The organism is Pseudoclavibacter sp. VKM Ac-2867, assembly GCF_015351275.1.
Taxonomy (GTDB): domain Bacteria; phylum Actinomycetota; class Actinomycetes; order Actinomycetales; family Microbacteriaceae; genus Pseudoclavibacter.
In genome coordinates this window covers 1-115343 of sequence record NZ_JADKSL010000012.1, presented here as the reverse complement: position 1 = coordinate 115343, position 115343 = coordinate 1, and the positions used below count along the sequence as shown (strand labels likewise).

At 69.0% G+C, this 115343-nt stretch carries 92 protein-coding genes and 1 tRNA gene (1 of these 93 running past the window's edge); 36 read left to right on the top strand and 57 right to left on the bottom strand.

What is annotated here, in order from left to right:
- The 3 genes in view from ITJ67_RS12950 to lepA are tightly spaced (at most 55 nt apart) and all read right to left on the bottom strand, a layout consistent with a single transcriptional unit that may run on beyond the window.
- On the bottom strand, nt 1–1469 hold the 5' portion of the coding sequence (locus tag ITJ67_RS12950) for a ribonuclease J (RefSeq protein WP_160070508.1). It extends 205 nt beyond the left edge of the window; the window shows 1469 of its 1674 coding nt (coding positions 1–1469); the start codon lies at nt 1467–1469; the stop codon falls past the left edge of the window.
- A 48-nt stretch (nt 1470–1517) separates the two neighbouring features.
- Nucleotides 1518–2492 carry a 4-hydroxy-tetrahydrodipicolinate synthase gene (gene dapA / locus ITJ67_RS12945; protein ID WP_104240862.1) on the bottom strand — a complete coding sequence of 325 codons (975 nt, stop codon included), beginning with the start codon at nt 2490–2492 and terminating at the stop codon, nt 1518–1520.
- 55 nt (nt 2493–2547) lie between these two features.
- Entirely contained in the window at nt 2548–4392 is a 1845-nt protein-coding gene (gene lepA / locus ITJ67_RS12940; RefSeq protein WP_160070509.1) for a translation elongation factor 4, read from the bottom strand.
- Between the two features lie 109 nt (nt 4393–4501).
- Between lepA and ITJ67_RS12935 the strand changes: the two genes are divergently transcribed.
- The 3 genes from ITJ67_RS12935 (at nt 4502) to ITJ67_RS12925 (ending at nt 7091) form a co-directional block, all read left to right on the top strand.
- Nucleotides 4502–6115 (top strand): ABC-F family ATP-binding cassette domain-containing protein, encoded by a 1614-nt coding sequence (locus tag ITJ67_RS12935; RefSeq protein WP_194677935.1) that lies wholly within the window; start codon nt 4502–4504, stop codon nt 6113–6115.
- A gap of 114 nt (nt 6116–6229) precedes the next feature.
- On the top strand, nt 6230–6490 hold the full coding sequence (rpsT, locus tag ITJ67_RS12930) for a 30S ribosomal protein S20 (protein ID WP_068493103.1): 261 nt from the start codon (nt 6230–6232) through the stop codon (nt 6488–6490).
- Nucleotides 6491–6500: 10 nt separating this feature from the next.
- Entirely contained in the window at nt 6501–7091 is a 591-nt protein-coding gene (locus ITJ67_RS12925) for a DUF1697 domain-containing protein (protein ID WP_194677934.1), read from the top strand.
- A gap of 141 nt (nt 7092–7232) precedes the next feature.
- Here ITJ67_RS12925 and holA read toward each other — a convergent pair whose 3' ends face one another.
- The 10 genes from holA to ITJ67_RS12875 form a co-directional block, all read right to left on the bottom strand.
- Nucleotides 7233–8246, bottom strand: coding sequence for a DNA polymerase III subunit delta (gene holA / locus ITJ67_RS12920; protein WP_104298950.1), 1014 nt, complete (start codon nt 8244–8246; stop codon nt 7233–7235).
- 196 nt (nt 8247–8442) lie between these two features.
- Nucleotides 8443–9360: a hypothetical protein gene (locus tag ITJ67_RS12915; protein ID WP_194677933.1), complete on the bottom strand. Its 918-nt coding sequence runs from the start codon at nt 9358–9360 to the stop codon at nt 8443–8445.
- A 216-nt stretch (nt 9361–9576) separates the two neighbouring features.
- Nucleotides 9577–9891: a hypothetical protein gene (locus ITJ67_RS12910; RefSeq protein WP_194677932.1), complete on the bottom strand. Its 315-nt coding sequence runs from the start codon at nt 9889–9891 to the stop codon at nt 9577–9579.
- A 17-nt stretch (nt 9892–9908) separates the two neighbouring features.
- Complete coding sequence (locus ITJ67_RS12905) at nt 9909–12377, bottom strand: ComEC/Rec2 family competence protein (RefSeq protein ID WP_194677931.1); 2469 nt, start codon at nt 12375–12377, stop codon at nt 9909–9911.
- A gap of 26 nt (nt 12378–12403) precedes the next feature.
- On the bottom strand, nt 12404–13078 hold the full coding sequence (locus tag ITJ67_RS12900) for a ComEA family DNA-binding protein (protein ID WP_323741458.1): 675 nt from the start codon (nt 13076–13078) through the stop codon (nt 12404–12406).
- Nucleotides 13079–13491: 413 nt separating this feature from the next.
- Nucleotides 13492–16041 (bottom strand): leucine--tRNA ligase, encoded by a 2550-nt coding sequence (leuS, locus tag ITJ67_RS12895; protein ID WP_194677930.1) that lies wholly within the window; start codon nt 16039–16041, stop codon nt 13492–13494.
- A 111-nt stretch (nt 16042–16152) separates the two neighbouring features.
- Entirely contained in the window at nt 16153–17832 is a 1680-nt protein-coding gene (gene cydC, locus ITJ67_RS12890) for a thiol reductant ABC exporter subunit CydC (protein ID WP_194677929.1), read from the bottom strand.
- Nucleotides 17829–19499, bottom strand: a complete 1671-nt coding sequence (cydD, locus tag ITJ67_RS12885) for a thiol reductant ABC exporter subunit CydD (RefSeq protein WP_160070516.1) — start codon at nt 19497–19499, stop codon at nt 17829–17831. The genes cydC and cydD overlap by 4 nt, the downstream gene beginning before the upstream one ends.
- 3 nt (nt 19500–19502) lie before the next feature.
- Nucleotides 19503–20531: a cytochrome d ubiquinol oxidase subunit II gene (gene cydB, locus ITJ67_RS12880; protein WP_194677928.1), complete on the bottom strand. Its 1029-nt coding sequence runs from the start codon at nt 20529–20531 to the stop codon at nt 19503–19505.
- Nucleotides 20531–21958, bottom strand: a complete 1428-nt coding sequence (locus ITJ67_RS12875; RefSeq protein ID WP_160070517.1) for a cytochrome ubiquinol oxidase subunit I — start codon at nt 21956–21958, stop codon at nt 20531–20533. Before ITJ67_RS12875 ends, cydB begins: the two co-directional genes overlap by 1 nt.
- Nucleotides 21959–22207: 249 nt before the next feature.
- Between ITJ67_RS12875 and ITJ67_RS12870 the strand changes: the two genes are divergently transcribed.
- Together ITJ67_RS12870 and ITJ67_RS12865 are read left to right on the top strand one after the other, a co-directional pair.
- Nucleotides 22208–22945 carry a DedA family protein gene (locus ITJ67_RS12870; RefSeq protein WP_194677927.1) on the top strand — a complete coding sequence of 246 codons (738 nt, stop codon included), beginning with the start codon at nt 22208–22210 and terminating at the stop codon, nt 22943–22945.
- A gap of 4 nt (nt 22946–22949) precedes the next feature.
- The gene (locus ITJ67_RS12865; protein WP_323741457.1) at nt 22950–24098 is read left to right on the top strand and encodes an App1 family protein; all 1149 of its coding nucleotides are present in this window, start codon (nt 22950–22952) and stop codon (nt 24096–24098) included.
- Here the strand turns inward: ITJ67_RS12865 and ITJ67_RS12860 are convergent.
- Together ITJ67_RS12860 and ITJ67_RS12855 are read right to left on the bottom strand one after the other, a co-directional pair.
- A complete protein-coding gene (locus ITJ67_RS12860; RefSeq protein ID WP_160070519.1) occupies nt 24095–24601 on the bottom strand; it encodes an HtaA domain-containing protein in 507 nt (168 codons plus the stop codon). The two genes, ITJ67_RS12865 and ITJ67_RS12860, sit on opposite strands and share 4 nt — an antisense overlap.
- Before the next feature lie 53 nt (nt 24602–24654).
- Complete coding sequence (locus ITJ67_RS12855) at nt 24655–25584, bottom strand: AEC family transporter (protein WP_194677926.1); 930 nt, start codon at nt 25582–25584, stop codon at nt 24655–24657.
- Nucleotides 25585–25846: 262 nt separating this feature from the next.
- Here ITJ67_RS12855 and ITJ67_RS12850 point away from each other — a divergent pair, with 262 nt between their 5' ends.
- Nucleotides 25847–26191, top strand: coding sequence for a histone-like nucleoid-structuring protein Lsr2 (locus ITJ67_RS12850; protein WP_104331490.1), 345 nt, complete (start codon nt 25847–25849; stop codon nt 26189–26191).
- Nucleotides 26192–26352: 161 nt separating this feature from the next.
- Here the strand turns inward: ITJ67_RS12850 and ITJ67_RS12845 are convergent, their stop codons facing one another.
- From ITJ67_RS12845 to ITJ67_RS12810, 8 genes are all read right to left on the bottom strand, one after another.
- The gene (locus ITJ67_RS12845) at nt 26353–27195 is read right to left on the bottom strand and encodes a universal stress protein (protein WP_160070521.1); all 843 of its coding nucleotides are present in this window, start codon (nt 27193–27195) and stop codon (nt 26353–26355) included.
- Nucleotides 27196–27226: 31 nt separating this feature from the next.
- Nucleotides 27227–28399, bottom strand: coding sequence for a hydroxymethylglutaryl-CoA synthase (locus ITJ67_RS12840; RefSeq protein ID WP_194677925.1), 1173 nt, complete (start codon nt 28397–28399; stop codon nt 27227–27229).
- Nucleotides 28400–28425: 26 nt separating this feature from the next.
- The gene (locus ITJ67_RS12835; RefSeq protein WP_194677924.1) at nt 28426–29472 is read right to left on the bottom strand and encodes a hydroxymethylglutaryl-CoA reductase; all 1047 of its coding nucleotides are present in this window, start codon (nt 29470–29472) and stop codon (nt 28426–28428) included.
- The gene (gene fni / locus ITJ67_RS12830; protein WP_160070524.1) at nt 29469–30554 is read right to left on the bottom strand and encodes a type 2 isopentenyl-diphosphate Delta-isomerase; all 1086 of its coding nucleotides are present in this window, start codon (nt 30552–30554) and stop codon (nt 29469–29471) included. The genes ITJ67_RS12835 and fni overlap by 4 nt, the downstream gene beginning before the upstream one ends.
- Nucleotides 30547–31635 (bottom strand): phosphomevalonate kinase, encoded by a 1089-nt coding sequence (locus ITJ67_RS12825; protein WP_160070525.1) that lies wholly within the window; start codon nt 31633–31635, stop codon nt 30547–30549. Before ITJ67_RS12825 ends, fni begins: the two co-directional genes overlap by 8 nt.
- The gene (mvaD, locus tag ITJ67_RS12820; RefSeq protein ID WP_323741456.1) at nt 31632–32639 is read right to left on the bottom strand and encodes a diphosphomevalonate decarboxylase; all 1008 of its coding nucleotides are present in this window, start codon (nt 32637–32639) and stop codon (nt 31632–31634) included. The genes ITJ67_RS12825 and mvaD overlap by 4 nt, the downstream gene beginning before the upstream one ends.
- The gene (gene mvk / locus ITJ67_RS12815; RefSeq protein WP_160070527.1) at nt 32636–33583 is read right to left on the bottom strand and encodes a mevalonate kinase; all 948 of its coding nucleotides are present in this window, start codon (nt 33581–33583) and stop codon (nt 32636–32638) included. Before mvk ends, mvaD begins: the two co-directional genes overlap by 4 nt.
- Before the next feature lie 125 nt (nt 33584–33708).
- Nucleotides 33709–34119: a VOC family protein gene (locus ITJ67_RS12810; RefSeq protein WP_160070528.1), complete on the bottom strand. Its 411-nt coding sequence runs from the start codon at nt 34117–34119 to the stop codon at nt 33709–33711.
- Nucleotides 34120–34232: 113 nt separating this feature from the next.
- Between ITJ67_RS12810 and ITJ67_RS12805 the strand changes: the two genes are divergently transcribed.
- Nucleotides 34233–34661: a YdeI/OmpD-associated family protein gene (locus ITJ67_RS12805; protein ID WP_160070529.1), complete on the top strand. Its 429-nt coding sequence runs from the start codon at nt 34233–34235 to the stop codon at nt 34659–34661.
- Nucleotides 34662–34694: 33 nt separating this feature from the next.
- On the opposite strand, the gene ITJ67_RS12800 is transcribed toward ITJ67_RS12805, so the two are convergent.
- Nucleotides 34695–35267, bottom strand: a complete 573-nt coding sequence (locus ITJ67_RS12800; RefSeq protein WP_194677922.1) for a TetR/AcrR family transcriptional regulator — start codon at nt 35265–35267, stop codon at nt 34695–34697.
- Between the two features lie 70 nt (nt 35268–35337).
- Here ITJ67_RS12800 and ITJ67_RS12795 point away from each other — a divergent pair, with 70 nt between their 5' ends.
- On the top strand, nt 35338–35931 hold the full coding sequence (locus ITJ67_RS12795; protein WP_194677921.1) for an NAD(P)H-dependent oxidoreductase: 594 nt from the start codon (nt 35338–35340) through the stop codon (nt 35929–35931).
- Here the strand turns inward: ITJ67_RS12795 and ITJ67_RS12790 are convergent.
- The gene (locus ITJ67_RS12790) at nt 35895–38663 is read right to left on the bottom strand and encodes a rhomboid family intramembrane serine protease (protein WP_194677920.1); all 2769 of its coding nucleotides are present in this window, start codon (nt 38661–38663) and stop codon (nt 35895–35897) included. The two genes, ITJ67_RS12795 and ITJ67_RS12790, sit on opposite strands and share 37 nt — an antisense overlap.
- A 118-nt stretch (nt 38664–38781) precedes the next feature.
- Between ITJ67_RS12790 and ITJ67_RS12785 the strand changes: the two genes are divergently transcribed.
- From ITJ67_RS12785 to ITJ67_RS12755, 7 genes are all read left to right on the top strand, one after another.
- On the top strand, nt 38782–39018 hold the full coding sequence (locus ITJ67_RS12785) for a hypothetical protein (RefSeq protein WP_160070533.1): 237 nt from the start codon (nt 38782–38784) through the stop codon (nt 39016–39018).
- 105 nt (nt 39019–39123) lie between these two features.
- Complete coding sequence (locus ITJ67_RS12780) at nt 39124–49551, top strand: non-ribosomal peptide synthetase (RefSeq protein ID WP_194677919.1); 10428 nt, start codon at nt 39124–39126, stop codon at nt 49549–49551.
- Between the two features lie 80 nt (nt 49552–49631).
- The gene (locus tag ITJ67_RS12775) at nt 49632–49841 is read left to right on the top strand and encodes an MbtH family protein (RefSeq protein ID WP_104298996.1); all 210 of its coding nucleotides are present in this window, start codon (nt 49632–49634) and stop codon (nt 49839–49841) included.
- Nucleotides 49838–50821 carry an ATP-binding cassette domain-containing protein gene (locus ITJ67_RS12770; RefSeq protein ID WP_160070536.1) on the top strand — a complete coding sequence of 328 codons (984 nt, stop codon included), beginning with the start codon at nt 49838–49840 and terminating at the stop codon, nt 50819–50821. Before ITJ67_RS12775 ends, ITJ67_RS12770 begins: the two co-directional genes overlap by 4 nt.
- Nucleotides 50818–51618 carry an ABC transporter permease gene (locus ITJ67_RS12765; protein ID WP_160070537.1) on the top strand — a complete coding sequence of 267 codons (801 nt, stop codon included), beginning with the start codon at nt 50818–50820 and terminating at the stop codon, nt 51616–51618. The genes ITJ67_RS12770 and ITJ67_RS12765 overlap by 4 nt, the downstream gene beginning before the upstream one ends.
- Nucleotides 51615–52379, top strand: a complete 765-nt coding sequence (locus ITJ67_RS12760) for a 4'-phosphopantetheinyl transferase family protein (RefSeq protein ID WP_160070538.1) — start codon at nt 51615–51617, stop codon at nt 52377–52379. Before ITJ67_RS12765 ends, ITJ67_RS12760 begins: the two co-directional genes overlap by 4 nt.
- A 141-nt stretch (nt 52380–52520) precedes the next feature.
- Complete coding sequence (locus ITJ67_RS12755; protein WP_194677918.1) at nt 52521–52790, top strand: acylphosphatase; 270 nt, start codon at nt 52521–52523, stop codon at nt 52788–52790.
- Nucleotides 52791–52814: 24 nt separating this feature from the next.
- Here ITJ67_RS12755 and ITJ67_RS12750 read toward each other — a convergent pair whose 3' ends face one another.
- The 16 genes from ITJ67_RS12750 to ileS all read right to left on the bottom strand — a co-directional run bounded on the left by ITJ67_RS12750 (nt 52815) and on the right by ileS (nt 69412).
- Nucleotides 52815–53567: a DUF1345 domain-containing protein gene (locus tag ITJ67_RS12750; protein ID WP_160070540.1), complete on the bottom strand. Its 753-nt coding sequence runs from the start codon at nt 53565–53567 to the stop codon at nt 52815–52817.
- A 159-nt stretch (nt 53568–53726) separates the two neighbouring features.
- Nucleotides 53727–53802: transfer RNA gene (locus tag ITJ67_RS12745), tRNA-Ala, on the bottom strand.
- A 76-nt stretch (nt 53803–53878) separates the two neighbouring features.
- Nucleotides 53879–54664: a sulfite exporter TauE/SafE family protein gene (locus ITJ67_RS12740; RefSeq protein WP_236558220.1), complete on the bottom strand. Its 786-nt coding sequence runs from the start codon at nt 54662–54664 to the stop codon at nt 53879–53881.
- A gap of 5 nt (nt 54665–54669) precedes the next feature.
- Nucleotides 54670–55074 (bottom strand): ribosome silencing factor, encoded by a 405-nt coding sequence (gene rsfS / locus ITJ67_RS12735; protein WP_160070541.1) that lies wholly within the window; start codon nt 55072–55074, stop codon nt 54670–54672.
- A gap of 70 nt (nt 55075–55144) precedes the next feature.
- Nucleotides 55145–55948, bottom strand: coding sequence for a hypothetical protein (locus ITJ67_RS12730; RefSeq protein ID WP_194677917.1), 804 nt, complete (start codon nt 55946–55948; stop codon nt 55145–55147).
- Nucleotides 55945–56574 (bottom strand): nicotinate-nucleotide adenylyltransferase, encoded by a 630-nt coding sequence (nadD, locus tag ITJ67_RS12725; protein WP_104240830.1) that lies wholly within the window; start codon nt 56572–56574, stop codon nt 55945–55947. Before nadD ends, ITJ67_RS12730 begins: the two co-directional genes overlap by 4 nt.
- Before the next feature lie 19 nt (nt 56575–56593).
- Complete coding sequence (locus ITJ67_RS12720) at nt 56594–56863, bottom strand: hypothetical protein (protein WP_104331507.1); 270 nt, start codon at nt 56861–56863, stop codon at nt 56594–56596.
- A 28-nt stretch (nt 56864–56891) separates the two neighbouring features.
- Complete coding sequence (gene obgE, locus ITJ67_RS12715) at nt 56892–58400, bottom strand: GTPase ObgE (protein WP_194677916.1); 1509 nt, start codon at nt 58398–58400, stop codon at nt 56892–56894.
- Nucleotides 58401–58505: 105 nt separating this feature from the next.
- Entirely contained in the window at nt 58506–58760 is a 255-nt protein-coding gene (rpmA, locus tag ITJ67_RS12710) for a 50S ribosomal protein L27 (protein WP_068481308.1), read from the bottom strand.
- Nucleotides 58761–58778: 18 nt separating this feature from the next.
- Nucleotides 58779–59087 carry a 50S ribosomal protein L21 gene (gene rplU, locus ITJ67_RS12705; protein WP_068481311.1) on the bottom strand — a complete coding sequence of 103 codons (309 nt, stop codon included), beginning with the start codon at nt 59085–59087 and terminating at the stop codon, nt 58779–58781.
- A 222-nt stretch (nt 59088–59309) separates the two neighbouring features.
- On the bottom strand, nt 59310–61961 hold the full coding sequence (locus ITJ67_RS12700) for an Rne/Rng family ribonuclease (RefSeq protein ID WP_228502782.1): 2652 nt from the start codon (nt 61959–61961) through the stop codon (nt 59310–59312).
- Nucleotides 61962–62248: 287 nt separating this feature from the next.
- Nucleotides 62249–63511, bottom strand: coding sequence for a M20 metallopeptidase family protein (locus tag ITJ67_RS12695; RefSeq protein WP_194677914.1), 1263 nt, complete (start codon nt 63509–63511; stop codon nt 62249–62251).
- A 105-nt stretch (nt 63512–63616) separates the two neighbouring features.
- A complete protein-coding gene (gene ndk / locus ITJ67_RS12690) occupies nt 63617–64039 on the bottom strand; it encodes a nucleoside-diphosphate kinase (RefSeq protein ID WP_104331510.1) in 423 nt (140 codons plus the stop codon).
- Between the two features lie 74 nt (nt 64040–64113).
- On the bottom strand, nt 64114–64566 hold the full coding sequence (locus ITJ67_RS12685) for a DUF4233 domain-containing protein (protein ID WP_236558222.1): 453 nt from the start codon (nt 64564–64566) through the stop codon (nt 64114–64116).
- On the bottom strand, nt 64563–65891 hold the full coding sequence (locus ITJ67_RS12680) for a bifunctional folylpolyglutamate synthase/dihydrofolate synthase (protein ID WP_194677939.1): 1329 nt from the start codon (nt 65889–65891) through the stop codon (nt 64563–64565). Before ITJ67_RS12680 ends, ITJ67_RS12685 begins: the two co-directional genes overlap by 4 nt.
- A 230-nt stretch (nt 65892–66121) precedes the next feature.
- Entirely contained in the window at nt 66122–69412 is a 3291-nt protein-coding gene (gene ileS, locus ITJ67_RS12675) for an isoleucine--tRNA ligase (protein WP_194677913.1), read from the bottom strand.
- A 342-nt stretch (nt 69413–69754) separates the two neighbouring features.
- Here ileS and ITJ67_RS12670 point away from each other — a divergent pair, with 342 nt between their 5' ends.
- The gene (locus tag ITJ67_RS12670) at nt 69755–70240 is read left to right on the top strand and encodes a hypothetical protein (RefSeq protein ID WP_194677912.1); all 486 of its coding nucleotides are present in this window, start codon (nt 69755–69757) and stop codon (nt 70238–70240) included.
- Between the two features lie 78 nt (nt 70241–70318).
- On the opposite strand, the gene ITJ67_RS12665 is transcribed toward ITJ67_RS12670, so the two are convergent.
- Nucleotides 70319–71878, bottom strand: a complete 1560-nt coding sequence (locus ITJ67_RS12665) for an HNH endonuclease signature motif containing protein (protein ID WP_194677911.1) — start codon at nt 71876–71878, stop codon at nt 70319–70321.
- 177 nt (nt 71879–72055) lie between these two features.
- Nucleotides 72056–72691: a TetR/AcrR family transcriptional regulator gene (locus tag ITJ67_RS12660; protein ID WP_194677910.1), complete on the bottom strand. Its 636-nt coding sequence runs from the start codon at nt 72689–72691 to the stop codon at nt 72056–72058.
- A gap of 49 nt (nt 72692–72740) precedes the next feature.
- Here ITJ67_RS12660 and ITJ67_RS12655 point away from each other — a divergent pair, with 49 nt between their 5' ends.
- From ITJ67_RS12655 to nikE, 4 genes are read left to right on the top strand one after another with little or no spacing between them, the layout of a single operon-like run.
- Nucleotides 72741–74390, top strand: coding sequence for an ABC transporter substrate-binding protein (locus ITJ67_RS12655; protein ID WP_160070551.1), 1650 nt, complete (start codon nt 72741–72743; stop codon nt 74388–74390).
- Between the two features lie 40 nt (nt 74391–74430).
- The gene (locus tag ITJ67_RS12650) at nt 74431–75414 is read left to right on the top strand and encodes an ABC transporter permease (RefSeq protein WP_194677909.1); all 984 of its coding nucleotides are present in this window, start codon (nt 74431–74433) and stop codon (nt 75412–75414) included.
- Nucleotides 75411–76295, top strand: a complete 885-nt coding sequence (locus ITJ67_RS12645) for an ABC transporter permease (protein ID WP_160070553.1) — start codon at nt 75411–75413, stop codon at nt 76293–76295. The genes ITJ67_RS12650 and ITJ67_RS12645 overlap by 4 nt, the downstream gene beginning before the upstream one ends.
- Complete coding sequence (nikE, locus tag ITJ67_RS12640; protein ID WP_194677908.1) at nt 76292–77911, top strand: nickel ABC transporter ATP-binding protein NikE; 1620 nt, start codon at nt 76292–76294, stop codon at nt 77909–77911. Before ITJ67_RS12645 ends, nikE begins: the two co-directional genes overlap by 4 nt.
- A 30-nt stretch (nt 77912–77941) precedes the next feature.
- Here nikE and ITJ67_RS12635 read toward each other — a convergent pair whose 3' ends face one another.
- From ITJ67_RS12635 to ITJ67_RS12625, 3 genes are read right to left on the bottom strand one after another with little or no spacing between them, the layout of a single operon-like run.
- On the bottom strand, nt 77942–78784 hold the full coding sequence (locus ITJ67_RS12635; RefSeq protein ID WP_194677907.1) for a hypothetical protein: 843 nt from the start codon (nt 78782–78784) through the stop codon (nt 77942–77944).
- Nucleotides 78781–79509, bottom strand: a complete 729-nt coding sequence (locus ITJ67_RS12630; RefSeq protein ID WP_160070556.1) for a LuxR C-terminal-related transcriptional regulator — start codon at nt 79507–79509, stop codon at nt 78781–78783. The genes ITJ67_RS12635 and ITJ67_RS12630 overlap by 4 nt, the downstream gene beginning before the upstream one ends.
- Nucleotides 79497–80726: a sensor histidine kinase gene (locus ITJ67_RS12625; protein ID WP_194677906.1), complete on the bottom strand. Its 1230-nt coding sequence runs from the start codon at nt 80724–80726 to the stop codon at nt 79497–79499. Before ITJ67_RS12625 ends, ITJ67_RS12630 begins: the two co-directional genes overlap by 13 nt.
- 127 nt (nt 80727–80853) lie before the next feature.
- Between ITJ67_RS12625 and ITJ67_RS12620 the strand changes: the two genes are divergently transcribed.
- Nucleotides 80854–81390: a metallophosphoesterase family protein gene (locus ITJ67_RS12620; RefSeq protein ID WP_194677905.1), complete on the top strand. Its 537-nt coding sequence runs from the start codon at nt 80854–80856 to the stop codon at nt 81388–81390.
- Nucleotides 81391–81430: 40 nt separating this feature from the next.
- Here ITJ67_RS12620 and ITJ67_RS12615 read toward each other — a convergent pair whose 3' ends face one another.
- Complete coding sequence (locus ITJ67_RS12615; protein WP_236558223.1) at nt 81431–82882, bottom strand: helix-turn-helix transcriptional regulator; 1452 nt, start codon at nt 82880–82882, stop codon at nt 81431–81433.
- Nucleotides 82883–83113: 231 nt separating this feature from the next.
- On the opposite strand from ITJ67_RS12615, the gene ITJ67_RS12610 reads away from it, so the two are divergent.
- The 10 genes from ITJ67_RS12610 (at nt 83114) to ITJ67_RS12565 (ending at nt 94229) form a co-directional block, all read left to right on the top strand.
- Nucleotides 83114–84988, top strand: coding sequence for a phosphoenolpyruvate carboxykinase (GTP) (locus ITJ67_RS12610; protein WP_104240910.1), 1875 nt, complete (start codon nt 83114–83116; stop codon nt 84986–84988).
- A 264-nt stretch (nt 84989–85252) separates the two neighbouring features.
- On the top strand, nt 85253–87880 hold the full coding sequence (gene valS, locus ITJ67_RS12605; RefSeq protein WP_194677904.1) for a valine--tRNA ligase: 2628 nt from the start codon (nt 85253–85255) through the stop codon (nt 87878–87880).
- 67 nt (nt 87881–87947) lie between these two features.
- Nucleotides 87948–88475 carry a hypothetical protein gene (locus ITJ67_RS12600; protein WP_194677903.1) on the top strand — a complete coding sequence of 176 codons (528 nt, stop codon included), beginning with the start codon at nt 87948–87950 and terminating at the stop codon, nt 88473–88475.
- A 2-nt stretch (nt 88476–88477) separates the two neighbouring features.
- Nucleotides 88478–88828: a hypothetical protein gene (locus ITJ67_RS12595; RefSeq protein ID WP_194677902.1), complete on the top strand. Its 351-nt coding sequence runs from the start codon at nt 88478–88480 to the stop codon at nt 88826–88828.
- Nucleotides 88829–89032: 204 nt separating this feature from the next.
- The gene (locus ITJ67_RS12590) at nt 89033–91123 is read left to right on the top strand and encodes a M3 family metallopeptidase (RefSeq protein WP_194677901.1); all 2091 of its coding nucleotides are present in this window, start codon (nt 89033–89035) and stop codon (nt 91121–91123) included.
- Between the two features lie 179 nt (nt 91124–91302).
- Entirely contained in the window at nt 91303–91626 is a 324-nt protein-coding gene (locus ITJ67_RS12585) for a hypothetical protein (RefSeq protein ID WP_194677900.1), read from the top strand.
- A gap of 112 nt (nt 91627–91738) precedes the next feature.
- Complete coding sequence (locus ITJ67_RS12580) at nt 91739–92065, top strand: hypothetical protein (RefSeq protein ID WP_194677899.1); 327 nt, start codon at nt 91739–91741, stop codon at nt 92063–92065.
- Nucleotides 92062–93159, top strand: a complete 1098-nt coding sequence (locus tag ITJ67_RS12575; protein ID WP_194677898.1) for a hypothetical protein — start codon at nt 92062–92064, stop codon at nt 93157–93159. The genes ITJ67_RS12580 and ITJ67_RS12575 overlap by 4 nt, the downstream gene beginning before the upstream one ends.
- Before the next feature lie 113 nt (nt 93160–93272).
- Nucleotides 93273–93791: a GNAT family N-acetyltransferase gene (locus ITJ67_RS12570; RefSeq protein WP_194677897.1), complete on the top strand. Its 519-nt coding sequence runs from the start codon at nt 93273–93275 to the stop codon at nt 93789–93791.
- A 9-nt stretch (nt 93792–93800) separates the two neighbouring features.
- Nucleotides 93801–94229 carry a hypothetical protein gene (locus ITJ67_RS12565; protein WP_228502779.1) on the top strand — a complete coding sequence of 143 codons (429 nt, stop codon included), beginning with the start codon at nt 93801–93803 and terminating at the stop codon, nt 94227–94229.
- On the opposite strand, the gene ITJ67_RS12560 is transcribed toward ITJ67_RS12565, so the two are convergent.
- Nucleotides 94226–94918, bottom strand: coding sequence for a nucleotidyltransferase domain-containing protein (locus tag ITJ67_RS12560; RefSeq protein ID WP_194677895.1), 693 nt, complete (start codon nt 94916–94918; stop codon nt 94226–94228). The genes ITJ67_RS12565 and ITJ67_RS12560 overlap by 4 nt on opposite strands.
- Before the next feature lie 121 nt (nt 94919–95039).
- Complete coding sequence (locus ITJ67_RS12555) at nt 95040–95546, bottom strand: hypothetical protein (protein WP_194677894.1); 507 nt, start codon at nt 95544–95546, stop codon at nt 95040–95042.
- Between the two features lie 115 nt (nt 95547–95661).
- Between ITJ67_RS12555 and ITJ67_RS12550 the strand changes: the two genes are divergently transcribed.
- From ITJ67_RS12550 to ITJ67_RS12540, 3 genes are all read left to right on the top strand, one after another.
- Nucleotides 95662–95946, top strand: a complete 285-nt coding sequence (locus ITJ67_RS12550; protein WP_194677893.1) for a hypothetical protein — start codon at nt 95662–95664, stop codon at nt 95944–95946.
- A 203-nt stretch (nt 95947–96149) separates the two neighbouring features.
- Entirely contained in the window at nt 96150–97085 is a 936-nt protein-coding gene (locus ITJ67_RS12545; RefSeq protein ID WP_194677892.1) for a patatin-like phospholipase family protein, read from the top strand.
- Nucleotides 97086–97202: 117 nt separating this feature from the next.
- On the top strand, nt 97203–97850 hold the full coding sequence (locus ITJ67_RS12540) for a heme oxygenase (biliverdin-producing) (protein WP_160070572.1): 648 nt from the start codon (nt 97203–97205) through the stop codon (nt 97848–97850).
- A gap of 949 nt (nt 97851–98799) precedes the next feature.
- Here ITJ67_RS12540 and ITJ67_RS12535 read toward each other — a convergent pair.
- From ITJ67_RS12535 to ITJ67_RS12505, 7 genes are all read right to left on the bottom strand, one after another.
- Nucleotides 98800–101550 carry a fibronectin type III domain-containing protein gene (locus ITJ67_RS12535; RefSeq protein WP_194677891.1) on the bottom strand — a complete coding sequence of 917 codons (2751 nt, stop codon included), beginning with the start codon at nt 101548–101550 and terminating at the stop codon, nt 98800–98802.
- On the bottom strand, nt 101547–102782 hold the full coding sequence (locus tag ITJ67_RS12530; protein WP_194677890.1) for a hypothetical protein: 1236 nt from the start codon (nt 102780–102782) through the stop codon (nt 101547–101549). Before ITJ67_RS12530 ends, ITJ67_RS12535 begins: the two co-directional genes overlap by 4 nt.
- Entirely contained in the window at nt 102779–103654 is an 876-nt protein-coding gene (locus ITJ67_RS12525; RefSeq protein ID WP_194677889.1) for a heme ABC transporter ATP-binding protein, read from the bottom strand. The genes ITJ67_RS12530 and ITJ67_RS12525 overlap by 4 nt, the downstream gene beginning before the upstream one ends.
- Entirely contained in the window at nt 103651–104829 is a 1179-nt protein-coding gene (locus ITJ67_RS12520) for a FecCD family ABC transporter permease (protein WP_416362326.1), read from the bottom strand. Before ITJ67_RS12520 ends, ITJ67_RS12525 begins: the two co-directional genes overlap by 4 nt.
- 14 nt (nt 104830–104843) lie before the next feature.
- Nucleotides 104844–106073, bottom strand: coding sequence for a heme/hemin ABC transporter substrate-binding protein (locus tag ITJ67_RS12515; protein ID WP_194677888.1), 1230 nt, complete (start codon nt 106071–106073; stop codon nt 104844–104846).
- Nucleotides 106074–106132: 59 nt separating this feature from the next.
- A complete protein-coding gene (locus tag ITJ67_RS12510) occupies nt 106133–107590 on the bottom strand; it encodes a hypothetical protein (RefSeq protein ID WP_194677887.1) in 1458 nt (485 codons plus the stop codon).
- A gap of 147 nt (nt 107591–107737) precedes the next feature.
- Nucleotides 107738–109141 carry an HtaA domain-containing protein gene (locus tag ITJ67_RS12505; RefSeq protein WP_194677886.1) on the bottom strand — a complete coding sequence of 468 codons (1404 nt, stop codon included), beginning with the start codon at nt 109139–109141 and terminating at the stop codon, nt 107738–107740.
- Nucleotides 109142–109394: 253 nt separating this feature from the next.
- Here ITJ67_RS12505 and ITJ67_RS12500 point away from each other — a divergent pair, with 253 nt between their 5' ends.
- A complete protein-coding gene (locus ITJ67_RS12500; RefSeq protein WP_194677885.1) occupies nt 109395–113333 on the top strand; it encodes a Pls/PosA family non-ribosomal peptide synthetase in 3939 nt (1312 codons plus the stop codon).
- The gene (locus ITJ67_RS12495; RefSeq protein WP_194677884.1) at nt 113330–114688 is read left to right on the top strand and encodes a M1 family metallopeptidase; all 1359 of its coding nucleotides are present in this window, start codon (nt 113330–113332) and stop codon (nt 114686–114688) included. The genes ITJ67_RS12500 and ITJ67_RS12495 overlap by 4 nt, the downstream gene beginning before the upstream one ends.
- Here the strand turns inward: ITJ67_RS12495 and ITJ67_RS12490 are convergent.
- Nucleotides 114669–115268, bottom strand: coding sequence for a hypothetical protein (locus ITJ67_RS12490; protein ID WP_194677883.1), 600 nt, complete (start codon nt 115266–115268; stop codon nt 114669–114671). The two genes, ITJ67_RS12495 and ITJ67_RS12490, sit on opposite strands and share 20 nt — an antisense overlap.
- Nucleotides 115269–115343 lie beyond the last annotated feature (75 nt).

The window sequence follows — 115343 nt, the reverse complement described above, 5'->3', positions numbered from 1 at the left end:
TCCGGACCGACGAGGATGTTGCCGGTGGCCGCCTCGACGACGGTGAAGATGGAGATGAACCCCTCTTCAGCGAGGATGCGGCGGTCCTTGAGATCCGCGTCGGTGATCGTGCCGACCGTGGATCCGTCGACGTAGATGAAGCCGATGTCGAGCTGCGCGACCTGGCGTGCGACACCGTCCCGCATGTCGATGACGGCGCCGTTCTCGACGACGAGCACGTTCTCATCCGCGATGCCGGACTTCTTCGCGATCTCGGCGTTTGCGACGAGGTGTCGGATCTCGCCGTGCACGGGCAGGACCTGACGCGGCTGCAGGATGTTGTAGCAGTAGAGCAGCTCGCCTGCCGCGGCGTGACCGGACACGTGCACGTTCGCGTTCGCCTTGTGCACCACGTTCGCGCCGAGCTTGATGAGCGCGTTGATGACGCGGAACACCGAGTTCTCGTTGCCGGGGATGAGGCTCGAGGCGAGGATGACGGTGTCGTCCTCCCCCACCTCGATGGCGTGCGTCTTGGACGCGATGCGGCTGAGGACGGCCATGGGCTCGCCCTGCGACCCCGTCGACATGAAGACGATCTGGTCGTCGGGCAGCTTGAGCGCCTTCTTGTGGTCGATGAGCACGCCCTGCGGCACGTTGAGGTAGCCGAGCTCGGATGCGATGCCCATGTTGCGGACCATGGAGCGGCCCATGAGCGCGACGCGGCGACCGTTGGCCGCGGCGGCGTCGATGACCTGCTGCACGCGGTGGACGTGGCTCGAGAAGCTCGCGACGACGACCTTGCCCTTGGTCCGCGAGATGACGTCCTCGATGACCGGGCCGATGTTGCGCTCGGTCGGCGTGAAGCCCGGGACCTCGGCGTTGGTGGAGTCGGCCATGAAGAGGTCGATACCCTCCTCGCCGAGGCGAGCGAAGGCGCGAAGATCCGTGAGGCGACCGTCGAGCGGCAGCTGGTCCATCTTGAAGTCGCCCGTGTGGAGCACCGTGCCGGCGTCCGTCGTGATGTGCACGGCGAGCGCATCCGGGATGGAGTGGTTGACGGCCACGAACTCGAGCGTGAAAGGCCCCATCTCCTCGATCTGCCCTTCGGCGACCGTGAGCGTGTATGGCTTGATGCGGTGCTCCTTGAGCTTCGCCTCGACGAGGGCGAGCGTCAGCGTGGAGCCGATGAGCGGGATGTCCGGCTTGAGTCGGAGGATGTACGGCACCGCTCCGATGTGGTCCTCGTGGCCGTGGGTCAGCACGATGCCGACGACGTCGTCCAGTCGAGCGCGGATCGAGTCGAAGTCGGGCAGGATCAGGTCGACGCCTGGCTGGGTCTCTTCTGGGAAGAGCACGCCGCAGTCGACGATGAGGATCTTGCCGTCGATCTCGAACGTCGCCATGTTGCGGCCGACTTCGCCCAGACCGCCGAGCGGGATGATCCGCATCGAGCCTGGTGCGAGCTTGGGAAGGTGTTCGGTCTTTGTCATATGAGCCTTTGGGAAGTCAGCGTTGCCGCTGGTGAGGTGAGGGTCGAATCAGCGGGTTGTGCCTGGGATGCGCGGGAGCGCACCACCCGCGGCCGCGTTGCGGTCAGGCCGGAAGTTCGTGAAGCTCGCGCCTTCGACGTCGCGAACCAGGTCCAGCTCGTCCTCGATGAGGGCGGCTTCCCACTCCTCCGGGCCGACGAGCGGCAACCGGACGCGGGGGGACTGGATGCGGCCGAGGCCGTGCAGGATGTACTTGGTCGCCACGGTGCCCGGAACGTGGGTCATGGTGGCCCGCACGAGCGGCTCGAGGCGCTGGTGCGCATCTGTCGCCGTGCGGAGGTCGCCCGCGTTGACGGCGTCGACCATCATGCGGTAGGGCTGCGACGCGATGTTCGCGGTCACGCCGATGAGGCCCGTCGCGCCGATCGAGAGCAGCGGGAGCGTGTTGGCGTCGTCTCCCGAGAAGTAGAGCAGCTCGGTCTGGTTGAGAACGCGGGACACCTGCGCGAGGTCGCCCTTCGCGTCCTTGACCGCGATGATGTTCGGGTGCTTGGCGAGGCGCAGGATCGTCTCGTAGGTGATCGGGATGCCCGTGCGGCCCGGGATGTCATAGAGGATGAGCGGCAGGTCGGTCGCGTCCGCGATCATGCGGAAGTGCGTGAGCACGCCAGCCTGCGTCGGCTTGTTGTAGTACGGGGTGACGGCCATGACGCCGTCGGCGCCGGCATCCGCTGACTGCTTCGCGAGCTGGATGGCGTGCGCCGTCTCGTTCGACGGTCCACCTGTGATGATCTTCGCGCGCCCGGCCGAGACCTCTTTGCCCACGACGACGAGCTTGAGCTTCTCGGCGTCGGTGAGCGTCGACGTCTCACCGGTCGTGCCGGTGACGACGATGCCGTCAGCGCCGGCCGAGATGACGTCGTCGATGTGCTTCTCGACGCCCGCCCAATCGACTTCGCCGTCGTGCGTCATCGGAGTCACGAGTGCAACGAGCACCTGGCCGAAAGGGTTGTCCTGTTCCATCACGTCTCTCAGGCTACTTCCACTAGGTAAAGACTGGGTCTTGTTGTCGAGCTTGCTATTTCTTCTTCTCCACGTCGCCGCTGAGCGCCGCGATGAAGGCTTCCTGCGGCACTTCCACGCGTCCGACCATCTTCATGCGCTTCTTGCCGGCCTTCTGCTTCTCCAGCAGCTTGCGCTTGCGGGAGATATCGCCGCCGTAGCACTTCGCGAGCACGTCCTTGCGGATGGCGCGGATCGTCTCGCGGGCGATGATGCGGGCGCCGATGGCGGCCTGGATGGGCACCTCGAACTGCTGGCGCGGGATGAGCTTCCGGAGGCGCTCGGTCATCAGCAGCCCGTAGGCGTAGGCCTTGTCCTTGTGGATGACGGCGCTGAACGCGTCGACGCGCTCGCCCTGCAGCAGGATGTCGACCTTCACGAGGTCGGCGACCTGGTCTCCCATGGGCTCGTAGTCGAGGGACGCGTACCCCTGCGTCCGGCTCTTCAGCTGGTCGAAGAAATCGAACACGATCTCGCCGAGCGGCATCGAGTAGCGCAGCTCGACGCGCTCCTCGCTCAGGTAGTCCATGCTGATGAGCGCTCCGCGCTTGCCTTCGCACAGCTCCATGATCTTGCCGACGTAGTCCTTCGGGGCGAGGATCGCGGCGCGCATCATCGGCTCGCGAACCTCGAGGATCTTGCCCTCGGGGTACTCGCTGGGGTTCGTGACGGTGTGGAGCTGCTTGTCCTCCGTCTTGACCTCGTAGACGACCGATGGCGCGGTCGTGATGAGGTCGAGATCGAACTCGCGCATGAGGCGCTCGGTGACGATCTCCAGGTGGAGCAGGCCGAGGAAGCCGACGCGGAACCCGAAGCCGAGCGCCACCGACGTCTCGGGCTCGTAGTTGAGCGCAGCATCCGAGAGCTTGAGCTTGTCCAGCGCCTCGCGGAGCTCGGGGTAGTCGCCAGCATCGATCGGGTACAGGCCGGAGAAGACCATGGGCTTCGGCTCCGTGTAGCCCGGGAGCGGGTCGTCGGATGGACGCGTGCTGCCCGTCACGGTGTCGCCCACCTTCGAGAGACGCACGTCCTTCACGCCCGTGATGAGGTAGCCGACCTCACCGACGCCGAGCCCCTTGGCCACGGTGGGCTCCGGCGACGAGACGCCGATCTCGAGCATCTCGTGCGTGGAACCGGTCGACATCATCTTGATCTTGTCGCGAGCCTTGAGCTCGCCGTCGACGACGCGGACATACGTGACAACGCCGCGGTAGGCGTCGTAGACCGAGTCGAAGATCATCGCGCGAGCGGGGGCATCCGCAACACCGACCGGTGCCGGGATGCGCTCGACGACACGGTCGAGCAGCTCCCCGACCCCCATGCCGGTCTTGCCGCTCACACGCAGCACGTCGTCGGGGTCGCCGCCGATGAGGTTCGCGATCTCCGCCGCGAAGCGATCGGGGTCGGCGGCAGGCAGGTCGATCTTGTTCAGGACCGGGATGATCTCGAGGTCGTTCTCCATCGCCAGGTACAGGTTCGCGAGCGTCTGGGCCTCGATGCCCTGCGCCGCATCCACCAGCAGGATGGCTCCCTCGCACGCCGCGAGCGAGCGAGAGACCTCGTAGGAGAAGTCGACGTGGCCGGGCGTGTCGATCATGTTGAGCGCGAACGTGTCACCCTCGACGGCCCACGGCATGCGGACCGCCTGGCTCTTGATCGTGATGCCACGCTCCCGCTCGATGTCCATCCGGTCGAGGTACTGTGCACGCATGGCGCGGTCGTCGACAGAGCCCGTGAGCTGCAGCATCCTGTCGGCCAGGGTGGACTTGCCGTGGTCGATGTGAGCGATGATGCAGAAATTGCGGATCCGGGCGGGGTCGGTCTGAGCCGGCTCGAGCGGAGTGGAGGCGCGTGGTGACATGGTGTCGCCTATTCTCCCATGAGCCGCGCACCCAGCGCTCATCGCCCGGCGCTTCAGCGCGCAACCAGCGTGCGCACCGCCAGAGAACGGCCCAGGAAGGCACCACCGCATGAGTCTCATCCGCCTCAACGACGTCGAGGTCGGCTTCGGCCCCTCCCCCGTGCTCAAGGAGATCTTCCTCACCCTCGACCGAGGGGATCGAGTCGGGCTCATCGGCCAGAACGGCTCAGGGAAGTCGACGCTGCTGAAGCTCATCCTCGAGCAGGTCTCCCCCGACACGGGCACCGTCTCGATCGATGACGGCGTGCGCATCGGCTACTTCTCGCAGTTCTCCGAGCTGGACGGCTCGTCGACGATCCTCGAGACGCTGGAGACCCTGTTCTCGCATGTCCACGACATGGAGGCGGAGCTCGCCGAGATCGATGCCGCCATCGCCGCCGAGCCAGCCGCCGACACGCTCGACCGGCTCATCCTGCGCCAATCCGAGCTCTTCGAGGAGATGGACCGCGCGGACGGCTGGGACTACAAGCGCCACATCGACACCGCCCTCACGAAGCTCGGCTTCAACGAGGCCCACCGCACGAGCCCCATCGAGAAGCTCTCCGGCGGCTGGCGCAACCGCGCGGCGCTTGCCAAGCTCCTGCTCGAACAGCCCGACGTGCTGCTCCTCGACGAGCCCACCAACTTCCTCGACGTCGCCGGCGTCGAGTGGCTCGAGACCTGGTTCCGCTCGTTCCGCGGCGCCGCGATCATCGTGTCGCACGACCGCACGTTCCTGGATGCGGTGGTCACGCGCATCCTCGAGGTCGAGAACCTGCACCTGCACGAGTACCCGGGCGACTTCGGCGAGTACGTGATCCAGAAGCAGTTCCGGCTCAAGACCCTGCAGGCGCAGTTCGTCCACGAGGCCGAGCTGCTCGCCTTCGAGGCGGAGGGCATCTCCGATCGCCGCGAGGCGGCGAAGGCCGGCGGCAAGGGGCTCGGGAAGCGCCTCTCGAGCATCAAGAAGAAGCGAGCACCCCGGCCCGTCGACGAGATCGTGACCGAGATCTACGGCTCCCTGCACGTCAAGGACGTGCTCGCCCGCGTCTCGGGCCTCGGCAAGAGCTACGGCGACCGGACCCTGTTCGACGACGTGACCTTCGAGGTGCACCGCGGCGACCGCATCGCCGTCATCGGACCCAACGGCAGCGGCAAGTCGACGCTCCTGCGCGTCCTCACGGGCGAGGAGTCCGGCGACGTCGGCCGGGTCGACTGGCCGAACGGCGTGAAGGTCGTCTCGTACAACCAGGTGCTCGCCGAGCTCGACGAGTCCGACACCGTGTCGCACTCGGTGAACGCAATGCCGGACAGCATCGCGCTGCGTGCGACGAAGAAGTCCGTCGCCCGATTCCTCAGCATGTTCCGCTTCAGCGAGGCCGAGCTGAAGTCCCGCATCGGCACCCTCTCGGGTGGACAGCGGGCGCGAGTCGCGATGGCGCAGTGCCTGCTGTCGGGCGCATCCGTGCTGGTGCTCGACGAGCCGACGAACCACCTCGACCTGCCGAGCACGCAGGTCATGGAGCGCGCGCTCGTGCACTTCCCCGGCGCCGTCATCGTCGTCAGCCACGATCGTTTCTTCATCGACAAGGTCGCCACTGGGACCGTCGTGTTCGGCACGAAAACGGACGCTCCGGCCGAGCTCGAGATCACCATCGCCGATTCAGGTACCGACGTCGCCTGAAGCCTGGTAGAGTTTCTGTTTGGCTTACGCGTCGCCCACTCGGCGCGGATTGGCGGCACGGCCCTCTTCCGTGCGGCACCGTTCCAGTACACCTTCCTGTAAGAAAGAAGCAACGTGGCAAATATCAAGTCGCAGATCAAGCGCATCGGCACCAACCGCAAGGCGACCGAGCGCAACCGCGCCTACAAGAGCGAACTCCGCACGGCTATCCGTCGCGTTCGCTCGGCTGTCTCCGAGGGCAACAAGGAGCAGGCTGAGCTCGCGCTCACCTTCGCTGCCAAGAAGCTCGACAAGGCCGTCTCCAAGGGCGTCATCCACAAGAACCAGGCAGCGAACCGCAAGTCGGCCATCGCCAAGACGGTCGCAGCGCTCTAAGCCTCCTGTCATGCCGACATCGACCCCCGCATCCTCTTCCGAGGTGCGGGGGTCGATTCGTCGTATCGCGCTGCTCCAGAGCATCAACCTCGGCCAGCATCGAAAGCTGCCGATGGCCGAGCTCAAGCAAGCCCTCGAGGCCGCCGGGCAAACCAACCTGGCGACGGTCCTGCAGACAGGCAACGTGCTGCTCGACGCTCCGGCAGCGGTCACGAACGCCGAGCTCGAGACGCGGCTCCGCACCGAGATCGCGGCCGCCTTCGACCTCGACGTGCCAACGCTCGTCCGCGACGCCGACGAGTGGCGGGCGGTCGTCGAACACGATCCGTTCCGCCAGTTCGATCCCCACCCGAGCCGCTTCGTCGTCGTGTTCTGCGCTGAGCCGCCGCTGGAACGTGTCGAGGCGCTGCTCGACGGCGTCGACCTCAAGGATGATCGGTGGGTCGCGCGCGGACGCGAGCTGTACGTGTCCTGTCCGAACGGGCAGATCGAGAGCCCGGTGCTGCAGCGCCTCGGCCGCCCGAAGAGCTCGGACACGTCGAGCGGGCCGGCCACGGTGCGCACCTGGGGCACGGTGCTGCGGGTCGCGGCCAAGCTCTAGAGTCAGCGCATGTGAGGCCCGCTTCCCAGCGACGGTCCGACCCCGTGTGACCAACTTGCGTGATCAGACGGTCTTCAGGTGACGCTGCTCGCAGACGGGCGCCGATCCATCACGGAAGTTGGCCAGGGTGCGCGGCGGCTTTCAGACGTCGCGGAGTGCGATGCAGCGCAGCATCCGCTCGACGGCGAACTGCGGGTCTCTCCCCGCCCCCTTGACGGCGTGGTCGGTCTCGGCAACCAGCGTGATGGCTCGGCCGAGGGATGCGTCGTCCCAGTCGCGAAGCTCGCGGCGGGCCTGGCCGACCTGCCAGGGCGACGCGCCTGCGCGGCTGGCGATCTGCGCGTCCGAGCCACTGAGTCCCTGCACCTTCGCCATGATGCGCAGCTTCGAGGCGACGGCCGAGACGATCGGCACCGGGTGCAGGCCCGTCGAGAAGCCATGGCGCACCAACGCCAGTGCGTCGCGGACCCGCCCAGCAAGTGCGGCGTCCGCGATCTTGAATCCGGTCGTCTCGACGCGGCCGCCGAAGTACTTGTCGACGTGCTCGTCGGTGATGGTGTCACTCGTGACGGTCAGCAGCTGGCGGGCAGCTCCGATGAGCTCAGCGAGGTCGGTGTTGAATGCGGCGACAAGCAGCGAGGCCGCCTGCGGCTCGATGCGTCGGCCCGCGTTGCGCACCTCGGCGACGACGACGTCGACGAGCTCGCTCGGCTTGGGCTTCTGGCAGTCGATCTCGACGGCGACATCCTTCGCGCCCCGCACGGCATCCAGGAGTTTCTTCCCACGCACTCCCCCGCCGTGCCGGAGCACGAGCGTCGCGCCTTCGACGGGCATCTTCGTGTAGGCGACCACGTCGGCGATGAGGGCGTCGGTGCACTGCTGCACGCCTCGGATGATGACCAGGCGCGGTTCGAAGAAGAGCGATGGGCTGACGAGGGTCGTGAGGTGCCCGCCCGCGTAGCCTGAGGCTTCGATCTCCGTGATCTCGAGGTCGGGTGACTCTGCCCGGAGCACGTCGCGGAGCCGTGTGATCGCGGTCTCGGCGAAGTAGTCCTCTGGGCCGCTCACGAGCACGATGCCAGCAGGCCGCACCTCCCGGTGGGTGAGGACGGGGATCGCCCTCTTGGGGGTGCTCGCCCGCTTCGCCTGTGCCATAGCTCAATGGTAACGACGCGCGGTCGCCCTGTTGTCGCAGTCACGAGCCGAAGTCCAGGCAAATGGCCCCTCAGGCAGAATCATCAGTCGAGCTTTGACCAGCGGATTTTTGTCCGCCGTCCAGCGAACATGGCTTCCGTGCAGCCTCTGCAGACAACAGGCAACGAAACGAAACCGTCAAGAGAACCCAAGCCTGCTAGCCGCACGCCGTGCTGCCCGAAAGATCCTCGACGACCATCTCTGGCCTGGGCTGGTCCCCCAGAATGTAGCTCGTCCAATTGGAGCTCGGGACTCCAAAACATGTGGAGAGCAAGATGCCCACAACTTGTCTGTCGATGAGGTCAAGCAGGTCGAACGCGCGCAGGTTCTCATCGCCGTCGGACACCGACAAGTACATGGGCAACTTGTCAATGACGAGAGACCGGAGAGGGAGCTCGGACCTAAACCGCCAGAGAAGAGCGCCGTCACGAACTGGTTCCTGCCGCCAAAGCTCCTCGCTCGCGATGCCAGCCATCGAGAACGAGTCACTGTTTTCGAATGACTCGACTCTCAAGGCGAAGGTGGATCGAGATGCCATCTCGATCATCATTGCGAGAGAGGCGCGATGCTTGTCCGTGAGATCCAGACGGTGCAGCACCACTCCGGCCGCGAGATCAGGCTCGCCGTAGCGGAAGGGCTGATTGATTTCAAGGCGATCACGAACGAAGCTCGGCATGCTAGACAAGGTTGACTTCACCATGGCTGCCCAGTGCGCTTGCGTTCGCGCAAGCGGGAAGTACAACCGATGCTCAAGTTCGTCGGCCAGCGTGGCGCCTTCCAAGTGAGCCATTTCCCAGGCGAAAGCATCCAAGCTCGCACGGTAATTGTGGATCGCATCGCCGAAGAGCAACGACCAACGAATCGAGTCCGGCTCGTGCCTCAGACGCGCCCGGACGCTGAAGATTCTCTGTGTCGGGTCCGACTCGGAAACCGACTCTCGGCCCAGAGAAGCACGGTAGGAGTTGTACTCGTCACGCAACTGGCAGACGAGTTCGTACGCGCGAGCCGCCTTGTGGAACGGCCACGCGGAGAAGTCCTTACCCGGGTAAATAGACCGTTGGGAGGTTACGTTCACAGTCGAGACTCCGAGACTGTGCGACTGTGCGAGCTACCCCGCTTCGCTAGGGCCATTACGAATCTCACGAGCACGATGCCAGCAGGCCGCACCTCCCGGTGGGTGAGGACGGGGATCGCCCTCTTGGGGGTGCTCGCCCGCTTCGCCTGTGCCATAGCTCAATGGTAACGACGCGCATCTGGCCGTGCGACCGAGACCCCGATCTGTCGAACCGCGCTAAGAGGATTCGACGCGTCGGTTGTGGGTGGCGAGGATCAGCGGATACGGCGCTACGGCCACGACCGCCGCGATCACCAGCAGGAGCAGGTCGACGCGAGGGTCCCATCCCAGTTGAGCGATGCCGGCGCACGCCACCCCGAAACCTCCGAACTGGAGCCACCAGTGCCCCTGCGGGAACGTGAGACCGGGCGCGGCCCCGACGGGCCCGAACTTCACCTTCCGGTTCCTGTTCGCGCGCGAGACCCGGGCGGCACTCCAGGCGAAGAGACCTGCAGCACCGGCGATGAGGAGCCAGCCCACGAGAACGACCATGCTTCGACGAGACCAGGTCAGCCTGACCGCGCCCTGAGTGCGCGCGGCGGCGCGGGTCGCCCGCGGGCTCGCGGGGCCGTGGCGACTCCCGCGACCGCGGGAGGGTCCGAACCTCCGTGACCTCCCTCGCCGATGACGATGGTGCCGAGCTCGTCGGTACGGAGAGGTCGCGTGCCTGCCGCGGTGAGCATCCCGAGCGCCGCGTCCGTCGGGTGGCCGTAGCCATTGTCTGCTCCCACCGAGACGAGTCCGATGGACGAGGAGAGCTCTTCGTAGAGCTGCGCGCTCTGGTCGCGCGAGCCGTGGTGCGCCATCTTGACGATGTCGGCTCGCGGGCGCGGGTGCTCGCGCAGCAGGCCGCGCTGAGCCTCCTCTCCCAGGTCTGCGAGCGCGGCGAGCGACAGGCAGACCGTCACGCAGGACGTCGTCGGTTCGAGCAGCGTCACGAGACTCCCATCGTTGCCACCGACGCTCGCCGGCTCCCCGCCGCTCCCGCGCTTGGGCCACAGGACGCTCCACGCGAGGTCGCCGAGCGTCCAGGAGTCGCCACTCGCGGCGTAGTGCACCTGGGCTCCGGCCACGCGCAGCTCATCGACGAGCGGCTCCGCTCGCGCCTCGGCAGTATCGGGGACGACAAGCGACCCGAGGCCGATGCCGGATTCGAGCAACGCGGTCGCCGCTCCAGTGTGGTCCAGATCGAAGTGCGTGAGCACGAGCAGACGCAGCTCATCGACGCCGAGCGCCCTCAGGCAGGCCAGAAGCGCGTCAGGCTCCGCGCCGGTGTCGATGAGCGCCGAGCCGCTCCAGGTGGTGACGAGCAGCGCATCCCCCTGTCCGATGTCGCACGCCGCATAGCGCCAAGCACTGGGGATGCTTCTGCTGAGGTGCACCGCCTGCCCGATGACCGTGCCGACATAGGCGACCAGGGCCACGCAGAGCAGGAGCGCCAGCCACGCTCTCCAGCGGTGGAGCAGGACGATGAGCGCGACGACGACGGCGAGACAGAGCAGTGCACCCAGGAGTCCGCCAGGCCACGGCAGCAGCGCCCCGGGCCAGCCACTGACCGCCATCGCCACGAGTCCGATCCACTGCGCGGGCAGCCAAGCGACCCACAGAAGCGCCTGACCGAGCCAGGGAGCGGCCCACAGGAGCAGGCAGCCGACGAGCCCGACGAGCGTCGCCACGGGCGCTGCGGGGGCGGCCAGCACGTTCGCGAGAATGCCGTAGAGCGGCAGTTCCGGGGACAGGAGCAGCAGCACCGGCTGGCACGCGAGCTGCGCGGAGGCCGGCACGGCGAGCATGAGCGCGATGGACCGCGGCATGATAAGTGCGAGGCGGTCGCCGATCGGGTTCGCGAGCGTCAGCAGCCCGACCGTCGCGAGCACCGAGAGCGCGAAGCCGTAGTCGCGGCTGCGCCAGGGGTCGGCGACGAGCACGACCACCGTGGCGAGGGCAACGAGCGCAAGACCTGTCGACCGACGCGGAGTGGCTTCGAGCACCAGGACGACCATGGCCATGATGCTCGCCCGGATGACGCTGCCCTCCGGGGTGACGAGCGCCACGAACACGGCGAGAACCGCGGCCGCAAGCGCGAGGCGCACTCCTCGCCGCAGCCCACAGAGGCGAGCAAGGACCAGGGCCGCGGCGACCACGACCGCGCAGTTCGCCCCTGAGACGGCAGTGAGGTGCGTGAGGGCGGCCGTCTTCATCTGCTCGTCCAACTCGGCCCCGACGAGGCGCGTGTCGCCGACGGACAGACCCGGGAGCAACTGCGCGCCGAGACCGGGGAGGGCGCGCGCCGCGTCGACGAACCGATCCCGTGCGCCTGCGGTGACCTCGAGCAGCCCGCCTGGCGTGGCGACGACCTGTGCAGGAGCATCGAGGAAGACCAGAGCGGCGACGCTATCGCCCGCGTCCGCGGCGCCGAGGACCCCCTCGAGTTCGACCCGTGAGCCGATAGCTGGGGGCCGCTCCCCCTCAGACGTCGGCACGCTCAGCTGCCCGAACGCGAACAGCGAGGCGCCGCCGCCTCCGCTTCTCCCATCGACCTCGAACGAATCGAGGCGCACCTCGAAATGTGTCGGCTCCTGCAGCTGCGCACCGGACCAGCGCCCACCGTCGTCGCCGGGAACCGCGACGGCGTCTTCCCCCACCAGGGTCGTGAGCGTGCCTGTCGCCTGCACGCGAAGCCCGTCGACGGCGCCCGCACGGAGCACCTCGGGAGACCTCACGGGATACTGAGCGCCGGCGCTCACCGCGAGCAGCGCCATGACGGCCGCGACGACTGCGAACGTCGCGAGCACGGGCCGCAGACGCGCCGCCGCCAGGAGCACGATCGCGAGCAGTGCCAGACCGATGCCGCAGGACCAGGTGAGGTCGGGATGCGCGACGCAGATCCACGCCACCACCCAGGCACCGGCCGCCGCCGGAACGAGACGCGCGTCTCGACCATCGAGGCGCTCGGTCAGCGCTCTCACATTCACCATCTGAACGGCACGACCTTCGCGAGTGGTCACACGGTCACCAGGTCGACGAGCCCCTCGTAGGTGGCGTCCCCGATGCCGGCGACCTCCTTCAGCTCCTCCACAGCACCGAATCCGCCGTTCTGCTCGCGGTGGTCGATGATGCGCGATGACATTGCTGGTCCGATCCTCGGCAGCTCTTCGAGCTCAGCCGCAGACGCCGTGTTGAGGTTCACGAGGCCACCGCCGGCAGCACCCCCGGCACCGGCTGGCCCCGCTCCCCCTGCGACAGGCTCGGACGCGGCCTCGCCGATCCGCGGAACCCGCAGCTGCTCGCCGTCGACGAGCGTTCGGGCCATGTTGAGGAGCGACGGGTCGGCGTCGCCGGCAAGACCGCCCGCCGCGGCGATCGCGTCGACCACCCTGGCCGTCAACGGCACCTCGTAGACTCCGGGACTCGTGACGGCCCCGACGACGTGGACCAACAGCGTCGTCGACCCTTCGGAGCTCGGCTCCCCGGCAGGCGGTTCCGTTGCACTCAGCTGGAGGCTCTCGGTCGGCGACACCTCGCCGAGGGCACCGAGACTCGGCGTGGGACGCAGGGCCGCGAGCGTGATCGCCCCAGCGAGCACGACCAGGACCAGGACAATGGCAGCACCGACCCCAATTCGCAGACGCGGTCGGGGCGGACGCTCGAAGAGGTCAGCCAGCTCGGATTCGGACACCCCAGAACGCTACGATCGCGTGCCTATCCGCTCAGCGTCGACCTCGAGAGCTGTGGAGAACCAGCCACGAACAAGGCAGGTGTCTGCACAGTCGCTCGGCATCAGCCGTTCCCGCGCGACTCTTGGGATGGCTTCCTCGCTTCGAGATGGCAAGCACTCCATCCCGAAGCGCAAAACCCATCCCGAACCTGAACGGGGTGAGGTCAGGTGGATCGAGGACAGAACGAGGGCGAAACGGGACCGAGGGCGGAGCGGACAGCAGGGGCGTTCAGAGCCGAAAGCAGACGGCAGACAGACGCGAGCAGCCACAGACGCGAACGAACGCGAACGCGAACGCGAGCAGACACGCAGACGCGGACAGACGCAGACGCGCCCCGCTCTCTCGAGCGGGGCGCGTCTGCGTGGCGGGGCTGCTAGCCCTTGACCGCGATGTTCACGAGCTTCGGAGCCCGCACGATGATCTTGACGATCTCGCGGCCGTCGATGGCGGCCTGCACCTTCGGCGACGAGATCGCGAGCTGCTCGAGCGACGCCTCGTCGATCGTCGGGGGCACATCGAGGCGGTGCCGCACCTTGCCGTTGATCTGGACGACCGCCGTCACCTGGTCCTGCGTGAGCAGCGAGCGAGCCGCGGTCGGCCACTTGACGTGCGAGATGCTGCCCTCGTGGCCGAGTCGCTCCCACATGTCCTCGGCCGCGTGCGGCGCGTACATGTCGAGCACAACCGCGATGGCCTCGGCGGCCTCGCGCACGGCGGGGTCAGCCGGGCCAGCACCCGAGTCGATGGCCTTGCGCGTCGCGTTCGTGAGCTCCATGAGGCGCGCGATCACGACGTTGAACTTGAAGCCGGAAGCCAGCTGCGGGATGTCGGCGAGGAAGCGGTGCGTCTCGCGGCGCAGACCGCGGTCACCCTCGCCGAAATCGACGCCGACGGGGCTCGTGACCTCGCCGGAGATGCGCCAGGCGCGCGCCAGGAACTTGCCGGAGCCTGCGACAGAGACATCCGCCCAGTCGACGTCGTCCTCCGGCGGGCTGGCGAAGAGCATCGTCAGGCGCACGGCGTCGACACCGTACTGGTCGAGCTCGGCCGAGAGGCTCACGACGTTGCCCTTGGACTTCGACATCTTCTTGCCGTCCATGACGACCATGCCCTGGTTGAGCAGTGCAGAGAAGGGCTCCGTGAAGTCGACGTGTCCGAGGTCGTAGAGCACCTTCGTGATGAAACGCGCGTAGAGGAGGTGCAGGATGGCGTGCTCGACGCCGCCCACGTACTGGTCGACGGGCGCCCAGCTCGCGGCGGTCTTCTCGTCGAACGCGGCAAGCTCGTTGTTCGGCGAGAGGAAGCGGAGGAAGTACCAGGAGCTGTCGACGAACGTGTCCATCGTGTCGGTGTCGCGCAGCATCGGCTCGCCCGTCTCCGGGTCGACCGTGTTCACCCAGTCGGTCGCGCCGCCGAGGGGCGAAGCTCCCTTCGGGCGCAGGTCGAGCCCTTCGGCCTCGGGGAGGCGCACGGGGAGCTGGTCCAGCGGCACTGGAACCTCCTTGCCGTCCTCGCCGTGGAGGATCGGGATGGGCGTTCCCCAGTAGCGCTGGCGGGAGATGAGCCAGTCGCGCAGGCGGTAGTTCTTCGCGGCGCGGCCTGTGCCGCGCTCGTCGAGGAGCTCGATGGCCGCCTGGATGCCCGAGCGCTTCGAGAGCCCGTCCAGCGGTCCCGAGTTGGTGAGGCGTCCGTCGCCGGACAGCGCCTCCCCGGTCTTGGCGGGGTGGAGGTCTTCGAACTCCGGCATCGACCCGTCTTCGGGAATGATCGGGATGACCCCCGTGACGGCCTGCGTGACGTCGACGACCACCTTCACGGGCAGGTCGAACGCGCGTGCGAAGTCGAGGTCGCGCTGGTCGTGCGCGGGCACCGCCATGATCGCGCCTGTGCCATAGTCGGCGAGCACATAGTCGGCGGCCCAGATGGGCAGGCGCTCGCCGCTCAGCGGGTTGATGGCGAAGCGACCCAGGTCGACGCCGGTCTTGGGGCGGTCGCTCGACTGGCGGTCGATGGAGTCGAGCGCGCGGGTGTCGGCGAGGTACTTCGCGAAGCGCTCGCGAACCTCGTCGCTTGCGCCTTCGGCGAGCTCGGAGGCGAGGTCGTAGTCGGGGGCGACGACCATGAACGTCGCGCCGTAGAGCGTGTCTGGGCGCGTCGTGAAGACCGTGACGGGCTCATCCCGCCCCTCGACGACGAAGTCGACGTCGGCGCCGAGCGAGCGCCCGATCCAGTTGCGCTGCATCGTGATGACCTTCTGCGGCCAGTGCCCCTCGAGCTGGTTGAGGTCGTCGATGAGCCGGTCTGCGTAGTCGGTGATCTTGAAATACCACTGGTTGAGCTTCTTCTTCACGACGATCGCGTCGCAGCGCTCGCAGTGCCCGTCGACGACCTGCTCGTTGGCGAGCACCGTCTGGTCGTTGGGGCACCAGTTCACGTCGGAGTACTTGCGGTAGGCCAGACCTCGCTCGTACATCTGCAGGAACAGCCACTGGTTCCAGCGGTAGTACTCGGGGTCGGAGGTATGGATGACGCGGTCCCAGTCGAAGGACGCGGCGTAGCGCTTCATCGACGCGCGCTGCTGTGCGATGTTCTCGTACGTCCAGTCCTTGGGGTCGCCACCGTTCTTGATGGCGGCGTTCTCGGCCGGCAGCCCGAAGGAGTCCCAGCCGATGGGGTGCAGGACGTTGAAGCCCTGGTGGCGCCAGTAGCGAGCGACCGCGTCGCCGAGTGCGTACTGCTCGGCGTGCCCCATGTGCAGGTCGCCCGACGGGTACGGGAACATGTCGAGGACGTACTTGCGCGGGCGATCGTCGCCCTGGAGGTTCGTCGCGAAGGGCTGCAGCTTGTCCCACTCAGCCGACCACTTCGCTTCGAGAGCCTTGAAGTCGTATTCCTGGGGCTCAGCGCCTGTCGCTTCGGTCACAGATTTCTTCTTTCGCGTTGCCGGTTGCTGCACGGAGGGTGGTTCTCGTCGCGGTCGTCTGGCGTCGTCGCGAAGCGCGGGGCTCCTTGCGTCGGACACCAACGACCAAGACTACTCGCCGTCGAGCCGAAGCGCGCGTGTGACGAGGGCGGGGTCGAGCGGGGTGTGCGAGATGATCACGACGCAGCGCTGGTCACCGGATGCGGCGAGCAACTCGGCGACGAGCCTGTCGGCGAGACCCGGGTCGACGTTGGCCGTCGGCTCGTCGAGGATGAGCACCGGGAAGTCGGCCAGGAGGCCGCGCGCGAGCGCGATGCGCTGCGCCTGGCCGCCGGAGACGAGCGCGCCGTGCTCGCCGACGCGCGCCTCCAGCCCACCGCGCTCGTCGAGCCATTTGCCGAGGCCGACTCGCTCGAGGACGGCGCTGAGCTCCTCGTCGTCGGCCTCCGGCTTGGCGAAGAGCAGGTTCTGCCTGATGCTCTCGTCGAAGATGTGGGGCCGCTGCTCGATGAGGCCGACGACGGACCGCACCTGCGCGGGCGTGTACGCCCTCGCCTCCACGCCGTTGACGCGGTACGAGCCTTCGTAGTCGAGGAACCGCACGAGCACGTTGGCGAGCGTCGTCTTTCCTGCACCGGATTCGCCTTCGACCAGCAGCCGATCGCCGGGAGCCAGCTCGAGCGAGACGGAGCTGATCGCGGGCTTGGGCGCACCTGGCCACGCTGCCGAGACGTTCTCGAGGCTCAGCGTCACCGGCAGGCTCGGGGCGGCGCGAGGGGCAGGCAGCGGCTGAGCATCCGGGAGCTCCCTCGGCGCCGATGCCGGTGCCACATCGGCGACTCTGGCGGCGCTGGCCCTGACCTGGCGCCAGGCGGCGACCGCCTGCGGCACCTGCGCGAAGATCTCGAAAAGGGCCATCGGCACAAGCGCGATGAGGGTGAGCATCGGCGCGAGCAGCGTGCCGTCGACGGTGGGGTTGATGCCGACGGCAAGCGCGCCCGCCGTCGCGAGGCCGGAGAAGAGCATGACGAGTCCGGCGACGGCACCGCTGCCCCGAGCTCGGGAGACGAGCGCGTCGCGGAGTCTCGCATCCGCGGCCTCCACCTCGGCGAGCTTCGCGTCGAGCGCCCCGTAGGCCTCGAGCGTCTCGAAGTTGGAGACGGTCTCGTAGATGCGGTCATTGAGGGCTGCGCGGAGCGGAGCGGCCTCGCGGTCGGCGCGCCCCGAGATCGCGAGGTTGGTGGTGGTCGCGACGATCCCCGCGAGCACGAGGCAGAGAGCGAGCACGAGTGCGGCCGGGGCGCTCACGAGCCAGATGCCGATGACGGCGAGCGTCGATGTGAGGCCGGCGATGATGAGCGGCTGCACGACGCGCAGGGGCAGGAACTGCAGCTCGTCGACGTCGCTCACGAGTCGTGTGAGCAGGTCTCCCCGACGATGCGTGGCGAGGCCAGCGGGAGCCAGCGGGATGAGACGTTCGAGCACGCCGACGCGCAGCTCGGCGAGCTGCCGGAAAGAGGCGTCATGGCCGAGCAGCCGCTCGACGTAGCGGAACGCCGCTCGCCCGATGGCGAAGGCGCGCACGCCGACGATCGCGATGCCCAGGAGCAGGATGTGGATGATCTCCGACGCCCGGGTCAGCAGATAGGCGCTCGTGGCGAGGAGCGCCACAGCGCAGATCGCGCTGAGCAGGCCGATGGCGATCGAGGGCCACAGACGCCGAGCGGAGGGCATCGCAAGACGGAGGATCCGCCGCTCGTCGTCGGAGACGCGCTGCTGGTTCCCGGTCATGCGTTCGCCACCGTCTCGAGTCGTTCGATGGTGTGCACCGAGTCGGCGGATGCGACGAGCGCGCGCCGGTGGCTGACGACGAGCACGGCCCGCCCTTCCTCTGCCAGGCTCCGGAAAGCGGCAGCGATGCGCTGTTCCGTGTCGGCGTCGAGCGCCGAGCTCGGCTCGTCGAAGAGCACGACGGGGCAGTCGAGTCGGCGGGCGCGCAGGAGCGTCCGCGCGAGCGCGACGCGCTGGGACTGCCCACCGGACAGACCCGCACCCGCGACCCCGAGCATCCGTTCGCCCTCGAGGAACTCGAGGCCGGCATCGGCGAGGGCCGCACGGACCTCGTCTGGTCCTGCTTCCGGCTGGCCGAGTGCCACGTTCTCGGCGACGGTCCCCTCGATCAGCGAGGCCGATTGGCCCATCCAGGCGATCGCGGCCCTGCGGCGATCGCCCGTGAGCTGCTCGCCGTCGATGGTCACGACGCCCGAGGCGCCCACGGTGCCGCGCGCGACGCCGAGCAGAGTCGACTTGCCGGCGCCCGAGGGGCCGACGATCGCCGTCACCTCGCCAGGAGGCACGACGAGGCTGTAGTCGCGGAGGACCGTGCGCCCCTCGTACCCGACGGTGACGCCGGTGAAGGCGAGGCCTCGGTGCTGGAGGCCTGCGCCGATCGGGCGGCCAGCTGCAGCAGCCGTTGCACGCGCATCGCTCGGCGCAGGCGCCCTCTCGGCTTCCTCGATGATGGAGAACACGTCGTCGGAGGCGGCGACGCCGTCCGCGGCCGCATGGAACTGGGCTCCCACCTGGCGCAGCGGCAGGTAGACCTCGGGAGCGAGCAGCAGCACGAAGAGCCCGACCTCGAGCGTCATATCTCGGTTGATGAGCTGGATGCCGATCGTGACGGCGATGAGGGCCACGGACAGGCTCGCCAGCAGCTCGAGCGCGAAACCGGACATGAAGGAGAGCCTGAGGACCTTCATGGTCGCGACCCGATAGCCGTCGGTGACCTCGCGGATGCGCGCCGGCTGGCGTTCCGCACGGCCGAAGATCTTGAGCGTCGACAGCCCTTCCACGACCTCCAGGAACCCGGTGGCGAGTGTCGACAGCGCAGTCCACTGCCGCTTCTGTACCTTCTCGGTCGCCCAGCCAATGAGGATCATGAAGACGGGGATGAGCGGCAGCGTGATGATGACCGTGATTGCGGATGGGAGGTCCCAGAGCGCCATCACGACGATCAGCACGGGAGCGGCGATCGCCGTCAGGATGAGCTGCGGGAGGTACTTGGCGAAGTACGTGTCGAGGGCGCCGAGGCCTGGGCCGGCAAGCGTCGTGAGCCGGGAGCTGGAGGTGCCCGTGAGCCAGGCCGGGCCGAGCTTCGCGATGGACGCGAGCAGCTTGGAGCGCAGCTCGCTCTTCACCTTCGCGGCCGCGCGTGCCGAGATGGCCTCCATCCCCCAGGTCGCCGCGCTCCTGACGGCGATCACGACGAGCAGGGCGCCGAACCACGGCAGCAGCTCCACGACACGCTCGCCCGCGATCGCGGACACGATGAGGTGTGTGACGAGCCAGGCGAAGCCGACGATAGATGCGGTCTGGACTGCGCCGAGCGCCGCGCCGAGCACGAAGAAGCTTCGTGCCGACGCGGCGTGGCTCAGGAGGCGGGGGTCGAGGGGTTTCACGGGTCAGGCGGCGACGACCGCTGGCTCCTCGTGCGCGTCTCCCGTGATCGTCTTCCTGCTGATGCGCTTGCGGAAGACCCAGAAGGTCCAGGCCTGGTAGCCGAGGACGAAGGGGACGATGATGAGCGCCGCCCAGCTCATGATGCCAAGCGTGTAGTCGCTGGAGGAGCCGTTCGTGATCGTCAGCGGGTTGGAGGGGTCGAGCGTGTTGGGCAGCAGGTTCGGGAAGAGCGAGGCGAAGAGCGTCAGCACCGCTGCGGCCACGGTCAGCGCGCCGAGTGCGAAGGCGATGCCGTCGCGACCCAGAAGCGTGCTGATGTAGGAGCCGACGAACGCGAGGACGGCGACGAACGCGAGCGCAAGACCTGCGACCGAGAAGTGCGCGACGACGGTCCAGCCGAGGAAGGCGATGGCGAGCACCGCGACGACGACGCCGACCTTCAGTGCGAGGGACCGTGCACGGTCGCGGATGTCACCTTCCGTCTTCCGAGTGATGAACACCAGCCCATGGTAGAAGAACAGCGTGAGCGTCGTGAGCCCGCCCAGCAGGGCGTACGGGTTCAGCAGGTCGAAGAACGAGCCGATGTAGTTGAAGTTCTCGTCGAGCGCGAGGCCCTGGGTGATGTTCGCGAACGCGACGCCCCAGAGGAGTGCCGGGACGGCCGATCCGACGAAGATCATCCAGTCGAACCATCTCGTCCACTCCACGCCCTTGCCCTGGTGGCGGTACTCGAACGAGACGCCACGCACGATGAGCGCGAGCAGGATGAGCAGCAGCGGCAGGTAGAAGCCGGAGAAGATCGTCGCGTACCACTCAGGGAAGGACGCGAAGAGCGCGGCTCCGGCCACGATGACCCAGGTCTCGTTGAGGTCCCAGATGGGGCCGATCGTGTTGATGAGCACTCGTCGGTCGGTGTCGTCCTTGCCGATGAACGGGAGGGCGATGCCGACGCCGAAGTCGAAGCCGTCGAGCACGAAGTAGCCGACGAAGAAGAAGGCGACGATCCAGAACCAGAGGACTTGCAGATCCATCAGTAGACGCTCGCTTTCACCTTGACGGCGGCAACGTCATCGACGGTGCCATCTTCGTTGGAATCGAAACTCGGCGGGTCTTCCTGGGCGGCCTTCAGCAGCAGCTTGACCTCGACGACGGCGAGGATCGCGTAGACGAGCGTGAAGGCGACGAGCGAGATGAGCACGCTGAGTCCGCTCACGTTGGGCGAGACGCCCGCCTCCGTCTTGAGGAGGCCGAAGACCAGCCACGGCTGGCGGCCCATCTCGGTGAAGATCCAGCCGACCGTGATGCCGAGCGTGGGGAACAGCACCGTGAGGATCGCGAGGTTCCACATCCACTTCTTCGGCGGGTTCTTGGCCTTCTTGCGCGTGACCCAGAGACCGGCGACGGCGACGGCGATGGAGGCCATGCCGAAGCCCATCATCCAGCGGAACGCCCAGTAGGTGACCCAGATGACCGGGGCGTAGTCGCCCGGGCCGTAGAGAGCCGTGTACTGGGCCTGCAGGTCGTTGATGCCCTCGACGGTGCCATCGAAGGTGTGCGTCGACAGGAAGGAGAGGAGGTAGGGGATGCGGATGGAGAACAGCTCGGACGATCCGTCAGGGGTTCCCCACGTGAAGATGGAGAAGGAGGCGTCAGCGCCGGTCGCGGTCGTGTACAGCGCCTCGGCCGCCGCCATCTTCATGGGCTGGGCCTCGACCATGGCGAGGCCGAGCTGGTCGCCACTGAGCATCGTGCCGACACCGCCGACGAGCATGAACCAGAGGCCGAACTTCAGCGCTGGCTGCATGACGTCGTGGTTCTGGTCGCGCTTCAGGTGCCAGGCGGCGGTCGCGATGATGATGGCCGCGCCCACCATGAGAGAGGCGAAGATCGTGTGCGGCAATGCCGCCATCGCGACTGGGTTGGTGAGCACCGCACCGAAGTCGACGAGCTCAGCTCGCCCGTTGGCCTCGTTCATCTCGTAGCCCACCGGGTTCTGCATGAACGCGTTGGCGGCGAGGATGAAGTAGGCGGAGGTCCACGTGCCGATCATCGTGAGCCAGATGGTCGCGAGATGCAGCTTCGGCGGCAGCTTGTCCCAGCCGAAGATCCACAGTCCGATGAACGTGGCCTCGAGGAAGAAGGCGACGAGCCCCTCGAACGCAAGTGGTGCACCGAAGACGTCGCCGACGAAGCGGGAGTAGTCGGACCAGTTCATGCCGAATTGGAACTCCTGCACGATGCCGGTCACGACGCCCATGGCGAAGTTGATGAGGAACATCTTGCCGAAGAGCTTCGTGAGGCGCAGGTAGGTGACCTTGCCCGTGCGGACCCAGGCCGTCTGCCAGATGGCGATGGCGAGGACCAGCCCGAGAGTGACGGGCACGAAGAGGAAGTGGTAGATGGTCGTGACACCGAACTGCCACCGCGCGAGTATGAGTGGATCCAGCAGGGCGTCCACAGTGCCTCCTGATGCGTCTGAGGTTGGGCATGATGCCCCGGGATCGCAGCGCGACTCCTGGCCCAATGCTACGCCGGTCCCACTACTACATCGTGTCGAATAGGACACCCTAAGTTGAGACGTTTTCGACCTCGGATCAGGTACTTCTACATATTGTAGTGGATGTAACGAAATGATAACGGAGGGGAATCTCCAGGGATGCCAAAGTTCGGGCCCTAGAGTCTGCGACATGGATGCGGGGAGCAGAGCATGAACGAGCTGATCGAGACCGCCCTCCAGTACATCGAGTCCGTGCCTCCGGTGTGGCGGATCGTGCTGGTCGGCGTCGCGATCCTGCTCGAGACGAGCGTGCTCATCGGCCTCATCGTGCCCGGCGAGACGGTCCTGCTCGCCCTGAGCACCGGCATCGACGCGCCGCTCCCCTGGGTCCTGACGATCGCGGCCTCCATCGTGGGCGCGCTGCTCGGCGAGTCCTTCGGGTTCTGGCTCGGTCGCACCTTCGGTCCGAGGATCCGCGCGTCACGCGTCGGCAGGTGGCTCGGAGACGAACGATGGCAGCGCGCGGAACTCCTCATCCAGCGCCGCGGCGGCCCCGCGGTCCTCATCTCCCGCTTCCTCCCCGTGCTCCACTCCCTCGTGCCGCTGACGGCAGGGATGGGCGGCATGCGCTACCGGCGCTTCCTCGCCTGGACCATCCCCGCCTGCATCATCTGGTCGACGGCCTACGTGAGCGCTGCAGCCGGAGCGTCCGCCAGCTTCCGCGAGCTCTCGTCGTCGCTGCACTGGGCTGGCTACCTCTTCGTCGGCGTCATCGTCGTGTTCCTCCTGATCATGTGGCTCGTCAAGCGCGCCGTCGGGAAGGTCATGAACCGCGATCTCGACGAAGCGAACGCGCAGGCTGCCGCTGCATCAGCCGCCCAGTCCACCTCCGACGCCCCGACGGGCCACGACGGCTCAGACGCCGAGACCGCGGGCGTGCGAGGATGAGCGGGTGACGCCGACCTCCGACGCCCAGTCCCCGCTCGAGCGCTGGCTTCTGAGCCTCAAGCCCGTCAGGGCCGTGATCGACAATGCCTTCCGCATCGAAGACCGAGTGCGCCTCGTGCGCGTGAAGCTCGTTCGCAAGCGCGGCTACCTCACGGTCCTCGAGCCCTACACCGGGTACGGAACCACGTCCTGGGTTCGCGCGCTCGCGCGGGTCCACATGGCCCCTCCGGGCAACAGACGCCGCTTCAGCCTCTCCAGGCTGCTGAGGCGCAAGCGCCGGGAATCGGTCGTCCGAGGATGGCGGAGCTTCGCGCGCGTCTCCGCAGGCAACGTCCCCGCGACCGTCATCATCGACGGCGTTCGACACCCGGTCAAAGCCGACCGAGGCGGCATCGTGGACATCAACCTGCCCGCGAACCTCAAGCCCGGCTGGAACACCATCACGTTCGAGAGCTTCGATCGCCAGACGAGCAGCGCGCCTGTCTTCATCGTCGCCGACGAGCAGCGCGTCGGCCTGCTCTCCGACATCGACGACACCGTCATGGTGACAGCCCTGCCTCGCCCGATGCTCGCAGCCTGGAACACCTTCGTCCTCGACGTGCACGCGCGCACACCGACCCCGGGCATGAGCGTGCTCTCCGAGCGCATCCTGACCTCATTCGGGCGCAGCGAGACCCCGGTCGTGTACCTGTCGACTGGCCCTTGGAACGTCGCCCCGACCCTCGCGCGCTTCCTCGGACGAAACCTCTACCCCGCCGGCCCGCTCCTGCTCACCGACTGGGGACCCACCCCAGATCGCATCTTCCGCTCCGGGCTCGAGCACAAGGTCTCCAACCTCGACCGCCTCGCGCGGGAGTTTCCTGACATCAAGTGGATCCTCGTCGGCGACGACGGACAGCATGACGAGCAGATCTACGGCGAGTTCACGAGCCGCCACCCGGATCGCGTGCTCGCGATCGCCATCCGCCAGCTGTCCACCAGCGAGGCAGTTCTGGCGGGTGGACGCGCGGCGAGTGCGCACTGGCGCAAGAACGCACCCATCCCATGGGTCTACTCTCCGGACGGCGCGGGACTCGCCAAGCAGCTGACCGAAGCGGGCATCCTGCCCGACCTCACGCAGGCACCGGCACAGGCACCCGACGCCACCAGCTAGGCGGGCTCCTCCCGCGGGGACTGAGCCCTGCCCAAGGCGAGCGTGAAGTTGAGCGAGTCCATCTCCGAGTACGGGCGGTACATGCCGTTGAAGACCCTCGAGCCCTCCGGAGTCAGGATCACCCGCACCCCGAGCCATTCGGCGACGTCATCGCGCACGAGCGGAGTTCCGATCTCGCAGCTGGCGAAGTCGATGAGCTCGCCGCCTTCACCCTGTACGACGAGCCTCGCGTCCTCGCCCTCGAAGACGAGCTGCGGGTTACGGAAGCTCACGTCGAGCATGCCGCCGTGCCCGGTGAGGCGAACGGCTCCGGTGAAGGACGCACTGCCCATGGGTGTGTCGCCGGCCAGCCACGCCGAGTCGGTGGCTCCGCGCGGGTAGGCGAACTCCTCGTCGTCGACGAACGCGCCACCCTCGAGCAGCACCTTGCCGCCGGAGCGGCGCACGTACTCGACGAAGGACGACTTGATCGGCCATCGCAGTTCCCCGCGCCAGAGCTCCATGCCTCCACGCTAGCCCGCCACGAATTCGAAGCGCCAGCGGCAATCTGCTCTCGTCACTTCGAGAGCAGCAGCGAGACCACGAAGATGACCGGAACGGACAGGAACGTCGACGCCAGGATGGCTTCGCGAGCAACCCTCATCCCAACACCGTAGTTGCTGGCGTAGGTGAAGACGTTCTGCGCGGAGGGCAGCGCCGCAGTGACGACCACGATGAGCAGAGCCGCACCATCGAGGCCGAAGAGCCAGGCCCCGATCAGCCACGCGAGGGCCGGATGCACGAACACCTTGAGCACGGTGGCCACGATCGCAGGCGCCCGCTCAGGTTCCCGGAAGGGGATCGCGTTCCCCCACAGGGACATGCCGAACGCGAGCAGCATGGCGGGAACGCTCATGCCTCCCAGCAGCTCGAGCGGATCGAGCAGGAAGGGCGGGATGGTGATGCCGGATGCGCTCACGGCGATGCCGCCGAGAGCACCGATCACGATGGGGTTCCTGAACGGACGCAGGACGATCTGCCACCAGCGGAGCCTGGGCGCATCCTCGGCGCGCGAGGCGATATCGAGCAGGGTCATGAAGATGGGCCCCATGATGAGCTGCTGTCCGAGCATCACCGGAGCGACCAGCGTCGCGTCGCCGAGGACATAGACGGCGATGGGGATGCCCAGGTTTCCGGCGTTGACGTAGCTTGCCGCCATCGCACCGGAGGTCGTCGTGCCGAGCCCCCACTTTCGCAGTGCGCCGATGGCGCCGTACACGAGCGCCACCGCGGTCATCGCGATCGCGGTCACGACGAACTGGCTCGAGTAGAGGACCTCGAGGTGCGCGTCGGCCATGAGCGTGAAGAGCAGCGCCGGCGTCGCCACGTTGAACGCCAGCTTCGAGAGGCCAGTCTGCCCGGTCTGACCGAGCACTCCGCTGCGTGCCAGGAACACGCCCACCGTGACGATGACGGCGATGACCGCGAATCCCTGAAGAACATTCATAGCTGTCGAAATCGTATCCTGCCCGCACCTGCCGCCGGCCCACCCGGAGGGATCGGAAATCTCGCTGGAGAGCCTGAGTGTCATTCCGTCGGACTGCGCGATCAGCAACCGAAATGACTTCGGTAGTGCGTGAACTCATCGTGTCGACACCTAGTGTTCGGTGAATTCAGGACCGACTTCGGTCTTCTGGACGAACCTGGATTCAAATCACCGGATAATCATCTAGCATGTATTCGCTCTGCAATAACCGAAGGGGATCCACATGGCTCGGAAAGTCATCTATCAGCTCGTCGACGACATCGACTCGAGTTCACTCGCCGAAGGCGAAGGCGAGACCGTTCAATTCGCCCTCGACGGAACCGACTACGAAATCGATCTCTCGGACGCGAACGCCAAGAAGCTGCGCGACGCACTCGCTGACTACGTGTCGGCGGCTCGCACAGTAGCAAAGACCCGCAAGAACAAGTCGACGGGTTCCAACTCCAGCCGCCCGAAGCGCGACCTCGCCGCAATTCGCGCCTGGGCGCGCGCTGAAGGACACAAGATCTCCGACCGAGGCCGCATTCCCGGCTCGATCATCGAGGACTTCGAAGCGGCGAACTCCTAAGCTGCGGGACTGAGCGGCCGCACGGGCAGCGTAGAACAGGCCGCACGCAGAGAAGAGGGCCAGACGGCGAATGCCGTCCGGCCCTCCTTTCGTCACTCAGCCACCGCATTCCCGACTTCTCCCCCGATGAAGACGCTCGGGAAAGGCGGAAGCGGGACGCCCTACTTGGCGACGATCGTCGGCGTCTCGAGGTGCGCGAGGACTCCGTGGCTCACGGAACCGAGCAGGAGACGGGCGAAGGTGCCGCGTCCACGACTGCCGACGACGACGAGCGATGCCGAATGAGCGGCATCGATGATCGCCATGTCCGGGATGCCCTCCACGACCACCGGTGTGATCTCGAGATCCGGGTATCGCCCCCGCAGCCCGGCGAGGGCCAGCGAGAGCGTCTCCTCCGCCGAGAGGCGGAGCTCATCGAAGAAGTCACCGGTCACGATGACGCCGCCGCCGTACACGTTCGGGGCATGCCAGGCGTGCACCGGGATGAGCGGCTCTCCGCTCAGGCTCGCCTCCTCAGCCGCCACGGCAAGAGCGTGCTCTGAGAGGTCGGAGCCGTCGACCCCGACCACCACACCGCGCCGGTCCGAGAGATCGACATCGGGGACCACTGCGACCGGTGATTCGCTCGCAGCGGCCACGCGCACGCTGTGCGTGCCGCTCGCCCGCCCCGAGGACTCCCCCCGGTTGCTGCCGACGACAAGGAGGCCAGACGTCTTGGAGAGCTCCGTGAGGGTCTCGATGATGGCTCCGGTCACGACGGCCGTCTCGACCTCGAGCGCCCCGTCCACGGCAAGCGCCGCCTCCGCAGCCTCCTGGAGGATGCGAGCCGCTGCGCTCTCCGCTTCGATGAGGAGGTCTGGGTTACCTGCCCCGGCGATCCTCGGATCCACGATGTGCACGAGCTTCAGACGTTTCCGACCGCGGGAGGCTCGCGCCGCCGCCCATCGCGTGGCGACGATTCCTGGTTGGTTTCCGGCGACTCCGACGGTGATGTTCTCGCTCATACCCGAATGCTAACGCCGTCGGCCGGTGGAATCACTGCGTAGAGGTGTACTCCCGCTTGAGGTCCGTGAATCCCGCCAAGCGGAATGGGCCCGGCGTCTCGTTGGGGAGCGTGAACTCACCAAGACCACTCGGGTCGCGTCGCTCATGCCACACGAGGTATTCCGCGGCGTCGATGGGGAGTCGAGCCTCGAGGACCGCCCGATTCTCCTCAGCACGCAAATGCTGGCGATATCCGGGCTGCACCGTCCCCGCGAAGAACTCTGCGACACTTCCCGAGCCATAGCTGAGGAACCCGATCTTCGCTCCCTCGAGGTCTTCATCGCTGTCCAAGAGGCTGAGGAGCGCCAGATAGATCGATGCGGTGTAGGTATTTCCTATGATTCTGTTGTATTTCAGCGTCGGTGCGATCTGTGCGTCGAGCACCCCGGCGTCGAGATCGCCACCGGCCGTCTTGATGAGATGACGGTGCGCTTTCGACGCCATCTTGGTGAACGGCTGGTGATAGCAGAAGCGGCTGAATTCGTTGATCGGGAATCCGCCCTGCGCTGCATAATCGCTCCAGGCGTTCTCGACGGCCTGCAGGTAGGCCCGAATCGAGTACTTCCCGTCGACGAGTGCGGTGACGCGCCCGTTCGGTCGCCAGAAGTCCATGATGTCACTCGTGAAGACGCCGGAGCCTGGCTCGATGACCACCAGGTCCGGGTTCGCAGCGACGAGCATCGCGACAGCGCCCGCGCCCTGCGTGGGCTCCCCGCTCGAGCCGAGCTCGTACCGCGCGACGTCGCTGGCGATGACCAGCACCCGCTGACGAGGATCACGGGCGACCAGTGCCGTGGCGAACTGCAGCGCGGCCGTCGCTGAGTAGCAGGCCTGCTTGAGCTCGACCACGCGGCAGGTCGCGGGAAGCTCCAGCAGCTGGTGCACGTAGACGCCGGCGGCCTTCGACTGGTCGATACCGGTCTCTGTCGCGAACAGCACCGTCCTGATGCCCTCGACGCCGTGCCGGTCGATGATCTGCTTGGCCGCGGCCGCACCCATCGTGACGACGTCCTCGTCGGCAGCGGTGATGCTCATCCGCTCCTGACCGATGCCGATCGTGTACTTCTCGAGTTCGGTCCCGAGTCGCTCGGCGATGACCGAGAGGTCGAGCACGCGTGACCCCGTCGCGAACGCGAGGTCGTGGATGCCGATTGGTGTAGTCATAGTGTTCGATCGTCTCCGGGCGTCGCTCACTTCGCGGCGCGTTCCAGCTTGATGTGCGAGGCCATGAGCTCGCCTTGGTTCGTCTGGGCAGCCATGAGGGAGAGCTCGCCGCAGAGAACGGTTGCCGCACACAGTACGGCCAATCTCCGAGCGTTCGCTCCGGGCTCTCGCTCCTCCTTGCAGCCGAGTCGAGCCAGGTTCGCCTCGATGAAGTCGAGGCCCTTGCCGTTTCCGACGCTGCCGACGATCAGATTGGGCAGCGTGCAGGAGAAGTACAGGTCGCCATCGCGCACCTCCGCATGGGTGATGCCCTGCGAGCCCTCGACGATGTTCGCCGCATCCTGGCCAGTCGCGAGGAAGAACCCGAGGAGCATGTTCGCGTAGTGCGCGTTGCCGGTCCGGAGCCCGCCGGCGAGCATCGTGCCGATGAGGTTCTTGCGGACGTTGAGCTGGGCGATCTTCTCAGGGGTCGATCGCAGCCACCGCTCGACGGTGCGGCGCGGGAGCACCAGCTCGGTGACGACGTTCTTGCCCCGGCCCAGGATGCCGTTGACGGCCGTTGCCTTCTTGTCTGAGCAGAAGTTGCCCGAGATGGACTCGTAGCGAAGCTCGGGCCAGCGACGCAGGATGAAGTCCATGAGCCGCTCGGAGGCGAGCGTCACCATGTTGTGGCCGGACGCATCACCGGTCGTGAGCTCGAAGCGCAGGAAGAGCAGGTTCCCGGCGATCTGCGCGTGCAGGTCGATGAGGCGGGCGAATCGGCTGCTGGTCGCGACCACCTCCTGCAGCAGGTGCATGTGCGCCTCGATCTCGCGGAGCGCCTTGAGCGCGACGCCGGCGTCGTCTGCCTCGAAGAGCACCGAGCGGCTCATCCGCTCGTCGATGAGCGTCGCCTTGATGCCGTCGGGCACCAGCATCGACATCTTGGCACCACGGCCGACCGACGGCCACAGGGGCTGCTCGTAGGTTGCGAGCGGCACGAGCTGCTCACCCTCCATGACGTTGCCGGTCACGCGAACCGGACCGACCCACTTGAGCGGAACTGGTGCGTGGTCGAGGAGCTCGGTGCTCATCGCTGTCCTTTCGATGGGAGGGTGCCCCGCCCGCGTGCACGCGAGACGGTGGCCGGGTCGATGCCGCGGGAGGTGCAGAAGTCGAGGAGGGCGCCGTGGAGGACCAGCTCCTGCTGGCTGAGCGCGCCAGGGGTGACGGCGCCGAGCATCGTCTGGAGCGATGTGAGCTGTTCCTGCCAGGAGCGGATGTGCTCGATGAGCGTCTCGACCCCGTGCTCGACGAGCACCTCGAGGAAGTGCCCGGAGACCCCAACTGCCCGCGCGCCCAGCGCGAGAGCGCGGAGCACGTCAAGGGGTGTGCGCACTCCCCCCGACGCCAGGAGGACCGGCAGAGCGGCGGTGCTCGCGTCAGCCTCGATGAGCGCCTCCGGCGTGGACTGGCCCCAGCCCACGAGGGAGGCGTAGTCGCCGAGGCGGCGCCTCGAGTTCTCGATCTTGGCGAAGTCGGTGCCGCCGCGCCCGCTCACATCGGCGTACTGCACGCCGAGCTGGGCCAGTCGCTCCAGGGTGCTCGCACTGAGTCCGAAGCCGACCTCCTTCACGATCACCGGCACGCTCACGCGCTGCACGATCGACTCGATCGCGGCGGGCCACGCGGCGAAGTCCCGGTCGCCTTCCGGCATGACCGTCTCCTGCACCGAGTTGATGTGGATCTGCAGGGCGTTCGCCTCCAGCAGGTCGACGGCACGCTGAGCGTCATCCGGCGACACGGTCGCGTTGACGTTCGCCATGACGAAGCCTGTGGGGTTCTCGTCACGGATGACGCGGAAGCTGGAGGCCGTCGACGCGTCCTTGAGGTAGGCGGAGAGCGAGCCAGCGGCCATCGCGATCCCGGTTTCGCGAGCTGCGCGTGCCAGGTCGCCGTTGATGATGCCCGTGCGCTCGCTGCCGCCCGTCATCCCGTTGAGGTAGAACGGCACGGGCCAGCTCGCGCCAGCCACCTGCACGGCCGTCGAGACGGTCGCCCGGTCGACCCCGCCGAGCGCGTGATGGATGAAGCGGACATCGTCGAAGTCGTTCCGGACGATCCCGGGACGTTGCGCGAGAGCCAGGTCGACGTGCTCGTCCTTGCGGTTACCCATGTTCTCGAACTCCAACTCGACGATGCGGTACGACGTGCAGATCCAGGACCTCGATGCCGGCGGCGCGCCACGCGGCGTCGAGCTCCTCGTTGTGGGCGGGTGCCAGGGCGATGCCGCAGTCTCCACCGCCGGCCCCGGAGGTCTTCGCGGGGATCCCGACCGAGCGTGCTGCCGCGATGAGCGCCGAGAGCGCCTCGGTGCGGATGCCGATGCCGCTCAGCTCGTCCAGCGCCTCGAGGTTGGCCTCGGCGTCGCGGATGGCCGCGAGGGCCAGCTCGCCGCGCTCGGCACGCACGGCGGCGACGAGCGCGGCCGTGATCCGGTCGCTCTCCGTCAGGAAGGCCGCGTACTGCTCGGTCGATCGCCAGTCTCCGGCGTGCAGGGTGCCGACGAGTTCGGCGGTCGAAGCCGGCGCCGAGGTCCACCCCACATGCAGGACGACGGAGCTCGGGGATGGGAGCGCCTCGAGGACAAGTCCGGGCCAGGCCTCGGCCAGGCTCGCCTCGACCCCGCTGCGACGTCGGAGCTCGCGAGCGGCGAGACGATCGGGTGAGGCATAGTGCACCCATCCCCCGAGCGTGCTCGTCGCGATGTCGGCGCACGATGCGGCGGGGCGCAGCTCGATCGTGGCGAGGCTCGCGAGGCGGTACACCGCGTCGTCGTCGACGTGGATGCCGAAGTGCTCCGCCAGGGCGCGGACGGTGACGACGGCGACGGCGCCGCTCGAGCCGAGGCCGTACTTGCGACCGTTGACGTCGTCGAGCTCGCTCTCGATGTCGAGCGCGAAGGGCTGCGGCTCGATGCCACGCTCGTGCGCCAGCTGGACCAGCACTCGGATGCACTCCCGGACGAGGTCGGCACCGGGGGCATCGATCGAGACGAGGTCGCCGTCGATGCTCACGGGTACCGGCTGCGCGCCGAACTGGTGCGAGCTGACGGTGCTGCCCTCGTCGGCCGAGGCAGCCCGCAGGCTCGCTCGGATGAGTCTCGATACGCCGACGATCACGGCGTGCCTCCCCGGTTCGACGACCGCGTACTCACCGTTGACGAAGAGCTTGCCCGGTGCCTCGGCGACGATCACCGCGCCACTCCGGGGGCAGCGTCGGCCTGCGCGTCGGCGTTCGAGACCGCCACACCCGGACCAGCCGGGGCGATCACGAACTCGGTGCCGGGGGCCGCCGATGCGAGCGCGTCACGCACAGCCGGAGCTTCTGCGGCCCTGCACAGCGTCTTCACGTTCGGTCCGGCATCCATGGTCGCGTAGGCCTCGAGGCCACCGCGTCGGAGCTCGGCGACGGCGTCGAGCAGCGCCATGCTGCCTGCCGTGAGGTAGCGGACCGGCGGCACGGCCCCGAGCATGGCCGCGTGCATGCGGAGGGCGTTTCGCTCGGAGATCTCGCCGACCTCCGTGAAGTCGCCACGGCGGAGTGCGTCACGCATGAGCGCCAGCTCGCCTGGGTTCGTCTCGACCCATGGCGCGTTGTACGGGGAGGTCTCGACGGTCCGGCGCATGGCCTCCCTGCTCGAGATCGGCTTCGCCCCCGCGTTGACGATGCCGAGCACCATGGCGGCGTCGATGTGCGCATCGTCGACCGGCTCGGCATACGAGCTGAGGTCGTCGTTCCCCGCGTTCCAGACGGCGAAGCCGCCGAAGATCGAGCGTGAGGCCGAGCCCGAGCCGCGCCGCGCGAGCCGAGACAGCTCCCTCGGTGACAGGTCGAGGCCGTAGGCCGACGATGCTGCCGCTGCGAGCGCGGCGAAGCCGGAGGCGGAGGACGCGAGACCAGCCCCGGTTGGTCCCGCGTTGCTCGTCTCGACCCGCGCTGACCGCACGCTGCCGGCGAGTTCGCCGACGTGGTCGAGGAAGCGCGCGACCTTGGCGGCCGCTGCCTCCGGCATGGGTGTGCCGTCCTGGAGGATCTCGTAGGGGCTGCCCTCCCCCAGGAGCGAGACGGTCGTCGTCGTCGGGTAGACCGCGAGCGTCAGCGACAGGCTGGAGGTCTGCGGGATGATGAGCGCCTCATCGCGCTTCCCCCAGTACTTGATGAGAGCGATGTTCGGGTAGGCGACGGCGGTCGCGGTCACAGCGGCGTGCCAGTGCTGGTGACGCTCCAGGTCTGGATCGCACCCGCGCTCTGCAGCGCAGCCGCGACGACCGCTGCGTTTCCTCGATCGACGACGGCGACGATGCATCCGCCGAGTCCGCCTCCCGTGAGCTTCGCGCCGAACGCGCCGGCGCCGGTCGCAGCCTCGACCAGCTCGTCGAGGGCGGGGTGGCTCACACCCAGACGCGACAGCAGGACGTGCGCCTCCGACATCCGGGAGCCGAGCGAGCGCGCCTCATTGGTCTCGAGGTCGGTGATGGCCAGGTCGGAGAGCTCCCCGAGAGCATCGATGATCGACATCGTGGCGTCGTGGTCGCGTTCCAGCGAGGTGCGCACGTCGTCGACAGCCTGACGGGTGGATCCGTGCACGCCGGTGTCGGCGATCACGAAGCACGCGTCGAGGGCGACCGGCACTGGCACGGCACTGGCGTTCTGGAATCGAATGGGCGACGGGATGGTCGTTGCGAGCGCATCGAGCCCGCTCGGCTTGCCGTGTGCCACCTGCTCGGCCAGCTGGACAAGCGCGAAGTGCTCACCACCGGAGAGCGTCACGTTGTGCAGGCGGGAGACGGCGTCGACGATCGCGCCAGCCGCCGCGGCACTCGACCCGAGTCCTCGTCCGAGCGGGATGTTGCCACGGACAGCGACGGTGAGGCCCGCGAGCTCGCCCCCGATCGCACGCAGCGTCTCCTCGATGGCCTTCCTCGGTGCCTCCACGATCTCCGGGGCTGCCGCGAGCGGCCCCGTGTAGTGGTCGGACTCGAAGCGCGGCTCAGTACCCTCGCGCCAGGCGGTCGCTCGCATGCGCATGGCACGCAGCGGAAGCGCGACGGCCGGCTTCCCGTAGACGACGACGTGCTCGCCGAACAGGATCAGCTTGGCGTGCGCGCTCCCGCGCCCGACAGCTCGCCCGATTCGCGGCAACGCAGAAGTGTCGAGAGAAGCAAGCGACGTCACGTCGAAACTCGATGGCACCAGGGTCACTCACCTCGCAGTAGGTCGGCGTCAAGTGTATGGCGCAGCCAGGCCGATTGCATTTCGGGCACTCGTCAGCTTCCCAGGATGTTGACCATCCATGCGACCCCGAAGCGGTCGACCAGCATTCCGAAGGTGTCTCCCCACGGCGCCTGCACGAGCGGCTGCTCGATCTCGCCGCCGTCGGCCAGCTTCTCCCAGTACCCGCGCAGCTCGTCGGCGGCGTCGCCGCTGAGGGAGATCTCGACCGTTCGTCCGGGGTTGGGCTCGATGAAGGAGGGCGTGTCGGAGGCCATGATCGTGAACCCGCTGGCAGTCGTCAGCTGGCCGTGCATGATCTTCTCCGACTCGGAGGGGTCCATCGGCATGCCGGAGCCGCCGAACGTGCTGAGCACCAGCTCGCCCCCGAACACCTCCTTGTAGTACTCGAGCGCCTCGCGCGCGGTGTCGAGGAGGTGGATGTATGGGTTGAGGATGACGGCCATGGTCGTGCCTTTCTCTCCTGTGGACGACGGGCCTCGTCACACCGTCCGATCGTGGCACAGGCCACCGACATTTCGAGGTGTTCCGGCAGGGAATACCGTGAAACAATCTCGGCATGGAATTCACGACCACCATGAGCCTCATGGGCAGGAACACCGGCATCGAGGTGCCGGCAGAGGTCATCGAGCGGTTGGGCGCAGGAAAGAAGCCGGCCGTCGTCGTGACCGTCAACGGCTACACGTACCGGAGCACTGTCGCGGTCATGGGTGGGCGCTTCCTCATCTCGTTCAGCTCCGACAGGCGCAAGGAGACCGGCATAGAGGGCGGTGACCCCATCACCGTCGTCATCGAGCTCGACACGGAGCCGCGCACCACGGAGGTGCCCGCCGACCTCGCGGAGGCGCTCGACGCCTCGGGCGCACGGGCACGTTTCGACGCCCTTTCGCCGAGCGCCGGGAAAGCCCACATCACCAGAGTCGAGTCAGCCAAGGCCGACGCGACTCGCGAACGCAGAATCGCCGCGGTCGTCGCCTCGCTCGCATAACTCCCGAGTCACATCAGCGCTCGGCCCGGCCGTCTAGCGTCGCAGCGACTCGGCGAGCGCTGGCTGGACCTGAGCACGCGTGAGGTGGCCCGCGATCACGAGATGGGACAGGCCCTGCACGGTTGCCCAGAGCGCCGTAGCACGCGCTTCGATCCTGGCGGCGCTCGCCTCTGGGTCGAGGTCGGCGGCCGCATTCCCGAGCAGCCCCTCGAGCTCCTGGATGAGTGGCGCCATCGTCGCGCTGGGCGCCCCCGGGATGCAGACCTCCGGGTCGTAGATGAGCGTGAAGGCGTGCGGATGATCGACGGCGAACTCGACGTAGGCGACAGTGAGCGCGAGGGCACGCTCCTGTGGGGCGGCTCCGGGATCATCCGCCGAGCTCACCGCGTGCACGAGTCGCTGCATGCTCACCTCGCCGAGGCGCTTGAAGAGACCGGCCTTGTCTCCGAAGTGGTGGTAGGGCGCGTTGTGGCTGACACCGGCCTCGCGGGCCAGCTCACGGAGGCTCATCGTGGCGTGCGACTTCTGCGCGAGCAGCTCCATGCCTGCGGCCTCGAGGACCGGGCCGAGGTTGCCGTGGTGGTACGGCGCATCCGATCTTGACATGAGCAACATCATAGCTAAGCTGACTGTCGTCACATCTTGACACTGTCCACTTCAAGGCTCTGGAGCCCGAATGCACACCATCGTCATCGACGGCCACCCCAACCCCGACTCGCTCTGCGCGGCGCTCGCCGCACGCTACGCTGACGCCCACGGCGACGCTCGGGTCCTCGCAGTCCGCGACCTCGTGTTCGATCAGAACCTCCGGCGCGGCTACACCAGGCGCCAGGAGCTCGAGCCCGATCTGCAGGAAGCCTGGAGCGCGATCCAGGACGCCGCACGCATCGTGCTCGTCACCCCGGTCTGGTGGGGCTCCGTCCCGTCACTCCTGCAGGGGTTCTTCGACCGACTGCTCTTGCCGCGCATGGCCTACGACGCCTCCGGCAAGCTACCCAAGGGCCTTCTCAAAGGACGCAGCGCGCGCATCATCCTGACCGCGGACAGCCCCGACCTCTACCTGCTCCTGACCGGCAACACGCCGATCAGGCAGCTCAAGACCCACGTGCTCGGCTTCGTCGGCCTCGGACCCATCGCGGTCACCCGCTACTCCCCCGTCAAGACCTCCACCGAGCAGCGTCGCGAGCTGTGGCTCGCTGACGCGGCCCGCCTCGGCGCGAAGGATGCGAGACGCTACTTGCCCGCGCCGAGACCCGCCCTGATGAGCTGACCGGTCGTCGCCGTCGGCAGGTAGGCGCGTGTCAGTCCGATGCCGATGCGCGGAAGGTCGGCCTCGTCGCGGTAGAGCAGGTACATGGGCTCGTATCGCGGATTGAACTTCGTCTTGAAGCTGTGCAGCGAGGAGAAACCGTAGAGCGGCTCCAGGAGCTCGGAGACCTGGCTCAGCACCTGGTCGAGGGCTGTCGCCTCCGCCTGTCCCGAACCTGCGAGCGGCGCTCCGGAGAGCGAGGCGAAGGCGGCCCCCTCGTCCCGGAAGGCGAGGGCCGACGAGATGATGAGGAACTCCATCACGGGCTTGAAGCCGCCGTCACGCCGACGCATGAGGTCGAGCGTCCAGCCACGGACCGCGCCATCCTGCCCGTACACCGGCAGCCACGACGTGACGCCGTGCACGCTGCCGTCGTCGTCGATCGCGATGCCGAGGCGCACGGCAGGGTCGAGGGCCTCATCGACGCCGCCGAGCGTGAAGCCCATCTCGGGCAGCCCCTTGTCGCCGACCCAGTCCTCCGAGATCGCACGCACCTGCGCGAGCACCGCCCACGGCTCCTCGGCGAGCGTCGTCATCTTGAAGCGGATGCCCTCGCGCTCAGCGCGGTTCACGGCGGAGCGCACCGGCTGCCACGGCTTGCCCTTGAGCTCGAGCCCCGGGAGGTCGATGATCGTGTCCTCCGCGACCTGCACGCGCTGCCAGCTCGCAGGGGCCGCATCCACAGTCGCGCGGGTCGCCGAGAAGAAGGCGGGCGTGTGCCCGGCCAGCTCGGCGCGGGATGCGAAGTCGTGGATGAGGTCGCTGAGCTCGCTCTTCGGCGCGACCGGGTCGCCGAGCGCGAGGGCGACGCCCGAGTATTCCTGATAGGCGACGTAGCCGTCCTTCTTCGCGCTCAGCAGGTAGTGGTTGCGCGGCCAGAGCGTCATCCAGGAGATCGTGCTGCCGCCGACTCTCGGGAGGATCTTGCGAGCGTCCTCGACCGTTCCTCGGCGCTCGCCCGAGATGGAGTTCTTCGACGGCCGCACGCGGACCGCGAACGAGCGGCGGGCGACGATGAGGAAGACCACGACGAGCACCCAGAGCAGGGAGCCGGCGAAGTTCATGGTGAGGCCCTCGTCGAGGCTGCCGGAGGTGGCGACCGCGACGACGATGAGGGCGAGCTCCAGGAGATTGAAGACGCCGAGGGCCACCGCGACGACCCAGGCGAAGCGCTGGCCACGCCTGATCCCGTTGGCGACGAGGAGGATGACGACGACGTCGATGGCGACACCCACCCACGTCTCCGTCTCGGCGTCCGTCTTGCCGAGCGGGCCGTCGAGCGAGAAGAACGCGGCGACGACCTGGGCCGCGCCGAGCGCGATGAGGGCGGTGAACGCGATCAGCCGGTCTTCGCGGGTGCTTGTCGCGAGGCCCGTCTTGCGATGGCGCTGCACGGCGTAGATCGTGAAGATGACGGCGACCGGCAGGAAGTGCTCGATATCGGCGAGGTCGCCGACGTAGAGCAACCGTAGGGAGACGAGCGCCCCGAGCGCGAGCCCGAGTCGCAGGCGCCACGGCGGACGCAGCACCCAGACCAGCGCCGCCGTGAGGGCGGCGATGCCGCCTGACGCGCCGACGTCGAGGTCGTCGGCAAGGCGCGTCGCCCACTCCCAGCCGGTCGGAGCGAGCGCCGCGACGATCGCGAGGGTGCCGAGCACCGCGAGCGCCTGGCCGCCGAGGAACACGAGGGCGGTGCGCTTCCAGCCGAAGCGAAACTCGAAGACGCCGCCGACGACGAGGAGCTGCACGATGAGGAGGGCGTAGTGCCAGGCGCCGCCGCCGAGCAGCGATCCGGTGATGGGGGTCCACCACATGCCGGCCTCCAACGGCGGGATGCCGAAGGCGACGTCGCCGTACCAGGGCTGAGCCCGTGAGAGGTGCCACATGGCCCCCGTCGCGACGCCGATGGCGATGATGACGAGGGAGAGCGCCGTCGTGAACGGGGCCCGGCGAGCGAAGGTGACGATCGGGCGCACGGCTGCGGCGAGGGCGTCGCGAACTGCGGCGCCTCCCGGGGTGGAGTCCTGCGCGTCCTTCGCCGCAGGGATGAGGAGGTCGAGCTCCTGCTCGGTCTCGCTTGTCGCCTCCGCGCCCTCTGGGCGTCGCCGGGCTCGATAGACGACGATCGCGACGATGACGATCACTAGGACCGCGGCGACCGCGAGCGCGGCCCAGCCGAACGCGTGGATGAGCGCGAGGGCGCTCTTCCCGAGCGCGACGGTGATGGCGGTGACGCCCGTCGCCCAGGCGATGCCGCCGAGCGCGTTCGCGAGCAGGAAGCGCCCGTACGGCATGGCCATGGCACCGGCGAGCGGCCCGGCGAAGACTCGGAGGAGCGCGATGAAGCGACCGAAGAAGACCGCGTACGCACCCCACTTCTGCATGAGCCCGACCGCCGCGTTGATCCGCGCGACACCGAAGTACTTCGGGTACCGCTGCGAGAGGTAGCGCAGCAGGCGAGCGCCCCACCGCTTGCCGATGTAGTAGCCGATGGAGTCGCCGACGATGGCACCGACGGCCGCGGCGGCGGCGAGCAGCCAGGGGTCGACGCCCGTGCCCGCGACGCTCATGAGCACAGCGGCGATGAGCACGCTCTCGCCCGGGAGCGGCAGGCCGAGGCTCTCGAGCGTGACGATGACCGCCACGAGGAGGACGACGAGGAGTGGTGGGAGCGCTATGAGCCAGTCGAACACGGGTTCAGGCTAGCTGTGAAATGCCCGAGAGACGCGGGATTGTTGCCAAACCGCCGCCAGATGCGCTCCGAACGACCCACGTGACCAACCCCGGACACAGCGAATTGAGGAGCAACACATGAAGAAGACGACGACTCGGACCATCGCCAGCCTCTCCACGGCCGCAGCCCTCTCCCTCGGCGCCGTCGCCCTGACGGCCGCTCCCGCGAGCGCCGGCGAGCTCGCACCCGCTTCGGCTTCGAGCTCCGTCTCGACGCTGGCCAGCGGCGCGCTCATCAACGGCCCCCTCATCGACGGCCCGCTCATCGACCTCGGCGGGCTCCTCAACTCTCTCCAGATCGGCCAGTTCCAGTAACGGGTGCGCCTCCGTCTCAAGGAGGCACCCCAGCGGCCAGCGCCGCACGCCGAGCAGGACATCAGGTGCCGAGGGAGACCTCGGCACCTCTATGAGGAGCGCACAGTGACCGAGACCAGCCGCCGCATCGACACGAATCAGCAGACCACCGCAGGTTCCCCCGATCGCCTTCCCCTCACGGCAGCGCAGCTGGGCATCTGGTATGCCCAGCAGCTCGACCCGGAGAACCCCAGCTACCAGATCGGACAGTACCTCGATCTCCGCGGCCAGGTCGATGAGCGGCTGCTGCGGATCGCGTTCACGAAGACGGTTGCCGACCTCGACGCGATGAGCCTCGTTCTGGCCGAGGACGGCGACGGGCCGTACGCCCTGATCGAGCGCCCATCCCCGACTGCTGACCTCCTCACGACCACCGATCTCCGCCAGCTCGGCGAGGAGGAAGCGGTCCGGGTCGCCCGCGAGCGGATGGACCTCGAGCTCGAGACGCCCCGGTCGATGACCGGAGGCGACCTCCTCGGCACGACGCTGTACCGCGTCGCCCAGGAGCGCTGGCTCCTGTTCCAGCGCGTCCACCACGTGCTCCTCGATGGTTACTCGGCCGTCGTCGGCCTGCGCTACCTCGCCGGCGCATACTCCCGGCTCGAGAAGAGCGCCCCTCGCGGCGTGCTCGGCACACTCCTGTCCGGACCCATCGCACACCTCGCCGCGAGGACCGCGTCTCCCCTGCCCAGCCTCCGCGAGCTCCACGAGCATCTCGACGAGTACGCGGCGTCGGAGAAGCACGAGGCGGATGCTGACTACTGGCGCGCCCAGCTCGCCGACGACAGCGTCGTCACGGGCCTCGAGGGCACGACCGGACGCGCCGCCAAGCGCGTCGTGCGCGTCTCGACGAGCATCCCGGACGCCGACGCGGCTCGGCTCCGAGGGCTGGGTCGTGACATGCCGAAGACGGCCGTGGGCCTCGTGGCCCTGTACCTGTCGAAGATGACCGGACAGGCGCGGGTCTCCGTCGGCCTCCCGGTCACAGCGCGGCGCGGCAAGATCGCGAAGACGACCCCATCGATGCTCTCCAGCATCCTCCCCCTGCGCGTCGATGTCTCCGCGGGACTCAGCCTCGCCGAGGTCATCGCGAATGCCGGTGACGCGGTCCGCGGGGCCGTCTCCCACCAGCAGTTCCGGGTCGAGGAGGTCGCGCAGACGCACGCACTCGCGGGCCCCTCCGTCAATCTCCTCCCGGTCATCGACGAACTGGTCTTCGGCCGCGCTCGCGGCACCGTGAACATCCTGTCGACGGGACCGGTGCATGACCTGTCCGTCGTCATCTCGGGGCTCACGAGCGAGGCCGCTGCGCCGACGCTCCAGCTCGAGGGCGACGCGGAGCTGTACACGAGCGACGTCCTGCGCGAGCATGCCTGGCGGATGCTGGAGCTGCTCTCGCAGGTCCTCGACGAGCCGACGACCACCACCGTCACCGACGCCAACGTCGTGCGCGCCGATGAGATCGCGGGGCTCCTCGAGCAGGGCTCAGGCGACGAGGTTCCGATCGGCCAGGAGTCCGTGCTGCGAGCCTTCTCGAAGGTCGCGGCTGTCCGAGACGCGGAGACGGCGGTCGTCGCCGCAGACGGCACGCTCACCTTCGCCGAGCTGGATGAACTCTCGACTCGGCTCGCCCACCACCTCGTGGGCGAGGGCGTGGGTGCGGGGCGCACGGTCGCCGTGCGCATCGAGCGCAGCCGTCATCTCCCCGTGCTCGTGCTCGCGGTCCTCAAGGCGGGTGGCGTGTACGTCCCCCTCGACCCCGAGTACCCCATCGACCGAGTCGGCAACATGATCGAAGACGCGCAACCCGCGCTCCTGCTCACGAGCAAGGCGCAGGAGCAGCGCGACCTGGCGGCGGGAGCGCAGTGGCGGGTCGCAACCCTGCCCATCGATGCCGACACGTCGGTCGCCTGGCGCAGGAAGACGGCGGACCCCAGCGGCCTCCCCACGGTGGCCCCCTCCGAGCTGGCCTACGTCGTGTTCACCTCCGGCAGCACCGGCCGCCCCAAGGGCGTCGGGGTCGACCGCCTCGCCCTCCGGAACCTCTTCGAACACCACAGGGCGGAGATCTTCGACCCAGCAGCCGAGCGCCTCGGCAGGCCGGCGAGGGTCGCCCACACGGCTGGGCTCTCGTTCGACGCCGCCTGGGATCCGCTGCTCTGGCTGTTCGCCGGCCACGAGCTGCACATGATCGACGACGACGTCCGCCGTGACCCCCAGCGGCTCGCCGCGTACTTCGCCGAGCACGAGATCGACGCGATCGAGACGACCCCCTCATTCGCGGAGGCGCTGATCGCAGGCGGACTGTTCGATCAGGACCGCTACCCGACCGAGATCGCGCTCGGCGGAGAAGCCGTCGGACCCGCGCTCTGGGATGTCCTTGCGGCCCAGCACGATGTCCGCGCCCTCAACCTCTACGGGCCGACGGAGACGACCGTCGACAGCCTCATCGCGCCGATCGAGAGCGGCTCCGAGCCGCACATCGGCACCTCCGTGCGCAACACCCGCCACTACCTCCTGGATGCATCGCTCACGCCCGTTCCAGACGGAGCGATCGGCGAGCTGTACCTCGCCGGCGCGAACGTCGCCTCCGGCTACGTCGGGCAGCCAGGCCTCAGCGCCGAGCGCTTCCTCGCCGACCCCTTCGCCGGCGACGGGACACGCATGTACCGCACCGGAGACGTCGTGCGACGCCGCCGCAGCGGCTCGCTCCGATTCCTGGGCCGTATCGATGAGCAGATCAAGATCCGCGGCTACCGGGTCGAGCTCGCCGAGGTGGAGGCCGCGCTGCGTCGCCAGTCCGGCGTCTCGGCCGCTGCTGCGATCGTGGTCGGCGAAGGCGCCTCCGCGCGCCTCGTCGGCTACGTGACCGGCGACAGCGAGCTCACGGACCTGGCCGCGCGCACCAGGGCCGCCCTCGCGACCGAGCTGCCCGGCTACATGGTTCCGAGCAGCGTGCTCGCCCTCAGCGAGCTGCCGATGACGCCGAACGGGAAGCTCGACCGGCGCGCGCTTCCCGCGCCGGACCAAGCGCCGAGCGACCCCGTGCAGCAGCCCCGCACCCGTGCGGAGCGCGTCACGGCCGAAGCATTCGCCGAAGTGCTCGGCATCACCTCGATCGGCGTCGATGAGGACTTCTTCGCCGCGGGAGGACACTCGCTCCTCGCCACGAAGCTCGCCTCGAACCTCTCTGAACGCCTCGAGCGCCAGGTCACGGTGCGCGACGTGTTCGAGCGGCCAACGGTCGCAGGCCTCGCCTCCCTCGATGCCCAGGATGCCGACGACGCTCGAGCGCTCCCACTGGCTCCGATCCCCCATTCTGACGAGCTCCCCGTCTCGCTCGCCCAGCGTCGCCTCTGGTTCCTGAACAGCCTCGAGCCCGGCTCGAGCGCCTACAACATCCCCGTCGTGCTGCACCTGGACGGCGAGCTCGACGTGGCTGCCCTCCGCTGCGCGTTCCGGGACGTCGCGGAGCGCCACGAGCCGCTGCGCACCGTCTTCCCCTACATCGATGGGGAGCCGCGCCAGCGCATCCTCCCGATCGACGTGGGTGCCCCCTCCTTCACGGCCGTCGAGGTCCCCGCGGACCGCGTCGACGAGATCGTTAGGCAGGAATCGCTGCGCCCCTTCGACGTGACCGTCGAGGTTCCGCTGCGCGCGGTGCTCCTGCGCCGCTCCGCGACCTCGCACGTGCTCGTCGCGACCATGCACCACATCGCCTCGGATGGCTGGTCGCTCGCGCCGTTCGCCGCCGACCTCTCCGCGGCCTACACGGCGCGCACGGCTCCCGAGTCCGCCGGCTCGAGCGCCGCCCCGTCCCCCGCGCTACCCGTCTCCTACGCCGACTACACGCTGTGGCAGCGCGAGTCGCTCGGCTCGGAGGAGGACTCCACGAGTGCCATGAGCACCCAGCTCGACTTCTGGCGCCGCGCGCTCGCGGGCGCACCGGACGAGATCGACCTGCCGCGAGACCGCGAGCGCGGGAGCCGACCAAGCGACATCGGGCACCTCGCCTTCGAGCTCGACGCCGAACGCCACCTCGCGCTGCGCCGCGTCGCCTCGAAGCACCGCACGAGCCTCTTCATCGTCCTCCATGCTGCCGTCGCCGCCGCGCTCGGCCAGCACGGCGCAGGCACCGACATCGTCCTCGGCACGCCTGTCGCGGGCCGAGTCGACCCAAAGCTCGAGCGGCTCGTGGGATTCTTCGTCAACACGGTCGCGCTGCGCACCTCCCTGGTCGGCGACCCGACCCTGGCCGAGCTCATCGAGCGCGTCCGGGCGGGGAACACCGACGCCTATGCGCACCAGGACGTGCCGTTCGATGCTGTCGTCGACGCCGTGCGACCCCCTCGCGTCGCCGATCGCCACCCCGTCTTCCAGGTGCTCCTGACGCTGCAGAACACCGAGCCAGCCCGGCTCGACCTCGGCGACGTCGAGGTGACCGTCCCTGGCCAGGTGACGACGGCAGGCGTGAAGACCGACCTCATGCTCGACTTCTCGACGCCCGCTGGCGACGAGGGGCCGCTCGAGGCCGCGCTCGCCTATGACCTCGCACTGTTCGACGAATCGACGATCGAGCGCATGCGCGACACGGTCGACCGGATGCTGGCCGCCATGGTCGAGACGGTCGATCATCCCCTCTCGGACATCCCCGCCGTCGACGCCGCGACGCGGCACCGCATCGACACGCAGGCCCGTGGCCGCTCACTGGCCGTCGAAGGGACCGTCCTCGACGTGCTCGCAGCCAGCATCCAGCGTGCGCCGCAGGCCTCTGCGCTCGAGGACGCGCATGACAACCTCTCGTTCGCCGAGCTCGGAGTCCGTGTCGACGCCGCGGGCCTGGGGCTCGTCGCTTCCGGCGTGCGTCCCGGCGACCGCGTCGCCATCGCGCTTCCGCGCTCGGGCGATGCGGTGACCCTCGTGCTCGCCGCGCTGCGCAGCGGAGCGATCGCAGTTCCCATCGACATCGACTACCCGGATGCGCGCGTCGCGCAGATCCTCGAGGCGAGCTCGCCCGCGCTGCTGGTCGCGAGCGACGCAGACCGGCTCGCCGCCCTCGCTGCTGACTCCGGCACACCGGCAGCCGCACCCGCCGCGCTCGTCGCACTCGGGGAGAGCGCCGAGGACACGAGCCTGCCGGAGCTCCCCCGCCCCGAGCAGCCCGCCTACCTCGTGTTCACCTCGGGCACGACCGGCACCCCCAAGGGCGTGCAGGTCCCGCACTCCGCGCTCGCCAACGTCCAGGCGCAACACGAGGACGCCATGATCGCCCCGCTGCGCTCACGCCTCGACGGGCGAGCCCCGCGCGTCCTGCACGTCGCCGGCCTCGGCTTCGACGCCGCCTGGGACCCGATCCTCTGGCTCGCCGCCGGATCCACGCTCGTGATGGCAACGGACGGCACGCGACGAAGCGCCGACGAGCTCGTGCAGCGCGTCGACGACGCCGCGATCGACGTGCTCGAGACGACGCCCTCCTACGTCCGACAGCTCATCAGCACGGGACTCCTCGACCGGGCCGCGCACCGCGAGACGCCCCTGCTCATCGCACTCGGCGGCGAGGCCGTCTCGCGTGAGCTCTGGGATTCCCTCCTCGCCGCAGACGGCGTCGACGCGTGGAACCTCTACGGCCCGAGCGAGTTCGCCGTCGATTCCGTCGTCACCCGCATCAGCGAACCAGGACGTGTGCGGATCGGCCGCCCCGTCGCGAACGTGACCGCACGAGTCCTCGACGCATACCTCAGGGATGTGCCTGACGGAGTGCCGGGAGAGCTCCACCTCGCCGGCGCCTCGGAGGCGCACGGCTACCGTGGGCGATCCGCCGAGACCGCGACCGCCTTCATCGCCGACCCTTCCGGGGACGGCACCCGCCTCTACCGGACCGGCGACATCGTCCGCCGCCACGGATCGGGCGAGCTCGAGTTCCTCCGCCGCGACGACGACCAGATCAAGCTGCGCGGCTACCGCATCGAGCTCGGCGATGTCGAGCGCAGCCTCGAGCGCACGGCTGGCGTGGATGCCGCAGTCGCGACCATCCACGCGCCCGCCGGCCAGGACAGCGCGCGGCTCGTCGCCTGGGTCGCCGGGACCGTCGACGCCCAGACCGTCAGCGCCCACGCCCGTGCTGCACTGCCCGATTACATGGTGCCCTCAACCGTCACCGTGCTCGAGCGTCTGCCCCTGACCCCGAACGGGAAGGTCGACCTCGCAGCGCTGCCCGCGCCCGAGTCCGCCGCCGGTTCGCGACGTCCGCAGACGGACGACGAGCGCGCCATCTGCGAGGCATTCGCCGCCGTCATCGGCCTCGACGAGGTCGGACTGGACGACGACTTCTTCCGCCTCGGCGGGCACTCCCTGCTCGCCGTCGCGCTTGCCGGCGAGCTGCGCACGCGCTTCGGCACCGCACCGGCGCTCCGTGCGATCTTCGAAGCCCCCACGCCTGCACGCCTGCTGGCGCTGCTCGGCCGCACCAGCGAGCGCACGGCGAACGCCGAGATGGCGGCCTCCAGTGCGCGCCCGCCGCTTCGGGAGTGGACGGCAGCGAACCCCCGCGTGGCCGGACAACCGCTCCCGCTCTCCCCCGGTCAGGCCCGCCTGTGGTTCCTCAACCGACTCGCGCCGAGCTCCGGCGACTACAACGTCGTCCTGAGCGCTCGACTCGACGGCGAACTCGACCGGGAGGCGCTCACCGGCGCGCTCGACGACCTCGTCGCCCGTCACGAGGTGCTGCGCACGAGCTACCCGGAGACCGATGGGGCACCCGCGCAGCGCATCCACCCCCCTGTCTCCGGCCTGCTCCAGAGCGAGCCGGTCGACGCCTCCGCCGGGTTCGACCTCACTCGCGATCTGCCCCTCCGCGCGGGGCTCTCCGCGCTGGGCGATGGATCCTGGCTGCTCCAGCTCGTCATCCACCACATCGCGACCGACGGAGCCTCGCTGGCGCCCCTCGCCCACGACCTCGCAACCGCGTACACCGCGCGAAGGAGCGGCTCCGCAGCGCTCCGACGTCCGTTGCCTGCTCAATTCGCCGACTTCGCGCGCCTGCTCACGGCGCACGAGGACGCGGCAAGCGAAGCACGCGAGCTCACCGCCTGGACCGAGTTCCTCGACGGTGCGCCGTCGGTGCTGGAGCTCAGCGCAGACGGCACCCGCGAAGCCGGAAGCGCCCAACCGGCGCGCCAGCTGGCCTTCACGGTCCCCGCGAACGTCGCCACCGGTCTCGGATCCGTGGCCGCAGGAACGTCAGCGAGCGGCTTCCACGGCTGGCTCGGCGCGCTCGCCGGCTTCCTCATGCGAACGGGCTCGGGCACAGATCTCATGATCGGGGCCCCGTCGGCGGGGCGCCAGGATGCTGACCTGAGTGACCTCATCGGGTTCTTCGTCAACACGCTGCCCCTCAGGATCCAGCTCGGAGACGACACCACCCTGGCCGGCGCCGTCGAGGCCGCACGCGCATCAGCGCTCTTCGGCATCGACCACGAGCAGGTGCCATTCGAGCGCATCGTCGAGGCCGTCGCGCCGGAACGCGTCCTCGGACGCCACCCCCTGTTCCAGACGATGCTGGCCGTGGAAGAGCAGAGCGATCTCCCGCTTGCGCTCCCCGGTGTCGATGTCTCGCCCGTGGCCCCAGAGAGCACAGGAGGCGCGAAGTTCGACCTCTCCTTCACTCTGCGCCCGGCCGAAGCCGGCTCTGACGTGCCAGGAGTGCTCGAGTACAACTCCGCGCTCTTCAGCGAGGCAGCGGCCAACGGCCTCGTCCAGCGACTCCTCGCCTTCCTCACGGTCGCGACGGAGACCCCGGATGCGCCCCTCGCGTCGATCACCATCCCGGGCACCCCGGATCGGCTGCCTGCGTGGCGGCCTGACGACGAAACGGCTGCGGACGCGGAACTCCGCTCCGTGCTCGAAGCCTTCGATGCCGCGGCAGAGCGCACCCCGGACGCACCGGCCGTCGTCGCCCCGGACGGTGCGGTCGATTTCCGGGCCCTCGCCGAACGAGCCGATCAGGTGGCCCTGGCACTGCGTCGCAGCGGCGTGACACAGGGCGGCGTCGTCGCCTACCGCCTGCCACGGTCGATCGACACGGTCGCCGCGCTCCTCGGAATCTGGCGGGCCGGTGCCGTCGCGATGCCCATCGACCCCGAGTATCCCAGCAAGCGGGTCAACGCGATGATCGATGCAGCCCGTCCCGCGCTGGTCATCGACGGAGGACTCGAGGAGACCCTGGCCGAAGACGCCGACTTCGCCGCCGACGAACCCAGCAGCTCCGAGGTGCGCACCGCACAGCTCGACGCCCCCGCCTACCTCATCTTCACCTCCGGAACGACTGGCGTCCCCAAGGGTGTCCAGGTCCCCCACCGTGCTCTCGCGAGCCTCCTGCGCAGCCACCGCTCGACCCTGCTGCCGGACGCCGCAGAGCGCCGCATCCGCGTCGCGCACACCACCGGCGTCGGCTTCGACGCGGCCATGGACCCCATCCTGTGGCTCGCGAGCGGCCACGAGCTGCACGTCATCGCAGACGACGTGCGCCGGGACCCGGAGGCGCTTGTCCAGCTGTTCGCCGACCGGGAGATCAGGGCATGGGAGACGACGCCGAGCTACGTCGAGGCGCTCACCGCGCAGACTGGCCTCGAGCACTGGCTCGACTCGCTCTCGGCCACGGACAGCTTCACGCTCCTCCTCGGCGGCGAAGCGATCAGCGGCGAGCTGTGGACCTGGCTGCGTCGCCGGACCAGCACCCGAGCCTGGAACCTGTACGGCCCGACCGAGGTCGGCGTCGACTCGATGCTCGCCAGCATCGAGGACACGCGAGAGCCCACGCTCGGATCCACGACCCGCGACGTCATCGGCCACGTTCTCGATGCCCGCCTCCGACCGGCACCCGCGGGCAGCATCGGCGAGCTCTGGCTCTCCGGGCCCCAGCTCGCCGACGGCTACACGGGCCGCTCCGCAGCAACCGCCGAGCGCTTCGTCGCCGACCCCTTCGCCCGAGACGGCAGCCGCATGTACCGCACCGGCGATCTCGTGGTCGTGCGGGATGCGATGCCTGACGAGCCCAGCCGCATCGTCTCGCTCGGCCGCACCGATGCGCAGCTCAAGATCCGCGGACACCGCGTGGAACCCGAGGAGCTGACCCGGGTGATCGCCGATCAGCCCGGCGTCGCCAGTGCCGTTGTCCTTCCCGTCGAGTCGGCCGGACAGACCGTGCTCGGGGCCTGGATCGTGCCGAGCGAGCTGCCCGCCGCGTCGAACGACGAGGCGCGAGAACAGCTGACCGAGCAGGTGCTCGCCGCCGTCCGCGGACGAGTGCCCGACTACATGCATCCGGTCGGCATCACGGTCATCGAGCGCATCCCGCTCACCCCGAACGGCAAGCTCGACCGAGACGCCCTCCCTGATCAGCAGGCGAGCGGAGGCACCGGGCGCGCCCCGAGCACACGGGCGGAACTGGCCGTCGCGGCGGCCTTCGCGGAGACGCTCGGTATCGACGACGTCCGCGCCGACGACTCGTTCTTCGCGCTCGGAGGCCACTCGTTCGTCGCGCAGCCGACCATCCGGGCCATCAACGACGCGCTCGGCACCGAACTGCCCGTGCAAGCCATCTTCCAGGCACCGTCGGTCGAGGGCCTCGCTGCCCTCGCAAGCGACGGTGGCGGTGACATCGCGGAGAGTCTCCGGATGATCCTGCCGCTGCGCCCAGCGCGAGATGCGGACGGCCCCACCGCCGGCCAGGAGCCGCTCTTCGCGGTCCACCCAGCCAGCGGAATCTCCTGGAAGTTCGCGGGACTCCTCGCGCACCTCGAGGGCAGCCGACCGCTCTACGGACTGCAGCTGCCCGGCATCGCCCCTGATGTCGACCACGAATTCGAGCACAGCTCGCTCGATGAGCTGCTCGACGAGTACGTGAAGGCCATGAAGAGCGTTCAGCCCGAGGGCCCGTATCGGATCGTCGGATGGTCCTTCGGCGGACGCCTCGCGCAGCACCTCGCCGCCCACCTGCAGCGCGGGGGCGACGATGTCGAGCTCCTCGCCATCATCGACGCCTACCCGACAGAGCATTCCTCCGTCGCCGGAGTCGACGGCGGTGACCGCATGTGGCGCGCGTTCCTCGACGCCAACGAGGTGGCGGCCCCGGCAGGCGAGCTCGACGCCGAAGCGGTGCGCGCAGTCCTCGCCGAGGCGGGCAACCCCCTCGCGGACATCCCAGCACGGAGCATCGACCGCATGGTGCGTGGCTTCCTGCGCGTCGGGGCGCTCCTCGACACGACCCCGATCCCCACCTTCGAGGGCGGGCTGCACGTGTTCGAGGCGCGTGTCGACGTGCCAGCTGACCGGCCAGCCCCACAGGCCTGGGCGGCGCACGCCACGGGTCGGGTCACCTCGAGCGAAGTGCAGGCTCGCCACTCCGCGCTGCTGGACGACGCCTCCCTTCGCGAAATCGCCCCGGTGCTCGACACGCTCATGTCCGATTCACATGCACAGGTTGCCAACCGATAGCGAGCCTGCTCCGAAGCACCTGGAGAACCATTCGCGCCACCTCACTCACGAACCCCCGCGTGAACAGAGAAGGGAACATCATGACCAATCCGTTCGATGACATCTCCGCAGAGTTCCGAGTCCTCGTCAACGAGCTGCAGCAGCACTCCCTCTGGCCTGACTTCGCCGACGTGCCCGCAGGCTGGGTCGTCGTCTACGGCCCAGCCCCTAAGCAGGCCTGCCTCGACTACGTAACCGAGAACTGGCGAGACATCACGCCCGTCCGCGAGCGCGACCTGGCGGTCTCGTGATCTCGATCCGCGGGCTCAGGAAGCGCTTCGGCGACTTCACTGCGCTCGACGGCGTGGACCTCGAGATCCCAGCTGGCTCCGTTCATGCGCTCCTTGGCCCGAACGGGGCTGGCAAGACCACCACCGTCCGAGTCGTCACGACCCTCCTCGATCCGGATGCTGGCGACGTGCAGGTCGCCGGCCACTCCGTCCGGCACGAGGCTCAGGATGTGCGGCGCAGCATCGGCGTCTCCGGTCAGTACGCGGCCGTCGACGAGAAGCTCACCGGAGTCGAGAACCTGACGATGGTCGGCCAGCTCTACGGCATGCGGCGCCGAGATGCGAAGGCACGCGCGAACGAACTGCTCCGCGACTTCCGCCTCGATGACCTGCACCCCAAGAAGCGCGCGGGCGACTACTCGGGCGGCATGCGTCGACGCCTCGACCTTGCCGGCGCCATCGTCGCCAGGCCGCCCGTCGTGATCCTCGACGAGCCGACGACGGGACTCGACCCGCGCGGGCGTCGCGACACCTGGGATGCGATCCAGACGCTCGCGACGGCAGGCACGACGGTGCTCCTGACGACCCAGTACCTCGAGGAGGCCGACCAGCTGGCCGATGCCATCTCGGTCATCGACTCGGGCCGGATCGTGGCAGAGGGCACCGCGTCGGCGCTCAAGGCGCGAGCCGGAGGAGCCGCGATCGATCTTGTGCTCGAGCGAGCTGAGGATGGCCACCGGGCCCTCCAGATCGTCGCCGCGATCGGACGCGAGGCATCCCTCGACGACCGCGCCGTGCGCATCACCGCCAAGGCACCGAACGGCAGCCGTGATCTCGCGGCCGTGCTCGCGGGCCTCTCGGAGGCCGGGATCGGCACGATCGAGGCGGCGCTGCGTCAGCCGACCCTTGACGAGGTCTTCCTCCAGATCACGGGACAGCGACCCGACGACGCGTCTGCCGACGCGCACACCAATGACGAGCGAGAGGCGGTTACCGCATGAGCGCAATCACCGCAGCCTTCCGCGACGGCAGCATCGTCGCCCGCAGGAACGTGCTCAACGTGCAGCGCACGCCGGGCGCTCTCGTGACCGGCATCGCGCAGCCCATCATCTTCGTCCTCATCCTCGCCTTCGTCTTCGGCGGCGCGTTGGGTGGCGCCGACTACCGGCAGTTCCTGATCGGCGGCATCCTCGCCCAGACGCTGACCTTCAACTCCTCGTTCACCGCCGTCTACCTCGCGAAAGACCTGCAGTCGGGCCTCATCGATCGCCTCCGCACGCTCCCCATGTCGCGCGTCGGCGTCATCCTCGGGCGGACGAGCTCCGACCTCGTCACGAGCGTCATCTCCATCGCCGTGATCCTGACGTGCGGACTCGCGATCGGGTGGCGCGTCGAATCCGGCCCGCTCGAAGTCCTCGCCGCCTTCGCGCTGCTGCTGCTCTTCGCCTTCGCGACCTCCTGGATCGGCGCGACCATCGCGCTGACCGCGAAGAGCGTCGAGGTCGCACAGAGCCTCGGCCTCCTGTGGCTGTTCCCCGTCTGCTTCATCTCCGGTGCCTTCGTCTCGGCCGATATGCTCCCCGGCCCCCTGCGGGCGTTCGCGGAGTGGAACCCGGTCACGGCGGTCGCCAGCGCCGTCAGAGAGCTCTTCGGCAACGCGGCCCCGAGCGGCTTCACCGCCGCCGGTGGCTGGCCCGCCGAGAACGCCGTCCTGTACGCGTTCCTGTGCAGCGTCGCGATCATCGCGATCTTCGCGCCGATCGCCGTGTGGCAGTACCGCCGCATCAGCCGCCGATGATCGCCGTGCTCGCCGCTGGCATCGACGAGGTGCTCGACGCCGCGTCGCAGTGCGCGGGCACCGACGATCTCGCCGCCGCCAGTGCTCGGAGCACCGAGGAGCTGCGCCGCCGCACGCTGGCGGGGCGCGCCGCCCTCCGTCTGCTGGCGGCCTGGGGCCGCGGGGTCCCGCTCGAGCTGGCCGGCGAGCTCGACATCGACCGCCGCTGCGCAGACTGCGGCGGGCGCCACGGGCAGCCGACGAGCAGCGACCTCTCGCTCAGCTCCTCGACGACGAGCGGCCGGGTGCTCGTCGCGATCGCAGACCCGGCGGATGCGATCGGCGTCGACATCGAGACAGTGCCGACACAGCTGTGGTCCGAGTTCGACGCGTACGCCCTTCACCCAGCAGAGCGGCTGCGGATGCCCGCGCCGACGCAGCGGGTGGGCGTCGCCGATCGCATCGCCCTCTGGACCGCGAAGGAGGCTGCGCTGAAGGTCTCCGGCCGTGGCCTGCGAGACGAGCCGTCCTCGCTGCTCGTCGAGGAGCATCCGCTTGATGGGCACCCCTCCTGGCGCCTCGTCCGCGGCGCGCCCAGCCCAGCATCGGGTCCGTCGCCCGTGAGCGTGCGCGCGCTCGCGATCGGCGGCAGCGCGGCGGCATCGATCGCCACCAACCGCCCGCAGGAGGTGCGGCTGTGGAGCATGCCCGAGCTGCTGACCGAGCTCGGCTGTCTCCCGGACACCGGCTACGACGTGGGCGAGCTCTCGCACCTCGCCTGACCGGGGACGCTTCCCGAGCGCTCACGTTGGCCGAGCCCGCCCCAGGTGGGCCGAGCCCGCCAGGTGGGAAAAGGCTGTGCTTCCCACCCCACACCGACCGGTGTCTTCCCGGATTTCAGGCTCGGAAAGCACAATGTCGCTATGCGGAGAGTCAACGTCATCGTGGCCGGCACCGTTCAGGGCGTCGGCTACCGCTTCACCACGGCGCAGGAAGCACAGCGTCTGGGGGTGAGCGGCTGGGTCCGCAACCTGCACGACGGCCGTGTCGAAGCGGAGCTCGAAGGAGAGGAGCACCAGGTCGATGCGCTCCTCGCGTGGATGAGCAAGGGGCCCCCGTACGCCGAAGTCACCGTGTCTCGTGTCTCTGAGCGGACCCCCAAGGGAACCGAGGGCTTCCGCGTCGTCCGCTGAACCTGCCTGGGCTGGCCTCCCCCGCTAGGTCGTGAGCCCGCCGAAGAGCACCGAGACCATCATGGCGACGATGACCGAGTTGAAGGCGAACGCCAGCACCACGTTGGTCCGGGCGATGCGCCAGCCGCGGCGAGAGGTGATCTCAGCCGACGCCGTCGCCGCCATCGTCGACATCAGCACCGCGAGCGTGAGGTAGTCGCCGAAGCGCGGCTCCTCCTCGAACGGGAACACGATCTGCGACCGGCGCGCGGTGCCCCGCTCTTCCTCATCCGCTCCCCCAAGGTCCGCCTCAGCCTCAGGGACGGCATCGAGACGCAGGTACTCCAACGCGAACGCGTAGACCATGAGCGCCCAGGAGGCCGCGACCGTGGCGAGCCCGAGCACCACGAAGATGGTCTGGTCGCGGAAGGCGGGTTCCTGCGCGATCGCAACCGTGAGAGCGACCGCGACCATGGCGCCCGCCATCGTCCAGTCCGTCGCTCCCCCGTAGCCGACGAGCCGGTGCCACCAGCGGCGTTTCGTGATGCGCTCTCGCCTCGAGGCGACACGCAGCTGCACCGCGTCCGCAGTGCGATACGCGAGGTGCGTCCAGACCAGGTACACCGTTCCGAACAGGGGCCAGAACACGATGAAGATGCTCACGAGGTAGCGAACCGTGTCGCCGATCTCGACGCCGAGGCGTCTCGCCACCAACAGGTAGAAGGCCGCTGCGAACGGCACCGCGATGAGCGCGCTCCAGTTGGCCCGTGCAGTGTCGCCCGTGATGCGTCTCGCCATGCGGCTATCCTCCCGCATCGGGCGGGAATCAAGCGGAGCCAAGACTCGCCGATCTCACCGAATCAGGCCACCCGGATATGGGCGTCGGAGGCGCGCGTCGCGAACGAGACGCGGCTCAAACGAAAAAGCCCCGGTCAGCTTCGACTGACCGGGGCTTCATGGTGGATCTGAGGGGATTCGAACCCCTGACCCCCTGCATGCCATGCAGGTGCGCTACCAGCTGCGCCACAGACCCGCACCCGTTTCCGGGAACTCGAAAATAATAGCTCAGAAGCTGGGACGCACCAAATCGAGGCGGCCAGCGCGTGTCGCTACCGAGCGGTGCGGCGTGGCCACGCATCCACGCCCATGCGCACCGCGATGACGACGAGGAAGGCCGCGAAGAGCAGGTTCGCGAGCGACGGCGAGATGGCGGCGGCGCTCAAACCCCCGAGGCTCGTCGTGAGACAGGCAGCGCCACCGACCGCGAGACCGGCGCCCACGTCCACGTTCTTGCGTCGCAGGTTGCTGATCGTGCCGGACAGCGCCGTCGGAATCATCATGAGCAGGGAGCTGCCCTTCGCGAGCAGGTCGCTCGAGCCGAAGAGCACGACCAGCATCGGCACGACCACGACTCCCCCGCCGATGCCCAGCAGACCGGACAGCACACCCGTGCAGAGACCCAGGAACACCAGCAGGACACCACCGAGCAGATCGATGTGCACCGCGGCATCCCTCGACGGCACGACGAGGAAGAGCGAGACGATGACAACCCCGATGAACGCGATGAACGCCCACTGCAGCGTGCGCTTCGAGACCTTCTCCAGCAGCCACGATCCGAGCGGGGCACCCGCGATCGCGCCGACGGCCAGGAGCCCCGCCAGGAGCAGGTCGACGTTGCCGCCGACCGCGTACGTCACCACACCGACGATCGCCGACGGCAGGATGGCGAGCAACGAGGTGCCAGCGGCCAAGCGGGTGTCGAGCCGCACCAGATAGACGAGTGCGGGCACGATGAGGATGCCCCCGCCGACCCCGAAGAGCCCCGAGAGGAAGCCCGCGAGCAAGCCGGTGAGGATGAGCCACGCCCATCCGCCCTTCGACCTGCGGGGCGTCACGTTGCTCAGCTCTGCTCGGCCTGGTTCGGCTCGGTGGCGACCGCGTCGCCCTCGCCGAGATCGAGCTTCACGACGGGTGCGTCGTTCCACAGGCGCTCGAGCCCGTAGAACGTGCGCTCCTCCTCGTGGAAGACGTGCACCACGATGTCGTTGAAGTCGAGGAGCACCCAGCGGCCCTCACGACGGCCCTCGCGGCGCAGCGTGCGCTGCCCGATGTCGCGCATCGCGTCCTCGATCTCATCGGCGATGGAGAGCACCATGCGCTCGTTGCGACCGGAGACGAGGAGGAAGATGTCCGTGAGCGGCATGTTGTTCGAGACATCCAGGGCGACGATATCGAAGCCGAGTCTCTTGTCGGCAGCCTTCGCTGCGATGTCTGCCAGTTCGATTGCTCGCGTACTCGCGGTCATTCGGTCCCTTTCATTGAGAGCCCAGAAGAGCTCAACGTGGTGTCCGAGAGGCGATGCGCTCGCCAGCTGATCAGAACCAACCCTGAACAATACCCAGGATCACTGCGACAACGCCAGCCACAGCGACGGCGAGGCCACTCACGACCGCCCAGATCGACAGCCGCACGCCGTGCCCGCGGCGGGGTGCGAGCGGCATTCCAGGCTCGCGCACCGCGCGGCTGGCCGCGACAGGGCTGTGCTCCTCGGCGACCCTCGAGTGCAGCTGCTCGTCGCCCTCGTCAGCGTGGTCGATCTCCGGCGAGTCGAGCCCCGTCGTCAGCGTGCCGAAGTTGGAGAGCTCGCGGGAGACCTGCATCTTGCCCGTGATCATGAGATCACCCGCGCCACTGAGGGCGCCGGTGATATCGGGCGAGCTCATCTCCGGCATGACGATCATGCCGGTCGGCGTCTCGTCCGTGGAGTGGCTGGCCATGACGAGGCGTCGGAAGTAGTCGCCGCTCGTGCCGTCCTCCTGCGCCTCCTGCTCGACGGCCGCCGGGCTCCGATTGAACGAGTCGCCGGGCAGCTCAGGGGCCTCGGGCACCTCCGGGGCCTCGAGCGTCGCCAGCACCTCGATCGGGGTCGGCGAGAGGCCTTCGATCTGGAGCGGAGCCTCGAGCGCGACGCCGGATGCGAGCTGAGCCGGCTGGGCCGATTCAGCGGGAGGGGCCGGAGCGGCTGGAACGACAGGAGCGGCTGGAGCGGCTTCGTCGGATCCCGCCCCAGCCTCCACGGAGACCGTCGGCGCCATCGTCGGGAGCTCGGGCTGCTCGCCCTTCTCTCGGCGACGTTCGAGCTCGCGAAGCTCGCGGCGAGTCAGTGGGGCGTCACTCATATGGCATCAATCTCTTCTGCCGTGTACAGCCTGTGCTTGGCCATGTACTGCACGACACCATCTGGCACCAGGTACCAGACCGGCTTCTCCTCGTAGGCCCTTGCCCGGATGTCCGTCGAGGAGATCGCCAGGGCTGGGATCTTGAGCGCCGTCACCTTGTCGGCGGGGATGCCGTCGGTGCGCATCTCGTGCCCTGGCCGCGAGACCGCGACGAACTGGGCGAGCTCGAACAGCTCGAGCGAGTTCTTCCACCCGAGGATCTGCGCGATGGCATCGGCACCCGTGATGAAGTACAGGTCTGCGTCCGGACGGAGTCGCTGAACGTCGCGCAGGGTGTCGATCGTATAGGTGGGGCCATCGCGGTCGACGTCGACGCGACTCACCTTGAACCGGGGGTTCGAGGCCGTCGCGATGACCGTCATCAGGTAGCGGTGCTCGACCGGGGTGACGTGCGACTTGTGCGACGGCTTCCCCGTCGGCACGAAGAGCACCTCATCGAGATCGAAGTGCGCCGCCGCCTCGCTCGCCGCCACGAGGTGCCCGTGGTGGATCGGATCGAAGGTTCCACCCATGACGCCGACTCTGCGGCGCTCGGGAACGGGGGAAGGCTCGACGGTGTGAGGCATAGGGGGGCGCGGCTCCGCGCTAGTGCTTCGAGTGCTCCGAGCCGGCCTCGATGACGCCAGCGTGGTTGAACGGCTCGTATGGAACGACCTTGGAGTCGACCGGGTTGCTGTGCCACGTGTTGCGGAACGCGTACGTGACGACGATGAGGGCAACGAAGGCGACGAGCGTGACGACACCGAACATGATCGGGGGCATCACCAGCTCGTTGACGATGTGGTGCCCCTCTTCGGCCAGCACGGTTTGGGCCAGCACGGCATCAGCAAGCGCAGCGGGAATCAGCTCGATCATGCGTCCCACCCTACCAATGTTCGCGGGGTCACTCGTCGACCTTCCACACGCCACCCTCGCGCTCGCGCTCGAGTTCGGCACGCGCCGCGGCCTTGCCGTCCATTCGCTCGTAGTAGCCCTCGCGCCGCTCACGCGTGGTGGTGCGGCTGTTCTCCTCGAGGCGGCTATCGGTGCCACGCGGCGAGACCGTGAGCTCTGCCGCGCTCGTGAGCGTCGGCTCCCAGTCGAAGACGATGCCCTGCGCGCCAGGTCCGATGATGACGGCGGAGCCGGCGACTGCACCGGCCTTGAAGAGGGCTTCCTCGACACCGATCTTGTTGAGGCGGTCCGCGAGGTAGCCGATGGCCTCATCGTTCGCGAAGTCCGTCTGCGCGACCCAGCGCTGCGGCTTCTCACCGAGGATCCGGTACGTGTTGCCGTGCGTTCCGCCCTCGACGCGGATCTCGAACGGCTTCTCGTCGACGGGGCGCGGACGCAGCACGATGCGCGGCTTGATGGCCAGCTCGGCGAGCTTGGCTTCCCTATCGCGGTCGATGAGCTCGCCAAGCGCGAAGGAGAGCTCCTTGAGCCCCTCGTGGCTCACGGTCGAGATCTCGAAGACACGGTAGCCGCGCTCCTCCAGCTCGGGGCGCACGAAGTCGGCGAGCTCCCGCCCATCGTGCAGGTCGATCTTGTTGAGCGCGATGAACTGCGGACGCTCCAGGAGCGGCGTCTGCCCCTCTGGCACCGGGTAGTTGCCGAGCTCCTCGAGGATGACATCGAGGTCGCTGATCGGGTCGCGGCCCGGGTCGAGTGTTCCGCAGTCGAGCACGTGCAGCAGCGCGGAGCACCGCTCGACGTGCCGCAGGAAGTCCAGGCCGAGGCCCTTGCCCTCGCTCGCACCCTCGATGAGCCCGGGAACATCTGCGACCGTGTAGCGGTACTGGGCCGCCTGCACGACGCCGAGGTTCGGGTGGAGCGTGGTGAACGGGTAGTCGGCGATCTTCGGCTTGGCCGCGGACATCGCCGCGATGAGGCTCGACTTGCCAGCGGATGGGTAGCCGACGAAGGCCACGTCCGCGACGATCTTGAGCTCGAGCTGCACCTGCAGCTCCTCGCCGGGCGTGCCGAGCAGAGCAAAGCCCGGCGCCTTGCGCTTCGTGTTGGAGAGTGACGCGTTGCCGAGCCCGCCCTGTCCGCCCTCGGCAGCGACGTAGCGCATACCGGGCTCGGAGAGATCGGCGAGTTCGACGCCGTCAGCGTCGCGGACGACCGTTCCGATGGGAACCGGCAGATCGAGCGGCTGACCGGTGTACCCGTTGCGCCAATCGCCCATGCCGAAGCCGCCCTTGTCGCTCGAGCGATGAGGCTTGTGGTGGTACGACAGCAGCGTCGTCTCCTGCGGGTCGGCGTAGAACGTGATGCTGCCGCCGTTGCCGCCATCACCGCCGTCGGGGCCGGCGAGTGGCTTGAACTTCTCGCGCTTGACAGAGACGCAGCCGTTGCCACCCTCTCCAGCGCGCAGATACAGCGTCACCTGGTCGACGAAGGTGGCCATGAAGAGCTCCTGTAGAACGATAAGTCGTGAAAATACGGATGAGGGGCGGACCGTGGCCCGCCCCTCATCCTGACACCGCCCTGGATTCAGGGACTGTGCTTGCTGCTATTCGCCAGCGACGATGTTGACCACCTTGCGGCGGCCCTTCGCACCGAACTCGACGATGCCTGCCGAGAGGGCGAACAGCGTGTCGTCGCCACCGCGGCCCACGAGGGCGCCGGGGTGGAAGTGCGTGCCGCGCTGACGGACGAGGATCTCGCCCGCGCTGACGGTCTGGCCCGCGAAACGCTTCACGCCGAGGCGCTGAGCGTTCGAGTCACGGCCGTTGCGAGTCGAGCTCGCTCCCTTTTTGTGTGCCATTGAAGTCTGCTCCTCGACTTACTTGATGTCGGTGATCTTGATGCGCGTGAGCTCCTGACGGTGGCCCTGACGCTTCTTGTAACCGGTCTTGTTCTTGTACTTCTGGATGACGATCTTCGGGCCGCGGAGGTCGTTGAGGACCTCTGCAGTCACCGTGACCTTAGCGAGCTTCTCTGCGTCACTCGTGATGGTCTCACCGTCGACGAGCAGCACAGCCGGAAGCGTGACGTTGCCCTTCTTGTCGGCAACAACACGGTTCGTGGTGAGCACAGTGCCCACCTCTACCTTCTCCTGCCGTCCACCGGCGCGCACAACTGCGAATACCACTTCAGTACCTTTTCTCCGAGCCCGACAAGGTCGGACGCTGTGTCTTCAAACTCTGGAAGCCCTGCTCGCTGCGGCGAGCTGACTCTGCCCTGCAACCGGGCGAGGGAATGCCAGCACGAATGCAAACGTGCAACAGCGAACCACTTTACCCGGCAGGGTCGGTGCGCGCAAGCGCACCCACCCACTCGACGCTTTCGCGTCCGGTCGCCCTACCCTGCCATCTTACTCGGCAGAGAGCGGCGGCGTCGTGATGCGGCGGCGGCGCGGACGCCCCGAAGCACCCTTGGGCGGCTCAACCGTTGCCGGTTGCGCTGCCTTCGGCGCTGACGTCGTCGGCGCATCCTGAACCTTCTCAGGGGCGGCGGCGGGCGTCGTCACCTCGACCGCGGCGGGGGCCTCGGTCGTTTCGTCTGCTGCAGGCTGCGGCTCACCCTCTGGGGTGACCAGCGCATCCAGCAGCGAGTCGAGTTCACGAAGCGCTGCCGGGTCGGCCTCGCGCTTGGTCTGTGCCGGCTCGGCGCTCTGGGCCGAGTCGAAGTCGAAGAGGTTCTCGCTGGCGCGCGCCTTCCGGTCGTCGCCATCCGACTGCTGCACCGCATTGCGGTCGACCGTCACCGGCTCGCTTGGCGCCTGCTCCGGAGCCTCAGACGATGCGGGAGCCTGAGCATCCGTCTTGGCGCGCCTGCGGCCGCGTCGCGAACGACGCGACTCGCCCTGCTGCCCGGCCTGCTCATCGCCGCCACGCTCGTCGGCGACCGGCGCCTGGCCGCTCACCTGCACGACGGGCTGCTGCTCTTCCGAGGGCTCGCCCTGCTTCTGCCCGGTGAGCGTCGAAGCCGCGATCTTCGAGAGAGCGCCCCGCGCCTCCTCGGTGATGCCGTGCGTCGACGTCGCGGCCGGAGCTGCGACGGCACGAGGAGCCTGCTGCTCACGCTGCTGACCACCGCGGCCCTTGCGGCCGCTCTTCGCGTTGGCGCTGCTGTCAGGCGCTCCCCCACGGTGCTTGAGCACTGGGTCGTGGAAGACGATGACACCCCGGCCAGCGCAGGACTCGCACGGCTCGCTGAACGTCTCGAGCAGGCCGAGACCGAGCTTCTTGCGGGTCATCTGCACGAGCCCGAGGCTCGTCACCTCTGCGACCTGGTGCTTCGTGCGGTCACGGCTCAGGCATTCGATGAGGCGACGCATGACGAGGTCGCGGTTCGATTCGAGCACCATGTCGATGAAGTCGACGACGATGATGCCCCCGATGTCGCGAAGACGCAGCTGGCGGACGACCTCTTCGGCCGCCTCCAGGTTGTTCTTGGTGACCGTCTCCTCGAGGTTGCCGCCGGAGCCGACGAACTTCCCCGTGTTGACGTCGACGACCGTCATCGCCTCGGTGCGGTCGATGACCAGCGAGCCGCCGGACGGCAGCCAGACCTTCCGGTCAAGCGCCTTCTCGATGTGCTCGGTAGCGCGGTACTCGGCGAAGACGTCGCCGCCCTGGAACGCTTCGACGCGGTCGACGAGGTCCGGAGCGACCTGGTGCAGGTAGTTCGTGATGGTCTCGAGCTCTTCGCTGCCCTGGATCACGATCTTGTGGAAGTCCTCGTTGAAGACGTCGCGGATGATCTTGACGAGGAGGTCGGGCTCGGAGTGCAGGAGCGCCGGAGCGGGTCCCGCCTCGATGCGCGAGGAGATGTCGGCCCACTGCGCGGTGAGTCGGTTGACGTCGCGCTCGAGCTGATCCTGTGTCGCGCCCTCGGCAGCCGTGCGCACGATGACGCCGACGCCTGCCGGCAGGGTCTCCTTGAGGATCTTCTTGAGGCGTGCGCGCTCCGTGTCCGGCAGCTTGCGGGAGATGCCGTTCATGGAGTTCCCCGGCACGTAGACCAGGTAGCGACCAGGCAGCGACACCTGGCTCGTGAGGCGGGCGCCCTTGTGGCCGATCGGGTCCTTCGTGACCTGGACGAGCACGCGGTCGCCCGGCTTGAGGGCGTTCTCGATGCGACGCGACTTGCCGCCGACCTCAGCAGCGGCCCAGTCGACCTCACCGGAGTAGAGCACGGCGTTGCGGCCGCGCCCGATGTCGATGAAGGCCGCCTCCATGCTCGGGAGCACGTTCTGCACGCGACCGAGGTACACGTTGCCGATGAGCGACGACTCCTGCGAACGCGCGACGTAGTGCTCGACGAGCACCTTGTCCTCGAGCACGCCGATCTGGACGCGGTCGTCCTTGGCGCGGACGAGCATGACGCGGTCGACCGCCTCGCGACGAGCGAGGAACTCGGACTCGGTGATGACCTGGCGGCGACGCCCGCTCTCGCGGCCCTCGCGGCGGCGCTGACGCTTCGCCTCGAGACGCGTGGACCCCTTGATCTTCTGCGGCTCCGTGATGAGCACGGGCTCTTCGACCGGCTGCTCCTCGCGGGACTGACGACGACGCGTCGTCGACTGCTGGCGCTCTGCCGGGGCCTGGCGGCGGTCGTCACGCGACGACTCCCTGGAGCGCTCGCCGCGATCTGAGCGGTCGTTGCGGTCTGAGCGGTCGTTGCGGTCTGAGCGGTCGTTGCGGTCGGAGCGCTCGCCGCGGTCATGCCTGTCGTAGCGATCGTTCCGGTCGCCGCGCTCCTGGCGCTCGTACGGCTCGTCGTCCTGACGGCGAGCGCGGCCGCGGTCTTCGCGTGGGCTGCGCTCCAGCACCGGGGGCAGATCTGGCTGCAGGAAGAAGAGCGTCGTGGAGGAGATGACGGACGGGACCGACGACGCGGACTCCTCCGTCGACTCCTGCTCCGCTGCGCCTACCTCTGCCGCAGTCGCGGACTCCTGGCCCGTCTCTGCGTCGAACTGCTCATCGGTGGTGTTCTGGTCTGATTCGTTTGTGGTCACCATTTCTGGTGTGCTCCTACTCCGGCGTGGCGCAAAGCGTGCGCCCACCCCTCCGGGCGATGAAGATGCCATGCATCCTCATCGAAAATGGTCTCCGCCCGTTCGGCGGAAAGGTTGTACGTGGTGTGCCGCGGTTGCGGCGATCCTGCCTGCGGCCCGTGCGACGGAGCGTTGCTCTGCTCGTGGCTCGTGCCTGAAAAACTTCGGGTGCCGTGGGACTCTGCCCGGTCGACCTTTCCAGTATCGCACGGCCACCGCATCCAGACCCGATTTCGGCTGTGCGCCCACCGTCAGGGCAGGACCCGCCTATGGTGTGCGATGCCGAGGATGCGCTCGGCGGCCGCGCAGTACCCGGCGAGGAACGCGCTCGCCACGAGCCCGACCGCATCCTCCGTCGGAAGGAAGCGCGGGTGGTGGAGTGTCGGGGCGTAGGCGCCTCCTGGCCCAGGCAGACCTGCCGTCTCGACGCCCGCGAAGCACATGATCGAGGGAACCTCGTCGCAGTAGTACGAGAAGTCGTCGCCGCCGAGCGAGCGCATGGGCTCCGCCCCATCGACACCGAGGCGCGCCAGCCAGTCGTCGGCGTCGGAGGCGAGGTGGGTGTCGTTGATGAGGACGGGCATGTTCTGGTGCATGTGCACGATCGCCTCCGTGCCGTACGCCTCAGCAGTGCGCACCGCGAGGTGCTGCACGGCCGCGAACAGGAGCTCTCGGTCTTTCGGCGCCGTCGTGCGCATCGACGCGAGCAGCCGGGCGCTCGAGGGCAGCACGTTCGCCGCGCCCTCACCTGCGGTGAGCGTCCCGACGCTGATCACCGCCGGGTTCATGGGCGAGATCGTGCGACGGACCACCTCGGGGAGTCCGAGCGCGATCTGGGCGACGGCCGCGACGGGGTCGGCCGCCTGGTGCGGGTACGCGCCGTGACCGCCTCGCCCCTGCAGGGAGATCTCGATCTCGTCGGCAGCCGCGTTGATGTAGCCGCCGCCGATGGCGATCGCCCCGCGAGGGACGCCCGGGTGAACGTGCGCGCCGATGACATGCTCGACCTGGAACCGCTCGAGGCCGCCCTCCTGCACGATCTGATGCGCGCCCGAGGGGTAGGTCTCCTCCCGTGGCTGCAGGATCGGCACGAGTCCGACGGGGAGGTCGAGGTGATCCGCGGCCCGGATGAAGGCGACGAGCGCCGCTTGGTGGACGTCGTGCCCGCAGGCGTGCATCGCGCCGTTCGCCGAGGCGAACGCAACCCCGGTGAGCTCGGTCAGGGGCAGCGCATCCAGCTCGGCGCGCACCCCGACGGCGCCCCCGGTTGCCGGGCCGAGGCGCCCGATGCGCCCGGAGTCGGCGATGCGGTGCATCGTGACCCGGTCGCCGAGCTCGGCCTCGAGGCGGGCGGCGGTGTCGTTCTCCTCACCGGAGAGTCGGGGGTCGGCATGGAGCTCCTGACGCAGCCGGACGGCCGCTGGCAGCTCCTCGCGCAGCGCAGCGCGCCACGCAGAGGCCAGCTCGTCGAGCCGCTCGCTGTGTGCCGTCGACGACGATCTCCCAGCCTTCATCCCGTAACTCGCCCCCGAATCGATCATGTCGGACCTGACGGTCCATCTACCGCGAAGCCTACGACTCCGCCGAAGCCCGACCGAGTCACCCGCCCCTGGAGTCGGTCAGGCCGCGAACCAGATGCCGAGCTCGCGCTCGGCGGACTCGACGGAGTCGGAACCGTGCACGATGTTGAGGAGCACGCCGGCGTCCCAGTCACGACCGAGGTCGCCTCGGATCGTGCCAGGCGCGGCAGTCGTGGGGTCGGTCGTGCCGGCAAGCGATCGGAAGCCCTCGATGACGCGGTGGCCCGCGACGCGGATCGCGACGGTTGGCCCTGACTGCATGAACTCGAGGAGGCCCTCGTAGAACGGCTTGCCCTCGTGCTCCGCGTAGTGCTCCGACAGGAGCGCACGGTCTGCGTGGACGAGGCGGATGTCGACGAGCGAGTAGCCCTTCGTCTCGATGCGGCGAAGCACTTCGCCCGTGAGGCCGCGCTGCACGCCGTCCGGCTTGACGAGGACGAGCGTCTCTTCGATGGTTGCCATGGTTCCTCCATTGGTCGTGGTGGTCGGCCCTGTCAGGGGCCAGGTCGTTCGGTGAATGCGTGCTGGTCAGCTGGTCAGCTGCTCGGTGGGTCGTTCTGCTCCGTGATGGGCATCCCGTCGGCGCCGATCTCACCCGCCGCGAGGCGACGGTTGTACTCGGCGATGATCGGAGCCCGCTGCCGGTCGATCTGGCCGCCCTTCCACATGAAGTACGTCCAGGATGCGAGGAACAGCGCCCCGACCACGAACATACCGGGGTGGAGGAAACCGGCGGCGACGAGCAGGATCTGCACGGCCCACCCGAGCCAGATGCCCCACTCGTACCTGAGCAGCCCGATGGTGACGACGATGAGCAGGGCGAAGGTGAGGCCGAGCGCAAACGCTGGAATGGGCTCGAGCACGCGCATCCCGAACACCAGCAGCGTACCGAGGAAGACGACGAAGAGCTCGAAGCCCAGGAAGATGGAGCCGATGACCTCGCGGATGCTGCGCTGACGGGGCAGCCGGCCGCTATTGCGCCGACTCACGACTCCTGCGCCCAGCCTTCGTCGCGCGAGAGGGTGAGCGCCGTGCCGATGAGCGTGACGGAGCCCGTGATGAGCACCGCGGCGTTCCTGCCGTCCTCTGCGCCCTCGGCGAGGAGATCGAGGGCGATCTCGCGGGCTCGCTCGATGGCGTCCTCGGCTCGCTCGAGCACCTCGGGCTCGCCGCCGGTGACCTCGCGCACGATGTCGCCGAGTTCCTCAGCGTCGATGGCACGCACCGAGTCGGACTGGGTGACGACGAAGCGCTCCGCGATGGGCTGCAGGGCACGGACGATGCCGGCCGCGTCCTTGTCTGCTAGGACTCCGAGCACCACGACGACGCGCGAGAAGTCGAACGACTCGGTCACGGCCCTCGCGAGCGCCTCGGCGCCGTGCGGGTTGTGGGCGGCGTCGATGAGCATGGGCGGGGTGACGCCGATGCGCTCGAGGCGACCCGGCGACTTCACCTCGACGAACGCCGCCTCGACGAGCTCATCGCGCAGGCTCCGGTTCGCGCCGAAGAATGCCTCGACGGCAGCGAGTGCTACGGCAGCGTTGTGCGCCTGGTACTCACCGTCCAGCGGCAGCAGCAGGTCCTCGTACGTGCCAGCGACGCCGCGAACCGTCACGAGGCGTCCGCCGACGGCCAGCTGGTTGGTGACGACGGAGAAGTCCTTCGGCTCGGCGTACAGGTGCGCTTCGGACATCTCGGCGGCACGCGTGATCTCCGCGAGCACCTCGGGCTGCTGCTCTGCGGTGACGACGCGTGCGGCGGGCTTGATGATGCCGGCCTTGGTGCGCGCGATCTCCGAGAGCGTCCTGCCGAGTCGCTGCGTGTGGTCGAGCGCGATGGGCGTGAAGACGGCGACCTCGCCGTCGGCGACGTTCGTGGAGTCCCACTCGCCTCCCATGCCCACCTCGACCACCGCGACATCCACGGGCGCGTCGGCGAAGCACGCGTAGGCGAGCACCGTGAGCGCCTCGAAGAATGTGAGGCGCGGCTCTCCCGCCGCCTCGAGCTCCGCATCCACGATCGAGAGGAAGGGCGTGATGTCCTCCCAGTTCGCGACGAGTCGCTCGTCGCTGATGGGACTCCCGTCGACGGCGATGCGCTCGTTGATGCGCTCGAGGTGCGGACTCGTGAGGAGGCCAGTGCGCAGGCCGTGGGCGCGCAGCACGGTCTCGATGATGCGTGCGGTCGAGCTCTTGCCGTTGGTGCCAGTGAGGTGGATGACCGGGTACGCCGTGTGCACGTCTCCCAGGAGCTCGACGGCGCGCCTCGTCGCGTGGAGTCGCGGCTCTGGGGCCGCCTCCCCCACGCGCTCCATGAGCTCGTCGAAGACACGCTCGCCTTCGCTGGCCCAGTCGGTGCCCTCGAGGAGCGTTCGCTCGTCTTCCTCGCGCTCCGTCAGGACCTCGTCCTCATCGTCGGAGAGCGCCGGCGTGAACGTCTCGGCGATGTCCCTCGGCTCGAGCTCGAAGTCGCCGGATGCGTCCAAGGCCTCCGATTCGCCGGACTGCTCTTCCCAGTCGCCGGAATCCTGCTGGTCGCGTTCGCTCACGCCACTACCTCCACGTCGATCTCAAGGGCACCATACGTGTCCGCGCTCACCTCGTCGTCAGCCGGCGACGCGAGTCCGCCGGTGACCTGGAACTCCACCGCGAGGGTCTCCCCCGAGATGAGCTCCCGGTGCGCCTCGATGGCGGCGACCGACGCGTCGTCGGCGCGCAGGGCGAGGCGGATGCGGTCGGAGACCTCGAGTCCTGCCTCCTTGCGTGCATCCTGGACCGCACGCACGACGTCGCGCGCGAGGCCCTCTGCGGCGAGCTCCGCACTCACGTTCGTGTCGAGCACGAGGATGCCGCCGCTCGGCAGCAGGGTGATGGCCCGGTCGTCGCTCTCGCCTGCGGTGACGAGCTTGACCTCGTACTCACCCGCCTCGAGCTGCAGTCCGCCGGCCGTGACGACGCCATCGACCTCGCTCCAGTCTCCGGACTTCGAGGCCTTGATCGCCAGCTGCACCTGCTTGCCGAGGCGCGGACCAGCGGCGCGCGCGTTGACCTGCAGGACGCGGTCGATGCCGTACTTGGCCTCGGACTCGGCGACGAAGCGCTCGAACTCGACGGACTTCACGTTGAGCTCGTCACGCAGGATGCTCGCGAAGGGCTCGAGCGCATCCGTGTCCGGCGCGACGACGGTGAGGCTCGCGAGCGGGAGGCGCACCCGGCGCCCGGCCTGCTTACGCAGGGACAGCGCTGAGCTCGTGACGCGGCGGACCGCATCCATCGAGTCGACGAGCGCCTGATCGCTCGGGAACGCCGACGCGTCCGGCCAGTCGGTGAGGTGCACGCTGCGTCCGCCAGTGAGCCCGCGCCACACCGTCTCGGAGATGAGCGGCGTGAGCGGTGCGGCGACGCGCGTGAGCGTCTCGAGCACGGTGTAGAGCGTGTCGAACGCCTCGGTGCTCGTGGCGTCGTCGGTCACTCCCCGCCAGAAGCGGTCGCGCGAGCGACGCACGTACCAGTTGGTGAGCACGTCGCCGAAGTCGCGGAGGCGCGATGCGGCGGTCGTCGAGTCAAGTGCCTCGAGGTCTGCCTGCACCTCGGAGACGAGCACGCCCAGCTTGGCGAGGATGTACTGATCGAGCACGTCGCTCGAGTCGGTACGGAACGTCGCCTCGTACGCCTCAGTCGAGCCGACCGCGGTGTTCGCGTAGGTCGTGAAGAAGTAGTACGTCGACCACAGCGGCAGGAGGAACTGGCGGACGCCCTCGCGGATCGTCTCCTCGGTCACGATGAGATTCCCGCCGCGCAGCACGGGGCTCGCCATGAGGAACCAGCGCATGGCATCCGACCCGTCCCGGTCGAACACCTCCTGCACGTCCGGGTAGTTGCGGAGGCTCTTCGACATCTTGCGACCGTCGTTGCCGAGCACGATGCCGTGGCTCACGACCCGCTTGAACGCGGGACGGTGAAAGAGCGCCGTCGAGAGCACGTGCATGACGTAGAACCAGCCGCGCGTCTGCCCGATGTACTCGACGATGAAGTCGGCGGGCGAGTGCGAGTCGAACCACTCGCGGTTCTCGAACGGGTAGTGCACCTGCGCGTACGGCATGGAGCCGGAGTCGAACCACACGTCGAGCACGTCGGGGATGCGCCGCATCGTGGATGCGCCGGTCGGGTCGTCCGGGTTCGGGCGCGTGAGCTCGTCGATGAACGGGCGGTGGAGGTCGGTCGGGCGCACCCCGAAGTCTCGCTCGATGTCGTCGAGCGAGCCGTAGACGTCGATGCGCGGGTAGTCGGGGTTGTCGCTCTTCCACACCGGGATGGGGCTGCCCCAGTACCGGTTGCGGCTGATCGACCAGTCGCGGGCCCCTTCGAGCCACTTGCCGAACTGGCCGTCTTTGACGTTGTCCGGCACCCAATCGATCTGCTGGTTGAGTTCGACGAGCTCGTCGCGGAACTGCGTGACGCGCACGAACCAGCTCGAGACGGCCTTGTAGATGAGGGGCTTGCGGCAGCGCCAGCAGTGCGGGTAGGAGTGCTCGTAGCTGGCCTGCTTGAACAGCCGACCGTCGGCCCGCAGGAGCTGGGTGAGCGGCTTGTTGGCATCGAAGACCTGCAGACCCGCGACGGGCTCGACGGCAGAGAGGAACTTGCCGCCCTCGTCGACGGAGAGGATCGTGGGGATGCCGGCGGCGTCGCTGAGCACCTTGTCGTCCTCACCGTAGGCGGGGGCCTGGTGCACGATGCCGGTGCCGTCGCTCGTGGTGACGTAGTCGCCGAGCAGGAACTGCCACGCGTTCTGCGTGCCGTAGGTCTCGGTGTCGGCGTAGAAGTCCCACAGGCGCTGGTATCGGACGCCGGCGAGCTCGGCGCCCTTGAGGGTGCGGCTGGTCGCGGCGGCCGCGTCCTCCGCGCTCTCGTAGCCGAGCTCCTTGGCGTGGGCCGCGACGCGTGCGCTGGCGAGCAGGAAGGAGCCCGCGCCCGTCTCGGCGCCGTCTGCCGCGCCGAGCGGGCCAGCTGGTACGACGGCGTAGTCGATCTCGGGGCCGACCGCGAGGGCCAGGTTGGTCGGGAGCGTCCACGGGGTCGTCGTCCAGGCGAGCGCCTTCACGCCGGCGAGGCCGAGCGCATCCGCCCGTTCCCCCTCGAGCGGGAAGGTGACGGTGACGGTCTGGTCCTGACGCATCTGGTAGACGTCGTCGTCCATGCGCAGCTCGTGGTTGGACAGGGGCGTCTCGTCGTTCCAGCAGTACGGCAGCACGCGGAAGCCCTCGTAGGCGAGGCCGTCGTCGTACAGCTTCTTGAAGGCCCAGAGCACCGACTCCATGTAGGAGATGTCGAGCGTCTTGTAGTCGTTCTCGAAGTCGACCCAGCGGGCCTGGCGGGTGACGTACTCCTGCCACTCGCGCGTGTACTTGAGCACCGACTCGCGGGCGGCGTCGTTGAACGTGTCGATGCCCATGGCCTCGATCTCGGCCTTCGACTGGATGCCGAGCTGGCGCATGGCCTCGAGCTCGGCGGGCAGGCCGTGCGTGTCCCAGCCGAAGCGGCGGTGCACCTGGCGGCCGCGCATCGTGAAGTAGCGGGGGAAGACGTCCTTCGCATACCCGGTGAGGAGGTGCCCGTAATGCGGGAGGCCGTTCGCGAAGGGAGGGCCGTCGTAGAAGACCCACTCCTCGGCGCCCTCGCGCTGGTCGATGGAAGCCTGGAAGGTGCCGTCTTCTCGCCAGAAGTCGAGCACCCGCTCTTCGAGGCGCGGGAACGACGGTGAGGCGGCGATGCTGTCTCTTGTCGAGCTGGCGGGATCGGCGGCTGGTCCGAACGAGGCCTTCGGGTAGCTCATGCGGTGGAACTCCTGGCAGTAAGTGGATGTGCTTGGTCTGCTTCAGGGACGCCTTCCGGCGCGGTACCACCCCGATTGCGCGCTCCCCCGGATGATGTTCCGGAGGCGCTCGCCACTCGTTCCGGGCTGTGACGGGCCCTCCCGACCGGTTCTACTTGGCCTGCGCTCCTCGAGAGGCTCGCTCACCGTTCTTCCGGGGACTCCCCGCTGATGGGCGGATCACAGTCATGCTGCGAACATCGTACGCGCCTGGGCATGCTGCGCGAAACGGACAGGCCAGGCTCAAGGGAAGGCTGTGTACGCTCGCCTCTTCTGGATTCACCGACGGACGGCACCCAAAGCATGCTCACCTCTCACCTCTCCAAGCTCGCAGCGACCAGCATCTTCGCGACCATCGCGCTCACCGGCTGCTCAGCGCTCGGCGGAGAGGAGACGGCGACTCCGTCGCCCTCGGCTTCGACGACGACCGAGGCCACGACGGCTGACGGTGGCGGAACCTGCGCGGACGTGCAGGCCGAGATCGATTCGATCAGCACGAGCGTCCAGGGCATCGCCGACCAGGTGCCCGGTGACATCCCCGGAGCCGTCGCGACGCTCGCGACCATAGGTGCCAACCTCACGACGCTGCAGCAGAGCGTCACGGACCCCGACCTCAAGACGCACGTCGACACGCTCGTCACCGAGGTGACAGAGCTGCAGACGACAGCTGGGGAGCTCGCGAACGGCGAAGGTGGCTTCGCGGCCGCCGCGAGCATCCTCACGCAGCTCGGCGAAGTCGAGTCTGCCCTCTCGTCACTGACGGCCTACTGCGAGCTGCAGACGAGCTAGAGGAACCGGAGGACCCTCGAGCAGCGCCCTCCGAGACCTTGCGAGAGCTGCGGACCCGGGCGACGGTCTCGGCTGCTGTCAGCTCCCGTGCAACTGCTCCTGCAGCGCTGAGCCGCGCAGAGTTCTGCGCCGGAAGAGTCGATACTCCCAGCCCGGTCGGAGGGCTCGCCATCTGCCCGCCCGGTCGCGCACGACTTCAAGCTGGTTCTTGTGGGCCAGGTGATGATGGAAGCTGCAGAGGAGCACTCCCTCATCGACGTTCGTGAGGCCGCCTTCAACCCACGGCGTGGTGTGGTGCGCTTCGCACATGCCCGGCGGCTTCCAGCAGCCCGGCGTGATGCAGCCCCCGTCGCGGGAGGCGAGTGCTCTGCGCTGCGCGCGACTGTACAACCGCTGACGGCGGCCGAGTCTCAACGGTTCTCCGTTCGAGCCCAGGAGCGCCACCTGCACGAACCCGTCGCAGAGGGTCTTCGCGACCAGGCTCGGCGGCACCGGCGTTCCGGTGCGTTCGAGGTGCGGCACATCGGCTGGGCGACTGGCCTTCCCGTTCAGGCCAGCGTCTGTTGTGGTGATGACGACGGTGGGCGCCTCCCCGCCCGCGCGGGGAGCGTCCGGGGCTTCCGCGAATCGCGCGAAGACCAACTCCACGGCGTCCATACGCTGCTGGGCGGGCGTGCGCTGGTCAGGGATTCGCTCATCCGGATGCGAGACATCGACGTCCGCCGCATCGAGTCCCTCGGCACCGCGTGCGGCAGCGCCAGCCCTCGGATTACCCGGCTCGTCCGGGGCGACCTCGCGGGACGCGACAGCTGCGTCGGGGGCGTGGGCGTTCCCGATGGGCGGGGCCTCTTCGAAGGCAACCTTGCGGCGGGGCGAGGTGACCGTCTCGCACACCTTCCGGAGCAGCTCCCCCTGCTCCGGAGTCGCGACGAATCGACCCGTGACCGTGCCGTCCGAACGCTCCCGCATCCAGAATCCCCGCTTGCGCGCAACGCGCTCCGCGAGTGGTTCCGCGCCGTCGGGGTCGAGGAACGCCACCCACTGCGCGGCCTGGACGCGAAGCAGTTCCGGAGTTGCCGGGGCAAGATCCTCTGGGTTCACGCCCCGCGCCGAGTCGACAAGCTCCGTCTCAGCCGCGTCGAGATGGGCTCGCTCGGCACGGCCGTTCACGGGCTTCAATCCCTGCACGATCGCGGACGCCTGCCCGAGCGTGATCTGCGCAGCTGCAAGCGCGGTCGCAACGGCCGGGTGTGCCGGCCCGAGATGCTCGCCCGTCAGACTCACCGGGGCGCGGGTGGTCTCCGCAACGCGAACCAGCGACCCGGCCTCGGCGTAGGGGACCCCCAGGAGCTGCTGGAGCAGCTCCGCAAGGTTAGAGAAGCCCATGCTCCGAACGAGCTCGTCGGGTGCCGAGCCCTCCTCGTCACGACGAAGCACCTCCCCCGCAACCTCGACCAACGCCGCGTCCAGTGCGCGCCGACGGCTCGCGAGCTCCGCGATCACCACGGGAATCTCCATCGCCAGCAAAGCCAGAGCGTTGCCGGGGGCCGCGATGAGCGCGTCGACCGTCGCGGTCTCCGGCGACGACCTCCTGGAGGTCGCCCCGTTGCGCCCCGTGCCGCTCTGCCCAAGAACCATGATGACCTCCCCCCGGGATCACCTCCAGCCTAGCACTCAGGCCATCACTACACACTCGTTGACCAGGAATTTATCAATGTTTTTCGAAGATAAAATCGACCGAGAAGCTCCGGACCAGAGGACACCAGACTGCAGCGGGCGCCTCGAGGCCGAACGCCTCCAGCGGTAGCCACAGGCCTACTCGGCCGAGTACGCCCGGAAGATCGGGGCGCTCGCCTCGTCCACGACTCTCGAGAAGCTGCCCCGGGTGGGCCCCTCCTCGATCCAGAACACGGTCGCGGCGATGGTCGCCGAGATGATGGACCCTGCGCAGACGGTGCGCTGCAGCCACCCCAGCCCCGGCTCCGCTCGGGCAAGGAAGTCCATGAGCGCCGCCTGCTGGGCCAGCGCGCGCTTCGTGCCAGTCGCGGCGAGGTCTGCACTCGTGCCTGCCACGCTGCGCAGCGAGCCCGCCCAGCGGACGGTTTCGGGCTGCACCGTGTCGGCGATCTCGAGCAGCACCTTCCGGAGCGTCGCGAGGCCTTCTCCCCTCTTCGGGGCACCGCGCGCGACGAGCTCGGTCGCGGCTGCCTCGAGCCGCGGAGGAACCTCGGCGAGGAGCGGGTCGAGACCGACCCACAGCACGTCGGCCTTCGCTGTGAAGTAGTTGAAGAACGAGCTCCTCGCGACGCCGGCACGGCGGGCGATGTCGCTCGCGCTCGTCTGCTCGTAGCCCTGCTCGAGGAACAGCTCGAGGGCGGCCTCTTCGAGCGTCTCGCGACTCGACGCGGAGGGTCGGCCTCGACGCGCGACCCGTTCCTCGTGCTCCGTCATCATCTTCTCATTTCTGCATGGTGTTCAAATAAGCAGTTACACTCTCCGAGTGCCAGCATCAGCCACCCGCCGCGCGGCGAAGCCCATCGCGCTCCTCGCCCTCGCCGCAGCCCTCATCGTGCCACTTGCCGCATGCTCCAGCGAGGCGACCTCGTCGGACCAGCCGCAAACCCTCAGGTACGCCTCGGGAGACGCTGAGCCCACGTGCCTCGACCCGCACGTCGGAGGCAACTGGCCCCAGGCGATCCTCGCGAACCAGTTCCTGGAGTCGCTCTTCTCGAAGAACGACGCAGGGGAGATCATCCCATGGCTCGCAACGGGAGCCGAAGCGTCCGACGACCAGCTGAGCTGGACGATCACCCTCAAGGAGGGCGTGAGCTTCACCGACGGCACCCCGTTCGACGCGGACGCCGTCGTCGCGAACGTCGAGCACATCAAGGACCCCGAGACCGCCTCGTCGACGGCCATCCTCGCCCTCGGGAAGGTCTCCGAAGCGGTCGCGGTCGACGAGCGCACCGTGCGCTTCGACCTCAGCGAGCCCGACAGCGCGCTCCTGGAGTCGCTCGCACAGACCTGGCTGGCCATCGAGTCCCCCGCAGGGCTCGAGCGCGGGGCGGAGGAGAACTGCCTCGCCCCGATCGGCACCGGCGCCTTCCAGGTCGCGTCGTGGGAGAAGCAGTCCCAGGTCGTGCTGACGCGCAACGAGAACCACACGACAGCGCCGGAAGACGGCGTGACGAGCGAGGGCCAGCCCGGCGCGACGGTCGGCACCATCGAGTGGAAGTTCATCCCGGACGCCGCCACCCGCCTCGCCGCGCTCCAGTCCGACCAGGTCGACATCATCGACTCCGTGCAGCCGGATGCGCTCTCGCAGTTCCAGGCGAACGGCGCGGAGGAGACGCTCATCGGCGCCCGCCCCGGTGTGACGGCCCGCATCGAGCTCAACACGACGCGCGCGCCCTTCGACGACCCCAAGGTGCGCGAGGCGTTCGCCGCCTCGGCCGACATCGACGCTGCGGTCGAGTCGCTCTACTTCGGAACCCTCGACCGGTCGACCTCGGTGCTCTCGAGCGCAACACCCTTCGCGACCTCGCACCCGGACTCCTTCGGGTTCGACGCGGCACGCGCATCCACGCTGCTCGACGAGGCCGGATGGACCGAGCGCGACGCCGACGGCGTCCGCACGAAGAACGGCGAGCGCCTCGAGGTAGCGTTCCCGGTCTCCACGAACCAGTCGATCCCGGCCGAGATCTCCGTGCTCGAGCAGATCGCAGCGACGAGCGCCGAGGTGGGCTTCGATGTGCGGCTCGAGCTGCTCGATCTCTCGACCTGGTACGAGCGCAGCGGCACGTGGGAGTTCGACGCCATCGTCGCGCCGTACTCGAAGAACTCCGCCGATGTGCTCCGCATCGTCTACTCGACCGACAGCATCACCCCCGCCCCGAGCGGCTACCACGCCAACAACACCGGCCTCTCGCTGCCGGCGCTCGACGCGGCGCTCGACGCGGCCGCGAAGACGAGCGACGACGCCGAGCGCGAACGTCTCTACGGCGAGGCACAGCAGCTCATCATCGACAGCGGCACCGTCATCCCGCTCTACGACCAGACGGTGCAGTTCGCCTACGGCGCCAACGTGCACGGCTTCCGCCTCCAGCCGAACGTCAACGTGCCCTCGCTCGTGAACGTCACCATCGAGTAACTGGGCCACGACTGAGCACGGCGCACGAGACAATCGTCGGATGACGAAGGATGCGCGACCTCGCGCGGCACGCCTGCTGCCGCTGATTCCGCGCATCCTCCTGCGTCTCGGCGGCGCGGTGCTCGTGCTGTGGGCCGTCGTCACCGTCACCTTCTTCGCGGTGCGCGCCGTGCCGGGCGACCCCGTGCTCGCGATCCTCGGCGGGCCGGGCTCCAACGCGAGCGCCGAGGCCGTCGCGCAGGCCCGCGCCGAGAACGGGCTCGACCAGCCGCTCTTCCTCCAGTACCTCGCGCAGCTGTGGCGCACGGCGACCGGAGACCTCGGCTTCAGCTACGCCCAGCGCGAGAGCGTCGCGTCGCTCATCGGCGAGCAGCTGCCTGGTACGCTCGCCCTCGCCGGCCTCTCCCTCCTCCTCGCCTGGGCGATCGCGCTCACCGTGGCCTGGTGGTCGACCGGGAGGAGCCGAATCGCGTGGGGCATCGCATCGACGCTCGAGGTCGTCGCGGCGGCGGTGCCGCACTTCTGGCTGGCCTCCGTGCTCGTGCTGATCTTCGCCGGAATGCTCGGGCTTCCGGTCGCCGTCTCGGGCCCGGGGCTCGCCGGGCTCATCCTGCCGAGCGTCACCCTCGCGCTCCCCCTCGCCGGGTACCTCGGGCAGGTCATGCGCGAGCAGATGCTCGACGCCCTCGAGTCGCCGTTCGTGCTGGCCGCGCGAGCGCGGGGCGAGGGCCCGAGCGGCATCTTCTGGCGGCACGTGCTGCGCCACGCGGCGATCCCCGCAGTCGGCCTCAGTGGCTGGGCCCTCGGCTCCCTCGTCTCCGGCGCGGTGGTCGTCGAGACGATCTTCGCGAGGCCAGGACTCGGCCGCTCTCTGCTCGCCGCGGTCGGTGCGCGGGATGTGCCCTACGTGATCGGAGTCCTCGTCGTCGTCGCGGCCGCCTACATGGTCGTGACCGTCCTCACCGACCTGATCGAGCCGCTCATCGATCCGCGCTCGCGCGACCGAGCGGGCGTGACCGCATGAGTCTCGACGCGGCAGCGGTCCGGGATGCTCGTGCGGGCACGACGGGACAGCGCGACGGCCGCACCCGCTCCGGTTCCCGGCGCGGGCTCTGGCTCGGCGTCTGGCTCGCCGTGGCGGCGATCTACCTTCTGGCCGCGGTCTTCCCGCAGCTCCTCGCCCCTGGCGACCCGCTCGCCGTGAACCCCGCCGATGCGTTCTCGCCTCCCGTCGCCGCGCATCCGCTCGGCACGGACGAGTCCGGCAGGGGGGTCTACACCCGCATCGTGCACGGCGCCTCGTCGTCGCTCACGATCGGCGCCCTGGCAACCGTGATCGGGCTCCTCCTCGGCGCCGTGTTCGGCCTCGCCGCGGGCCTCGGACCCCGATGGCTCGACTTCGGGACGACGAGGATCGTCGAGGTCTTCTTCGCGTTCCCCGGCATCCTCCTCGCGCTCCTGCTCATCACGCTCGCGGGCCCGGGCGTCGTCACCACGACCATCGCGGTCGGCCTCTCCACTGCCCCCGGCTACGCGCGCCTCATCCGCTCACAGGTGCTGCGCGTGCGGGCGAGCGCCTACATGGAGGCGGACCTCGTGCTCGGCAGGTCGCGCTGGCACAGCTTCACGAGGACGCTGCTGCCGAACGTGGCCTGGCCCCTCTTCTCGCTTGCCACCCTCGGCCTCGGCCAGGCCATCGTGTGGGCGGCTGCGCTCAGCTACCTGGGCCTGGGCGAACCACCACCCAGCCCGGAATGGGGATCAATGCTCTCCGCCGGCCGCCTCTACCTGCCGACCGGCAGCTGGTGGCTCACCATCTTCCCCGGCACCGCGATCGTGGGCGCGGCCGTCACGGCGACGATGCTCGGTCGCATCATGCAGCAGCGCACGAGGCAGGCAGGATGAGCGACGCATCGAGCCCGGAACCCCGGCGGGAAGCGCCGACCGTGCGGGCAGAAGAGCTGCGCATCTCCTTCGGCAACTTCGAGGCGGTGCGCGGAGTCTCCTTCGACGTGCGGCGCGGCGAGTGCCTCGCGCTCGTCGGCGAGTCGGGCTCCGGCAAGTCGGTGACCGCCAGGGCGCTGCTCGGGCTGAGCGGCGACGGCGCCCGAGTGGAGGCCCGCACGCTCAGCCTCGGCGGCGTCGACCTGCCGCTGGCGAGCGGCGACGGCGACTGGCGGTCGATCCGCGGCGGGCGCATCGGGCTCGTGCACCAGGATGCGCTGGTCGCGCTCGACCCGCTCCGCCCCGTCTGGCGCGAGGTCGACGACGCACTGCGGCTGCACACCGGCCTCGGGCACGAGGCGCGCCGCCGCCGCGTCCTCGAACTGCTCGAGCGGGCTGGACTCGAGGACCCCGGGTCGATCGCGCGCCGCCGCAGCGGCCAGCTCTCCGGCGGCCAGCGACAGCGTGTGCTCATCGCTGCCGCCTTGGCGGGGGAACCGGAGCTGCTCATCGCCGACGAGCCGACGAGCTCTGTCGACCAGGCCGTGCAGGCGCAGCTGATCGAACTGTTCTCCGCACTCAAGGCCGACGGCATGACGATGCTCTTCATCACCCACGACCTGGGCGTCGTCCAGCGCCTCGCCGACCGGGTCGCCGTCATGAGCGAAGGACTCATCGTCGAGACGGCGCCGACGGCGCGGCTCTTCGCGGCTCCCGAGCACAGGGTCACTCGCCAGCTGCTCGCCGCGCAGCCGAAGCCGGCTCCCGGCCCGCTCGCGAGCACGGCCGCGGCGGATGTCCCTCCGCCGCTCCTGGAGGTGCGCGGCGTCTCGAAGACCTTCCGGGGAGCGGGGAGCGCGCCCATCCAGGCCGTGCGGGAGGCGTCCTTCACACTCTCGCGCGGCGAGACGCTCGGGATCGTCGGGAGCTCGGGCTCCGGCAAGTCGACGCTGGCCCGCATCGCGCTCGGCTTGGAACGGCCGGACGCGGGCACTGTCTCGTTCCTCGGCGACGCCTGGAGCCCCGCCCCCGAGCGCCTGCGCCGTGCCCGCCGAGCGAAGCTCGGCTCCGTGCCCCAGGATGCGCTCTCGAGCTTCGACCCCAGGCGCACGGTCGGCGAGATCCTCGCCGACGCGCTCACCGCGGGGCGCTCGACGTCCGTCCGGACGAGGCGCGACGCCATCGACGCGGCGCTCGAACGAGTCGGGCTCGACGGCTCGATCGCCGGACTCCGCCCGCTGCACCTGAGCGGCGGCCAGCGCCAGCGCCTCGCCATCGCCCGCGCGCTCGCCCCCGAACCAGAGGTGCTGCTGTGCGACGAGCCCGTCTCATCCCTCGACGTGACCGTGCAGGCGCAGGTGCTCGCGCTCCTCGAACGCCTCGTCGACGAGCTGGGCCTGGCCTGCGTGTTCATCTCGCACGACCTCGCCGTCGTCGCGCAGCTCGCCGACCGAGTCGCCGTCATGAGCGACGGCGAGATCGTCGAGACGGCATCCGTGTCCGAGCTGTTCTCCACGCCGAAGCACCCGGCCAGCCGCACGCTCCTCGACGCCCACAAGAGCCTCGAGGTGCGCTGAGCCGACCGGGCGCATCGCCGCCGGTATCGCCTACTCGACCGTCAGGAACCCCGAGCCGACGGACACCGAGAGCGTGTTCTTGGCGGAGTCCGACTGCCGGACATTGACGTTCGCCATCCCCGACTCGTTCAAGCCCGTCTCGAGCTTGTAGGTGCCGTCCGGCAGCGAGACGCTTCCGAAGCCCGACTCGAGGGAGATGTCGGTGCTCTTCGGGGCCGCTCCCCCGAAGATGGCGTTGAGGGCCCCCGAGCTGGCGGCGAGCACCACATCCCCTGGCACCTCGGCGTCGATGTTGGAAGCGCCAGACCCCGTCGTGAGGCTCAGGTTGGCCGCCGACCCCTCGAAGTTGCTCGCACCCGAGTTCGTCTCGATGACCAGGTCCCCGAAGTCGCCGTCGATGGTCGCGGCCCCCGAGCTGACGTTGACCTGCGCATCCAGCTCCCCGTCCTCCAGGCTCTCCGGGAGGGTCAGCGAGAGCTCCTCCTCACCGAACCCGCCGCCGTTCCTGGTGCCGCCCACCCGCTCGACGACGAGCTCGCCGCCCTCGGTCACGAGCTGCCACTCGTCGGCCTTCGTGAACCCCTTCGACTGCACACGCAGCTCGGCCTGCGAGACGTCGCCGAACTCGATCTCCATGCCGACCGAGTCGATGTCGACGCGCAGCGAGGTGACGCCGGCGATCGACTGGCGGATCGTGGTCTCGTCGCGCAGGACGTCGCGGAGATTGGCGAAGAATCCGCTGGTCACGGTTCCGGCGACGACCATGCCGCCGATGATCGCGACCGTGATGGTGATCCACCCGAATCGCTTCGGGCTGATGCCATCAGCGTCTGCGTCTGGGCGGGCGTCGGGCTCGAGAGTTGGCGTGGTCATCGGAGTTCTCCGTTCGTGGCGCGGGCGGTGAGGCCCTGTCCATCGAGGTGTGTCTGTGGCTGCGGGCGGGGCGCATGCCCCTGCCCGTCGAGATGGGCGAGCACGGCGAGCACCCTGCGGTTGCCGCCGTCGCCCTGGTCGAGCTCGAGCTTCTGGAAGACCGCAGAGATGTGCTTCTCGACGCTCCCCGCGCTGACGTGGAGCTCCTCGGCGATCGCATGGTTCGAGCGGCCTTCGGCCATGAGTCCGAGCACCTCGGACTCGCGGGGTGTGAGGCGCTCGAAACGCGCATCCCTGGTCTTCCGGGCGAGCAGCTGGGCGACGACCTCTGGGTCGAGCACCGTGCCGCCAGCCGCGACGTTGTCGACGCCGGCGAGGAACTGCTCGACGTCGGCGACCCGATCCTTGAGGAGGTAGCCGAGCCCGCCCCTCGAGCTCGAGATGAGCTCGGACGCGTACCGCTCCTCCACGTACTGCGAGAGGACCAGCACGGCGAGGCCCGGGTCGGTGGCCCGGAGCCGGAGCGCGGCCCGGATGCCCTCGTCGGTGAACCCTGGTGGCAGGCGGACGTCGAGGATGACGAGCTCCGGGTCCGTCTCGGCGACGAGCCGGTCGAGCCTGCCGTCGTCGGCGAGGATGCCCACCATGGTGTGGCCGGCGTCCTCGAGCAGGCGGGCGATGCCCTCCCGCAGGAGCGCGGAGTCTTCGCAGATCAGGATGCGCATGGCACGCTCACCTCGATCGTCGTCGGGCCTTCCGGCGGGCTCGAGATCATGATCGCGCCGCCCGCCGCTTCGATGCGGTCGGTGACCCCGTCGAGTCCGCCGCCGGGGACGAGACGTGCCCCGCCTCGTCCGTCGTCCTGGATGCGAGCCCAGAGCATCGAGCCGCGCATGCGGACCTGCACCGAGATCTCCGACGCACCAGAGTGCTTCGCCGCGTTGCCGAGCGACTCGGCGACCGCGAAGTAGACGGCGGCCTCCGCATCCTTCGAGCAGCGGCCGGGGAGCTGCGCATCGAGCACGACCGGGATGTGCGAGCGGGCAGCGAGCCCCGAGAGCGCGGCGTCGAGGCCACGGTCGGTGAGCACGGCGGGCTGGAACCCACGGGCCAGCTGCCGCAGCTCGGTGACAGCGTCCTTCGTCGAGGCGTGCGCCTCGTCGATGAGCTCGGCCGCCCTGGCGGGATCCGATTCGAGCTTCTGCTTGGCCATACCGAGTGTCATGCCGATCGACACGAGCCTCGGCTGCACGCTGTCGTGCAGGTCACGCTCGATGCGGTCGCGCTCCGTGGCTGCGCCGCGAACTGCGACGGTGCGGCGACGCCCCGCGTCGCGCACTTCCTCCTCGAGCTGCTGCTCCCGGTCGCGGGAGAGGAGGCTGATGGATGCCGCGCGCTGCACGTAGGCGAACGCGACGATGAGGGCGACGGCGACCAGCAGCATGCCGATGCCGATGAGCAGGCCGATGAACGGGCTGACGGCGAAGTCCATGCCCCAGACGCTCAGGGTCTCCCGGTTCTGCAGCGGCGAGAAGAGCGCGAAGACGCCGGAGACGCCGAGCTGCAGGGCGCCGAGGGAGAGCGTTCCGAGCACCGCGACGATCACGAGGTGCAGCATCGCCTTCCAGTTCGCCCCGTCGGCGAACTGCACGAGCGGCGTGAGCACGAACCGCCAGCCGTCGCGGCGACGCGATCGGCGCATCCCGGCGTCGTCGAGCGGCCGGTCGTAGAGGGCCGCCACCCGGCGCCGCTCGAAGGCGGAGACGCCGCGGAACGAGAACGCGAGGCCAGCGAGGACGACGACGCCGAAGCCAAGCACGAAGAGCAGTCCGACGCCGAGTCCCAGGAGGCCGAACATGAGCGAGAGGAGGAGCGGCGCTATGACGCCGCCGGCGGCGAGGTGCAGCGAGGTCAGACTCAGCTGCTTGACGTTGTTCTTCATGTCCACAACGCTATGGTCGCGCGCCTCGCCGCGACACGGAGCATCCCTCACTCCTCAGCGGGGGTTTTCCCCCAGATGGTCTTCCCCACATCGGGAAGCATCCGGGCGCAGCTGCGAGCATGGATGCATGACTCTGGACGTCGTGATCATCGCCGACACCCACCTCCCGAAGCGCGCGAAGGCCCTCCCTGAGGTGCTCTGGCGGGCGATCGAACGCGCGGACGTGGTCTTCCACGCCGGCGACTGGGTCGACGGCGACACGCTCGATGCGCTGCAAGCTCGGGCGAGCCGGATGGTCGGGGTGTGGGGCAACAACGACGGCCCCGAGCTGCGGGAGCGCCTCCCGGAGGTCGCCAGCGTCGAACTCGACGGCGTCCGTTTCGCGATGATCCACGAGACCGGGCAGAAGGCGGGGCGGGAGCGCCGCATGGAAACGCTCTTCCCCGACACCGACGTGCTCGTCTTCGGGCACAGCCACATCCCGTGGGACACGACCACCCCCAACGGGCTGCGCCTCCTCAACCCCGGCTCCCCCACTGACCGTCGCCGACAGCCGCGGGTCACCTACCTGAGCGTGCGGGTGGATGCCGGGCAGCTCACGCGGGCGGAGCTGCGGGACGCGCGCACGGGTGATCTGGTTCCAGACGCCGACGGCGCTCCCTGAGCACCGGATCCCGACTCCCACCCCGGCTCCCGGCTCCCGGCTACGAGTCGGCGGTCGCCGTGTCTGCGTCGATGTCGTGCCGCTCGAGGAACTCGAACACCTCGCGCTGGTCGACGCCGGGGAAGTCGCCCGTCGGGAGGGGCGAGAACACGTGCGCGTGCACGCGGGCGCTCGGCCAGGCCTTCGCCGACCAGCGCTCGCTGAGGTCAGCCCCCGGAGTGCGGCAGCACGCCCCGTCCGGGCAGGTCGACGACGCGCGCTGCTTCGTGTCGCGCCCGCGGAACCAGCGGGCCTCGTCGAACGGCACCCCGATGGTGATGGAGAACTCGCCGGCGTCGGCGTGCCCGGTCTGGGTGGAGCACCAGAACGTGCCGGCAGGGGTATCGGTGTACTGGTAGGTCTCCGTGGTCCGGTTCGTCCGGGCGAGGGCGCTCACGGCCGAGAACTTCCGGCACACGAACTGGCCCTCGACGGAGCCGGTGACGTCCTGCGGGAGCGGGAGGGAGTCGTTCTCGTAGGCCTTCGAGATGGAGCCCTTGTCGTCGACGCGCAGGAAGTGCAGCTTGATGTCGAGATGTGAGGTGAGCAGGTTCGTCATGCGCAGGGCGGCGGCTTCGTGGGTCACGCCGAACGCGTCCCGGAAGTCCTCGACGGCCATGTCGCGGCGCTCCTTCGCGTCGCGGAGGAACGCGACCGAGCGCGCCTCCGGCATGAGGCAGGCCGCCGCGAAGTAGTTGATCTCGAGGCGCTGGCGCAGGAAATCGGCGTAGTCCTCGGGGCGGCGGTGGCCGAGCACCCGGTGCGCCATTGCCTGCAGCGCCATCGCGCGCAGCCCGTGCCCGCCGGGGATGGAGGCTGGCGGCAGGTAGATGCGGCCGTTCTCGAGGTCGGTGATGGAGCGCGTGGACCTTGGCAGGTCGTTGACGTAGATGAGCTGGAACCCGAGGTGGTCGGCCATCTTGCCGACCGAGTGGTGCATGAGGGCGCCGCGCGTGTGGTCCACCCTGCTGAGCAGCTCGTCGGCGAGCTTGTCGAGGTCGGGCATGTAGTTGTCGTGGGCGCGCATCGCGAGCCGCAGCTCGGTGTTGGCGCGGCGCGCTTCCTCGGGCGTCGCGCTCGCCTCGGTCCGGCGTCGCACGATCTCGCTGTGCATGCCGGTGAGGGCGCGCAGCACCTCGTCGGAGAGCGACTTCGTCGAGGGGATGCGCGGGAGGCCGAGCTCCTGGTACACGGTCGAGGTCTGCGCGCGCTCGAGCTCGATCTCGAGGCGGGAGCGATCATCCGGCGGCGTGTTGGCGAGCATCTCGCTCAGGTCGACGTCGAACACCTCGGCGAGCTGCTGCAGCACGGAGAGCTTCGGCTCGCGCTTGCCGTTCTCGATGAGCGAGAGCTGGCTGGCGAGCAGCCCGGTCCTCTCGCCGAGCGCTTCGAGTGTGAGCGAGCGCTCCTTGCGGTAGTAGCGGATGCGCCGCCCGAGCAGGAGGGAATCCACTGCGCCGCCTTTCCCTGTGGTTGCTGTCGATTTTTGCGCAGCGGGGAAAGGACCGAGTCCGCTCATGGGTGCCTCCGGGCATCTGAATTGCTGATGTGTGAAATTTTGCCATTTTTCTCGGCCAATCTCCATCCCGTGGCGTCCGGCGCAGGTCAACACTGGGTGTACGACGCCATGCACGTATGCGAGACGGAGACAGCTCGCATGCAGAACCGTGAAAGCAGCATCGAAATGACTGAACAGGCACATGACCACCTCGACGTCCCGCAGCGGGCAGCGAACCCGGAAGTCAACGACTGGGTCCGCGAGATCGCCGCGCTGACGAAGCCGAGCCGCATCGTCTGGTGCGACGGCTCCCAGTCCGAGATCGACGCCCTCACCGCCGAGATGGTCGAAGCAGGCACGCTCATCAAGCTCAACGAAGAGCTCCGCCCCGGCTCCTACCTCGCCCGCTCCGACGCCGGCGACGTCGCCCGCGTCGAGAGCCGCACCTACATCTGCTCGGAGAACGAGGAAGACGCAGGCCCCACGAACAACTGGCGCGCGCCCGCCGAGATGAAGGCAGAGCTGAGCGGCCTCTTCGACGGCTCCATGCGCGGCCGCCCCATGTACGTCGTGCCCTTCGCGATGGGCCCGCTCGGCGGTGCGATCACGCAGTACGGCGTCGAGATCACGGACTCCCCGTACGTCGTGCTGTCGATGGCCCTCATGACCCGCTCCGGCGACGGCGCCCTCGAGCACCTCACCCCAGGACGCGACTGGGTGAAGGCACTCCACACGGTCGGCTTCCCGCTCGAGTTCGAGGACGGGTCGAGCCGTCCCGACGTCGCCTGGCCGCACAACGAGTCGAAGTACATCACCCACTTCCCCGAGACGCGGGAGATCATCTCCTACGGCTCCGGGTACGGCGGCAACGCGCTCCTCGGCAAGAAGTGCTTCGCGCTGCGCATCGCGTCGGCCATGGGGCACGACGAGGGCTGGATGGCCGAGCACATGCTCCTCATCCAGGTCACGAGCCCTGAGGGCAAGACCTACACGCTCACGGGTGCATTCCCATCCGCGACGGGTAAGACGAACTTCGCGATGATGAAGCCCAAGCTCGATGGCTGGAAGGTCGAGACGCTCGGCGACGACATCGTGTGGATGCGCAAGGCCGCGGACGGTCGACTCAACGCCATCAACCCAGAGTTCGGCTTCTTCGGCGTCGCTCCCGGCACGGGCTACGACACCAACCCCGTCGCGATGGAGACCATCACGACGAACACGATCTTCACGAACGTCGCGCTGACCGACGACGGCGACGTCTGGTGGGAGGGAATGACCGACGAGGCGCCCGCGCACCTCATCGACTGGCAGGGCAACGACTGGACTCCCGAGTCCGGAACGAAGGCCGCGCATCCAAACGCCCGCTTCACGGTGCGCGCCTCGCAGTGCCCGACCCTCTCCCCCGCCTGGGAGGCTCCGGACGGCGTGCCCGTCGATGCGATCCTCTTCGGCGGCCGCCGTGCGAGCAACGTTCCGCTTGTCTTCGAGTCGAAGGACTGGCAGCACGGCTGCTTCCTCGGCGCGACGCTCGCCAGCGAGCAGACCGCAGCCGCAGAAGGCCCAGTCGGCATCCTGCGCCGCGACCCCTTCGCCATGCAGCCCTTCGCCGGCTACCACATGGCCGACTACTGGGGACACTGGCTGAACATCGGCGCCGACCTCGGCGACAAGGCACCCCGCATCTTCCAGGTCAACTGGTTCCGCAAGGACCAGGACGGGAAGTTCCTCTGGCCTGGCTTCGGCGAGAACGTGCGCGCCGTGAAGTGGATCGTCGACCGGCTCGAGAACCGTGCCGACTCGCTGGAGAGCCCCATCGGCCAGCTGCCCGTCACGAGCGACATCGACATCTCGGGCCTCGAGGGCTTCGAACCTGCCGCGCTCGAGGAGATCTTCACGGTCGACCCCGAGTCCTGGCTCGTGGAGGTCGGCGTGACCCGCGAGTACTTCGACAGCATCGGCGAGAAGGTCCCCGCGGCGCTCTACACCGAACTCGACGCCGTGCACGGCGCGCTGGACGCGGCTGCCGCATCCACCCAGACCAAGGCCCCCATCGGGGCCTGACAGACGGCGGCGAGCGGGACTCCGACCACTCGCCGCAAGCTGTGCCCCTCCGCGCGCGCGTGGCGCGGAGGGGCGCACAACTCCTGGCAGCTCGAACCCCTGTGTTCGCAGCTGAGCCCCTCAAGGATGCGCCCCTGAGGGGCTTTTCCTTGCCCTCGCAGGCGACCCGCCCGGCAACCCGCAACACCCCGGGAGCCGCTACCCTGGATGGGTTCACAACAGGCACCCCAGACTCGGTGCCGCCAACATCGACACGGAGTGTGCATGTCCAGCTCGCCCTCAGTTCCCTCTTCTTCCTCAACTCAGGGCATTCCTGACAAGCCCGTCCTCGAGGGCCTCGAAGTCAAGTGGGGTGAGCGCTGGGAGGACTCCGGCACCTACCGCTTCAACCGCGAAGGCGCCACTCGAGGCGACATCTACTCGATCGACACGCCTCCCCCCACGGCGTCCGGCTCGCTCCACGTCGGCCACGTCTTCTCGTACACGCACACCGACGTCGTCGCGCGCTTCCAGCGTATGAGCGGAAAGCGCGTCTTCTACCCGATGGGCTGGGACGACAACGGCCTCCCCACCGAGCGACGCGTGCAGAACTACTACGGCGTGCGCTGCGACCCATCGCTGCCCTACGAGGCCGACTTCACGCCGCCGCACGAGGGTGGCGACGGCAAGAGCATCAAGGCCGCCGACCAGCAGCCCATCTCGCGCCGCAACTTCATCGAACTGTGCGAGCAGCTCACCATTGAGGACGAGAAGGCCTTCGAGGAGCTCTGGCGCCAGCTCGGCCTCTCGGTCGACTGGACGCAGAGCTACCGCACGATCGACGACTCCTCGCGCCGCAAGAGCCAGCTCGGGTTCCTCCGCAACCTCGAGCGCGGCGAGGCGTACCAGGACCAGGCGCCGACGCTGTGGGACATCACCTTCCGCACGGCCGTCGCGCAGGCCGAGCTCGAAGACCGCGAGCAGCCGGGCGCCTACCACCGCATCGGCTTCACCCGCGAGGGTGGCGAGCCGATCTTCATCGAGACGACGCGTCCCGAGCTCCTCCCCGCGTGCGTGGCCCTCGTCGCGCACCCCGATGACGAGCGCTACCAGCCGCTCTTCGGCACGACCGTCACGACGCCCCTGTTCGGCGTCGAGGTGCCCGTGCTCGCGCATCCGCTCGCGCAGAAGGACAAGGGCAGCGGAATCGCCATGATCTGCACGTTCGGCGACGTCACCGACGTCGTGTGGTGGCGTGAGCTGAAGCTCCCGAACCGCACCGTGCTCGGCAAGGACGGCCGCCTCGTCGCGGATGCCCCCGAGGCCATCACGAGCGAGGCCGGCAAGGCCGCGTACGCCGAGCTCGTCGGCAAGACCGTGTTCAGCGCCAAGAAGGCCGTCGTCGAGCTCCTCCAGGCGTCCGGCGACCTGGTCGGCGACCCCAAGCCCATCCAGCACCCCGTGAAGTTCTTCGAGAAGGGCGACCGCCCGCTCGAGATCGTCTCCACCCGCCAGTGGTACGTGAAGAACGGCGCGACCGACGTCGACCTCAAGGCCCGCCTCATCGAGCTCGGCCGAGAGATCTCCTTCTGGCCCGACTTCATGCGCGTGCGCTACGAGAACTGGGTCGAGGGCCTCTCCGGCGACTGGCTCATCTCGCGCCAGCGCTTCTTCGGCGTGCCCATCCCCGTCTGGTACCCCATCGACGCCGACGGCGAGGTGCAGTACGAGTCGCCCATCACCCCGGATGCGTCGCAGCTGCCCGTCGACCCGTCCTCCGACGTCCCGAACGGCTACACCGAGGCGCAGCGGGGCGAGGCTGGCGGCTTCCTCGGCGAGGTCGACGTCATGGACACCTGGATGACCTCCTCCCTCACCCCGCAGCTCGCTGGTGGATGGGAGTCCGACGAGGAGCTCTTCGGTCTCGTCTTCCCCTACGACCTGCGCCCGCAGGGCCAGGACATCATCCGCACGTGGCTCTTCTCGACCGTGCTGCGCGCGCAGCTCGAGCACGGCGTAGCCCCCTGGTCGAACGCCACGATCTCCGGCTTCATCGTCGACCCCGACCGCAAGAAGATGTCGAAGTCGAAGGGCAACGTGGTCACGCCCGCCGACATGCTCAAGGCGCACGGCTCCGACGCCGTCCGCTACTGGGCGGCCTCCAGCCGCCTCGGCACCGACGCGGCGTTCGACCCGAAGAACCCGACGCAGATCAAGATCGGCCGCCGCCTCGCGATCAAGGTGCTCAACGCGTCGAAGCTCGTGCTGGGCTACGGCGACCACGTCGGCGAGGTCACGGAGCCGCTCGACCGCTCGATGCTCGCCGAGCTGAACCGAGTCGTCGGCGAGGCGACAAAGGCGTTCTCCGACTACAACCACGCTCGCGCGCTCGAAGTCACCGAGACCTTCTTCTGGACGTTCTGCGACGACTACCTCGAGCTCGTGAAGGAGCGCGCGTACGGCGCCGGCGAGGACGCCGCGGCTCAGGCCTCGGCCGTCACCGCCATGCGCTCGGCGATCGACGTGCTCCAACGCCTCTTCGCCCCGTTCATCCCGTTCGCGACCGCCGAGTCGTGGTCGTGGTGGCACGACTCCGAGCTGCACACGGCGGCCTGGCCGACGTCGGCGGACCTCGCGGCGGCCGGCGACCAGGACGGTGCGCTCCTCGCACTGACGAGCACGGCCCTCACGAGCATCCGCGGCGCGAAGACCGCGGCGAAGGCTTCCCAGAAGACGCCAGTGGCGAGTGCCGTCATCGCGGCGCCAGAGGAGTCGGTGGCGCTGCTTCGCCTCGCTTCCGCGGATCTCCGCCACGTCGGGCGCATCGAGCAGCTCGACTTCGAGGTCGCCGAGGCGCTCGAGGTCCGGGATATCGAGCTGCTCGTCGTCCCGCAGACCGAGGCGTCGTCGTAGGCTGGGGGTTCCCCCCAAGTCTGAGTGCAGCAGCGACGTCAGTGACAGAAGAGGAGTCAGGGCCGGCATGACAGTTCCTGAAAAGGCCAAGCCCCGCAAGCGAACGCGGGACCGCGCCGCGGCGCGTCCCAGCATCGAGGTCAGGGCCATGGGTCCGACCGACTACTTCGTCTGGCAGCCGCTGTTCGCGCAGCACGTGGATGCGCTGGGCGAAAGCTCCAACGACGGGCGCGCGCTCGGCGTGTGGCGCCACGTCGCCAGCAAGACGGGCAACCTCGAGGGCATGATCGCGTTCGTCGAGGGCGAGCCGCGCGGCTACGTGCTGTTCCGTGAGCGCCTCGATATCCGCGGTGCGCGCACGGTGCTGAACATCGAGGCGAAGTACTCGGGCGCCGACTCGAACCGGGCGGCCGTCAACGAGGAGCTCCTCGGCGCGGTGTTCGCCGCGGCCGCGAAGCGTGGCTTCGATGCCATCTCGTGGCTGGTCGACGCCGAGGACGAGGTCGGCCTGCAGCAGTCCGCGCGCATGGGCAGCCGCAGCGACGAGGTCCGCTTCGAGATCTCCGTCGACTCGCGTCAGCAGAACGAGGCCTAGACGTGCTCATCGGCGAACGGTGGCGGGCGGGCAGCCGCCCGCCACGCTCGCTCGAGCAGTACCAGGAGTTCGTCGAAGCCTGCTCCGCGCAGGAGCACGTCCTCTCCCCGACGGTCGGCGACGTCTCGAAGCTGTGGTGGACGCTCACCTGGCTCGAGGGGCGGCCCGTCGCCGAGCTCGAGCAGGGGCCGCGGGTCGCGCTCCGAGCTGACGGCTCGGTGCACGTGAGCGGCGCCGAGGAACCGGTCGGAGCTGGTGTCGGCGTCGCCGACGGCGACTCCCCCGAGCACGACGTGTTCGACGAAGACGACGATGACGACGATCTCTTCCCGGAGCCAGCGCCCCGCGCCTGAACGTCGTCTCCGCGCTGCGCGCGCTGCCCCCCCCCTGGTCCCGGGTCCCGGGTGTCGAAAGCTGACTTATGGTCGTCTCGATCGCGTGAGAACGACCACAACTCCGCTCTGCGTTTCGCGGACGGGGTGACGACCGGATGCGTCCGCTGAGCGCGGACAGCGGATGCGCGTGCCATGTCGGTGGTCGCGCCTAGGGTTGGAAGCATGACCCAGACCGTGCAGCTCGACGCCGAGAACCCGTTCGCCAACCCCAGCTCGCTTCCCTTCCAGTTGCCGCCGTTCGGAGAGGTGCGCGAAGAGCACTTCCTCCCGGCGTTCGAAGCTGGCATGGCGCAGCAGCTCGCGGAGGTCCAGGCGATCACGGCGAACCCCGAGCCTGCGACGTTCGCGAACACGGTCGAGGCCCTCGAGCGTTCTGGTCAGCTCCTCGAGCGCACGGCCGCCGTCTTCTTCACGCTCAGCTCCGGCGACGCGACCCCCGGCATCGACAAGATCGAGGCGGAGATCGGGCCTCGGCTGACGGCGCACGAAGACTCCATCACGCTGAACCGGGCACTGTTCGCGCGCATCCAGTCGGTGTACGACACCCGCGAGCAGGCGGGGCTCACCGACGAGCAGACGTTCCTGGTCGAGAAGGTGCACCGCAACTCGAGCCTCGCGGGTGCCGGCCTCGACGATGCGTCGTCGGCTCGTCTGCGTGAGCTCAACGGCCGCCTGTCGGAGCTCGAGGTGCAGTTCGACCAGAAGCTGCAGGCCGACAGCAACGCGCTCGCCCTGGTCGTCGACTCCGCAGAAGAGCTCGCGGGGCTCGACGAGAGTGCCATCTCGGCCGCATCCGCTGCCGCGGAGGCTCGCGGGCTCTCCGGCAAGTACTTGATCTCGCTGGTGCTCTTCACGGGCCACCCGCTGCTCTCGACGCTCACGAACCGCGAGACCCGGCGCAAGCTGTTCGAGGCGTCGTCCTCGCGCGGCAGCCGAGGTGGCGACCACGACACGAGGGCCACGGCGCTCGAGATGGTGCGCGTGCGCGCCGAGCGGGCCCGTCTGCTCGGTTTCGAGAACCACGCTGAGGCCGCCGCGGCGAAGTCGACCGCAGGGAGCGCATCCGCGATCCGCGCGCGCCTCGAGCAGCTCTCGACTCCCGCCGCCGCCAACGCGCGCCGCGAGCAGGACGTGCTGCAGGCCACCATCGACGCCGAACAGGCCGCCGCCGGTGAGCCGAGCTTCGCGCTCGAGCCGTGGGACTGGGCGTTCTACACCGAGAAGGTGCGCGCCCGCGACTACGCCGTCGACACGTCGCAGATGCGCCCGTTCTTCGAGGCGAAGGCGGTGCTCGAGAACGGCGTCTTCTCCGCCGCGAACCGCCTCTTCGGAGTCACGTTCACCGAGCGGCCCGAGCTGCGCGGTCACCACGCGGACGCGGTCGTGTACGAGGTGGGCAACGAGGACGGCACCGAGGTCGGGCTGTTCTCGCTCGACCTCTACACGCGCGATTCGAAGCGGGGTGGCGCGTGGATGAACTCGGTCATCCAGCAGAACCGCCTGCTCGGCGAGCCGACGGTCGTGCTCAACACGTTGAACGTGCCGAAGCCCGCTGAGGGCTCGCCGACGCTGCTCACCTTCGACGAGGTGGAGACGCTCTTCCACGAGTTCGGGCACGCTCTGCACGGCCTGTTCGCACTGGTCGGCTACCCGAGCCTGGGTGGTACGAATGTGCCCCGCGACTTCGTCGAGTTCCCGAGCCAGGTGAACGAGATGTGGATGCTGTGGCCCGAGGTGCTGCGCAACTACGCGAAGCATCACGAGACGGGTGAGCAGCTGTCGGAGGAGCTCGTCGAGCGCCTGCTCGACTCGGCGTCATTCAACGAGGGCTTCGGCACCAGCGAGTACCTGGCTGCGTCGGTCATCGACCTCGAATGGCACTCGCTGTCGCCCGAGGAAGCGGCCGAGGTGACCGACGTCGAGGCATTCGAGCAAGCCGTCCTGCGCCGCTACGGGCTCGATCTTCCCGCCGTGCCGCCGCGGTACACGCTCCCCTACTTCCAGCACATCTTCGCCGGCGGCTACAGCGCCGGCTACTACGGCTACATCTGGAGCGAGGTGCTCGACGCGGCGACGGTCGACTGGTTCGCGGAGCAGGCGGAGCTCGACGGCGGCCTACGGGCTGCGGGCGAGCGCTTCCGTCGCAGCATCCTCGAGCCTGGCGGCTCCCGCGAGGCGATGTCGCTGGTCAGCGACCTCCTCGGCGGCCCGGCCCCCATCGAGCCGCTGCTCAAGCGCCGCGGACTGCAGTAGTCGCGATGGAGGGGCTTCGGCCCCTCCATCTTGCGGCCGCTTCGGCACGCTTCGGAGGCCTCTGGACGCGGACATCTGGGATGACGAGGCGTTCCTCGGCACGAGTTGATGTCCGAGTAGAGTTTCCCGCTCTGACTGCGCTGAGCCGACGTCCAGAACGGCATGTTCGGCTGGACGGCATGGAGCTCTTCTGGGGTATCGCGTTGATGGTGGTCGGCGGTACGGCATCGGTCGTCGACAACTGGCGCCACGCGGTCGTGAACCCTGAGCACCGGATCCCGTGGATCGGCCGCCCTCCGGCGCTCCCCCGAGCCTGGTACGTGGCGCGCGCGATCATGGGGGCCGCAACGGTGGCAGGAGTGGTCATGGTCATGAACGCCACCGCAATGCCGTTCGTCATGGTCGCCGTGCTCACCGCGGCCGCTCTCCTCCCCGGGTTCTTCGTATCCGTTGCGCACAACAGACGAATCAAGCGGCTTCGGTTTGAGGGCGCCCCTCAGTAGGAATCGAACTGCAGCAGCCCAAGTCGCACTCAGGAAGAGAAACTCCGCGGATTACTGCACCTGCAACGGTGCAACCGGTGCTGCTTTACTCCTCGACCGATACGGTGGATGCATGAGTTCGTCGGTCGTCGTCGTTCCGCGGGGTCACTGGATCAGTGCCTGGTTCCTCCACCTCTTCGCAGTTCCCGTCGTCCGCGTCGACGACGTAGACCACCCGGCCCGTTGGGGACAGCCGACCGAGGTCACCGTTGAGCCTGGCTCGCACAGAGTCGTCGTCGGTGCGAGGTACCACGGAGCCGGAAGCGCGGTCGGCATCGGGGGCAAGGAATCCAGCTTCGTGGTCGCTGAGCAGCAGCGACTCGTCTTGGACGCCAGAAACGGCTTCCTCAACCACGACCCCTTCCGAGTGACCGAGCGCGCGATCGGCACACTTCGGTGACCGGTCCGAATGTCCCGGTCATGGGATGCTCGGGAGCCGCGCGCGATGTCGCCGCCCGCCTGCTCCTCGGCCCCCGCGGGCGCAGGCTGTGCCTCGAGTACGCCGTGCACTCCAGCCCCGCGGTCGGCTCGGCTCTGTTTCCACTCGCGCGTCACCTCGACGTCAACCCGGGGGCTCGCTACAGCCTGACCGGACGCGCGCCCGCGCCAGCGGACGATCCGATCCCCACTGCTGAGGAGTTGGTCGCTTGCCTCCGCACCGTCGACCTGTCAACGGTCGACCCCGAGGGAGCGACGGAAGCGCTGCGCGCGTCACTCAACTCGGCCCGCTACTGGCAGGAGCCAGACGGCAACGACGAGGTTGCGGCGTTGCCCGAAGTCCGGGCCGCACTCCACCCGCTCGCTGAACTTATCGCCGCAGCGCTCCCGGATCTCGCCTCACGGCGGGGAACGAAGCAGTGGGCGGTGGACTGGAACTCGGCGGAGAACGCCGCACCGCTCCCCACCGACCCGGCAGCTGCCCTCAGGATGTGGACGCGGGAGCTGGCAGACGAGGAGCAACGGGCAACACGAGACCGCCCATTAGATCCACACGCCCGCTGGTCCGGAACGTGGTGGTCGGTGCCACAGACGATCCTCGAAACCCGAGGAACCGTTGAAGCGGCGCTCGAGCTCGTGGAGGACTCCTTCGGCTGGACGGCGGCGACCTTCATTCCGGTCAGCGGGTTCGGCTCCGTGCTGGAGATCGAGTCGGCAGACGACTGGGCCAGGCTCTGCCGCGACTACCCGGTCGAGGTGACGGCCTCGCGGCGCCACGACTGGTTCCGGACGACTGGGCGGAACGGTCGCTGGGTCATTCCACACTGGGAGCGCGTCGCGCAGGACTGGGACGCTGTGCACCTCACGGCTCTGGGCTACTACTCCTCGGCAACGCAGCTCGTGCGTGTCGATGCGGAGTTCGCATCCGTGATCGCAGGGTGGGCGCCGGACTCGACGCTGTGGCTCCGCGACGTCGCCCGCGAAGCTACCGCGGCACGCCAGGAGTGGTCCCGGCCGACTGATCAGGATGAGTGGGCACGCATCACCGACGCGTAGTCACAACGCCTGACCTTCAACCTGTGGGTAGAGCCGGAGGCAAGGTCGCTCGTACGGGACAAGCCGAGCTACTTTGCAGACCTCTCACGAACAGCGCCGTACGGTTGTGAATCATGATCCAAGACCACGTTCGCGTCGAAGCGGCGTCCGAGCTTGACGTCCCTGCGGTATCGAATCTCATCGCCCAAGCGCGTGCCTGGTTGGCGTCTCGTGGCATCGACCAGTGGCAGGACGAGGTGCCGATGTCGCTCCTGGAATCCGATGCGGCGGACGGGCGCCTGTTCGTCGTGCGGGACGGGGACCGCACCGTGGCGACAGTCACCCTCTCCGACTCCGACACCTCGATCTGGGGCACCACCGCGCGCACGGCTCTCTACGTGCACCGCTTGGCGGTCGCGCAGACGCACCGGGGCGTCGGTCTCGGCAAGAGCGTCCTCGATTGGGCGCGGTCGCAGGCGACGGCTGGCAGCATTCCGCTCCTTCGCCTCGACTGCGCAACCGAGAACCGCGCGCTGCGGTCGTACTACGAACAGCGAGGGTTTCGGCACGTTCGGGATGCCACCGTCATCTCACCCGACGGTGCACGCGAGCTGGCGTCCAGCCTCTACGAGGCAGAGCTCCCTCGCCTCTGAGAGGTGCTCGTGCCGATCTTCGCCACGAGTCCCACCGCCGCGGTGAGGCGTCACCCAGAACAACGTGTTCGTGTGGGCCATATGGAACTCTTCTGGGGGATCGTGCTGCTGTCCATTGGATCGGCGGCGTGCGCCGTCGACGTCGTCCGACTGTCCAGGAGCAACCCGGGGCAGAGGATCCCGCTGTTCGGCCGGCCGCCGAAGCTGCCGCGCCTGTGGTTCCTCCCCCGCCTGGTCATGGTCTTCGCCGTCATAGGTGGATTGCAGCTGCTCGGGCGAGCCGCAGACCTGATGTTCCTCCTGACCGCCGTCTTGCTGGTAGTGATCCTGCTCGTGCCGGCTCTCGGGGTCGCAGCGCTGCACAACCGCCGGATCGGCATGCTCGACGCGAGGAAGGCGCAGGACGATCTCGGAGGATCCGAGGCCACCGGGCGCTAGCGGATAAAACCCGCCTGCACCCTGCCGCCAACCCGACGCAGCTCCGCGTCCACTCGGTCCGCGAAGGCGGCGAAGTCGAGGTCCAGGAGAGGCGCGGCGAGATCGTCAGCATGCTTTGCGTCCCACCGTCTCAGCGCCCTCACCAGGTGCTTGCTGCTTGCCAGCCAATGCCCATTCGTGAGCAGCAGAAGCTCCGCCGTCTTCTCGAACAGCAGCCCCGCTGTCACGCGCTGTTCAAGGGGGTCGGCGGCGTCTCGCAGATCATCGAGCAGGTCAGTCACCTCGTAGCGCCTGGCCGCGAGCTCCTGCTCGTGGGCGCGCGGGCCCACCTCAAGGACCGGGCACCAGCGTTTCCGAAGCTCTTCGAGCCGGGCTCCGCCACGCACCTCGAGTCCCTCCGCGAGCATGTTGAGAAGCACAGGTCGGAACGTGGCGAGGTCGCGGCCGACCCACTCCTCGAAAGCCTGCTCGGTGTAGGAGAAGAGCTCCATACTCTCCCCGTCGTAGGCCACGTTCGTCGCAAGGCTCGAGCGCCCGCTCCCGAACATCTCCTCCGGCCCGATGAGCAGCAGGTCGATATCGCTCGTCGCCGTGCGTCGTCCAGATGCGGAGCTTCCGGCCATGACGGCGACCTCCGCCCGCGGGAATCGTTCTGCGACGAAAGCGGCGGAGACTTCGAGCGGTTCCATGTCAAGAGCCTAGGACGCAGCCGGAACCCAGCCGCCATTCGTCGGGATTGCGCGTCACTCCGCGCATCCGCAGCGAAACGGGCGAATACCTGCGGCGAGCAGGCACTGACGGTGCGCGGTTCTAGATCCGCGCGGCCGCTACGAGGTCAACGACGCGCATGACCTCGCGCTTCGGTGAGAGCTGCACCACCGTGATCGCGGCCGCGAAGGCTGCGCTGTTCTTCTCGCGCGCAACCTGGATGCGGCGCCGGAACGTCCCCAATTGCACGTCGAGCTTCTCGGCAGCATCGGCGACCGACATGCCAGGCAGCTCCCCGCGAGGCGTGGCGCCGATCGCCTCGGATGCGATCTTGTTTCGCTGCGCTGCACGCTCGCGTGACTGCTGCGCCCTGGCCTCGCGCTCCTCGGGGGTGCCGCCGAATCTCGTGGTCGCGGTCGCGCCCGTGACGCCAAGCGCCGCGCCGATCTGCGCCCACGTTGACCCGGCGGCGCGAGCGCGCTCAACAGCATCCACGAGGCCGACTTCCTCCAGCCATCTGGCCGCGTCGCGCGTCGCCGTGACGCGCGCAAGCGGATCGCCGTCGCCCGGGGCCAGTCGTTCGAGGGCAGATTCAAGGGGTTCACGCATAGCATCCATCTGATCGAGCGTACGTCGAGCAACGGCAACCCGTCCGCAGGCCACCTCGAACCGCTTCGACAGCACTCCCTGGCCGCCTCACGCCTCGGCCGGTATCCTCGGCGGCATGCTCAGCGACGGCAACCAAGTGACTGCGGAGTCGGTCCCGGACTGGGAGTTCCGGTCCAGCACAGGCGAGCGTGAGCAGGCGTCGCTGACCGGGGATCAGCGCATCCGCCTGACTCACCTGCAGTCACTTCTCCCGGCGACAGGTCACACCCTGCCCGCGCAGCGCCACGAAGAGCTGACCATGGGGTTGCGAGCGCTCGTCGAAGAAGGGGTCAGCGTCGACCTGCTGGAAGTCGAGCTCCGCCTTCCCCGTGCCTTCGTGGCCAGCATCAACGAGGCTTGAGCCAGGCTCTCTCGGCTCGCGGCTCTCGGCTGATTCGCGATCCGCCCCGCCAGGCGTAGTGTGTTCTCCATCGTGATCCGAAGCCAGGAGGTGACACCCATGAACGCAGGACCAACAGTGGGTGCTCCCCGCAGCTCACGAACTCGCGACTGAGCAGGTCGCGCTGGGAGCGCCCGTCACGTACCGTGCGAAAGGCAACTCCCATGGATCTTCCCTCCTCCTCCGCCCCTCTGCTCGTGCCGCCTGAAGCGCGCGGCCCCGGCCGTGCACTTGTGCTCGGCGGAGGCGGTTCAACCGGCAATGCCTGGCTCATCGGGGTGCTCGCGGGCCTCGGCGCGGCGGGCCTCGACGTCGCGTCCGCCGACCTCGTCATCGGCACCTCGGCGGGGGCAACCGCCGGCGCCCAGCTGGCCGGGGCGACACCGTCCGACCTGCTCGAGGCGATTCTCACCGCGCCCACGCAACCCCTCCCGTCCGGGCCACGGCACCCGCCCACACCGGGGGCCGCATCCCAGCAGGTCACAGCCCAGCTCGAACGGATGCAGCGGCTCATCGACGGATCCGCGGACGCCACGGACATGCGCCGACGGCTCGGCGCATCCGCGCTCGATCGACTGGCCGCTGCCGACGGATCGTGGCAGGACCGCTGGCGCAGCATCGTCGCCTCTCGCCTCCCAGTGCTGGACTGGCCCGCGAGGCCGCTGCTGTTCACCGCCGTCGACGCCGGGACCGGCGACCCGGTGACGCTCGACCAGCACAGCGTCGCGGACCTCGTCGACGCCGTCGCAGCGAGCACGTCGAGCGGCCTTCCCTACAGCGTCGGCGATCGGTGGCTCATCGACGGCGGCTTCCGCCGAAACGAGAACGCCGACCTCGCAACGGGCTTCGACCGTGTTCTGGTGCTTGCCCCGTTCTCGGGGAAGAGCCTCACACCACCCGAGTGGGGTCTGCAGCTGGATGCGCAGCTCGAGGAGCTGCGCACGACCGGCAGCACCGTCGAGACGATCTTCCCGGGCGCCGAGCTCGACCACCTGTTCGGGGCAAACGCCATGGACCTCTCCCTGCGACCGTCCGCCGCTCGCGCCGGATTCGCCCGTGGGCAGCGCTATGCCGAAGAGGTGGCTGCGATCTGGGTGTAACGATGGGATGAACTCTTCGCCCAGAGGATTCCCAGAGGAAGTAAGGGTGACCTAAGCTGAGGGAATTCAGTCTTCGGTGCGATCTCCTCGCGCCGATCCCGCCCGAAGGGATCCCTCATGACCATCGTCACCGACACCGCGACGACCATCAGCGCGCGCCTGCGCGAGCGCACCTCGCAGGCCCACGAGAGCGCCGAGCGCTCGCGCTTCCTCGAGCGCCTCCTCGGCGGCGAGCTCGGCATCGACGCCTGGGCTGCACTGCTGCAGCAGTACGGCTTCATGTACGAAGCGCTCGAGAGCGCGGCGGTCCCCGTGCGCGAGAGCGGCACGCTCGGCGCCATCCCGGCCGTTGAGCTGAACCGTGCCGCCTCGATCGCGGCCGACCTCGAGGCGCTCGCGCCGCGGCTCACACAACCGCTCCCCGGTGAGCTCCCGGCAACCCGCGACTACGCGGAACGCATCACCGCATCCGCCGCCGACCCGGCCCGCTACCTCGCACACCACTACACGCGCTACCTCGGCGACCTGTCCGGCGGGCAGGCCATGCGCGTCATGCTCGACCGCACTTACGGGCTCCCCGCGCACGAGGCGACGTTCTTCGACTTCACCGAGATCCCCGCGATCGTGCCGTTCAAGCGCGCCTACCGCACCCAGCTCGACGACCTCGCCTTCGACGAAGCGGCCATCGTGCGCCTCCTCGACGAGGCCAACGCGAGCTTCACGTGCAACGAGCGCATCTTCGAAGCGCTCGACGCGCGCTTCTAGCGACAACCGCACGCACCGCGCAGGCGCGAACGGCCCGCATCCACTCGGATGCGGGCCGTTCTTGCGTGCTCGCAGGCCTCCGCACCGACTCGCGCACCTCGCGGGCACGGGACCCAACCCGGCAAGTGCCCGCAGAGTTGTGGCGAAACGCGGTCAGGGCAAGCAGCAACAGCATCGGGCCACAACCCTGCGCCACCGCCTGAGCCTGGACCTGCACCCGCCACGCGCACCCGCAGCTGTCCCTGCGTCTGCGCCCACACCCGCATCCGCACCCGCGGCTGCACCTCCACCTGCACTCGACGGCGCCGCCCACGAGCGACACGAGCGCAAAGTTGTGGTCAGGTGAGGTCGGGAAGCGGAGCTACAGCATCCCGCCACAACTCTGTCGAGGTAGCAAGGCAACGAGTAGAGCAGCACGCAGAGCTACAAACGACACGAGCGACCCCCGCAAACGTGGCGAGCGTCCCAGCACATGGTCGGGAGCTGAGTTGTGGTCGCTACAAGCGCACTTTGACGACCACAACTCCACTTTGGGCGAGCGGACCACAGGTCCGCCCCCTCCGGACATCTCGATTCCCCGCAAACGTGGCGAGCGTCCTAGCACAAGGTCGGGAGCTGAGTTGTGGTCGCTACAAGCGCGCTTTGACGACCACAACACCGCTTTGGGCGAGCGGACGACGGTTCCGACCTCTCCGGAAGCCGCGACTACCCGTCAAAGGTCCTGGTCAAGGCCAAGAGCTGAGTTGTGGTCACTACAAGCGCCCTATGACGACCACAACTCCACTTTGGGCGAGCGGACCACGGCTCCGCGCCTCCAGAAGCCGCGACCACCCGTGAAAGGTTCAGCACAAGGTCGGGAGCTGAGTTGTGGTCGCTAAGAGCGCGTCTTGACGATCACAACCCCGCTTTGGGCGAGCGGACCACGGCTCCGCCCCTCCAGAAGCCGCACCTACCCGAAGAGGTTCGGGTCGAGGCCGAGCCTTCGCCGGACGAGGAGCGAGATCGACCAGTTGAGACCGGCGATGGCGAGCATGCCTGCTCCCCCGCCGAGCACCATGGGCGCAGTGATCTCTCCGATGTGCAGGCCCGAGGCCTCGCTCGCGGTGGCGACCGGGCCAGCTGCGGGCTGCACGGCTCCCCCGCCAGCGGTCGCGACTCCGGCCGCAGGCGCCGTCGTGGTGGGGGCGGGCGCGGCCGCGTTCGGAGCACGTGTCCCGCCCGAGGTGTTGTTCTGCGTGAGCGTCGGCGCGGCCGGCGCGCTGTACTCGCCCGCGGTGGGCGTGTGGTCGCCGACGAGGCTCACCGTGAGCGGGATCGTCGGCTTGTACGCGTCGCGAGCGCCGTTCGAGGTGAACCAGTACGAGAACTGGCCGGTCTCCTTCTGGAAGTCGACGAAGTCCGAAGGGAACGCGCCCCAGTAGCTGGAGTTCAGCGCCGTGCGTGCCGCCTGCGCCGTAGCGGTCGCGTCGCCCCCTCCGACCACTCCCTGCGACTGGCCCGTGCCGCCGTACGAGACGCCCACGTAGTCGGGAGTAGTCGTGATGACGTCGCCGCTGGTGTCGACGCCGGTCAGGTTGGCGAGGGTTATGGTGCGCTCGGCCAGCTGCATCCACTTCGAGGCATCCGTCATCGACGCCCCGTAGCCGGAGGCTGTCGCGGTGATGGTGCCCTTGCCGCTCCCGTCCACCTTGAGCACGGGGTCGGTTGCCGTCCAATAGGTGAGCCCGCCGTAGAAGGCGACGGTGAAGCTGCCCCGCCACTGCACGGTCAGCTCTGAGCCGGAACGGGTCGCCTCGCCGCCCGTGATGCGCACCTGGGATTCCGTGTGGGAGCCGAGCCGAGCCGTCGAGACGGCGGTGCCGGTTCGGTCGATGCACTTCGTCGCCCAGCTCGCCTGCTCGAAGCCGTCGCCGTTGGGCTTGATGATGGTGACGTTGCCGTCGGCGGAGCGGTACTCACTCGCGTTCCAGGCCCGGGATGAGCCCGTGTCGCCGGCCTCGCCTGCCGCGAGGAAGTTGCATCCCCCGGCGTAGGCGCCGCTCGTGGCCTCCTTGTTGAGCCCCCAGTAGAACGTCGCACCGTCGGCTGATTCACCGCCGCCGTCGGGGGGCGTGGTCGGCTCGGTGCTCGGGGGCGTCGTTGGCGCGGTTGTCGTCTCTGGTGGCACGGTCGGCTCTGGGCGCGATCCGGTGCTGAGCAGCTGCGTCGCGGATGCACCAGCCTGGGTCGCGAGGTACGGGGTCACGGTGACCGCGTACTCGGTGTCTGCGGTGAGCCCGGGGACGATCGTCGTTCCCTGGCCGGTCGCATCCGCTGGAACGTGCAGGATCGTGCCGACGGCGGTGCCGCCCTGCGTGAGCTGCAGCTGGTACCCCGTCGGGGGGCCTCCGCCGTCCGCAGGCCAGGTGAGGGTGGTCGTGAACGAAGTGGCCTGGATGTCGCTGACCGTCACTCCTGGCTGCGTCGTCGTCCCGAGCGGCGGCACGACGGTGATGCGGACCGGATGAGCGCCGCCGAGGTCGATCGGGGTCTCGGCTGCGCCGTTGCGCACGGCGAGGGTGAACACGTGCGCACCCTCGGGCAGGTCCGCGACATTCCACGTGCCGAGACCGGCACCGGCCGTGATCTGCGCGGTCGTGTCCGGCTGCAGCTGAAGCTCGCTTCCGTCCGCGGCTCGGAGCAGGGGCTCCCCGGAGATGCCCTCTCCGAGGTTGGAGAATCGCACCTCGATGCCCTCGGTGTAGCCGAGCGGCACTCGCTCATAGGCGGGAGTCGCCGTCGGGGACGTGTCGAAGCGCAGCTCGAGCGGTGCGGCGACCTTCTTCGGGTCGGCGATGCCGCCTGAGGAATACCAGTAGCTCGACTGTCCGGTCGCTTCGTGGAACGCCACGAAGTCCTTCGGCCATGCGCCCCAGTCGTCGCCCGTGCGGGCCTGCGGTGTGCTGACGGTGCCCGCATCCACACCCCGGTAGTCGGGAGTGATGGTGGCACCGGATGCCGTGAGCTCTGCCGGTGTGGCGTCGATCGTGGCGAGCGTGACGCGCTGCGGGTCGAGTCTCTGCCACTTCGTCGGGTCGTCCATGTCGGCGCCGTAGCCGCCAGCGGTGCCAGTGAGCGTGCCCCTGCCGTTGGTGAGGTCGAGCCTGAGATCGTCGACCGACCAGTACGTCATGCCTCCATAGAAGACCACGGTGAAGGCGCCGTCCCAGGAGACGCTGGCCGTGCCGGCTTCGAGGTCGACGGTGCCGGTGCCATCGGCGAGGTTGACCTGGTTGGCGCTTGTCGACCCGGCTCCCGTGCCGACTCTGCTCCCGCCTGCGTCGAGGCACCTGGAGTCCCAGGTGGCTGGCACCTGGTTGCCGGCGGCGTCGGGCTTCGTGATCGTGACGCTGCCGTCGCTCGCCGAGTAGAGGCGGTCGTCGGCCCAGACCGCGGAGCTGCCGTTGTCGCCGGATGCTCCGGCGGAGAGGAAGTTGCACCCGCCGAAGTAGGCGCCACCGCCGACCTCGTCGTTCATGGTCCACGAGAGGCCGACTCCCGTGACCGGTGTCGATGCCGCCTCGGCGGAGTCGGCGGCCAGGAGGCCGACCCCGGTGAGGAGTCCCATGATGCCGATCCCGGCGAGGATGCGCGTGCCGATCCCCGGAGCCGGCAGGCGGTGCCCGCGCGGGGTGCCCAGGTGCTGTGTCGCTGAGGTCACCGTGCGTCCTCCCGGCGTCCGGTCGCGCTCGAGAGGATGAGGGTGGGCGCATCGCGCTCCTCGCCGCCCGCGTCGGCGCGGGGGTCGTCGAGCGGACTCGGGTGGCGCGGCGACGGAGCGTCCATGGCGAAGAAGTCGACGAGCTTGTCGTTCTCGAGCGGCGCGGGGCCGGCGGGAACCTGCGAGAGCGCCTGCTGGGCCCCGACCGCGCCCAGCCTGCGCCGGGCGCGAGCTTCGCGCTGCTCCTGGGAGAGCCTGACTGCCGCCGTCTTCCTGCGCTGCTTCTCTCGTTCCTGGAGCGCCTTGCGCTCCCGTTGCCCGCGCACCTTCTCGAGTGCGGCCGGGTTGACGCCGAGGAGGAGGCTCTTCGCGGCGAGGTACGCGCCGATCCCGACGGCGAGCGCGACGACCGTGAGGCCGACGAGCAGCAGGACGGGCGCCAGCACCACGAGCCAGGCGAGCGCCTCGCCGGCGGCGCCGAGGCCCTGCGACGCGCCTGTGCTCTGCGTTGTCGTCCCGACGGGGGCGGAGGTCGCGACGGGCGCCGCGTCGCCGGGCTGCTCGGCGGGGGCCGCGGGGGCCGCAGCCTGCGGCTGCTGGGCGCTGGCCTCGGCCTGAGGGGCGACGGCTGCCTCGCCGCCGGCGAAGGTGAGCGGCGTGAACGACTCGTTGTTCGTGTTCTTCACGCCGTGCGCGCCGATCGTGATGATGCCGCACTGCACGGTGGTGCAGTCGACCGAGGTCGCGTTCTGGTCGCGGTCGTAGGTCTGGAAGACGGCGCCAGGGATGCGCAGCGTTCCCGACCACGTGCCGTCGGCCGCGACCTCGCCGCCGTTCGCGGCGTAGGAGGTCGACCCGCCCGGGAAGGCGGCGAACAGCTGGTAGCCGAGGGGGTTCGTCTCGTCGTCGTACACGTACCGGTAGTCCTCCCCCGTGACGCCGCCGGCGCTCGGCTTCCACGAGCCGCCGTTCGGGTCGTCGACCCACCCGAACAGCACGTAGATGCCGCCGAACCCGCCCTGCACCGACTGGAAGCCGGAACCCGACACCTGGATCTCGGTCTGCGCATCCGCCGCGGGCTGCCCGGAGATGGTCACCTGTCCCGCGGCGTGGGCGGGCGACGCGGTGACGCCGGCGAGCAGGGCACCGAGGGCGAGGGCGAGGGCCGCGACGATCGAGGCGGCCGAGTGCGCCAGGGAGAAGCGGCTGGCCGTTGGGGTGGTGGCGGTCATGCGTTCTGCCCTTCTGCGGCGGGGGTCGAGGGGGCCGGTCGGGAGGGGGTGCGCTTGGGGACGACGATCGGCGATCCGGTGATGGGGTCTTCGAGGATGTGCACGGGGTGCTCGTACACCTGCGTGATGAGCTCAGCCGTGAGCACGTCGGCGGGCGGCCCGTCGGCCACGATGCGGCCGCGGCTGAGGAGCGCGATGCGGTCGGCGTAGGCGGCGGCTAGGTCGAGGTTGTGCACGATGATGACGACGGCGCATCCGGTGCTCGCGTAGCTGCGCACGAGGTCGAGCACCATCTCCTGATGCTTGATGTCCATGGCCGCGGTCGGCTCGTCGAGGAGCATGACCGAGGCGGTCTGGGCGAGCACGCGCGCGAGCGCGGCCCTCGCGCGTTCGCCGCCGGACAGGGACGGGTAGTGGCGGTCGGCGAACCGGTCGATGTCGGTGCGCCGCATCGCGCCCGCCGTGATGAGGTCGTCGCGGTCGCGCTCGCTGACCTGCTGCCAGGGCGCGCGGCCCATGTCGACGACCTCCTCGACCGAGAACGGGAAGGCGATGTCGACCTGCTGCAGGAGCACCGCGCGGCGCATGGCGAGCTCGGTGTTGGTCCAGGCATAGCTGGGGAGGCCGTCGATCTCGACGGTGCCGCTGCGCGCATCCACGTCGGCCGTGATGACGTTGATGAGCGTCGACTTGCCGGCGCCGTTCGGGCCGACGAGGGCGAGCACCTCCCCGGCGCGGATGTCGAGGTCGAGTCCCTCGAGCACGGTGCGCTCGCCGAAGTCGACGCTCACGTCGCGCACGGAGAGCACCACGTCTCCTGGCGCCGTGGCGCGCGGCTTGCGGATGGGGTTCCTGAGGATGGATCCGATCACGACCACGCACCGCCCTTGGCCCGGCTGCGCCGGATGAGGTAGAAGAAGAACGGCCCGCCGATGAGCGAGGTGAGCATGCCGATGGGGAGGTCCGCGTATTCGACGAGGGTCCTCGCGCCGAGGTCGGCGATCGTGAGCAGCAGAGCGCCGCCGAGCACTGAGCAGAGCAGCAGCGCCCGGTGGGACGGGCCGATGATCATGCGGATGATGTGCGGCACGACGAGCCCGACGAAGGCGATGATGCCGGCGAAGGCGACGGCGGCCGAGACGAGGAGGGCGACGTAGATCATGACCAGCAGCCGCACGCGCTCGACGTTGACGCCGACGTGGCGGGCCGCTCTCTCGCCAAGCGACAGCAGATCGAGCTGGCGGCCGATGCCGATGGCGAGGATGCACCCGACGATGATGAGCGGCGCGACGAGCCAGACCTGCTCCCAGCGCGAGCCGTTCATGCTGCCCATCTGCCAGAACACGATCTGCTCCCGCGCCTGCGTGGGAGCGCTGAAGGTGATGAACGCGATGAGGGCACCGCAGACCGCGTTGACGGCGACTCCCGTGAGGATGAGGGTGATGACGTCGGTGCGGCGGCCCGAGCGGGACAGCGAGTAGACGACGAACGTCGTGATGAGGCCGGCGACGAACGCGAACGTCGGCGTCGTGAAGGGGCCGAGGAACGTGAGGCTGAAGAGGATCGAGAAGCTCGCGCCGACTGCTGCACCGGCCGAGACCCCGACCGAGCCTGGCTCGGCGAGCGGGTTGCCGAAGATGCCCTGCATGAGCGCGCCGGCGACGGCGAGCGCAGCGCCGACGAGCACGGTGAGCACGAGTCGCGGGAAGCGCACCTCCGCGAGCGCGGCGGCCCCGAACTCGTGGCTCGGGCCTGGCAGGGCGTCGATGCCGACCTGGTTGAGGAGGAAGCCGAGCACCTCGAGCGGCGGGATGTAGAGCTGGCCGATCATCGCCGACACGAGGCAGCCCGCGATGAGGAGGATGGCGAGCACGGCTGCGAGCAGCGACGCTCGAGCCTTCTTGGTCCGGGGCGGCGCATCCTTCGGCTCGGCGACCGGATCGGGGCGTCGCCGTGCCCGCTCCTGTGCCCCGTCGAGGAGGCGGCGGCGCTGCGGCTGCCGGGGTGCGGCCGGTGGGGTGGTGTCTGGCGGTGTTGCCGTTCTCACGTGTGCATCTCTCATCATTCGCCCGTTCCTGTGCTGGTGGCCGGGTCCGGTTCTGGCACGTAGGCGAGGTCTGGCGCGTAGATCGCGGTGCCGAGCGCCGCGAGGACGGAGGCTGTGCGGGGGCCGAAGCTCATGACCTCGTAGTCGCTCATGTCGACGATGCGCTTGTTGGCTCCTGCTGGGGTCTGGCCGATGCCGGGCAGCTGGACGGCCTCGTCGATGCCGCCGACGGAGGCGAGGCCGAGGGTCATGACGATGATCACGTCGGGGGCGGCACGCACGAGCGCTTCCGCGTTGGTCGGCGACATTCCGGCGAAGCCGACCTCGGTCGCGACGTCGCGCGCCCCGATGCTCTGGATGATCGAGTCGGCGCCGGACCCTGCGCCGAACCAGTAGTAGACGCTGCCGCGCAGGTAGAGGAACACCACTCGTGGCTTCTTCTCCGGGTCGGTGGGCGCCATCGTGCCGAGCTGCTGGATGGTCGTGCCGATCTCGGCCTGCGTGCGCTCGGAGAGCTTCTCCCCCAGCGCCGGCACGCCGAGGGCATCCGCCACGAACTGGATCTGCGGGGCGACGCCGCCGACGCCGTCCTCGTAGGCGATTGGCACCATGACGACGGGGATGCGCGCCTTCCGCAGCTGCAGTTGCACGTCGTACGGCCCGATGGAGGCGTCGGTCACGACCACGGTCGGGGCGAGCTGCAGGATCGACTCGGCGTTGAGCTCGTGCCCGTTCTGGGTGACGAGCGGCAGCTGCTCGTTGCCCGGCATGAGCTTCGTGATGTCGGTGGCGGTGTCGCGCCCGATGAGGTTGCAGCCGAAGCCGAGGCCGATGACGGCTGCCGCGAGTCCGCCGTTCTGGTTGATGGCGAGGATGCGTGTCGTGTCGGTCACGGTCGTCGCGGCGCCGTCGGAGCTCGTGAACGTCGTCGGCAGCTGCTGCACGGCGGTGGCCGCGTCGGTGACGGGGTTGATCGCCGCGGTCTGCGTGTACGCGGTGGTCGGCCCGGTGATGCTGCGCGGCTCCGGCAGCTCCGCCGAGGTGACCTGCGGGAGCACGGGGGCCACGGGGTCCGCCTGCACTGGCTGCGAGACGCACTGCTCGTTGCCTGCACCGTTGGCGGTGCCGATGTTGTGGAACCCGTTGACCCAGAGCACCGAGACGACGACCACGGCGAGCGCTGCCCAGCCGGCGCGACGGATCGTCGAGCGGCGGAAGCGGCGGAGCGTGCGTGGCAATGGCATGGGTTCCTCGGTCGTGCGTCGTCAGGTCGTGGATACGCGTGGATGCGGGGCTGGTGGGCTCAGCCGGCTCGTCCCTTGCGCCGAAGCAGCAGGATGATGCCAGCGGTCAGTGCGAGGGCGCCGACGCCGAGGGCGATCGCGAGCGTCTCCGCGCCGGTGCTGGCGAGTCCCGCGCCTCCGCCCGCCGGCCCGGTGCCCGGCCCGGTGCCGGTGCTCGCTCCTGGGCTGAGCGTCGGCGCGATGCTCTGGCCGGTGCTCGGAACGGTCGTCGGCGCTGCGGTGCTCGTCGGGGTGCCCGCCGAGGTGGGCGCGACCGTGGGCGCCGGGATGGTCACCTCGACGATGCCTGACGGGGCGGTGGGGGCCGGCTCTGCGACGGCGGGCGTCGGGCTCCAGAGGCCGGTGGCCAGGGCGAGGGCGATCCCGGCGATGACCGCGAGCGCCGCGCCTCCCGCTGGGCCCCCAGCCTGGGGAGGGGCGAGCCGCTCGGCGCCCGGCGCCGCCTCGGAGTCGTAGCCGGCCATGAGGAGATCGAGCCGACGGCGACGCCAGAACCAGAAGACGATGCCAGCCGCGGCGACCAGCAGCAGCACGACGAGGGTCACGAGCGACCAGGGCAGAGCGAACGCCGAGAGGTCGGCCGTGACGGCGACGGGCACGTCCGTGAAGGCTCCGACGGGCTGCAGGTACACGGTGAGGGCACCGGTGAGCGGACCGATGGCACCCGTCGTGATCTCGCGCGTGATCGTGACCGCCGATCCGGGGAGCAGCTCGGGGATCTCGCCACCGGTCATGGCGACTCCGGCGGCCCCGCCGATGCCGCTCAGGCGCAGATCCTCGAGCGACGAGAGCCGCACGTTGCCGGTGTTCACGAGCTCGTAGCTGACGGTGGTGGTGCCTCCGCCGAAGGGGTTGACGCCAGCGGCACCCCAGTTGGTCGCGAGGCTGCGGATCTCGGCGGTTGGCGCGAGCTCTCCGCTCACGCGCATGTCGATGCGCAGTCCGAGGCGCCGCTCGACCTTGACCTGGTCGGTGGAGTCGCCGGGGAGGAGTGAAGCGACGATCGCGGCGGAGTGGTCGCCGGGCGTCGCATCCGCTGGCACCGTGAGGGTGAACGGCACGTCGATGCTCGCCCCCGGCTCGAGGGAGACCGAGCCTGTGCCCGGGGCGACCCAGGTACCCGCATCCACCGACGGCTCGCCGTTCTCCAGGATGTCGACGGCGCCCGTCGCGGTCGTGAACGCGTCGGCCGCGTAGATCGTGAGCTCGAGCGCGCCTGGCCCGGTGTTGGTCACGTTCATGGAGTCTGCGATGACGTCGCCCGGGTTGACGTCGTAGGTGAAGTTGGGTCGCCCAGAGCCCCGGTCGCCGTCGACCGTGTCGATGCTCCACGCGGGCGGCTGCGTCGTGTCAGCCTGCGCCGCGGTCGGCGCGACGAACGACAGCAGCGCCAGCAGCGAGGTCGTGAGTACGACGGATGCTGTGGCGCGAGTGCGGAGACGGATGGGGAGAGCCATGTGGTCCCTTACGTGGGGCCCTCGCGGCGGGGCCGCGGCGGAGCGAGCGAGCGATGCGGAGGAGCGGGGTGCTGCGAGGGCGGATGCTCGTGCAGCGGGGGTGCGAGTGCGCGGGAGCCTGGTGGGCTCCCGCGCACTCCTCGGCCCCTAGGAGATGGCCGAGATGGTGAGCGTGGCGGAGTACGCGCCCTGCTGCGTTGTGGTGGGGACCGTCAGCGTGAGGTCCGCACCGAGCGTTGCGCTCGCGGCGGTGTTCGACGTCGCGAGGAGCTGTGCCGTGTTGAGGCCCGTCGCCGCCGAACCAGCGGTCACGTTCGCGGCGTTGCCCGCGATGAGCTCAGGAGCCCAGCCGAGGTTCGCAGCCGAGATCGAGTCGATGCCGTTGCTGAAGTCGCTCGACTGGCCGGAAACCGTCCAGCCGTAGGCCGCGGTGCCGCCGGCACGCGTGTCCGTGACCGCGACGTCGCTGATCGAGCCGTTGGCGACGAAGGTGTCACCGGTCTGGACCGCGGTGCCGAGGTCGGCGCCGTTCTGGTCAGCCCAGGCCCACGAGAAGGAACCCGTCTCAGGGTCGACCGGCGTCACTGCGGCTTCAGGGATGACAACCTCCACGTTGCCGTCCGGCGTGCCGGGAACCTCAGGCGCTGCGATCTCCGCGTAGCTCGCGGAGAAGCCCTTCGCGACCTTCTTCGGGTCAGCCGCGCCGCCAGAGGAGTACCAGTACGACGACTGGCCCGTCTTGGCGTTGAAGTCGACGAGCGACTGCGGGAAGGAGCCCCACGTCGCGGCCGTGGTGTTCTGCGGCGATCCGGCCGTGGTGACCTCGACGCCCAGGTAGTCGGGCGTCGAGACCTCGATGCCTGTCGCGGTGACGTCGACGCCGTCGAACGTGGCGAGGTCGATCGTCTCTGGTGCGATCGGAACCCACTGCGACATGTCCTCCATCGACGTGCCGTATCCGGAGGCGGTGCCCGTGAGCGTTCCGACTCCGTTCACGACGTCGAGCACTGGGTCGGAGACCGTCCAGTACGTCAGGCCGCCGTAGAAGACGATCGTGAAGTCGCCGTCCCACGAGATGGTGCCGGTGTCGGTTGCGGGGTTGACGGTTCCAGCGCCCGCCGCGAAGTTGACCCGGTTGTTGGTCGTCGAAGCGGGTGATGGGGAGACGGCCGCGCCTGCCGCGTTCTGGCACTTGGTGCCCCAGGTTGGGGCGATCTGCTCGCCGGCTGCGTTCGGCTTCGTGATGGTCACGTTGCCCTCGGCTGCCTTGTAGAAGCCGTCGGCTTCGGTCCAGAGACGGGAGGAGCCCGTGTCGCCTGCCGTACCGGCGACGAGGAAGTTGCAGCCGCCGAAGTAGGCGCCGCCGCCGGTCTCGTCGTTGAGCTGCCACGAGAACGAGACGTTCTCGACGGTTGCGTCGCCTTCTGCGGCTGACGCTGGTGCTGCGCCGAGGCCGAGGCCCGCCGCGATGAGGCCTGCCGCGGCGAGTGTCGCGCCACCGCGAGCCAGCACAGACGACCGACCAGCCGTCCGTTCTTGCACTGCTGTCATGAGTTCTCCTGAATAGAAGTCACGGCCCCCCGACACGCGCGCAGATGCGCGGCGAGTGCCGTGTACCGAAAGCCCTACGCTTGGACGCCACCCGGTGGAACCGGTTAGGTAACGCTAAGTAAGGCAAGGGTTACCTTACGGGACATTTTCAGGTTCGACAATGGAGCACGACGATCCGGACACGAATTCACCCCAGAACCACACGCGCCCCGTCGGCAACCACCGCGTTACCTTGGCCCGGTAGCGTTGCTCCGTGCAATCCCCCCTGGACCGATCCGCGGCAGCGCCCACGCCCCGCACGCTCATCGACGTGCTCACGGCCACCGCCACCGCGCATCCCGACGCCATCGCGATCGACGACGGCGACGCCCCGCTCAGCTACCAGGACCTATGCGCCTACGTCGCGCAGACCGCGAAACGGCTGCAGGATGCGGGAGTTCGGCGAGGCGACAAGGTCGGTGTGCGTCTCGTCTCGGGCACCCGAGAGCTGTATGTCGCGATCCTCTCCGTCATCGCAGCCGGCGCCGCGTACGTGCCGGTCGACGTCGACGACCCCGACGAGCGCGCGGTGCTCGTGTTCGGCGAGGCCAAGGTGCGAGGCACCATCCAGGGCGACGGGGAGTTCACGCCGGCCGCCGACGGCCAAGCGAGCCCCCACCCAGCCGTTCCCCTGTTCGACGAAGGCGCACCGCATCCGGAGAGCACGAGCCTCACCGACCTCGAGGGCCCCCACCTCGACGACGACACCTGGGTCATCTTCACCTCAGGCTCGACCGGCGTACCCAAGGGCGTCGCGGTCTCCCACCGCTCGGCCGCCGCGTTCGTCGACGCCGAGGCGAAGCTGTTCCTGCAGCACGACCCCATCGGGCCAGGCGACCGCGTGCTCGCGGGCCTCTCCGTCGCCTTCGACGCCTCCTGCGAGGAGATGTGGCTCGCCTGGCGCTACGGCGCCTGCCTCGTACCAGCCCCGCGATCGCTCGTGCGATCCGGCGAGGACCTCGGCCCCTGGCTCCTCAGGCACCAGATCTCGGTCGTCTCCACCGTGCCGACCCTCGCGGCGCTCTGGCCCAGCGAGACTATCGAACAGGTCAGGCTGCTCATCTTCGGCGGCGAAGCCTGCCCGCTGGAGCTCACGCAACGCCTCGTCGGCGAAGGCCGCGAGGTCTGGAACACCTACGGACCCACCGAGGCCACCGTCGTGGCCTGTGCCGCCCTCCTCGACGGCAGCGCCCCCATCCGCATCGGCCTGCCGCTCGACGGCTGGGAGCTCGCCGTCGTCGACGCGGACGGCAGGCGCGTCACGGAAGGCGAATCCGGCGAGCTCATCATCGGCGGCGTCGGGCTCGCCCGCTACCTCGACCCCGCCAAGGACGCAGAGAAGTACGCCCCGATGGAGAGCCTCGGCTGGGATCGCGCGTACCGCTCGGGTGACCTCGTCAAATTCGAGGAAGCCGGCCTCGTATTCCTCGGGCGTGCCGACGACCAGGTCAAGATCGGCGGCCGACGCATCGAGCTCGGCGAGGTGGAGGCAGCCCTCCAGGCCGTCACCGGAGTCACCGGCTCGGCCGTCGCCGTCCGCAAGACCTCCGCCGACGTCTCCATCCTCGTCGGCTACATCGTCACCGGCGCGGGCTACGAGCGGCAGCTTGCGCGTGCCGAACTCGGCGAGCAACTCCCGAAGGCCCTCATCCCGCTCCTCGCGGAGGTCGACTCCCTCCCGACCCGCACCTCCGGCAAGGTCGACAAGAACGCCCTGCCATGGCCGCTGCCCGGCGCCGACGACGTCTCAGGTGACCTCGACGGGCACGTCGCCTGGCTCGCCGAGCAGTGGCAGGCCGTGCTCGGACTGCCCGTCGGCAGCGAAGACGCCGACTTCTTCGACCTCGGCGGCGGATCCCTGTCGGCCGCCCAGCTCGTCACCCGAGTGCGCGCGCGCGTGCCTGAGTTCACGGTCGCCGACGTCTACGACCACCCCCGCCTCGGCGCCATGACCGAGTCCATCAGCGAAGCGCTCGACGACGAGGACGACGTGATCGCCTCGTTCAGCACGCCAGGCCCCACGCCGCTCTCGGCACGCATCCTGCAGATCGTCGCCGGTCTGCCCCTGCACATCCTGGCCGGCGCGCGCTGGGTCACCTACCTGCTCGCGGCAAGCGCGCTCCTGCAGCTCCTCCCCGGCTTCGACGTGCTACCGGACGCGCCGCTCTGGCTCATCGTCGCCATGCTGATCGTCTTCGTGACCCCGTTCGGGAAGATGGCGATCTCGGTCGCCGCCGCGCGCATCCTCCTCTTCCGGCTCAGACCCGGCGACTACCGACGCGGTGGCGCGACGCACATGCGCCTGTGGCTCGCCGAGCAGGTGGCAACGCAGATCGACGCCGTCGGCCTCGCAGGCGCACCGTGGGTCGTCTACTACGCTCGCGCCCTCGGCGCCAAGGTCGGCAACAACGTCGACCTGCACTCGCTGCCGCCCGTCACCGGCATGCTGCAGCTCGGAGACGGCGCGGCCATCGAGCCGGAAGTCGACCTCACCGGCTACTGGATCGACGGCAACCTCGTGCGCATCGGCGGCATCCGCATCGGCGCAGGGGCGACCGTCGGCGCCCGAAGCACCCTCGCCCCCGGCACCAAGATCGGGCAGGGCGCCGAAGTCGCCCCGGGGTCGGCGGTCTTCGGCAGGGTCCGCTCGGGCAAGAGCTGGGCGGGCTCCCCCGCCGTGCGCGTCGGCAAGGTGCGCGCGAGCGACTGGCCGGCGGCCCGTCCACCGCAGCCCGCCGGCTGGGCAGTCGTCTACGCCATCGCCTCGGCCGCCCTCGCGCTGCTCCCCCTGTTCGCGTTCGCGGTCGGCGGCGTCGTCATCGCCGCCGGGATGCGCGGGGCCGGGACGCTCGGCGAGGCGACCCTCTCCGCGTTCGCCTGGCTCGCCCCCGCTGTCATCGCGGCCGGCATCACCTTCGCCGGCTTCGTCGTGCTCTTCGTTCGCCTCCTCTCGATCGGCCTGAGGGAAGGCACCCACCCGGTGCGCTCGAGGATCGCCTGGCAGGCCTGGTGCATCGAGCGCCTCCTCGACGCGGCCCGCACCACCCTCTTCCCGTTCTACGCGAGCCTCTTCACACCCGTCTGGCTGCGGATGCTCGGCGCGAAGGTCGGGCGCGACGTCGAGGCCTCGACCGTGCTCCTGCTCCCCTCCATGACGCAGATCGACGACGGCGCGTTCCTCGCCGACGACACCATGGTCGCCTCCTACGAGCTGCACAACGGATGGATGCGCATCGAACGAGCGCGCATCGGCGCGCGCGCCTTCCTCGGCAACTCCGGGATGGCCGCCGCCGGGCACTCCGTCCCCCGCGACGGCCTCGTCGCCGTCCTCTCCGCCGCCCCGGCGAAGGCCAAGCCCGGCTCATCCTGGCTCGGGTCCCCGCCCGTCCGCCTCCGCCGAGTCGCCGTCGACGGAGACGAGACGCGCACCTACAACCCGCCCAGGGCGCTGCGTGTCGCGCGTGCCCTCTGGGAGCTGTGCCGCATCGTGCCCGTCATCGTCACCTGCGGGCTGGGCCTGGGCGTCCTCCTCGGGCTCGCAGCCATCGAGACCTCCGTCGGCGTCGCCTGGAGCATCGTGCTCTCCGGATTCGTCCTCCTGGGTGCGGCCGCAGCATCCGCCCTCATCTCGACCATCGCCAAATGGGTCATCGTCGGTCGCATCCGCGTCTCCGAGCAGCCCCTCTGGTCGAGCTTCGTGTGGCGCACCGAGGTCGCCGACACCTTCGTCGAGATGGTCGCGGCGCCCTGGTTCGCGCGGGGAGCTGCAGGAACGCCAGCCCTCGCGATGTGGCTGCGCTCACTCGGAGCGAAGATCGGCAAGGGCGTCTGGTGCGACTCGTACTGGCTGCCGGAGGCCGATCTCGTCACGCTCGGGGACGGAGCCACCGTCAACCGGGGATGCGTCGTCCAGACTCACCTGTTCCATGATCGAATAATGAGCATGGACACCGTCACCCTCGAAGCAGGCGCAACGCTGGGACCACACAGCGTGATCCTCCCCGCCGCCACCATCGGCGCTCACGCCACCGTCGGGCCCGCGTCGCTCGTCATGCGAGGCGAGTCTGTGCCCGTCGGCAGCCGCTGGAGCGGCAACCCTATCGGCCCCTGGCGGGCCCTGAAGCTGCGCGCCTACCAGTCGAAGGCTTCATGATCCTCGCGACAAGCGCGGAGCCGCTGCCAGGCAACCCATACACGCCGCAGAGCGGCGACGTCAGCATCCGCGTCGAGCACTACGACCTGGCGCTCAAGTACCGGATGCAGAACAACCGTCTCTCGGGAACGGCGACGCTGAGCATCCGCACGGCGGTGCCGCTGACCGCGTTCTCCCTCGACCTCGTGGGGCTCCGAGCGAGCAAGGTCAACGTGCGCGGCGACAAGCAGGCCCGCTTCAAGCAGAGCGACCGCAAGCTGAAGGTCACGCTCTCCAAGCGAGTCGAGGCTGGCGACGCCATCACGCTCGAGATCGTCTACGAGGGCGCGCCCCGGCCGCGCCGCTCCCGCTGGGGAGTCATCGGCTGGGAGGAGCTGGAGGACGGCATCATCGTCGCCTCGCAGCCAACGGGAGCCCCGACCTGGTTCCCCTGCAACGACCACCCGGCCGATAAGGCCAGCTACCGCATCCAGGTCGCCGTCGACAGCAACTACGACGTCGTCGCGACCGGGACCCTGAGCTCGAGACGCGCCTCCGGCGGGCTCACGACCTGGGTGTACAAGGAAGCCGCCCCCACTGCCAGCTACCTCGTGACCCTCCAGATCGGCCGCTACCAGCGCGAGGACGTGCAGCTCGCGGGAGTGGCGGGCCACCTCCATTACCCTCCATCGCTCGCACGACGCGTCGGCACCGACTTCGCCGACCTCGCGAAGATGATGGCAACCTTCGAGCTGACGTTCGGCCCCTACCCGTTCGACACGTACGCCGTCATCGTGACGGCCGACGACCTCGAGATTCCCCTCGAGGCGCAGGGCATGGCTATCTTCGGCGCCAACCAGATCGATGGCGCACGCGGCCAGGAGCGGCTCGTCGCGCACGAGCTCGCGCACCAGTGGTTCGGCAACAGCGTCGGCGTCGCGGGCTGGCAGCACATCTGGCTGAACGAGGGCTTCGCCTGCTACGCCGAGTGGATCTGGTCAGAGGCGAGCGGCGGACCGAGCGCCGACAGCCTGGCTCGGGGCGCCCGGGCATCACTGGCGAGGCTTCCCCAGGACCTGCTGCTCGGAGACCCGGGAGCCGAGGACATGTTCGACGACCGCGTGTACAAGCGCGGCGCGCTCACCCTGCACGCCCTGCGGCTCACGGTCGGCGATTCTGCGTTCTTCGAGATCCTCACGAGCTGGGCTCAGGTGAAGCGCTTCTCGGTCGCCTCGACGGCGGAGTTCCTCGAGCATGCGGCGTCCCTGGTGCCGGATGCTCCGCTCCAGGAGCTGTTCGACGCCTGGCTCTACCAGCTCACGCTTCCCGACCTCCCTCCGCCTCCTGCGGCGAAGGTCAGTCGCCGCTGGCGCTAGCGGTCGCGACGGCAACCACGAATCGACCGTCGACGAGGGTCTGACGGAGTCGGTAGAGCGCCCCCTCGCCCCTGATGCGGGCCAGACCGTCCGCGTCGAGCTGCACCTCGCTCGGGTCGACCCGGAGCCCACGACCGTCGGCTTTGAGGACCGCTTCGGTAGCCGTCCAGCGCTCGAGCTCTGCCGCGGCGCCGGCACCCGCCTCGAGGCCAGCCTCTTCGACGTCGAGCCCGAGGGCCGAGACATGGTCACTGTCGGCGAGCGCGACGAAGACGGCGCTGCCGGCGTAGGAGATGCTCACGAGCATCGGCTGCTCGCGCAGGCGGGGCTTCCCGTGCTCAGCGGAGCCGCAGTGCCCACACGACGCCTCGAGGAGGGGTGCGGGGTCGTCGAGCGCCACGCTGACGAGCAGCCGCCCGGTGAGGAAGGCATCCGCCCGGGCATCGTTCAGGTGAGCGAGGCGCTTCCGGTCATCCGCGGAGAGCACCCCGAGCGCCTGCCTGCGCTGGCGAGGGCTCAGGCTCGTCGCCTCTGCGCCGAGGAGCCTTGCACTGCCGAGCCGCAGTTCAGTGAAGTCCATATGATGCCTCTGATCGAGGACGACGCGGGAGCACGGATCCGTGCGAACAGCGGAAGCCCCGCGTGCGAGTGCACG

Bases quoted from the DNA above. Each gene is read 5' to 3' on its own strand.
- ITJ67_RS12870 (WP_194677927.1), top strand. From the start codon at position 22,208: ATGAACGAGCTGATCGAGACCGCCCTCCAGTACATCGAGTCCGTGCCT.
- ITJ67_RS12530 (WP_194677890.1), bottom strand. From the start codon at position 102,782: ATGACCGCCACCACCCCAACGGCCAGCCGCTTCTCCCTGGCGCACTCG.
- ITJ67_RS12835 (WP_194677924.1), bottom strand. From the start codon at position 29,472: ATGAGCACCGAGCTCCTCGACCACGCACCAGTTCCGCTCAAGTGGGTC.
- ITJ67_RS12585 (WP_194677900.1), top strand. From the start codon at position 91,303: ATGGAGCTCTTCTGGGGTATCGCGTTGATGGTGGTCGGCGGTACGGCA.
- ITJ67_RS12805 (WP_160070529.1), top strand. From the start codon at position 34,233: ATGGAATTCACGACCACCATGAGCCTCATGGGCAGGAACACCGGCATC.
- ITJ67_RS12925 (WP_194677934.1), top strand. From the start codon at position 6,501: ATGCCGACATCGACCCCCGCATCCTCTTCCGAGGTGCGGGGGTCGATT.
- ITJ67_RS12550 (WP_194677893.1), top strand. From the start codon at position 95,662: ATGCTCAGCGACGGCAACCAAGTGACTGCGGAGTCGGTCCCGGACTGG.
- ITJ67_RS12765 (WP_160070537.1), top strand. From the start codon at position 50,818: ATGAGCGCAATCACCGCAGCCTTCCGCGACGGCAGCATCGTCGCCCGC.
- ITJ67_RS12590 (WP_194677901.1), top strand. From the start codon at position 89,033: ATGACCCAGACCGTGCAGCTCGACGCCGAGAACCCGTTCGCCAACCCC.
- ITJ67_RS12515 (WP_194677888.1), bottom strand. From the start codon at position 106,073: ATGCCATTGCCACGCACGCTCCGCCGCTTCCGCCGCTCGACGATCCGT.
- ITJ67_RS12720 (WP_104331507.1), bottom strand. From the start codon at position 56,863: ATGATCGAGCTGATTCCCGCTGCGCTTGCTGATGCCGTGCTGGCCCAA.
- ITJ67_RS12810 (WP_160070528.1), bottom strand. From the start codon at position 34,119: ATGGCCGTCATCCTCAACCCATACATCCACCTCCTCGACACCGCGCGC.
- ITJ67_RS12680 (WP_194677939.1), bottom strand. From the start codon at position 65,891: ATGGAGCGCGTGGGGGAGGCGGCCCCAGAGCCGCGACTCCACGCGACG.
- dapA (WP_104240862.1), bottom strand. From the start codon at position 2,492: ATGGAACAGGACAACCCTTTCGGCCAGGTGCTCGTTGCACTCGTGACT.
- ITJ67_RS12750 (WP_160070540.1), bottom strand. From the start codon at position 53,567: ATGGCGAGACGCATCACGGGCGACACTGCACGGGCCAACTGGAGCGCG.
- ITJ67_RS12670 (WP_194677912.1), top strand. From the start codon at position 69,755: ATGCTCACCTCTCACCTCTCCAAGCTCGCAGCGACCAGCATCTTCGCG.
- ITJ67_RS12650 (WP_194677909.1), top strand. From the start codon at position 74,431: ATGACGAAGGATGCGCGACCTCGCGCGGCACGCCTGCTGCCGCTGATT.
- ITJ67_RS12505 (WP_194677886.1), bottom strand. From the start codon at position 109,141: ATGACAGCAGTGCAAGAACGGACGGCTGGTCGGTCGTCTGTGCTGGCT.
- ITJ67_RS12665 (WP_194677911.1), bottom strand. From the start codon at position 71,878: ATGGTTCTTGGGCAGAGCGGCACGGGGCGCAACGGGGCGACCTCCAGG.
- valS (WP_194677904.1), top strand. From the start codon at position 85,253: ATGTCCAGCTCGCCCTCAGTTCCCTCTTCTTCCTCAACTCAGGGCATT.
- nadD (WP_104240830.1), bottom strand. From the start codon at position 56,574: ATGCCTCACACCGTCGAGCCTTCCCCCGTTCCCGAGCGCCGCAGAGTC.
- ITJ67_RS12840 (WP_194677925.1), bottom strand. From the start codon at position 28,399: ATGACTACACCAATCGGCATCCACGACCTCGCGTTCGCGACGGGGTCA.
- ITJ67_RS12490 (WP_194677883.1), bottom strand. From the start codon at position 115,268: ATGGACTTCACTGAACTGCGGCTCGGCAGTGCAAGGCTCCTCGGCGCA.
- ITJ67_RS12555 (WP_194677894.1), bottom strand. From the start codon at position 95,546: ATGCGTGAACCCCTTGAATCTGCCCTCGAACGACTGGCCCCGGGCGAC.
- rpmA (WP_068481308.1), bottom strand. From the start codon at position 58,760: ATGGCACACAAAAAGGGAGCGAGCTCGACTCGCAACGGCCGTGACTCG.
- ITJ67_RS12850 (WP_104331490.1), top strand. From the start codon at position 25,847: ATGGCTCGGAAAGTCATCTATCAGCTCGTCGACGACATCGACTCGAGT.
- nikE (WP_194677908.1), top strand. From the start codon at position 76,292: ATGAGCGACGCATCGAGCCCGGAACCCCGGCGGGAAGCGCCGACCGTG.
- cydB (WP_194677928.1), bottom strand. From the start codon at position 20,531: ATGGATCTGCAAGTCCTCTGGTTCTGGATCGTCGCCTTCTTCTTCGTC.
- ITJ67_RS12910 (WP_194677932.1), bottom strand. From the start codon at position 9,891: ATGGTCGTTCTCGTGGGCTGGCTCCTCATCGCCGGTGCTGCAGGTCTC.
- ITJ67_RS12760 (WP_160070538.1), top strand. From the start codon at position 51,615: ATGATCGCCGTGCTCGCCGCTGGCATCGACGAGGTGCTCGACGCCGCG.
- ITJ67_RS12860 (WP_160070519.1), bottom strand. From the start codon at position 24,601: ATGGAGCTCTGGCGCGGGGAACTGCGATGGCCGATCAAGTCGTCCTTC.
- ITJ67_RS12620 (WP_194677905.1), top strand. From the start codon at position 80,854: ATGACTCTGGACGTCGTGATCATCGCCGACACCCACCTCCCGAAGCGC.
- ITJ67_RS12625 (WP_194677906.1), bottom strand. From the start codon at position 80,726: ATGAAGAACAACGTCAAGCAGCTGAGTCTGACCTCGCTGCACCTCGCC.
- ileS (WP_194677913.1), bottom strand. From the start codon at position 69,412: ATGAGCTACCCGAAGGCCTCGTTCGGACCAGCCGCCGATCCCGCCAGC.
- ITJ67_RS12560 (WP_194677895.1), bottom strand. From the start codon at position 94,918: ATGGAACCGCTCGAAGTCTCCGCCGCTTTCGTCGCAGAACGATTCCCG.
- ITJ67_RS12630 (WP_160070556.1), bottom strand. From the start codon at position 79,509: ATGCGCATCCTGATCTGCGAAGACTCCGCGCTCCTGCGGGAGGGCATC.
- rsfS (WP_160070541.1), bottom strand. From the start codon at position 55,074: ATGACCGCGAGTACGCGAGCAATCGAACTGGCAGACATCGCAGCGAAG.
- ndk (WP_104331510.1), bottom strand. From the start codon at position 64,039: ATGGCAACCATCGAAGAGACGCTCGTCCTCGTCAAGCCGGACGGCGTG.
- ITJ67_RS12660 (WP_194677910.1), bottom strand. From the start codon at position 72,691: ATGACGGAGCACGAGGAACGGGTCGCGCGTCGAGGCCGACCCTCCGCG.
- ITJ67_RS12905 (WP_194677931.1), bottom strand. From the start codon at position 12,377: ATGGTGAATGTGAGAGCGCTGACCGAGCGCCTCGATGGTCGAGACGCG.
- ITJ67_RS12700 (WP_228502782.1), bottom strand. From the start codon at position 61,961: ATGGTGACCACAAACGAATCAGACCAGAACACCACCGATGAGCAGTTC.
- ITJ67_RS12695 (WP_194677914.1), bottom strand. From the start codon at position 63,511: ATGAAGGCTGGGAGATCGTCGTCGACGGCACACAGCGAGCGGCTCGAC.
- cydC (WP_194677929.1), bottom strand. From the start codon at position 17,832: ATGACCGGGAACCAGCAGCGCGTCTCCGACGACGAGCGGCGGATCCTC.
- ITJ67_RS12495 (WP_194677884.1), top strand. From the start codon at position 113,330: ATGATCCTCGCGACAAGCGCGGAGCCGCTGCCAGGCAACCCATACACG.
- holA (WP_104298950.1), bottom strand. From the start codon at position 8,246: ATGGCACAGGCGAAGCGGGCGAGCACCCCCAAGAGGGCGATCCCCGTC.
- fni (WP_160070524.1), bottom strand. From the start codon at position 30,554: ATGGGTAACCGCAAGGACGAGCACGTCGACCTGGCTCTCGCGCAACGT.
- ITJ67_RS12580 (WP_194677899.1), top strand. From the start codon at position 91,739: ATGAGTTCGTCGGTCGTCGTCGTTCCGCGGGGTCACTGGATCAGTGCC.
- ITJ67_RS12800 (WP_194677922.1), bottom strand. From the start codon at position 35,267: ATGTCAAGATCGGATGCGCCGTACCACCACGGCAACCTCGGCCCGGTC.
- ITJ67_RS12935 (WP_194677935.1), top strand. From the start codon at position 4,502: ATGAGTCTCATCCGCCTCAACGACGTCGAGGTCGGCTTCGGCCCCTCC.
- ITJ67_RS12540 (WP_160070572.1), top strand. From the start codon at position 97,203: ATGACCATCGTCACCGACACCGCGACGACCATCAGCGCGCGCCTGCGC.
- ITJ67_RS12785 (WP_160070533.1), top strand. From the start codon at position 38,782: ATGAAGAAGACGACGACTCGGACCATCGCCAGCCTCTCCACGGCCGCA.
- ITJ67_RS12795 (WP_194677921.1), top strand. From the start codon at position 35,338: ATGCACACCATCGTCATCGACGGCCACCCCAACCCCGACTCGCTCTGC.
- ITJ67_RS12635 (WP_194677907.1), bottom strand. From the start codon at position 78,784: ATGACCACGCCAACTCTCGAGCCCGACGCCCGCCCAGACGCAGACGCT.
- ITJ67_RS12545 (WP_194677892.1), top strand. From the start codon at position 96,150: ATGGATCTTCCCTCCTCCTCCGCCCCTCTGCTCGTGCCGCCTGAAGCG.
- ITJ67_RS12855 (WP_194677926.1), bottom strand. From the start codon at position 25,584: ATGAATGTTCTTCAGGGATTCGCGGTCATCGCCGTCATCGTCACGGTG.
- ITJ67_RS12610 (WP_104240910.1), top strand. From the start codon at position 83,114: ATGACTGAACAGGCACATGACCACCTCGACGTCCCGCAGCGGGCAGCG.
- ITJ67_RS12570 (WP_194677897.1), top strand. From the start codon at position 93,273: ATGATCCAAGACCACGTTCGCGTCGAAGCGGCGTCCGAGCTTGACGTC.
- ITJ67_RS12600 (WP_194677903.1), top strand. From the start codon at position 87,948: ATGACAGTTCCTGAAAAGGCCAAGCCCCGCAAGCGAACGCGGGACCGC.
- ITJ67_RS12845 (WP_160070521.1), bottom strand. From the start codon at position 27,195: ATGAGCGAGAACATCACCGTCGGAGTCGCCGGAAACCAACCAGGAATC.
- ITJ67_RS12645 (WP_160070553.1), top strand. From the start codon at position 75,411: ATGAGTCTCGACGCGGCAGCGGTCCGGGATGCTCGTGCGGGCACGACG.
- obgE (WP_194677916.1), bottom strand. From the start codon at position 58,400: ATGGCCACCTTCGTCGACCAGGTGACGCTGTATCTGCGCGCTGGAGAG.
- ITJ67_RS12730 (WP_194677917.1), bottom strand. From the start codon at position 55,948: ATGAGTGACGCCCCACTGACTCGCCGCGAGCTTCGCGAGCTCGAACGT.
- ITJ67_RS12510 (WP_194677887.1), bottom strand. From the start codon at position 107,590: ATGGCTCTCCCCATCCGTCTCCGCACTCGCGCCACAGCATCCGTCGTA.
- ITJ67_RS12755 (WP_194677918.1), top strand. From the start codon at position 52,521: ATGCGGAGAGTCAACGTCATCGTGGCCGGCACCGTTCAGGGCGTCGGC.
- ITJ67_RS12775 (WP_104298996.1), top strand. From the start codon at position 49,632: ATGACCAATCCGTTCGATGACATCTCCGCAGAGTTCCGAGTCCTCGTC.
- lepA (WP_160070509.1), bottom strand. From the start codon at position 4,392: ATGTCACCACGCGCCTCCACTCCGCTCGAGCCGGCTCAGACCGACCCC.